General features: G+C 38.4%; 126 protein-coding genes, 1 pseudogene, 2 riboswitches and 3 other annotated features (2 of these 132 cut by a window edge). Of the genes and pseudogenes, 36 read left to right on the top strand and 91 right to left on the bottom strand.

Annotated elements, in window-relative coordinates:
- The 8 genes from ACXAE4_RS12810 to ACXAE4_RS12775 form a co-directional block, all read right to left on the bottom strand.
- Positions 1–35, bottom strand: the 5' portion of a protein-coding gene (locus tag ACXAE4_RS12810) for a sugar kinase (RefSeq protein ID WP_155010033.1). 925 nt of this gene lie to the left of the window's left edge; only the first 35 of its 960 coding nucleotides appear in the window; it begins with the start codon at positions 33–35; the stop codon falls past the left edge of the window.
- Entirely contained in the window at positions 32–775 is a 744-nt protein-coding gene (locus tag ACXAE4_RS12805) for a sugar phosphate isomerase/epimerase family protein (RefSeq protein WP_289577969.1), read from the bottom strand. The genes ACXAE4_RS12810 and ACXAE4_RS12805 overlap by 4 nt, the downstream gene beginning before the upstream one ends.
- Positions 776–932: 157 nt before the next feature.
- Positions 933–1,661, bottom strand: coding sequence for a hypothetical protein (locus ACXAE4_RS12800; protein WP_028412829.1), 729 nt, complete (start codon positions 1,659–1,661; stop codon positions 933–935).
- Positions 1,662–1,793: 132 nt separating this feature from the next.
- Positions 1,794–3,254, bottom strand: coding sequence for a phytoene desaturase family protein (locus ACXAE4_RS12795; RefSeq protein WP_272816184.1), 1,461 nt, complete (start codon positions 3,252–3,254; stop codon positions 1,794–1,796).
- Complete coding sequence (locus ACXAE4_RS12790; RefSeq protein WP_028412827.1) at positions 3,251–4,357, bottom strand: glycosyltransferase family 2 protein; 1,107 nt, start codon at positions 4,355–4,357, stop codon at positions 3,251–3,253. The genes ACXAE4_RS12795 and ACXAE4_RS12790 overlap by 4 nt, the downstream gene beginning before the upstream one ends.
- Positions 4,354–5,067, bottom strand: coding sequence for a lysophospholipid acyltransferase family protein (locus tag ACXAE4_RS12785; protein ID WP_099000315.1), 714 nt, complete (start codon positions 5,065–5,067; stop codon positions 4,354–4,356). Before ACXAE4_RS12785 ends, ACXAE4_RS12790 begins: the two co-directional genes overlap by 4 nt.
- A complete protein-coding gene (locus tag ACXAE4_RS12780) occupies positions 5,064–5,831 on the bottom strand; it encodes a carotenoid biosynthesis protein (RefSeq protein ID WP_028412825.1) in 768 nt (255 codons plus the stop codon). Before ACXAE4_RS12780 ends, ACXAE4_RS12785 begins: the two co-directional genes overlap by 4 nt.
- A 232-nt stretch (positions 5,832–6,063) precedes the next feature.
- Positions 6,064–6,525 carry a hypothetical protein gene (locus tag ACXAE4_RS12775; protein WP_033579442.1) on the bottom strand — a complete coding sequence of 154 codons (462 nt, stop codon included), beginning with the start codon at positions 6,523–6,525 and terminating at the stop codon, positions 6,064–6,066.
- 272 nt (positions 6,526–6,797) lie between these two features.
- Between ACXAE4_RS12775 and ACXAE4_RS12770 the strand changes: the two genes are divergently transcribed.
- The gene (locus tag ACXAE4_RS12770) at positions 6,798–7,436 is read left to right on the top strand and encodes a HoxN/HupN/NixA family nickel/cobalt transporter (protein WP_098113312.1); all 639 of its coding nucleotides are present in this window, start codon (positions 6,798–6,800) and stop codon (positions 7,434–7,436) included.
- 254 nt (positions 7,437–7,690) lie between these two features.
- Here ACXAE4_RS12770 and ACXAE4_RS12765 read toward each other — a convergent pair whose 3' ends face one another.
- The 8 genes from ACXAE4_RS12765 to ACXAE4_RS12730 all read right to left on the bottom strand — a co-directional run bounded on the left by ACXAE4_RS12765 (position 7,691) and on the right by ACXAE4_RS12730 (position 13,842).
- Entirely contained in the window at positions 7,691–8,500 is an 810-nt protein-coding gene (locus ACXAE4_RS12765; RefSeq protein WP_098113311.1) for an urease accessory protein UreD, read from the bottom strand.
- Complete coding sequence (gene ureG, locus ACXAE4_RS12760; protein ID WP_028412821.1) at positions 8,497–9,111, bottom strand: urease accessory protein UreG; 615 nt, start codon at positions 9,109–9,111, stop codon at positions 8,497–8,499. Before ureG ends, ACXAE4_RS12765 begins: the two co-directional genes overlap by 4 nt.
- A gap of 39 nt (positions 9,112–9,150) precedes the next feature.
- The gene (locus ACXAE4_RS12755; RefSeq protein WP_028412820.1) at positions 9,151–9,837 is read right to left on the bottom strand and encodes an urease accessory protein UreF; all 687 of its coding nucleotides are present in this window, start codon (positions 9,835–9,837) and stop codon (positions 9,151–9,153) included.
- Positions 9,830–10,276 carry an urease accessory protein UreE gene (ureE, locus tag ACXAE4_RS12750; RefSeq protein WP_028412819.1) on the bottom strand — a complete coding sequence of 149 codons (447 nt, stop codon included), beginning with the start codon at positions 10,274–10,276 and terminating at the stop codon, positions 9,830–9,832. Before ureE ends, ACXAE4_RS12755 begins: the two co-directional genes overlap by 8 nt.
- A gap of 9 nt (positions 10,277–10,285) precedes the next feature.
- Complete coding sequence (gene ureC / locus ACXAE4_RS12745; RefSeq protein ID WP_028412818.1) at positions 10,286–11,995, bottom strand: urease subunit alpha; 1,710 nt, start codon at positions 11,993–11,995, stop codon at positions 10,286–10,288.
- A 1-nt stretch (position 11,996) separates the two neighbouring features.
- Positions 11,997–12,323: an urease subunit beta gene (locus tag ACXAE4_RS12740; protein ID WP_028412817.1), complete on the bottom strand. Its 327-nt coding sequence runs from the start codon at positions 12,321–12,323 to the stop codon at positions 11,997–11,999.
- Between the two features lie 14 nt (positions 12,324–12,337).
- Positions 12,338–12,640, bottom strand: coding sequence for an urease subunit gamma (locus ACXAE4_RS12735; protein ID WP_013057659.1), 303 nt, complete (start codon positions 12,638–12,640; stop codon positions 12,338–12,340).
- Positions 12,641–12,792: 152 nt separating this feature from the next.
- A complete protein-coding gene (locus ACXAE4_RS12730) occupies positions 12,793–13,842 on the bottom strand; it encodes an anthranilate phosphoribosyltransferase (RefSeq protein ID WP_028412816.1) in 1,050 nt (349 codons plus the stop codon).
- Between the two features lie 194 nt (positions 13,843–14,036).
- On the opposite strand from ACXAE4_RS12730, the gene ACXAE4_RS12725 reads away from it, so the two are divergent.
- On the top strand, positions 14,037–15,179 hold the full coding sequence (locus ACXAE4_RS12725; RefSeq protein ID WP_028412815.1) for a C40 family peptidase: 1,143 nt from the start codon (positions 14,037–14,039) through the stop codon (positions 15,177–15,179).
- An 80-nt stretch (positions 15,180–15,259) separates the two neighbouring features.
- Here the strand turns inward: ACXAE4_RS12725 and ACXAE4_RS12720 are convergent, their stop codons facing one another.
- The 6 genes from ACXAE4_RS12720 to ACXAE4_RS12695 all read right to left on the bottom strand — a co-directional run bounded on the left by ACXAE4_RS12720 (position 15,260) and on the right by ACXAE4_RS12695 (position 21,020).
- The gene (locus ACXAE4_RS12720) at positions 15,260–16,405 is read right to left on the bottom strand and encodes a 3D domain-containing protein (protein WP_035697134.1); all 1,146 of its coding nucleotides are present in this window, start codon (positions 16,403–16,405) and stop codon (positions 15,260–15,262) included.
- 429 nt (positions 16,406–16,834) lie between these two features.
- Entirely contained in the window at positions 16,835–17,584 is a 750-nt protein-coding gene (gene nfsA / locus ACXAE4_RS12715; protein WP_028412813.1) for an oxygen-insensitive NADPH nitroreductase, read from the bottom strand.
- 92 nt (positions 17,585–17,676) lie between these two features.
- Entirely contained in the window at positions 17,677–18,810 is a 1,134-nt protein-coding gene (locus tag ACXAE4_RS12710) for an MGDG synthase family glycosyltransferase (RefSeq protein WP_028412812.1), read from the bottom strand.
- Positions 18,807–19,400, bottom strand: a complete 594-nt coding sequence (locus ACXAE4_RS12705; protein ID WP_154973699.1) for a DedA family protein — start codon at positions 19,398–19,400, stop codon at positions 18,807–18,809. Before ACXAE4_RS12705 ends, ACXAE4_RS12710 begins: the two co-directional genes overlap by 4 nt.
- A gap of 15 nt (positions 19,401–19,415) precedes the next feature.
- Positions 19,416–20,126 carry a polysaccharide deacetylase family protein gene (locus ACXAE4_RS12700; protein WP_028412810.1) on the bottom strand — a complete coding sequence of 237 codons (711 nt, stop codon included), beginning with the start codon at positions 20,124–20,126 and terminating at the stop codon, positions 19,416–19,418.
- Between the two features lie 291 nt (positions 20,127–20,417).
- On the bottom strand, positions 20,418–21,020 hold the full coding sequence (locus ACXAE4_RS12695) for an alpha/beta hydrolase (RefSeq protein ID WP_475236141.1): 603 nt from the start codon (positions 21,018–21,020) through the stop codon (positions 20,418–20,420).
- A gap of 822 nt (positions 21,021–21,842) precedes the next feature.
- Between ACXAE4_RS12695 and ACXAE4_RS12690 the strand changes: the two genes are divergently transcribed.
- Positions 21,843–23,633: a transglycosylase domain-containing protein gene (locus tag ACXAE4_RS12690; protein WP_028412808.1), complete on the top strand. Its 1,791-nt coding sequence runs from the start codon at positions 21,843–21,845 to the stop codon at positions 23,631–23,633.
- 36 nt (positions 23,634–23,669) lie between these two features.
- Here the strand turns inward: ACXAE4_RS12690 and ACXAE4_RS12685 are convergent, their stop codons facing one another.
- A complete protein-coding gene (locus ACXAE4_RS12685) occupies positions 23,670–25,001 on the bottom strand; it encodes a polysaccharide biosynthesis protein (protein WP_013057669.1) in 1,332 nt (443 codons plus the stop codon).
- Between the two features lie 294 nt (positions 25,002–25,295).
- Positions 25,296–26,213 carry a DMT family transporter gene (locus tag ACXAE4_RS12680; RefSeq protein ID WP_028412807.1) on the bottom strand — a complete coding sequence of 306 codons (918 nt, stop codon included), beginning with the start codon at positions 26,211–26,213 and terminating at the stop codon, positions 25,296–25,298.
- A gap of 151 nt (positions 26,214–26,364) precedes the next feature.
- On the opposite strand from ACXAE4_RS12680, the gene ACXAE4_RS12675 reads away from it, so the two are divergent.
- Entirely contained in the window at positions 26,365–27,741 is a 1,377-nt protein-coding gene (locus ACXAE4_RS12675) for an aminotransferase-like domain-containing protein (protein ID WP_098113307.1), read from the top strand.
- A gap of 63 nt (positions 27,742–27,804) precedes the next feature.
- Here ACXAE4_RS12675 and ACXAE4_RS12670 read toward each other — a convergent pair whose 3' ends face one another.
- Entirely contained in the window at positions 27,805–28,203 is a 399-nt protein-coding gene (locus ACXAE4_RS12670; protein ID WP_098113306.1) for a FixH family protein, read from the bottom strand.
- A gap of 150 nt (positions 28,204–28,353) precedes the next feature.
- Here ACXAE4_RS12670 and ACXAE4_RS12665 point away from each other — a divergent pair, with 150 nt between their 5' ends.
- A complete protein-coding gene (locus ACXAE4_RS12665) occupies positions 28,354–28,932 on the top strand; it encodes a hypothetical protein (protein WP_028412804.1) in 579 nt (192 codons plus the stop codon).
- A 97-nt stretch (positions 28,933–29,029) separates the two neighbouring features.
- On the top strand, positions 29,030–29,695 hold the full coding sequence (locus tag ACXAE4_RS12660) for a type 1 glutamine amidotransferase domain-containing protein (RefSeq protein ID WP_028412803.1): 666 nt from the start codon (positions 29,030–29,032) through the stop codon (positions 29,693–29,695).
- 42 nt (positions 29,696–29,737) lie between these two features.
- Here the strand turns inward: ACXAE4_RS12660 and ACXAE4_RS12655 are convergent, their stop codons facing one another.
- From ACXAE4_RS12655 to ACXAE4_RS12645, 3 genes are all read right to left on the bottom strand, one after another.
- Positions 29,738–31,465 carry an ABC transporter ATP-binding protein gene (locus tag ACXAE4_RS12655; protein ID WP_289577974.1) on the bottom strand — a complete coding sequence of 576 codons (1,728 nt, stop codon included), beginning with the start codon at positions 31,463–31,465 and terminating at the stop codon, positions 29,738–29,740.
- Positions 31,466–31,878: 413 nt separating this feature from the next.
- The gene (locus ACXAE4_RS12650; RefSeq protein WP_228123011.1) at positions 31,879–32,940 is read right to left on the bottom strand and encodes a copper resistance D family protein; all 1,062 of its coding nucleotides are present in this window, start codon (positions 32,938–32,940) and stop codon (positions 31,879–31,881) included.
- 4 nt (positions 32,941–32,944) lie between these two features.
- On the bottom strand, positions 32,945–33,505 hold the full coding sequence (locus tag ACXAE4_RS12645; protein WP_049165347.1) for a copper resistance CopC family protein: 561 nt from the start codon (positions 33,503–33,505) through the stop codon (positions 32,945–32,947).
- A gap of 287 nt (positions 33,506–33,792) precedes the next feature.
- Here ACXAE4_RS12645 and ACXAE4_RS12640 point away from each other — a divergent pair, with 287 nt between their 5' ends.
- Positions 33,793–34,062, top strand: a complete 270-nt coding sequence (locus ACXAE4_RS12640) for a CPCC family cysteine-rich protein (RefSeq protein ID WP_098113301.1) — start codon at positions 33,793–33,795, stop codon at positions 34,060–34,062.
- A 51-nt stretch (positions 34,063–34,113) separates the two neighbouring features.
- Here the strand turns inward: ACXAE4_RS12640 and ACXAE4_RS12635 are convergent, their stop codons facing one another.
- From ACXAE4_RS12635 to ACXAE4_RS12625, 3 genes are all read right to left on the bottom strand, one after another.
- A complete protein-coding gene (locus ACXAE4_RS12635) occupies positions 34,114–34,815 on the bottom strand; it encodes a poly-gamma-glutamate hydrolase family protein (RefSeq protein WP_098113300.1) in 702 nt (233 codons plus the stop codon).
- Positions 34,816–35,367: 552 nt separating this feature from the next.
- On the bottom strand, positions 35,368–35,541 hold the full coding sequence (locus ACXAE4_RS12630; protein WP_013057683.1) for a hypothetical protein: 174 nt from the start codon (positions 35,539–35,541) through the stop codon (positions 35,368–35,370).
- Between the two features lie 93 nt (positions 35,542–35,634).
- On the bottom strand, positions 35,635–35,916 hold the full coding sequence (locus ACXAE4_RS12625) for a hypothetical protein (protein WP_013057684.1): 282 nt from the start codon (positions 35,914–35,916) through the stop codon (positions 35,635–35,637).
- A gap of 192 nt (positions 35,917–36,108) precedes the next feature.
- Here ACXAE4_RS12625 and ACXAE4_RS12620 point away from each other — a divergent pair, with 192 nt between their 5' ends.
- Entirely contained in the window at positions 36,109–36,561 is a 453-nt protein-coding gene (locus ACXAE4_RS12620; protein ID WP_028412796.1) for a Dps family protein, read from the top strand.
- A gap of 23 nt (positions 36,562–36,584) precedes the next feature.
- Here ACXAE4_RS12620 and ACXAE4_RS12615 read toward each other — a convergent pair whose 3' ends face one another.
- Positions 36,585–37,136, bottom strand: coding sequence for a hypothetical protein (locus ACXAE4_RS12615; protein ID WP_033579460.1), 552 nt, complete (start codon positions 37,134–37,136; stop codon positions 36,585–36,587).
- A gap of 208 nt (positions 37,137–37,344) precedes the next feature.
- Here ACXAE4_RS12615 and ACXAE4_RS12610 point away from each other — a divergent pair, with 208 nt between their 5' ends.
- Positions 37,345–37,977 (top strand): spore coat protein, encoded by a 633-nt coding sequence (locus ACXAE4_RS12610; protein WP_028412794.1) that lies wholly within the window; start codon positions 37,345–37,347, stop codon positions 37,975–37,977.
- A gap of 668 nt (positions 37,978–38,645) precedes the next feature.
- Positions 38,646–39,971, top strand: a complete 1,326-nt coding sequence (locus ACXAE4_RS12605) for a hemolysin family protein (protein WP_047750563.1) — start codon at positions 38,646–38,648, stop codon at positions 39,969–39,971.
- Positions 39,972–40,000: 29 nt separating this feature from the next.
- Here the strand turns inward: ACXAE4_RS12605 and ACXAE4_RS12600 are convergent, their stop codons facing one another.
- The 5 genes from ACXAE4_RS12600 to ACXAE4_RS12580 all read right to left on the bottom strand — a co-directional run bounded on the left by ACXAE4_RS12600 (position 40,001) and on the right by ACXAE4_RS12580 (position 43,888).
- Positions 40,001–40,954: a sporulation protein gene (locus ACXAE4_RS12600; RefSeq protein ID WP_099331117.1), complete on the bottom strand. Its 954-nt coding sequence runs from the start codon at positions 40,952–40,954 to the stop codon at positions 40,001–40,003.
- A 57-nt stretch (positions 40,955–41,011) separates the two neighbouring features.
- Complete coding sequence (locus ACXAE4_RS12595) at positions 41,012–41,368, bottom strand: hypothetical protein (RefSeq protein WP_176521428.1); 357 nt, start codon at positions 41,366–41,368, stop codon at positions 41,012–41,014.
- Between the two features lie 263 nt (positions 41,369–41,631).
- A complete protein-coding gene (locus ACXAE4_RS12590; RefSeq protein ID WP_013057690.1) occupies positions 41,632–42,051 on the bottom strand; it encodes a CBS domain-containing protein in 420 nt (139 codons plus the stop codon).
- A 340-nt stretch (positions 42,052–42,391) separates the two neighbouring features.
- Entirely contained in the window at positions 42,392–43,363 is a 972-nt protein-coding gene (locus tag ACXAE4_RS12585; protein WP_016764703.1) for an extracellular catalytic domain type 1 short-chain-length polyhydroxyalkanoate depolymerase, read from the bottom strand.
- 366 nt (positions 43,364–43,729) lie between these two features.
- Entirely contained in the window at positions 43,730–43,888 is a 159-nt protein-coding gene (locus ACXAE4_RS12580; RefSeq protein ID WP_155017373.1) for a hypothetical protein, read from the bottom strand.
- Between the two features lie 128 nt (positions 43,889–44,016).
- Here ACXAE4_RS12580 and ACXAE4_RS12575 point away from each other — a divergent pair, with 128 nt between their 5' ends.
- Complete coding sequence (locus ACXAE4_RS12575; protein ID WP_028412790.1) at positions 44,017–45,561, top strand: FAD-dependent oxidoreductase; 1,545 nt, start codon at positions 44,017–44,019, stop codon at positions 45,559–45,561.
- Positions 45,562–45,603: 42 nt separating this feature from the next.
- On the opposite strand, the gene ACXAE4_RS12570 is transcribed toward ACXAE4_RS12575, so the two are convergent.
- From ACXAE4_RS12570 to allC, 11 genes are all read right to left on the bottom strand, one after another.
- Complete coding sequence (locus ACXAE4_RS12570) at positions 45,604–45,849, bottom strand: hypothetical protein (RefSeq protein WP_013057694.1); 246 nt, start codon at positions 45,847–45,849, stop codon at positions 45,604–45,606.
- Between the two features lie 141 nt (positions 45,850–45,990).
- Positions 45,991–47,262, bottom strand: coding sequence for a 3-phosphoshikimate 1-carboxyvinyltransferase (gene aroA, locus ACXAE4_RS12565; RefSeq protein ID WP_154990331.1), 1,272 nt, complete (start codon positions 47,260–47,262; stop codon positions 45,991–45,993).
- Positions 47,263–47,277: 15 nt separating this feature from the next.
- The gene (locus ACXAE4_RS12560) at positions 47,278–48,135 is read right to left on the bottom strand and encodes a prephenate dehydrogenase (protein ID WP_028412788.1); all 858 of its coding nucleotides are present in this window, start codon (positions 48,133–48,135) and stop codon (positions 47,278–47,280) included.
- Between the two features lie 20 nt (positions 48,136–48,155).
- The gene (aroC, locus tag ACXAE4_RS12555) at positions 48,156–49,322 is read right to left on the bottom strand and encodes a chorismate synthase (protein ID WP_028412787.1); all 1,167 of its coding nucleotides are present in this window, start codon (positions 49,320–49,322) and stop codon (positions 48,156–48,158) included.
- A 48-nt stretch (positions 49,323–49,370) separates the two neighbouring features.
- Positions 49,371–49,571, bottom strand: a binding site (T-box leader).
- Between the two features lie 6 nt (positions 49,572–49,577).
- Positions 49,578–50,651 carry a bifunctional 3-deoxy-7-phosphoheptulonate synthase/chorismate mutase gene (locus tag ACXAE4_RS12550; RefSeq protein ID WP_013057698.1) on the bottom strand — a complete coding sequence of 358 codons (1,074 nt, stop codon included), beginning with the start codon at positions 50,649–50,651 and terminating at the stop codon, positions 49,578–49,580.
- A 126-nt stretch (positions 50,652–50,777) separates the two neighbouring features.
- Positions 50,778–50,984, bottom strand: a binding site (T-box leader).
- Positions 50,985–51,054: 70 nt separating this feature from the next.
- Positions 51,055–51,260: a binding site (T-box leader), on the bottom strand.
- 200 nt (positions 51,261–51,460) lie between these two features.
- Complete coding sequence (locus tag ACXAE4_RS12545) at positions 51,461–51,919, bottom strand: GNAT family N-acetyltransferase (RefSeq protein ID WP_049165361.1); 459 nt, start codon at positions 51,917–51,919, stop codon at positions 51,461–51,463.
- Positions 51,920–51,976: 57 nt separating this feature from the next.
- Complete coding sequence (locus ACXAE4_RS12540; protein WP_014459451.1) at positions 51,977–52,507, bottom strand: chromate transporter; 531 nt, start codon at positions 52,505–52,507, stop codon at positions 51,977–51,979.
- Complete coding sequence (locus tag ACXAE4_RS12535; protein WP_028412785.1) at positions 52,504–53,088, bottom strand: chromate transporter; 585 nt, start codon at positions 53,086–53,088, stop codon at positions 52,504–52,506. The genes ACXAE4_RS12540 and ACXAE4_RS12535 overlap by 4 nt, the downstream gene beginning before the upstream one ends.
- Before the next feature lie 24 nt (positions 53,089–53,112).
- A complete protein-coding gene (gene ggt / locus ACXAE4_RS12530) occupies positions 53,113–54,723 on the bottom strand; it encodes a gamma-glutamyltransferase (RefSeq protein ID WP_047750556.1) in 1,611 nt (536 codons plus the stop codon).
- Between the two features lie 41 nt (positions 54,724–54,764).
- On the bottom strand, positions 54,765–56,015 hold the full coding sequence (locus ACXAE4_RS12525; RefSeq protein ID WP_028412783.1) for a pyridoxal-phosphate-dependent aminotransferase family protein: 1,251 nt from the start codon (positions 56,013–56,015) through the stop codon (positions 54,765–54,767).
- Positions 56,016–56,027: 12 nt separating this feature from the next.
- Positions 56,028–57,269, bottom strand: coding sequence for an allantoate deiminase (gene allC / locus ACXAE4_RS12520; RefSeq protein WP_224980593.1), 1,242 nt, complete (start codon positions 57,267–57,269; stop codon positions 56,028–56,030).
- Between the two features lie 306 nt (positions 57,270–57,575).
- Here allC and ACXAE4_RS12515 point away from each other — a divergent pair, with 306 nt between their 5' ends.
- A complete protein-coding gene (locus ACXAE4_RS12515) occupies positions 57,576–59,159 on the top strand; it encodes a PucR family transcriptional regulator (RefSeq protein ID WP_028412781.1) in 1,584 nt (527 codons plus the stop codon).
- A 64-nt stretch (positions 59,160–59,223) separates the two neighbouring features.
- Here ACXAE4_RS12515 and ACXAE4_RS12510 read toward each other — a convergent pair whose 3' ends face one another.
- Together ACXAE4_RS12510 and ACXAE4_RS12505 are read right to left on the bottom strand one after the other, a co-directional pair.
- Positions 59,224–59,538, bottom strand: a complete 315-nt coding sequence (locus ACXAE4_RS12510) for an MTH1187 family thiamine-binding protein (protein ID WP_013057706.1) — start codon at positions 59,536–59,538, stop codon at positions 59,224–59,226.
- A 124-nt stretch (positions 59,539–59,662) separates the two neighbouring features.
- Positions 59,663–60,838, bottom strand: coding sequence for a C40 family peptidase (locus ACXAE4_RS12505; protein ID WP_028412780.1), 1,176 nt, complete (start codon positions 60,836–60,838; stop codon positions 59,663–59,665).
- A 453-nt stretch (positions 60,839–61,291) separates the two neighbouring features.
- Between ACXAE4_RS12505 and ACXAE4_RS12500 the strand changes: the two are divergent.
- A pseudogene (locus tag ACXAE4_RS12500) lies at positions 61,292–62,816 on the top strand (catalase); the annotation flags it as partial.
- Between the two features lie 217 nt (positions 62,817–63,033).
- Here the strand turns inward: ACXAE4_RS12500 and ACXAE4_RS12495 are convergent.
- Both ACXAE4_RS12495 and ACXAE4_RS12490 read right to left on the bottom strand, forming a co-directional pair.
- On the bottom strand, positions 63,034–63,435 hold the full coding sequence (locus tag ACXAE4_RS12495; protein WP_224980258.1) for a hypothetical protein: 402 nt from the start codon (positions 63,433–63,435) through the stop codon (positions 63,034–63,036).
- A gap of 305 nt (positions 63,436–63,740) precedes the next feature.
- Complete coding sequence (locus tag ACXAE4_RS12490; protein WP_114895869.1) at positions 63,741–65,078, bottom strand: sodium-dependent transporter; 1,338 nt, start codon at positions 65,076–65,078, stop codon at positions 63,741–63,743.
- Positions 65,079–65,250: 172 nt separating this feature from the next.
- Between ACXAE4_RS12490 and ACXAE4_RS12485 the strand changes: the two genes are divergently transcribed.
- The gene (locus ACXAE4_RS12485; RefSeq protein WP_289577986.1) at positions 65,251–65,703 is read left to right on the top strand and encodes a hypothetical protein; all 453 of its coding nucleotides are present in this window, start codon (positions 65,251–65,253) and stop codon (positions 65,701–65,703) included.
- Between the two features lie 41 nt (positions 65,704–65,744).
- Here ACXAE4_RS12485 and ACXAE4_RS12480 read toward each other — a convergent pair whose 3' ends face one another.
- Entirely contained in the window at positions 65,745–66,170 is a 426-nt protein-coding gene (locus tag ACXAE4_RS12480) for a DUF6843 domain-containing protein (protein WP_033580617.1), read from the bottom strand.
- A gap of 189 nt (positions 66,171–66,359) precedes the next feature.
- On the opposite strand from ACXAE4_RS12480, the gene ACXAE4_RS12475 reads away from it, so the two are divergent.
- Complete coding sequence (locus ACXAE4_RS12475) at positions 66,360–66,506, top strand: hypothetical protein (protein WP_165351762.1); 147 nt, start codon at positions 66,360–66,362, stop codon at positions 66,504–66,506.
- Between the two features lie 18 nt (positions 66,507–66,524).
- Here ACXAE4_RS12475 and ACXAE4_RS12470 read toward each other — a convergent pair whose 3' ends face one another.
- The 16 genes from ACXAE4_RS12470 to ACXAE4_RS12395 form a co-directional block, all read right to left on the bottom strand.
- A complete protein-coding gene (locus ACXAE4_RS12470; RefSeq protein WP_034327662.1) occupies positions 66,525–66,941 on the bottom strand; it encodes a DUF350 domain-containing protein in 417 nt (138 codons plus the stop codon).
- A gap of 15 nt (positions 66,942–66,956) precedes the next feature.
- Positions 66,957–68,216 (bottom strand): glutathionylspermidine synthase family protein, encoded by a 1,260-nt coding sequence (locus tag ACXAE4_RS12465; protein WP_098113294.1) that lies wholly within the window; start codon positions 68,214–68,216, stop codon positions 66,957–66,959.
- Positions 68,216–68,536, bottom strand: coding sequence for a hypothetical protein (locus ACXAE4_RS12460; RefSeq protein ID WP_028412772.1), 321 nt, complete (start codon positions 68,534–68,536; stop codon positions 68,216–68,218). The genes ACXAE4_RS12465 and ACXAE4_RS12460 overlap by 1 nt, the downstream gene beginning before the upstream one ends.
- Positions 68,536–68,994, bottom strand: a complete 459-nt coding sequence (locus ACXAE4_RS12455; protein ID WP_028412771.1) for a hypothetical protein — start codon at positions 68,992–68,994, stop codon at positions 68,536–68,538. The genes ACXAE4_RS12460 and ACXAE4_RS12455 overlap by 1 nt, the downstream gene beginning before the upstream one ends.
- 115 nt (positions 68,995–69,109) lie before the next feature.
- Complete coding sequence (locus tag ACXAE4_RS12450; protein WP_289577989.1) at positions 69,110–69,571, bottom strand: hypothetical protein; 462 nt, start codon at positions 69,569–69,571, stop codon at positions 69,110–69,112.
- A 461-nt stretch (positions 69,572–70,032) separates the two neighbouring features.
- Positions 70,033–70,920, bottom strand: coding sequence for a sulfite exporter TauE/SafE family protein (locus ACXAE4_RS12445; RefSeq protein ID WP_033580612.1), 888 nt, complete (start codon positions 70,918–70,920; stop codon positions 70,033–70,035).
- A 249-nt stretch (positions 70,921–71,169) separates the two neighbouring features.
- Positions 71,170–72,273: an oxidoreductase gene (locus ACXAE4_RS12440; RefSeq protein WP_223546159.1), complete on the bottom strand. Its 1,104-nt coding sequence runs from the start codon at positions 72,271–72,273 to the stop codon at positions 71,170–71,172.
- An 81-nt stretch (positions 72,274–72,354) separates the two neighbouring features.
- The gene (gene lepB, locus ACXAE4_RS12435) at positions 72,355–72,909 is read right to left on the bottom strand and encodes a signal peptidase I (RefSeq protein WP_028412768.1); all 555 of its coding nucleotides are present in this window, start codon (positions 72,907–72,909) and stop codon (positions 72,355–72,357) included.
- A 254-nt stretch (positions 72,910–73,163) separates the two neighbouring features.
- Positions 73,164–73,598, bottom strand: a complete 435-nt coding sequence (locus ACXAE4_RS12430; RefSeq protein ID WP_098113293.1) for a CBS domain-containing protein — start codon at positions 73,596–73,598, stop codon at positions 73,164–73,166.
- 29 nt (positions 73,599–73,627) lie between these two features.
- A complete protein-coding gene (kdpDN, locus tag ACXAE4_RS12425; protein ID WP_028412766.1) occupies positions 73,628–74,776 on the bottom strand; it encodes a KdpD-like non-kinase potassium sensor in 1,149 nt (382 codons plus the stop codon).
- A 53-nt stretch (positions 74,777–74,829) separates the two neighbouring features.
- Positions 74,830–75,396, bottom strand: coding sequence for a potassium-transporting ATPase subunit KdpC (gene kdpC / locus ACXAE4_RS12420; protein ID WP_028412765.1), 567 nt, complete (start codon positions 75,394–75,396; stop codon positions 74,830–74,832).
- A gap of 13 nt (positions 75,397–75,409) precedes the next feature.
- Complete coding sequence (gene kdpB / locus ACXAE4_RS12415; protein ID WP_028412764.1) at positions 75,410–77,485, bottom strand: potassium-transporting ATPase subunit KdpB; 2,076 nt, start codon at positions 77,483–77,485, stop codon at positions 75,410–75,412.
- A gap of 21 nt (positions 77,486–77,506) precedes the next feature.
- Complete coding sequence (kdpA, locus tag ACXAE4_RS12410) at positions 77,507–79,168, bottom strand: potassium-transporting ATPase subunit KdpA (RefSeq protein ID WP_176521429.1); 1,662 nt, start codon at positions 79,166–79,168, stop codon at positions 77,507–77,509.
- Between the two features lie 24 nt (positions 79,169–79,192).
- Positions 79,193–79,273, bottom strand: coding sequence for a K(+)-transporting ATPase subunit F (gene kdpF, locus ACXAE4_RS12405; protein ID WP_063611563.1), 81 nt, complete (start codon positions 79,271–79,273; stop codon positions 79,193–79,195).
- A gap of 297 nt (positions 79,274–79,570) precedes the next feature.
- A riboswitch (cyclic di-AMP (ydaO/yuaA leader) is annotated at positions 79,571–79,711 on the bottom strand.
- Positions 79,712–79,726: 15 nt separating this feature from the next.
- A complete protein-coding gene (locus tag ACXAE4_RS12400) occupies positions 79,727–79,864 on the bottom strand; it encodes a hypothetical protein (RefSeq protein ID WP_155278280.1) in 138 nt (45 codons plus the stop codon).
- 72 nt (positions 79,865–79,936) lie between these two features.
- Positions 79,937–80,079, bottom strand: a riboswitch (cyclic di-AMP (ydaO/yuaA leader).
- 159 nt (positions 80,080–80,238) lie between these two features.
- A complete protein-coding gene (locus tag ACXAE4_RS12395) occupies positions 80,239–81,306 on the bottom strand; it encodes an undecaprenyldiphospho-muramoylpentapeptide beta-N-acetylglucosaminyltransferase (RefSeq protein ID WP_028412762.1) in 1,068 nt (355 codons plus the stop codon).
- 177 nt (positions 81,307–81,483) lie between these two features.
- Here ACXAE4_RS12395 and ACXAE4_RS12390 point away from each other — a divergent pair, with 177 nt between their 5' ends.
- Positions 81,484–81,819 (top strand): CHY zinc finger protein, encoded by a 336-nt coding sequence (locus tag ACXAE4_RS12390; protein WP_028412761.1) that lies wholly within the window; start codon positions 81,484–81,486, stop codon positions 81,817–81,819.
- A 19-nt stretch (positions 81,820–81,838) separates the two neighbouring features.
- Here ACXAE4_RS12390 and ACXAE4_RS12385 read toward each other — a convergent pair whose 3' ends face one another.
- Complete coding sequence (locus ACXAE4_RS12385; protein WP_013083811.1) at positions 81,839–82,153, bottom strand: ArsR/SmtB family transcription factor; 315 nt, start codon at positions 82,151–82,153, stop codon at positions 81,839–81,841.
- A gap of 204 nt (positions 82,154–82,357) precedes the next feature.
- On the opposite strand from ACXAE4_RS12385, the gene ACXAE4_RS12380 reads away from it, so the two are divergent.
- The 4 genes from ACXAE4_RS12380 to ACXAE4_RS12365 all read left to right on the top strand — a co-directional run bounded on the left by ACXAE4_RS12380 (position 82,358) and on the right by ACXAE4_RS12365 (position 84,736).
- On the top strand, positions 82,358–82,642 hold the full coding sequence (locus ACXAE4_RS12380; RefSeq protein WP_013057729.1) for a putative quinol monooxygenase: 285 nt from the start codon (positions 82,358–82,360) through the stop codon (positions 82,640–82,642).
- Between the two features lie 29 nt (positions 82,643–82,671).
- A complete protein-coding gene (gene nfsA / locus ACXAE4_RS12375; RefSeq protein WP_028412760.1) occupies positions 82,672–83,409 on the top strand; it encodes an oxygen-insensitive NADPH nitroreductase in 738 nt (245 codons plus the stop codon).
- A gap of 93 nt (positions 83,410–83,502) precedes the next feature.
- Positions 83,503–83,940 carry a hypothetical protein gene (locus tag ACXAE4_RS12370; protein ID WP_028412759.1) on the top strand — a complete coding sequence of 146 codons (438 nt, stop codon included), beginning with the start codon at positions 83,503–83,505 and terminating at the stop codon, positions 83,938–83,940.
- Between the two features lie 115 nt (positions 83,941–84,055).
- Positions 84,056–84,736, top strand: a complete 681-nt coding sequence (locus ACXAE4_RS12365; RefSeq protein ID WP_028412758.1) for a DUF4397 domain-containing protein — start codon at positions 84,056–84,058, stop codon at positions 84,734–84,736.
- Positions 84,737–84,771: 35 nt separating this feature from the next.
- Here the strand turns inward: ACXAE4_RS12365 and ACXAE4_RS12360 are convergent, their stop codons facing one another.
- Positions 84,772–85,305: a GrpB family protein gene (locus ACXAE4_RS12360; protein ID WP_028412757.1), complete on the bottom strand. Its 534-nt coding sequence runs from the start codon at positions 85,303–85,305 to the stop codon at positions 84,772–84,774.
- A 571-nt stretch (positions 85,306–85,876) separates the two neighbouring features.
- On the opposite strand from ACXAE4_RS12360, the gene ACXAE4_RS12355 reads away from it, so the two are divergent.
- Positions 85,877–87,628: an SH3 domain-containing protein gene (locus tag ACXAE4_RS12355; RefSeq protein WP_421085513.1), complete on the top strand. Its 1,752-nt coding sequence runs from the start codon at positions 85,877–85,879 to the stop codon at positions 87,626–87,628.
- Between the two features lie 29 nt (positions 87,629–87,657).
- Here ACXAE4_RS12355 and rpsN read toward each other — a convergent pair whose 3' ends face one another.
- Positions 87,658–87,927, bottom strand: a complete 270-nt coding sequence (gene rpsN / locus ACXAE4_RS12350; protein ID WP_028414364.1) for a 30S ribosomal protein S14 — start codon at positions 87,925–87,927, stop codon at positions 87,658–87,660.
- A gap of 413 nt (positions 87,928–88,340) precedes the next feature.
- On the opposite strand from rpsN, the gene ACXAE4_RS12345 reads away from it, so the two are divergent.
- From ACXAE4_RS12345 to ACXAE4_RS12335, 3 genes are all read left to right on the top strand, one after another.
- The gene (locus ACXAE4_RS12345) at positions 88,341–88,616 is read left to right on the top strand and encodes an AbrB/MazE/SpoVT family DNA-binding domain-containing protein (protein WP_013057736.1); all 276 of its coding nucleotides are present in this window, start codon (positions 88,341–88,343) and stop codon (positions 88,614–88,616) included.
- Between the two features lie 120 nt (positions 88,617–88,736).
- Positions 88,737–89,198: a DinB family protein gene (locus tag ACXAE4_RS12340; RefSeq protein WP_028414365.1), complete on the top strand. Its 462-nt coding sequence runs from the start codon at positions 88,737–88,739 to the stop codon at positions 89,196–89,198.
- Between the two features lie 187 nt (positions 89,199–89,385).
- Complete coding sequence (locus tag ACXAE4_RS12335) at positions 89,386–90,153, top strand: class I SAM-dependent methyltransferase (protein ID WP_028414366.1); 768 nt, start codon at positions 89,386–89,388, stop codon at positions 90,151–90,153.
- Positions 90,154–90,168: 15 nt separating this feature from the next.
- Here the strand turns inward: ACXAE4_RS12335 and ACXAE4_RS12330 are convergent, their stop codons facing one another.
- Entirely contained in the window at positions 90,169–90,849 is a 681-nt protein-coding gene (locus tag ACXAE4_RS12330; protein ID WP_028414367.1) for an FHA domain-containing protein, read from the bottom strand.
- 288 nt (positions 90,850–91,137) lie between these two features.
- Here ACXAE4_RS12330 and ACXAE4_RS12325 point away from each other — a divergent pair, with 288 nt between their 5' ends.
- Complete coding sequence (locus ACXAE4_RS12325; RefSeq protein ID WP_155017376.1) at positions 91,138–91,302, top strand: hypothetical protein; 165 nt, start codon at positions 91,138–91,140, stop codon at positions 91,300–91,302.
- Positions 91,303–91,360: 58 nt separating this feature from the next.
- Here the strand turns inward: ACXAE4_RS12325 and cobT are convergent, their stop codons facing one another.
- Positions 91,361–92,398, bottom strand: coding sequence for a nicotinate-nucleotide--dimethylbenzimidazole phosphoribosyltransferase (gene cobT / locus ACXAE4_RS12320; protein ID WP_028414368.1), 1,038 nt, complete (start codon positions 92,396–92,398; stop codon positions 91,361–91,363).
- A 162-nt stretch (positions 92,399–92,560) separates the two neighbouring features.
- On the opposite strand from cobT, the gene ACXAE4_RS12315 reads away from it, so the two are divergent.
- Entirely contained in the window at positions 92,561–93,427 is an 867-nt protein-coding gene (locus tag ACXAE4_RS12315; protein WP_014459409.1) for a YitT family protein, read from the top strand.
- Between the two features lie 66 nt (positions 93,428–93,493).
- Positions 93,494–93,850, top strand: coding sequence for a hypothetical protein (locus ACXAE4_RS12310; protein WP_028414369.1), 357 nt, complete (start codon positions 93,494–93,496; stop codon positions 93,848–93,850).
- A 328-nt stretch (positions 93,851–94,178) separates the two neighbouring features.
- Here the strand turns inward: ACXAE4_RS12310 and ACXAE4_RS12305 are convergent, their stop codons facing one another.
- Together ACXAE4_RS12305 and ACXAE4_RS12300 are read right to left on the bottom strand one after the other, a co-directional pair.
- Complete coding sequence (locus tag ACXAE4_RS12305; RefSeq protein WP_028414370.1) at positions 94,179–94,625, bottom strand: GNAT family N-acetyltransferase; 447 nt, start codon at positions 94,623–94,625, stop codon at positions 94,179–94,181.
- A gap of 186 nt (positions 94,626–94,811) precedes the next feature.
- Complete coding sequence (locus ACXAE4_RS12300; protein ID WP_475236112.1) at positions 94,812–95,981, bottom strand: MFS transporter; 1,170 nt, start codon at positions 95,979–95,981, stop codon at positions 94,812–94,814.
- A gap of 360 nt (positions 95,982–96,341) precedes the next feature.
- Here ACXAE4_RS12300 and ACXAE4_RS12295 point away from each other — a divergent pair, with 360 nt between their 5' ends.
- Complete coding sequence (locus ACXAE4_RS12295; protein ID WP_028414372.1) at positions 96,342–96,905, top strand: YitT family protein; 564 nt, start codon at positions 96,342–96,344, stop codon at positions 96,903–96,905.
- 29 nt (positions 96,906–96,934) lie between these two features.
- Here the strand turns inward: ACXAE4_RS12295 and ACXAE4_RS12290 are convergent, their stop codons facing one another.
- Positions 96,935–97,819, bottom strand: coding sequence for a diacylglycerol/lipid kinase family protein (locus ACXAE4_RS12290; RefSeq protein WP_028414373.1), 885 nt, complete (start codon positions 97,817–97,819; stop codon positions 96,935–96,937).
- Positions 97,820–98,007: 188 nt separating this feature from the next.
- On the opposite strand from ACXAE4_RS12290, the gene ACXAE4_RS12285 reads away from it, so the two are divergent.
- Positions 98,008–98,472, top strand: a complete 465-nt coding sequence (locus ACXAE4_RS12285; protein WP_223260182.1) for a DUF4306 domain-containing protein — start codon at positions 98,008–98,010, stop codon at positions 98,470–98,472.
- A gap of 55 nt (positions 98,473–98,527) precedes the next feature.
- On the opposite strand, the gene ACXAE4_RS12280 is transcribed toward ACXAE4_RS12285, so the two are convergent.
- The gene (locus ACXAE4_RS12280) at positions 98,528–99,631 is read right to left on the bottom strand and encodes a citrate synthase/methylcitrate synthase (protein ID WP_028414374.1); all 1,104 of its coding nucleotides are present in this window, start codon (positions 99,629–99,631) and stop codon (positions 98,528–98,530) included.
- Between the two features lie 408 nt (positions 99,632–100,039).
- Between ACXAE4_RS12280 and ACXAE4_RS12275 the strand changes: the two genes are divergently transcribed.
- Entirely contained in the window at positions 100,040–100,954 is a 915-nt protein-coding gene (locus ACXAE4_RS12275) for a LysR family transcriptional regulator (RefSeq protein ID WP_155017377.1), read from the top strand.
- A gap of 231 nt (positions 100,955–101,185) precedes the next feature.
- Here the strand turns inward: ACXAE4_RS12275 and ACXAE4_RS12270 are convergent, their stop codons facing one another.
- The 3 genes from ACXAE4_RS12270 to ACXAE4_RS12260 form a co-directional block, all read right to left on the bottom strand.
- A complete protein-coding gene (locus tag ACXAE4_RS12270) occupies positions 101,186–102,010 on the bottom strand; it encodes an STAS domain-containing protein (protein ID WP_014459398.1) in 825 nt (274 codons plus the stop codon).
- On the bottom strand, positions 101,997–102,662 hold the full coding sequence (locus tag ACXAE4_RS12265) for a cobalamin B12-binding domain-containing protein (RefSeq protein WP_028414375.1): 666 nt from the start codon (positions 102,660–102,662) through the stop codon (positions 101,997–101,999). The genes ACXAE4_RS12270 and ACXAE4_RS12265 overlap by 14 nt, the downstream gene beginning before the upstream one ends.
- Before the next feature lie 352 nt (positions 102,663–103,014).
- On the bottom strand, positions 103,015–103,278 hold the full coding sequence (locus tag ACXAE4_RS12260; RefSeq protein ID WP_081732902.1) for a hypothetical protein: 264 nt from the start codon (positions 103,276–103,278) through the stop codon (positions 103,015–103,017).
- Positions 103,279–103,431: 153 nt separating this feature from the next.
- Between ACXAE4_RS12260 and ytvA the strand changes: the two genes are divergently transcribed.
- Positions 103,432–104,214: a YtvA family blue-light photoreceptor gene (ytvA, locus tag ACXAE4_RS12255; protein ID WP_289577997.1), complete on the top strand. Its 783-nt coding sequence runs from the start codon at positions 103,432–103,434 to the stop codon at positions 104,212–104,214.
- A gap of 238 nt (positions 104,215–104,452) precedes the next feature.
- Positions 104,453–105,286 (top strand): STAS domain-containing protein, encoded by an 834-nt coding sequence (locus tag ACXAE4_RS12250; protein WP_289577999.1) that lies wholly within the window; start codon positions 104,453–104,455, stop codon positions 105,284–105,286.
- A 36-nt stretch (positions 105,287–105,322) separates the two neighbouring features.
- On the opposite strand, the gene ACXAE4_RS12245 is transcribed toward ACXAE4_RS12250, so the two are convergent.
- The 3 genes from ACXAE4_RS12245 to ACXAE4_RS12235 all read right to left on the bottom strand — a co-directional run bounded on the left by ACXAE4_RS12245 (position 105,323) and on the right by ACXAE4_RS12235 (position 107,321).
- Positions 105,323–105,799: a hypothetical protein gene (locus tag ACXAE4_RS12245; RefSeq protein WP_289578000.1), complete on the bottom strand. Its 477-nt coding sequence runs from the start codon at positions 105,797–105,799 to the stop codon at positions 105,323–105,325.
- A 138-nt stretch (positions 105,800–105,937) separates the two neighbouring features.
- Complete coding sequence (locus ACXAE4_RS12240) at positions 105,938–106,414, bottom strand: hypothetical protein (protein ID WP_014459392.1); 477 nt, start codon at positions 106,412–106,414, stop codon at positions 105,938–105,940.
- Between the two features lie 142 nt (positions 106,415–106,556).
- The gene (locus ACXAE4_RS12235; RefSeq protein ID WP_289578001.1) at positions 106,557–107,321 is read right to left on the bottom strand and encodes a GNAT family N-acetyltransferase; all 765 of its coding nucleotides are present in this window, start codon (positions 107,319–107,321) and stop codon (positions 106,557–106,559) included.
- 197 nt (positions 107,322–107,518) lie between these two features.
- Between ACXAE4_RS12235 and ACXAE4_RS12230 the strand changes: the two genes are divergently transcribed.
- Both ACXAE4_RS12230 and ACXAE4_RS12225 read left to right on the top strand, forming a co-directional pair.
- Complete coding sequence (locus tag ACXAE4_RS12230) at positions 107,519–107,782, top strand: GlsB/YeaQ/YmgE family stress response membrane protein (RefSeq protein WP_013083841.1); 264 nt, start codon at positions 107,519–107,521, stop codon at positions 107,780–107,782.
- A 156-nt stretch (positions 107,783–107,938) separates the two neighbouring features.
- A complete protein-coding gene (locus tag ACXAE4_RS12225) occupies positions 107,939–108,124 on the top strand; it encodes an aspartyl-phosphate phosphatase Spo0E family protein (protein ID WP_099331122.1) in 186 nt (61 codons plus the stop codon).
- Between the two features lie 43 nt (positions 108,125–108,167).
- On the opposite strand, the gene ACXAE4_RS12220 is transcribed toward ACXAE4_RS12225, so the two are convergent.
- The gene (locus tag ACXAE4_RS12220; protein WP_028414381.1) at positions 108,168–108,983 is read right to left on the bottom strand and encodes an STAS domain-containing protein; all 816 of its coding nucleotides are present in this window, start codon (positions 108,981–108,983) and stop codon (positions 108,168–108,170) included.
- A 350-nt stretch (positions 108,984–109,333) separates the two neighbouring features.
- Here ACXAE4_RS12220 and ACXAE4_RS12215 point away from each other — a divergent pair, with 350 nt between their 5' ends.
- Positions 109,334–109,603, top strand: coding sequence for a GlsB/YeaQ/YmgE family stress response membrane protein (locus ACXAE4_RS12215; protein WP_013083843.1), 270 nt, complete (start codon positions 109,334–109,336; stop codon positions 109,601–109,603).
- A 275-nt stretch (positions 109,604–109,878) separates the two neighbouring features.
- Here the strand turns inward: ACXAE4_RS12215 and ACXAE4_RS12210 are convergent, their stop codons facing one another.
- The 4 genes from ACXAE4_RS12210 to ACXAE4_RS12195 form a co-directional block, all read right to left on the bottom strand.
- Positions 109,879–110,295: a YhfM domain-containing protein gene (locus tag ACXAE4_RS12210; RefSeq protein WP_028414382.1), complete on the bottom strand. Its 417-nt coding sequence runs from the start codon at positions 110,293–110,295 to the stop codon at positions 109,879–109,881.
- A gap of 161 nt (positions 110,296–110,456) precedes the next feature.
- Positions 110,457–110,621, bottom strand: a complete 165-nt coding sequence (locus tag ACXAE4_RS12205; RefSeq protein WP_165573521.1) for a hypothetical protein — start codon at positions 110,619–110,621, stop codon at positions 110,457–110,459.
- A gap of 12 nt (positions 110,622–110,633) precedes the next feature.
- Positions 110,634–111,215, bottom strand: coding sequence for an ATP-dependent Clp endopeptidase proteolytic subunit ClpP (gene clpP / locus ACXAE4_RS12200; RefSeq protein ID WP_028414383.1), 582 nt, complete (start codon positions 111,213–111,215; stop codon positions 110,634–110,636).
- 427 nt (positions 111,216–111,642) lie between these two features.
- Positions 111,643–112,065, bottom strand: a complete 423-nt coding sequence (locus ACXAE4_RS12195; RefSeq protein WP_289578004.1) for a MerR family transcriptional regulator — start codon at positions 112,063–112,065, stop codon at positions 111,643–111,645.
- A 254-nt stretch (positions 112,066–112,319) separates the two neighbouring features.
- Between ACXAE4_RS12195 and ACXAE4_RS12190 the strand changes: the two genes are divergently transcribed.
- On the top strand, positions 112,320–112,763 hold the full coding sequence (locus ACXAE4_RS12190) for an HIT family protein (protein WP_434738968.1): 444 nt from the start codon (positions 112,320–112,322) through the stop codon (positions 112,761–112,763).
- 33 nt (positions 112,764–112,796) lie between these two features.
- On the opposite strand, the gene aspA is transcribed toward ACXAE4_RS12190, so the two are convergent.
- Together aspA and ACXAE4_RS12180 are read right to left on the bottom strand one after the other, a co-directional pair.
- A complete protein-coding gene (gene aspA / locus ACXAE4_RS12185; RefSeq protein ID WP_014459383.1) occupies positions 112,797–114,227 on the bottom strand; it encodes an aspartate ammonia-lyase in 1,431 nt (476 codons plus the stop codon).
- A 20-nt stretch (positions 114,228–114,247) separates the two neighbouring features.
- A protein-coding gene (locus ACXAE4_RS12180; protein ID WP_028414386.1) for an asparaginase crosses the window boundary here: on the bottom strand, positions 114,248–114,294 show its final stretch. 937 nt of this gene lie beyond the right edge of the window; only the last 47 of its 984 coding nucleotides appear in the window; its start codon lies off the right edge, out of view — the gene reads right to left on this strand; its stop codon occupies positions 114,248–114,250.

Raw genomic sequence — 114,294 nt, 5'->3', positions numbered from 1 at the left:
GCTTCTCCGAAGGTAATAACGTCTAATGAATTCATTGCACTTCCTCCTGTTCTGCTGCTTGCACCAATGAAATGAAGCGGGGGATTTGTTCCGGTTCATCGATTGGAAACTCTAAAGCTTTAAAAATCGAATGAGAAAACCCTTTCAAAATATCTTTCCACATTTCATTTGAATCGTTTGATATAGAGGTTGTTACTAGCTTTCCGCTATTTTTTATTACGTGTTTAATATGAATATAGCCTACAAAGGACCTTAGCTTTTTGATTGCTTCCTGGGGTCGTTCCTGTACATAAAGCCAGTTACCAATATCAAACGTCATGGAAACAGGAATTTCGTAAGCGTTATCAAAAAATGCGTGCAAAGATGCTATGTTGCCTCCATAATTGGTTTGATCGTTTTCCACAAATAGATGTAAAGCTGGAAATGCCTGCAATAGCTCCTGCAATTCCCCTATAGGTGATTGTGGCTGATAAAAACCAAGAGAAACTTTTACCCACTGAGCGCCAAGTGATACGGCTTCTTCAAGAATAGATTTTAATTCTTGTTTGTTTAACTCTCCACTTTCTTTCCACAGTTCGATTGGAGCCGAATATACTGTAAAAAGCGGATATCTTTTTAATTCTTCGGCAATAAGCTCAATCTCTTGATCTACTTTTTTCATTAACTCTCTTCGAATTTCCACTCCATGTACTTGCTGTTCATATATTCTCCCAATCATGGTGTGCTGAGAGTTTGTCGTTTCAAATGCATTTAAAGGAATAATGATATGATTCATAAATCGACCTACCTTTCTTATTATACTAGCTAACCACTTACTAAACCGGTTTAGTAAATCGATTTATCTAAATTATAAGACTATTGAAAGCGCTTTTCAAGCTTTTTTTATAAATTATAAAAAAAAGAAACAACACGGCGTTATGCCGTGTTGTTTCTTAGTGATCTTCTGTGCTTTTTACTAAATTGCGATCTTGTTGATAAATATCATAGATTAAGAAACTAAAACCATAATACAAGACCATGATTACAACTGACTTTGTCATGATAAATAAAGCGCCTAGCCCGATACCAACTAACAGCGTCTGGACACTCAAACGGTCACGCTGAAAAGCTAGCTGTGATAGGAAATAACCAATACCAATTAAAATAGCCAACACCCATGTATTTTGAATGGCTAATACATAGTGACTATATAAATAAAAGCTAGGAAAATAGACGGTGCTTTCTACGAAGCTGGAAATACCGCTGTATGCAAGCCACCACTTTTGCTCTCTTTCTGTTTTAGGAACGGTTGCCTCAATTGACGTGGGCATCTCCTGTTCCACAAAAACCGTTTCTCCATGATCTTTCATCCATTGGATCATAATGGAAATAATAATAAAACCTGCAAAGATTAAAAGCAGCAGATATTCAATCCACGCTGGATACGGAGCCGTCCGGTGAATCGTATCTAGATATACTCCCTGCAATCCTAACATAGAAAGTGGAACCGCATGGTATACCATCACCGCAATATAAAATAGTAAAATTAGCACATAAAAAAAGAACTGTTCTTTGTAGTAGCGAATTTTTTTGCCTTCTGAAGCAATTCGCTTAACAGTCACGCTCTCCAAGTACGGACGAATAATGCTTATGATAATAATAAGACACGTAAATACAATCATATAGTTATGTAATCACCTTTTCAACTTCATTATGTAACATTTTTTTCCATCCGCGAGAACAGGTGGTTAACAGCCTCTGTCCTTTCTTATAGTACCAAAAAACTAAACTTTTTGACAATCCTGATTTATCAATTAGGAAGATGAAATAAGCGTAGCTACATTAATACCGCTAATTGTGACCATAGGAGATCCCCCGCCTGGGTGAGTCGTTCCTCCTACAAAATATAAGTTTTTAACATCTTTTGAGACGTTGCTTGGACGAAGAAAACTATCCATTTTCCGATTTGAACTCACTCCATACAAAGCGCCTTTAAATGCACCAAAGGTTTGTTCAATTTCACATGGAGTAACAATTCGTTCATGTACAAGCGAGGGCTCAATATCTAAACCAAACTGAGAAAGCTTGCGATAGACAACCTCTCTGTAAGCTTTCATTTTTTCTTGATTCTCTTCTTTTACAGCAGGGGCATTCACTAAAATAAATAAATTATCACCCGGAGCTATCGTGTTATCGGTATACGAAGAATTACAAACGTAAATGGTAGGGTCGGTTGGAAGCGTTTTTTGCTGAAATAGTTCATAGAATTCCTGCTTGTAATCCTGAGAAAAGTACACTTGATGATGAATCAGCTGAGAAAAGCGCTTCTTAACTGCTGCCATAATTACATAGGCTGATATGGAAGGCTCAAATTCAGCTGCTTTTTTGTTTTTAAAATGAGGTCTATCCTGCTCTTTTACGAGTGCCGGATAGGCTTTTAGCAAGTCCCCGTTTACAATAACGATATCCGCGTCTATCTTTTCTTCTCCATTCACTTCCACTCCGACAGCCCGCTTGTTTTTTACTACTATTTCAGTGACGCTGCAGTTTGTATACAGCTTTCCGCCGACTTTTTGGAACACATGCCCCAGCCCTTTTGCAATTCTAGTATTTCCTCCTTTTACATAGTACACCCCGTCATTCATTTCTAAGTGTCCAATCAGTGAAAAGGTAGCGGGCGATGTATAAGGTGAAGATCCAATATAGGTTGCGTATCGATTAAATGCATTTCGAATGTTTTCATTTCGAAAAAAGCGCTGATGAAACGTATCTACTGTTTCAAACGGCCTTACTTGCAGCAGTGCTTTTAATAGAGAAGGGTTTGTGTAATCTTTCCATGACGAAAATGTCCGGTAGAAAAATTGACTTTTTGCAATGTCATATATTCTTTTTACTTCTTTTAAATAGGCCGGGTATTGTTTAGCAGCAAAGGGGTCGAGACGTTCAAACTGCTCAATCATTTTTCGTTCGTCGATAGACATGGAAAATTGTGAACCGTCGGTGAAGAAATTATTCGTATGATGCGTTAGTTTGACAAGAGGCATATAGTCTTCTGCACGTTCGCCCGCTTGCTCAAATAACCACTGAAAAACTTCTGGCATTGTAATGGTATTAGGCCCGAAATCAAAAGAATATTCTCCTAGCTGCACAGGCATCATTTTTCCGCCTACGTGCTCGTTTTTTTCAACGATTGTGACATCGAACCCTTTTGTTTGAAGAAGAACTCCTGCAGCTAATCCGCCTAATCCTGCCCCGACAATTAGTACTTTTTTCATTGATAATGCCTTCCTTTCCATTCATATCCCTGCTTTTTTCGTTCACGCTTCATAGAATGGTTCATGAGCAGCATCAGCACAATTGCCGACGCCGGCATAGTAAGAAACAAAAGCCCTTTTTGCTGAGCCGATTGGTCAATTAAAAACCGCTGTAAAAGCATGATGCAAAAAGGCATAATCCAAAGCATGTTGCCTGTAAGAATTCCTGCTATAAACAAAGGAAGCGGCAGCACATAGTAACAGGCAAAAAAAACGCTCAGTATCCAAACTGCTTTAGCGGATCGGCCTAGACCAACAAAGATATTTTTAGCAAACCCATTCCATACTTCTTCAGTTGTTTCATACATATAACAGCTAACGTGAGACGTAATATTGGCTAAAATAACGCGCTGTTTCTTTTTCTTAAAAAGCTGAGCTAGATGCACATCTTCTACTAGTGAAGTTTTAACAGCTTCATGTCCTCCTGCGATCTCATAAGCTTCTTTTTTTATAAACATAAAAGCACCGTGAGCTGCTGAAGCTTTGCTCACCTTGTTACGGTTCGCTACCACAACCGGTAAATAGCTAAAAACAACAACATGCTGAAGCGGAACAACCAATGCTTCTAACCACGTTTTTACGGGAAAACGTGGAAACCCTGTTAAAAGAGCGGCTTTTGTCGCTTGTGCGGTGGCTAAAGTATGTTCTAGCGTGCGTTCTTTGAGCTGTACATCGGCATCTACAAACAATAAATAGTCTCCATTTGCAGCTTGCGACAGCTGGTGACAGGCATGAACTTTTCCTACCCACCCTTCTTTCAGCTCTTTTCCTTCTATGATGGTAAACCTTGAATCTCCGTGAATTTCTTTCAAAAGCTTTGTTCGTGTTTCATCTGTGGACTGATCGTCTAGTATGACACATTCTAGATTGCTGTACGTTAATCCTTTAACAGAAGAAATGATTCGCTTTACATTTCGTTCTTCGTTTCGCATTGGAATCAAAATAGAAATGAGAGGCTGAGGTGTTTTTGAATTCAACTTGTATCTATTTAATTTAGGCATTGCTTGAATATTTACAATGGTCAGAAGCAGCATCAAAATAAATAAAAGCATATAGTAAATCATTCTTTCACCTTCGCTTTCCACCACGTTAACCACTCGCTAAGCGTCTTTCGTCCTTTTAATAAAACCGTAAATTCCTCATCGTTTTCTTGAATGATTTTTTGTTTTTGATGATCGAGCTGAGCAGTGACTGCACCGGCTAGCGTTTTGGTTATATCTTCTCTTGCATTGGCTAAGTCGTAAAAAACAGCTTGCCCTACCCAGATAAAAAGCTCCGGTCGCTGATCATGGCGAAACGTATAATAATATGTAATGGGAATAACTTCAACGTCAGATTGCTTTTTTAGAAGAAAAGCAGGTCCTTCAGAAAAAGCTAACGGTCTTTTCTCAAGATGCTCTTCTTTTCCTTGAGGAAAAACAAGCACCGCTTTTTTATCTGCTAACAGCCTACTGGCAAACCTTAACGATTCCATCGTATGCTTCGGAGACGCTGCATTTACTGAAAAAGCCCCGATTCGTTGAAAAAAAGGAAAATCCTTCATTCCTTGTTCAGACATCATAGCGTATAGATCTGTTTTTAATACTGCGTTATTTAAATAAAATGTCACTAAACCGTCCCACCAGCTGGAATGATTAGCAATTAATAAAATTTTTTTATCTTTTGGGAGCTCTTCTATATGTAAATGAATACGATAAAACTGTTTTTTGAGCTGATATGTGACAAACAGTTGAAAAAAGCGCTCAAATAGTGAGTTTTTCTTCGGATAAATCATAAGCGAGTCTCCTTTTTATACACAATATAAAGAATAAGAAAAGGAATCATCGTCAGCCATACCACAAGCCACAGGCCATTTACTAATGCTACAATTACAAACATCATGACGACTGCACTATACAAAAACACCATTCTTCTTTCCCATACCGGCTCTTCTTCTTTAGGAACCTTAGCTAAAAAGAAATATACGACCAGCTGAATGAAGAAAGACAGTAAAAACCAGCCGGAGAAATTGGATAAAGGAATATTATAATAAAAGCTGTCCCCTTCCCACACCCAATATTGTTTAACAATATAGGCAACGGGATCAATAGCCAAATCCATAATAACAGCAAATAGCGAACTAATGACCGCATAGGCAATTCCATGGACAATAAACGGCAGCTCCATGCGCTTCATAATTCCGAGAGCTAATATTCTGCTTGTGATTACGACCATAAACCAAGCCGATCCAATGGTCAGAGGAACTCCTAAAATTTTGGCGCCAAAATCTTTTTCATAATCGTAGGATCCAAACAAAAACCCATGTTTAACACCTAGACTTTCGACATAAATAGATGCGCCTGTCACAAATACGGCAACGACCAGTGCCCGCCTTACTCCATAGGCTTTAGCTAGATAAATAAGAGCAAGAAGACTGCTCAAGTGTAAAAAAACAGCATTTGCCCATTCTAACCATGAAGGCAGCAAATCAAATGAAAGCAAAACGACTCCGCATACGTACCAAATAAGAAAAAAACGATAAATACCATTTGTGATCATCGATTCACCTTCTCTCCAGCTTCTTTTTATCAAATTGCTATTATATAAGCTTGTATACATTCTCTCCATTTTCAATGTGCTCTTTTCTATGAGTAGAACACACTCTCTTAAGATTATGTGAAAATAGCCACTGTTAGTACGTTCCCTAAATAAGAGACTTTATTACTTATTTATAAACAAAAATAAAATAAACGTCCATTAAAATCTACGGATGTATAGATTGAAATGACGTTTATTTTTTCTTATGTATATACACTTCTAATAGCTTTTTGGCAATGAGTCCAATAACCAGTCCCGGTACAACAGACAGCATAGGGAGCCAAATTGGGCCTATAAAAACACCGTTGATGGTTGTCACTGAGGAATACATAATGCCTACTGTAACAAAATAAGCACAGGAGACAAAAGGAATAAATGTAAATCTCGATGCGCCGTTTTCTGCTTCTTTAACAGCATCCCAAATTGCAAAAAAATATAAACATGGATAAAACATTAACCACTGCATGTTCATTACCTCGAGGGATTGCTTTGTTTCCCCCAAAAAGCTTAAGCGAATGCCTTCATTAAAATTTGCGCCCATATTAATGAGAAATTCAAGTACAATAAACAAAATTCCTTTTATATGTTTTTTGTTTAGTAATTGTCCAAAGCCTGGCAACGCAATGCTCCATAAAAGAGCTTCTAGTCTAGTCACGTTCTATCCCAACATTTTGGCGTATAAAAGAACTCCACAGCATGATATCAGTAGAAATTTTGTCCATAGTTATCAACCTCACAATAATTTACTTATAGTTTTTGTAAATGTAAAATTTTTATACTACATCTCCTTTAATATTTGTAACTTATTGTAAATTGATAAATGTTTTAGCTATTCAACCAGACATTTTCGTTTAGAATTTTCTGTTTATTAAAACAAAAGCGTGCGATATACTAGTTTTATACGTACGAAAGGATGAGAAAGCTGACATGGAAACAAGTTTTTTTTCAATTTTAATACTAGGATTTTTTTTAGGAATCAAGCATGCTCTAGAACCAGATCACATTATCGCTGTATCAACCATTGCTTCAAAAAGTAAAAAGCTGTGGCGCTCTTCGCTTGCAGGAGTATACTGGGGGATTGGTCATACGCTTACGCTGTTTATTTTTGGCATGATTTTAATAGTGTTAAAAAGCAGTATTTCTGAACGTATGAGCATGTCACTTGAATTTTTAGTGGGCATTATGCTCGTTTATCTCGGTTTTACATCGTTTCTGTCTTACAAAAAACAAGTGCATACGCATCACGAAAAAACGTCTTACTTAAAGTCATTAGGCATTGGCTTTGTTCATGGACTGGCCGGAAGCGCAGCGATGGTTGTAGTAACGATGAGCACCGTTACTCACGTATGGCAAGGTGCGCTGTACATTATCATTTTTGGAATCGGCACTTGTCTTGGCATGCTGTTATTTACGACGGTTATTGGAATTCCATTCGTTACAACTAAAAAGCAAGTGACGTTAAACCGCTGGTTGATGCAGGTAACAGGTGCTGTCAGCATTATATTTGGCCTCTATTATATGTATAATTTAGGTGTAAGCGACGGATTATTTAGTCTGTGGTTCTAACAGAGCATAAAACATAATGAAAATAATTCAATCTAAAGACGAATAAGTAGGATAAATGATCTGGACTGCTTGTTCCACAGCTGTTGATTTCTGTGCAAGACTTCGCTTTGTCCTCTAATCAACGGCTAGAACGAACTACATACAGGAAACCTACGTTCACCCTACCAATAAAAAATCCGAACGAATTTGATTCTCTATCAAGAGTTCAGCTCGTTCGGATTTTTCTTTAACTACTATACTTTTGTACAGGCACTTTAATACTTACGCAAAAGTGATACTTCAGCTTTTAATAACTCCTGCCGGAACAATCCGTATACTTTGACGATTATCTCTTCCACTTCTTGTGTACTAGCAGCTAGTATTCGAATAGCACATCCGGAAATCGGAAGTGCGGAAGCTCCTGCTTTACAGCCTGCCTCTTCGCACAGCTGATGTACTTTCGCTATAAATGCGTCGTCGGCGTTTGGATGAACAATAATAATCGATCCAAAATGAGTATACCCTTCCATTTTCATCATGCCGCGCAGATGGTTTTCTGGCTTCAAGTATAAGTGATCGTATACCTTCAGCTGCTTTTTTACATACAGTTTCAGCTTGGAACGCATAGAGGTATATTGAAACAGCTGCCCATCCGGCGACCACCCCGGGGTGATGCTGTCACACATAAACAAAGCAGCGTTTTCTGCCATATGAACCGTTATTTCTTGGACAAATGCAGCATTTTCATACAAAATAAGCGGGTCTGGTATATATTCCATGATGGATTGTTCTTCAAGGGTTATGCACGTTTCTTGTAAAACAGCTGCGTTCGGTGTTTTGTACACCTTTGTCGCAGATTGAGTAGTAGCAGTCAGCTGAGCATTTTTCTCGACCGTTATCATCGTTTTGTATTTGTCTCCACTCACGTATCCCCCGCCTACGTGAAGCATATAAACAAAAGGTGATTCAGGAGTCATGTAAATAGGTCTGGCAACTTTGAAAGCCCCGTAATGATAAGTATCTTTAATAACCGTTCGCTCACTGTTTCTTTCTGCACGAAGCTCTAAATAACCCGTGTAGCTCATGATTCAAGGCCGATTAAAAAGGCCTCTTTTTTGATCCATTCTATCACTTGATTGAGCCCTTTATCTTCTTTTAAATTGGTGAAAACAAAAGGCTTGTGCCCTCTCGCTTGGATTGTATCTTTTTCCATTACTTCTAAACTCGCTCCTACATATGGGGCTAAATCTGTTTTGTTGATAATGAATAAATCAGATTTAATCATTCCTTGACCGCCTTTACGCGGGATTTTTTCTCCTTGTGCTACATCGATGATATAAATTGAAAAATCAACGAGCTCTGGGCTAAACGTTGCGGCTAAATTATCTCCTCCGCTTTCTACAAAAATAAGTTCAACATCGGGGTGACGTTCCACTAACTCATCAATTGCAGCAAAGTTCATGGATGCATCTTCTCGAATAGCTGTATGAGGACATCCTCCTGTTTCTACTCCTACGATACGATTTTCTGGCAAAATACTGTTTTTTACTAGAAACTGTGCATCTTCTTTTGTATAAATATCGTTTGTAATGACTGCCATACTGAGCTGCCCTTCTAGCGCACGCGTTAATCGTTCTACTAACATTGTTTTTCCTGCACCAACAGGTCCACCAATTCCAATTTTAATTGCATCCATTTTTTATGCCTTCATCATTCGAAGGCCTTCCCTCCTTTTTTATGACATGAACAATCGAACATGCAGTTGTTCATGCTGCATTTGAGCAATTTCTAACCCTGGTGTCACGGCACCAAATTCCTCTTGATCTGCTTGCAAAATATGCTGAAGCGCTTGCTGCAGCAGCGGCTGAAAAAGAACGAGCGTTTTTTGCCCATCGGTTTGGCCGATTGGTATGCCGCGAACAGCATTTTGAATTAATGAAGAGATGCTAGCGTACAAATGACTTAAAATTGCCTCTTCTTTTGTAATGTTTAACTGCAGGCTGGCTAATGCAAATACAACAGCAGGATGTCCGTACGCCTTCTTTGCTTTTACTTCACTCATATACTTTTCTAAATAAGAGCCTTGAAATAACTCTAAGCAAAGCTTTAACATGCGCTGGCCCACCCGTCTTGTCCCTTCTCTTGTTTCTTTTGACAAAGCAAGAGCGTATAGTTCATGATCAATTCTCATAATTTCGTTAAACTGGTCACGAACAGCATACTCATAAGCCAGCCTGCATGCTAAGCCGTCCGTATACGTCAGCTGAACATCAAGGTATGTACGAAGCGCTTCTTGAAAGGTTTCTGTGTCGTAAATTTGATTTCGCTGAATATACGTTTCAAAACCAAACGAATGCGAAAATGCACCCGATGGGAAATTTGAATCACATAGTTGAATCAGCGAAAGCAATGAATTAGTCATGACTATGTCCGATATGCTTAAAAGCTTGTTTTACTTTTCTTTTTTCGCGCTTATAGGGAATGTTGAGCTGCTGAAGCAATTCTTCGACTAAATAATCGTACTGTACAAGCATGTCTCCACCTTCAAACTGCGCCGGCAAATGGCGGTTCCCAAGCTGATGAGCAATTTCTCCCATCTGCTGAATATCAATCGGCTGAATGGTCAAAATATCGTCTGCCAGAACTTGCACAACAATCATATTGCTTTCATCCATAAATAGTACATCGCCATCAACTAACTCGCGGTTTTCTTTCAGACGAATTCCGAGTTCCTTACCGTGATCTGTTACAACGCGCTGAACGCGTTTTACTAAGTGATCACTTTCGATATATACCTTTTCTATATGTGGAGCTCGTTTTTCTAATGTTGCTATATTTCCGATAATTTTTTCGATTACCATTTTTTCACCTCAAAATAAAAAGTATCGCTGCGCCATAGGCACAACTTCTGCCGCTTCACATGTAATCATTTGTCCATCTATTTTTACTTCGTACGTTTGGGGATCAACTTCAATCTTAGGCATTTCTCCATTTAACTTCATATCTGTTTTTTTTAACTGACGAATATCTTTTACTGGTTTAAGCAGCTTTTGTAACCCTAGTTTTTCGCCCACTTTGTTCTCATACGCTGCTTTTGACACAAACGTAACGGAGGTTTTAGCTCTTGCTTTTCCATAAGAAGCAAACATCGGACGATATAAGACCGGCTGTGGGGTTGGAATTGAAGCGTTAGGGTCTCCCATTAAGCTGTGAGCAATTAAACCGCCTTTTACAATCAAGTCAGGCTTTATTCCAAAAAACGCTGGCTCCCATAGGACTAAGTCAGCTATTTTCCCTGTTTCTACCGATCCTACGTATTCGGAAATTCCATGAGCGATAGCTGGATTAATCGTATATTTAGCTACATAGCGTTTGACACGTGCGTTATCGCCGACTTCGCTGTCACCATCAATTTTTCCTCGCTGCTTTTTCATCTTATCAGCTGTTTGCCACGTTCGTGTAATCACTTCTCCTACACGTCCCATTGCTTGAGAATCTGAAGAAATCATACTGAATACACCTAAATCGTGTAAAATATCTTCAGCTGCAATCGTTTCTTTGCGAATGCGGGAATCAGCAAAAGCGATGTCTTCTGGTACAGCAGGATCAAGATGATGACATACCATGAGCATATCTAAATGCTCTTCAAGCGTGTTGACCGTATAGGGTCTTGTTGGATTAGTTGATGATGGAAGCACGTTTGGAAAGCTTGCCATTTCCATAATATCAGGTGCATGCCCGCCTCCAGCTCCTTCAGTATGGTAGGTATGAATGACTCGATCACCAATTGCTGCAATCGTATCTTCAACAAAGCCGCCTTCATTTAAAGTATCTGTATGAATCGCAATTTGAACATCGTACTCGTCTGCTACTTGCAGGCTTGTGTCGATGGCAGATGCCGTGGTTCCCCAGTCTTCGTGAAGCTTTAGTCCAATTGCTCCTGCTTTAATTTGTTCAATTAAAGGCTCTTTCGCACTTGCATTTCCTTTTCCTAAAAAGCCAATATTCATCGGAAATGCTTCAGCGGCTTCAAGCATTCGTTCGATATGCCACGCTCCGGGTGTACAAGTGGTAGCCTTTGTTCCTGTAGCAGGTCCTGTTCCTCCTCCAATCATCGTTGTCACGCCAGAGGCAAGGGCGGTTTCAATTTGCTGCGGACAAATGAAATGAATATGCGCATCAATACCGCCCGCGGTTACAATTTTCCCTTCAGCTGCAATTACTTCCGTACTCGCACCAATGATGATGTCTACTTCATCCATCAACAGCGGATTACCCGCTTTTCCAATAGTTTGAATGAGTCCATCTTTTATTCCAATATCTGCTTTATATATGCCTGTATAATCAACGATAATGGCATTTGTCAACACTAAGTCCGCTGCTTCACTTCGCGTTGCAAGAGGATGCTGCCCCATTCCGTCACGAATCACTTTTCCTCCGCCAAACTTTACTTCATCTCCGTAGGTTGTGAAATCTTTTTCAATTTCAATAAATAGCTCTGTGTCTGCTAAACGAACAGCATCTCCAACGGTTGGTCCAAACATATCTGCATACTGACGTCGCGACATTTGAAAACTCATCTTATGCATCTTCCTTTCTATCAGAAAGCGATCTGTTTGTTTTATTGTTCAGACCGTAAATTTCTCTTGTTCCGGAAAAAGCAACCAGCTCTACTTCTTTTGCATCACCTGGCTCAAAGCGAACGGCTGTACCGGCTGGAATATTTAAATGATAGCCAAGCGCAGCTTCGCGGGGGAATTCGAGCGCGGCATTCACTTCAAAAAAATGAAAATGTGAACCTACTTGAACGGGGCGGTCGCCTCTATTGATTACAGTCACGCTAATCGATTGCTTTCTGTTATTACATGTGATGGGTTCTTTTTTTAAGACGTATTCCCCTGGAATCATATTTTTCCCTCCTCTTAACGAATTGGATCGTGAACAGTGACGAGCTTGGTTCCGTCTGGAAAGGTAGCTTCTACTTGAATATCATGAATCATTTCAGGAATACCTTCCATTACATCTTCTCGTTTTAAAATCTTGGTACCTTCTCGCATTAGCTGTGCTACCGTCTTGCCATCGCGAGCTCCTTCCATAATTTCATATGTAATGATCGCTACTGCCTCGGGATAGTTAAGTTTTAATCCTCTTGTCTGACGGCGTCTTGCTAAGTCTGCAGCTACGACAATCATTAATTTTTCTTGTTCTCTCGACGTAAGTTTCAATGAAAGCTTCCTTTCTGCTAATCTATTTTCTTGTTAACATCAAATGTGATATTTTCTAACACAAATACACAACTAATTATATTAAATTTTCTGATAAAAAACAAAGGATTTATATCTTTCGATAAAAAAAGATGAGCATATTTGCTCACCTTTTACTCTTCTGAAATCACTTGTGTTTTCCATTTCTGCAGGTGTTTCCAACCTAGACCTTCAGCTAGCTGACGTTTTGCATAGTCTACTCCTTCTTCAATAGAAGTTTCATAGCCAAATAAATAATAGCGCAAGCCGGCGTTTAATACTACTTGATTATAGACATAAGTCAGTTCGGAAGAAGATTCACCCTCCAAAATGCGCGTCACATATGCCGCTTGTTTTTCAACACTTATTTTCTTTTCAAAGTGTTCTTCTTCCACAAACAGTCCGTATTCTTTTGGATTGACAATAAACGACTCCATCTCTCCTTCTGAGATAGTAAAAACAAAGCTGCTTCTATGTACAGGTACATCTTCAGATCCTTCTATACCTTGCACCACGTATACATGTTTAAACGGGAGCGAAGCAAAAATGGGCACAATTTTGTTAATGGCCGTGCGGTGAAAAGCGCCCATCATTAAAGAAGAAGCATTTGATAAATTTAATAGTTTTTCAACCGTATTAATTAGTGTTCTTACGCCAATTTCATGACGAATTTGTTTGATGCGACTAAGAGGATAAGAGATTGTTTCAGCATTTACAAAGCCAATTTTTAATGTTTCTAACGTATGACCGATGTCTTCAATCGTTTGAGCTTGAGGGATCTGTAATGAATGAAGTACATCTTCAATCGTTGTTCCAAACTTTGGAGGAAGCGCTTCTGTACAGTGTAAAAAAGCTGGCACACCTCTTTCAGCTAATAAAATCGATACAGGAATGGTCGCAAAAAATGAATTTCTCCCTGCATAAGGGCTTGCAAAATCAATTGATTTATCTTTTAACGGCTGAGACAGCGGTATCTCTTTTGTTTTTTCGCGAAAAGCATGAACGAATCCCAATAGTTCATCTGCATTTTCGGTTTTAATGCGTTCCGCAATAAAAAAAGCAGCGACCTGAGCATCCGTAGCTTGTCCAGAAGCGATTAAGCGAGCTGCTTCTTTTGCTTGTTCATACGTTAAGTCAGTTGATCCTCTTTTTCCGCGCGCTATTTCTTTGATAAATTGTTGCATATCGTACACTTCCTTTTTAACTGAATATTTGTACATTGTATCACATATTTCCTTTGCTCCTTAGATTATCTTCTATCAGGTACGCAAACTGCTAAAAAATATGAAATTAAAGGAAAAGTACTAGTTCTTTTATAACCTAATATAGTATAATCTATCTGCTATACTATTATTTGGATATTTGGGGGACTTTACAAATGAAAAAAGAGAAACTACTTGTACCATTTATAGCAGCATCCGTTTTAGTAGGAGCATCGGTGACAACGCCTGTTTTTAGCCACTCTGCTTATGCTGCTTCTTCTGTGAGCGTTTATCAAAAAGACGTTAATTCGCTAGCAGATTATTACGCACCATTTTATAAAACCGTAGAAAAAAAGCTAAAAGAAATTGAAGGAATAAAAGATGACGAAAAAGCGTTAGCGGCATATGATCAGCTTGCGGATCAAATTGACCAGTTTCTAACAAAGACTGATAAAAATTACGCGATGAATCATCTTAATTCAGAAGCTGATCAGCTTCAAGGGTATTTATATGACAGCTTAATTGCTCTTTACAATTACATTGTAGATCTTGAAGACTATGCGTATGGAGATGTAAGTGACGCGGAATTTAATAAGATCTCTGCAAATTTTGAAAAAGAAATCAACGCATACAATACGCAATTTCAGCAAAAAGCGAAGAGCTATAAAACGAAGCGAAAAGTAACGTTTAGCGCAAATATGAGTTATTTGCTTGATGAAGATATTCAACCTTCACCAACAGCTCCATCTACACCGGCTGATAACAATGGCACCTACACGGTGAAAAAGGGAGACACGCTGACAGCAGTCGCTAAAAAGTACGGCATGACGGTAGCTGAATTAAAAAAATTAAACAATTTAAAAACAGATGCGCTAAAAGTTGGACAAGTGCTGAAAGTGAAAAGTACAAGCGCACCTGCGCCGGCTCCAGCACCCCAAACTTCTGTTAGTGCAAAACAGCAGCAAATCGTATCGTATGCCAAAACGCTAATTGGAAAGCCATATAAATATGGAGGAACGACACCAAAAGGTTTTGATGTATCAGGGTACACACAGTATGTATATAAAAACGCGGGTTCAACTATTTCTATCCCCCGTACAGTAGCAGATCAGTATAAAAGCGGAACGGACGTAAAGCAAAACAGTCTGCAGGCTGGAGATTTAGTTTTCTTTAAAAACGGCAAATCCGTTTCAGTCGTAGGAATTTACCTAGACAAACAAGAATTCATTTATGTCAGCAGCAAAGGCGTTAAAACGCAATCACTTTCAACAGCGTACTGGAAAAACAGCTATGCGGGCGCAAAGCGTATTATAAAGTAAAAAGAGGTGCCTTATGGCACCTCTTTTGTTTTACTAGCTATGTATTTCTATACTAGACTAGCAATTTTATAAAGAACTTCTTAGTTCATAACCGTGATTTTAACAGATTTTCTTCCGAACTGTTGAGCATCACCTTCAGAAGGAACGAATACATCGATTCGATTGCCTTTAATTGCTCCACCTGTATCGGCAGCTACAGCTTCACCATAGCCTTCTACATAAACTTTCGAACCTAACGGAATAACACTAGGATCAACAGCGATTACTTTTTGGTTTGGATTTGCTTTTAAATCCACTCCTGTAGCAGTTGTACCGCTACATCCAGCGCAATTAGCCGTATAGGCAGTTGCTTCAACTGTCATTGATTTGCCGCTGGCTTGTTGTGACGATTCAGCAGGTTGTTGTTGTTTTTGAGCTTGTTCAGCTTGAGCTTGCTGCTGCTCTTTTTGAGCTTGTTCAGCTTGAGCTTGCTGCTGCTCTTTTTGAGCTTGTTCAGCCTGAGCTTGCTGCTGCTCTTTTTGAGCTTGTTCAGCTTGAGCTTGCTGCTGTTCTTTTTGAGCTTGTTCAGCTTGAGCTTGCTGCTGCTCTTTTTGAGCTTGTTCAGCTTGAGCTTGCTGCTGCTCTTTTTGAGCTTGTTCAGCCTGAGCTTGCTGCTGCTCTTTTTGAGCTTGTTCAGCTTGAGCTTGCTGCTGTTCTTTTTGAGCTTGTTCAGCTTGAGCTTGCTGCTGCTCTTTTTGAGCTTGTTCAGCTTGAGCTTGCTGCTGTTCTTCTTGAGTTTGTTCAGCCGGCGCTTGAGCTTGCTGAGTTTCTGGAGCAGCTTGGGCTACTGAAGGGCTTGATTGCTGAGCTTGGCCGTTTGGAGACTGAATTTTTAGTTGTTCGCCAGGATAAATTAAATCTGACTTCAGTCCGTTCCATTCTTTAATTTGATCTACCGTCACGCCGTATTGCTGGCTGATGGACCATAATGTATTTCCTTGCTGAACTTTGTGCGTCATTTCTTTTATAGTAGCTACGTTTAATTCTTGATTTGGATAAATAATATTAGATGTTAAGTTATTTGCATCTTTTAGCTCGTCTACGCTCACGCTGTGCTTTTGAGCGACTTTCCATAACGTATCACCTTTTTCTACGTGATACGTTCCGCTTGTAGAAGCAGAAGCTGCACCTACAAATCCCGCTGAAAGGATTGCTGTTGTTCCTAGAGTAAATATAAATTTTTTCATTACGAATACCTCCTTATTTACTCAATGATTGAATGATATCATCCTCACATTTCACAGCCGTTACAGAGCCATGCTACTTTTATTACAAAACTTAACAAAAAGGAACGTTTAAACGTAATATTTCTGATAATTTGGCTATATGATGAAACGTTTCTACTTTTTACTGCTTTTTATTGTTGTTTTAACCAAAATAGTTAAATTTCTCTATCATTGCTGGCTATGCCTCTTCTTTTTTATTGACCATTTAACGGGTATATTAAGTTTTTTTCGTAACAAAAAAGAGGTTGGAAATGAATCCAGTCAACTGCTAGAAGGAACTACATAAATGAAACCTATGTTCACCATAACAAAAAAAGCGAACCGCTCATCAAAGATTCTGATGAGCGGTTCGCTTTTCAATTCGGCTAAACTACTTTTGTCCCAGCCTTTTTATTTCTTATTAAATCCTTGCTTTTCAACAAATTCTTTCATGTACATACGCTTAGGATTGGAAAGCATTTCAGCCATTTGACCAGTCCATGTGTCTTGGCGTTTGCCATTTGTTCGTTCGTTGTAATAAGCAGAAATTTCTTCGTTATACGTCGTTAATTCTTTTTTCGTCTGCTCATGGTTTGGCTCATATGTTTCTTCATGATACACATGTTTAAATGGTAAGCGCGGCTTTTTATCCGTCATACCCGCTGGATGTCCAACCGTTAGACCAAATAACGGGATTACATGATGAGGCAGTTTTAACAATTTGCTTACTTCTTCTAATTCGTTACGCAAACCGCCAATATAACAAGCTCCAAGTCCCATTGATTCAGCAGCAAGCGTTGCATTTTGCGCAGCAAGGGCAACGTCAATAATAGCTACCATGAACTGCTCTGTGCTTTCGAGCGCTGTCGATAAATCTTTTTTCTCCATTTCTGCAATGACATCATGACGATGAAAGTCAGCGCAAAATACAAAGAAGTGTCCATTTGTTTCTACGTAAGGCTGATTTCCTGCTAATTGGGCAAGCTTTCGCTTCGTTTCTTTATCTTTTACTCCAATAATGGAGTACGCTTGAATATAGCTTGATGTGGAAGCTGCCTGTGCGCTTTCTACAATCGTCTGAATTTGCTCTTCCGACAATGGTTTGTCTTCATATTTGCGAATAGAACGATGATTTAAAATCGTTTCAATAACTGAGTTCATATTGTAATCTCCTTTTACTTCATTTAACCTTCTACAGATGTTATATCTACAGTTAGTTTATCGAATGTAAAAAGAAATAACCAATGTTCTGCTTAAAATTGATTTTGACTTGTCTCATATCGATACAGCTTAAAGTGATCTGCAAGCACGCGATCTACTTTTACTTCTAAGCTGTCTACATATTCGTCCATTCGTTTTATCAACCGGTTTCGTTTCACATCATTTTCTAAAATGTTCTTAAGCTGCTGTTCAAAGGCTTCAGCATCATTAAGCGGTATCAGCAGCTCTTTTTCTTTTAGATATTCAATGTTAATTTGTTCTTGACCGGGAAGAGATGAATGAATAAAAATAGGTAGTCTCTTATGAAGGGCTTCGCTAATTGTAACGCCTCCTGCTTTTGTGACAATGGCATCTGCTCCTTCATATAAATCATTCATTTTCTCTCTTGATTTTACATACGGGACCGCTTTAACTTTCGGGTGGTTTAGTTTCACTAGTTCTTGATACAACTTTTTATTTTTTCCACACAGCACATAATACATATACGTACAGTTTTGCGGAAGCTGCTGAAGCATTTTGCGTACATTCCCAAGGCCCGAATTTCCGCCGGCAATCAGGATATGCTTCTGTGGCATGAGATGGTCAATCCGTCTTTTTAAAAACGCTTTATGAACGGGAATGCCCGTTACATAAATAGAAGACTCTTTTACACCGTGAACGTTTTGTAGAAATGCTTTCGTATCCTGATCAGGCACGCAGTGAAGCTCGATTCCATTTTTACCCCATACGTCGCTTACTAAGAAGTCGGTGTATACGTTTATAATAGGAAGATCAATGATTCCTTTTTCTTTTAAGCCGCTTAATACACAGGAAGGAAAGCTGTGTGTGCAAACAATGACGTCGGGCTGCTCTGCATCAATTAATTTCTTCATATGATATTCGATAATCGGCCACTTTTTCACGACAAAATCATCCATCGTATGGTCGTTTTTTTTGTATACATGCCCGTAATAAAATTTTTCAAACTGCTTTGGAAAAACAGAAATCCATTTCATGTATATCGATGAAATCATTTGTTCAAGCGGTTTGCTCCAATAGCTTAAACAATCAATTTTTTGACAAATAACGTGGGAAAAACGTTCCATGATGGCATCCATAACGGCGTCTGCTACTTGGTGATGACCAGATGGCATCTGAAAAAGCGGCAAGAACAGAACCTTCCTCATTGACCATCCCTCCTCTCAAGACGTTTTCGGTTTCTTTTTCTTTTTATAAGTAAATAAATAACAAAAAAAGCTACAGCTCCCATAATGATATACGAAATATGAATCCGGTCTCCTACATAGTAACCTAGAACGAGAAAAGAAAGGACCCATACTAGACTGCCTACCAACGATAACAGCAAATAAAGCAAAAACGGATAGCGACTTATTCCTGCCATATATGGGCTAATTTGACGTAAGCCTGGAATATATAAACCAAATAAAATGGTCCATATCCCATATTTATGGTAGCTGCCGCTTGCCGCTTCAATTTTCTCTTTGGTTAACCCTACGTATTTTCCGTATTTATCAAAAAATGGGGTTCCCGCATACCTTCCTAGCCCGTAAGCAGTAAGCATTCCAGTTATAACACCTAAAAAAGCAAAAAGAGATGATTCGTATAAGTTCAGCTGATGTTTGGCAATAAACATGCCTAATAATATTAAAAATGATTCTTCAGGCGCTGGAATTCCAACGATCCCACAAAAAAGTACAAGTAAAATAACAATATAACCATAGGAATGTATATACTGAGAAATAATTGTTAAGTCCACTGCTCGCTCCTCTATTTACGATTGATTCATCAATTGCTGCATGGTTATACTTTCATACCCTTGCTGTTTTAAGTAAGGTAAAAATTCTTCTAACGCCGCAATCGTCATTTCAGGTGCTTTTTCATCTGCTCCCGGGGTATCTCCATTATCGTGTAAAACAAAAATGGCTCCATCTTCTACTTTACTCATTAGTTTTTGAACTAATGCCGTTTTCGTTGTTTTTAGTGTCCAATCCTGAAAGATTCCTGTCCAAATCACGAGGTGATATGGCTTGGCCATTAATAAACTGCTCATATTTAAATGTCCCCACGGCGGACGATAAAAAAGCGGCTTTTGATTTGTTACTTTCTCTATAACCTGTGCACATTGATGAATTTGTCTTTTTAATTGCCAAGGTGTTTGCGTCCATGCACTCACGTGACGATGATGATGTATAGCTACTTCATGTCCTTCATCAATCATCCTGTTTAAAATAGACGGGTGTTTTTCCCCTAGTTCTCCCACAATAAAAAAAGTAGCTTTCATTTCATGCAGTTTGAACAAGTCCAAAATTTTTGGCGTATAAACAGGATGAGGCCCATCGTCAAATGTTATAGCTATTTTATGCTTTTTTGCCCCTTTTATTATGACTGATGAATGATAGCGACGGTAAAGGGTTTGCGAAATAATGGTATATACACATATAACCATTAGAACGAAAAGTAAAACAATAAAAAAACGAGTCATATGCTTTTAACCATCCTTTTGAATTTAAATCCTGCATTTATTATAACGGTTTACTCAGACTTTGGTTTCATTTTTTTGTGATAGAAGCCAGGAATTTTAAAATAATTTGATACTTTACCTAAAAATAGCTGTTCTGCAAGGATATACCGGAAATAAAATGATATCATAAAATTTCCCTTCATTCAGTAAAAAAAAGTACTTTTTACCATTTATATCTATCTTTTGTATGATAACTGTCCTTGTTTTTTGAAAATAAAAAAACTTCCCGCACGAGTGCGGAAAGTTTTGAAATTAAAATTTTGACCGATACCATTTTTCAGCTGCTTCAATTTCTGTTCGTGTTAACTGATGTCCAAATGATTCCCAATGGACCTGTACGTCCGCTCCGGCTTTTTCTAAAAGAGCAGAAAGTTCTTCCGTTTCTGATGCTGGGCAAATAGGATCGTTTGTACCTGCGCCGATAAAGATAGAGGCGTCGGTCTTAGGCACTTCACTTCCTCTTCTTGGAACCATCGGATGAAGAAGAGCCGCCCCTTTTAAAGAATTCTCATAATGAAACAGCAAACTTCCTGCAATATTGGCACCATTTGAGTAGCCTACAGCTACGATGTTGTGTCGGTCGAATGAATATGTTTCAGCCGCTTCATCTAAAAATTGATGAAGTTCTTTTGTACGTTCAATTAAATCTTCTATATCAAATATTCCTTCTTGTAAACGTCTAAAGAAACGGGGCATTCCGTTTTCTAGTACATTTCCTCTTACAGATAATACGGAGCAAGAGGAATCAATCATATCTGCAACAGGGAGCAAATTTTGTTCTGTACCTCCTGTACCATGCAACAGCAATAAAGTCGGTTTCGTCTCGTCCGTTCCTTTTTTAAAAATATGTTTCACGTATATCCACTCCTTTTAAATATCTCGAATTAAAGATAATTTTATTATAAGAACTTTCGAAGCATTTGTAAAGGAACTACTGTCAAAGAAATACCTGTATGTTTTGCTGGCAGTATCACATAATACTGAATAACTTCATATGGCCATTGCTCATATGCAGCTAGGTATTTAATTCGTTTGACTTACAGCGGGTAAAGAAATATTCCACTTTTATCTAAGTGCTCCCGTCAAAAGGTGGATAATAATTAAAACTCGCCCGTCCTCCTTCGTATAAAAAGTGCCCTAGTCTGATAAATTAGTTAATTTTTTCTTTATTTCGTTACTTTCAACAGATATCAGCATTTATACCCGAGCGTACTAAATCGTATTTCTTATGCGTGTTATAACAACTTTTTTCTATGAGAAACAGAACGTAAAATACCCCCTTGGTTTTTCATAAAGGGGAACAAAGCCCCGAATGGTGCTTTATACGACTTTATTTGACAAACACAAATTTATGGGTAAACTAAGTTCAGATGATTGTATTTCACTTTGTTTCAGTTTAATAAAAAAACGAAGCATCTGCGAGTAAGCAAAAAATAACTGCGTAAAGAGCTATTTATGTCAATCGTCTTATACCCTAAAAACTTACCTGCACTTGAATAATAGCCTTTATTAAACTTAGCGCGTCAGCTTGTAAACGTTAATACTTTATCACCCATCTCTTTGTTAAAAGATTGAATGGGTCAACAAACTTCAGCATTCTTTACATAACGACCTTGTAAAGACGAAGAATGTAGCTATGTGTGAACATGGAATTATTACTTAGTGGAGTGAACCAACATGAGGAAATTTATTTTAGCCTTTTTAGTCGTTGTTTTAATTGTAATGCTAGGAGTTACCTATGTATTAAAGCAATTTCAGCAAACGGCTGATTTATCTTACTCGAAACTGCAGTCGGTTCAAAGTACGGTAGTCTATGACAAAAATGACCGTAAGATTGACGAATTGTATAAAACCGTTCCCCGTCAAAATGTTTCGAGCAATGAAATTCCCGATTATGTAAAAATGGCGTTTGTTGCAACGGAAGACCGTCGCTTTTACAAGCATTTTGGGATTGATTTACAAGGTATTGGCCGCGCCCTTTTTAAGAACATTGTAACAATGAGTAAAGCTGAAGGCGCAAGTACCATTACACAGCAGTTAGCAAGAAATCTTTACTTATCTAGTGATAAGACCATTAAACGTAAAGTAGATGAAATGTTTCTATCACTAGGCTTAGAAAGACAATTTACAAAAGATCAAATTTTGGAATTATATTTAAATCAAATTTATTTCGGAAGCGGTGTATACGGTATTGGTGCAGCTTCTCAGATTTATTTTAATAAGCCTGTATCAGATTTAACCGTAGGCGAAGCTGCGCTTTTAGCAGGACTCCCAAAAGCGCCGAGTACGTATTCACCAAGCAATAGTACAGAAAAAGCAACAGCCCGACGAAACGTTGTATTGAAACTGATGCATGACCAAAACGTTATTAGCGATACTCAGTATCAGCAAGCGTTAAATGAACGTGTAGTCGAGCCTAGTATTCCGGTTAAAAAACCGAACTCAAATCAAGCATTTATTGATTATGTAATTAAAGAAGCTGCTCAACAATATGGCGTATCTGCTGATGACCTTTATAAGGGTGGTTATGCCATCTATACAGATTTAGATCCTAATTTACAGGAATCGATTAATAACTCTGTAGCAAATCATACGTTCCGAGATGATGCCATCAACAGTAAAGTAGAGGTTGGGATTTCAGCTGTCAACCCTAAAACAGGTGGGATTTCAGCGATGTATGGAGGGCGCAGCTATGAGCGAAACGGCTTAAACCGTGCTACAAGCGGCTATCAGCTTGGTTCAGCTATTAAGCCTTTAGCCGTATATGGTCCAGCCTTAGAAACTGGAGATTATACACCAACTTCACTCTTAAGTGACGAACGACAAGACTTTGGCGGTGGATATAGCCCTAAAAACGCAGAAGGTGAATATCAAAAGCATGTGACAATGCGTGAAGCACTTACTCGTTCACTTAACGTTCCAGCTGTTTGGCTTTTAAAACAAATTGGTATTGATACAAGCGCAAAATTCATGGAAAAAGCTGGACTTCCTCTTGAAGATGACGATAAGTCAAAATTAGGGCTTGCTCTTGGAGGAACGACGACAACGTTCTCTCCCCTTCAGTTAGCACAAGGATATACAACCTTCGCTAACAAAGGCGTCATGACTAAGCCGTACGCAATTCGAAAAATTGAGATGCGCGACGGTGAAGTGAAAAAGCCAGACATTCAGACAGAGCGAGTAATGAGTGAAGAAAATGCGGATACAATGACATCCATGCTGCAAGACGTAATTGAAAAAAGCTATGGAACAGGTGTTAACGCTCGTTCTTCACGAGATGCTGCAGGTAAAACCGGTACAACCAACGACGTCAAAGATGCTTGGTTTGTCGGGTATACCGATGATGCAGTCGTTTCTATCCACGCTGGCTTTGATAATGCTAATTCTACGCAAACAACGAAATACTTATCAGGCGGCGGCGGACAAGACCCTGCTACACTGTTTAGCTCAATTATGAATAACTGGTAACCAAAAAACCTCCAACTTCACTGTTGGAGGTTTTTTTTAAGATAAATGCGTTTTATGCTTAAGTGAAAAAAAGGAAACGTTAATGACTTTGCAAATCGTTACATAATGCAGAACGGTCAAAACAACCACGCCACAGTTCATCCCGATAATAATTCCCTGCATGCCAATATTTGTTTGTGATCCTAAGAAAAACATCAGGGAAAAAGAGACAATATGAGACCAAATCGTATGATAAAAAGCATCTTTTACATAGCCGAGTCCAATTAAATAAGCTTGAAGCGGGACGGCAAAGAAGTGAAAAAGAAAATACGGCCATAAAGCCTTTAGATAGTACACGGCTTCTGTAGAATGAAAAAACAAGTTAGTAAGCGGCTCAGCAAAGAAATACATCGCCACTATAGACGGAATCCCATATAAAAATGTCATTTGCATACTTTGAGTCAAAAGTCTTTGAAGCTGTTCTTCCTGATTTTTCGCATGAGCTTCAGATACAGCAGGTATGAGTGCTACTAAAAGAGAGTGAGCAAAGAAAGCCGGAAAAAAGCCGATCGACATCGCTACCCCTGTTAGCATACCAAAATGCTGCGTTGCCCCGGTTAACGTCATGCCCGATAAAACGAGCGCGTGTTTGATTAAAAACGGCTGAATAGCATTACATACCGCATTAAATAAACGCAGTCCCGTGGTCGGAAGTGAGACGCCTAACAGCTTTTTCCGAATCTCACTTGGAGAAAGCAGAGGCCTGTGCCCTCTTGATAAAACACTTAACTGAGTAACATACGTGATAAAAAAATAAAGCAAAATAACAGCTTCGGTTCCAATCAGTGTACAAATCGCAATAAACAGAGACATTTTAACATCTGTGAAAGCGAACATTTGAAAAACAACAAATAAAATAGTTAGCTGAAAGGCTTTGCGAATAAAATTAGACACAGCGATGGTCGTCATATTATTTTTACCCGTAAAATATCCACGAAGCACCGCTGAAAATGAAACAACCGGAATGAAACATAGTACAACCCATTTCAAGTAAGGATGATAGTGACTGAAAAATGGAAAGGCTGCTAATACGGCCAGTGTAATAAAAAAGATCCCCAAGCTCACAGCAGTCGCAAAAATGGTGGCATGCTTCATCATATGCTGATGTTCTTTGCGATGATGTTCAGCAAGAAATTTAGAAATAGAAATAGGCAGTTCTAAGTTGGCTACGGTGGCAATAAGAAAAATGATAGGAAGAACAGTCATGTACATGCCCATGCCTTCCCTTCCTAATTCTCTAGCAAGTACCATATTTACAAGAAATTCAATTAACTCTCCTGCAAAGGCAGCACCTGCTAGAATAAACGTTCCTTTTAAAAAAGTGTTCATCTCGTTATCTCCTCTATCTCCCGTCCTTTTTCATCACTACCTCTTCTCTCTATGTATATGACAAGCCCAATACGAATTATTTGTCTAATTGTATTTTTTCGGTGTACAAGTTCTTGTATAATGTTCAACCTATGTGAAAAAAAACCGTTATATACCTTTTTTACATAGGAAATTCATTCATTTCTTATCTTTTGGCTCTTGAAACTTACATAGAAAAACAGGAGACTGAATGAACCTGCCGATTGCTAACGGAAATAGAGCATGCTGTTTTAATGTAACAAATTTACATATTAGTTAAGCGTCTTTATTCATCATTTTCTGGGGATGCACTTCTTTTTTTGATACCGAGGCGTTTTTGCCTAGTACAACCGAAAAGACAACAATTATTGCTATAGCAAGAGTAAAAAGTGTAATTGATTCGCCTAGAAATAGAGCTGCAAACAGAATCATTAAAAACGGCTGCAAATATTGAACCTGGCTAACTCTGGCTATTCCCCCCATAGCCATCCCGCTGTACCAAGCAACGTATGCTAAAAATTGACTCACGACTGATAGATAAATTAAACTAACCCACGCTTTTAAAGGCGCATGAAGCATTTCAGCTGTAATGCTTAGTCCCACTGGAATCATAAAAAATGGCGCACCGATGATAATGGCCCAAGCAATTACCTGCCAGCTGCCTAATTCTCTTGCTAACACCCCTCCTTCTGCGTAGCTCAGTCCAAGTATCAGCACCGCTGCTAGTAGAGCGGCATCGGCAAACTGCAGTTGACCAAATCCGAGGTGAAGAGCATACACGATAACAGCTGCAGAACCAATCATGCTTGATATCCAGAATTTGAAAGAAGGACGTTCACCTCCTCTAAACATCGCAAAACCGGCTGTGGCTAATGGTAAAAGAGCGAGTTCAACCGCTCCGTGAGAAACAGGCAATGATTTCATTGCCCAGGAAGTGAGCAGAGGAAACCCTAAAACTGCGCCTAAAGCAACGATCAGCAGACTTTTAAATTGGCGAAGAGAAGGAAATTTTTCTTTTCGTACAATCAATATCACAGCTACTAAGATAGCAGCTATAGCTGTTCTTCCTAAACCGGCGACTGTCGTTCCGAAATACTCGACTGCAACACTTGTAGAAGGAAGGGTTAAGCTAAAACAGATAACGCCTACTACCCCTAACAATAAGCCGATTTTCTCTCTCGTTTCTTTTTGCATCTTACCCTACCCCTGTCTTTTTATTTTTTCAGAACTGTACCATTTTTCTAAAAAAAGTTCTGATATAATTAAAAGGATAGCGCAGGACAACTAGTAAAATAAATCATTCTTTTACCTAACTGTACGGGTACAAATTAAAGGAGTAGGACCTATGAGTTTGAAATATCTAAAAATCATGGAAGAAATTAAGCTTGGCCTAGCAAATGGATCGCTTATTGCAGGTGGTAAACTCCCTTCTGTTCGCCGACTCTCCCACCATTTTTCGTGCAGCAAGAATACCGTTATTAAAGCGTACAGCGAATTAGAAAAAGAGCATTTAATTTATTCTGTTCCTAAAAGCGGCTACTACGTTGTGGCAGAATTTCAACATAGGACGAATGAAAACGAAGTGATTGATTTCTTGTCTGCTGGTCCAGATAAAAACGTTATGCCTTATCTTGAATTTCAGCATTGTATAAACCAAGCAATTGAACACTACAAAGAAGAGCTTTTTACATACTCTGATCAACAAGGCTCTTACTCATTACGGGTACAGTTAGTGAAACACTTGCAGAATCTACAGGTGTTCACTCAAGCTGAAAGGTTAGTTGTTGTATCCGGGTCTCAGCAAGCTCTTCACTTATTAGTTTCTATGCCCTTTCCAAATGGAAAAAATAATATCCTGATTGAACAGCCCACTTATTTCGGTTTTATCGAATCTCTTATCCTGCACCAAGCTACTACTTTTGGGATCGAGCTATCGATGGAAGGGATTGATCTTGATCGTTTGGAGTACATTTTCCGAAATAATGACATAAAATTTTTCTATATTATTCCAAGGTTTCACAATCCTCTTGGGCATTGTTATACAAATTTTGAGAAGAAAAAAATCGTGGAGCTGGCCGAAAAATACGATGTATATATAGTGGAGGATGACTTTTTGGGCGACCTTGATCCCGATGCAAAATCAGATCCTTTATTTTCTTTTAATCCTTCTGGACGAGTTATTTACATTAAAAGCTTTTCGAAAATTTTTCTTCCCGGGTTACGCATTGCTGCTGTCGTGCTTCCTTCGTTAATGAATAGCAACTTTTTACGATATAAATTCAGTTCGGATTTTAATAGTTCAGCGCTTTCTCAAGGTGCTCTTGAAATTTATTTAAAAAGCGGCATGTTTACTAGTCATCTTAAAAAGATAAAAGAGGTATACCATACCAAAATGCAAACTCTTGTAGAAGCTTGTGATTCATTGCTGCCGGCTCATACACATTTTTCTAAACCAACTTCAGGATTCTATTTATCTATTAGTTTGCCTGAGCATGTAACAGCAAAACAGATCGTTCACATGCTAAACGAGCAGCACATATATGTTGATGATGCTTCTAGATTTTTTTTACCAGAATATAAACGAAACACGCTTCTCCGATTAAGCATCTCACAAGTAAATAAGAATACGATCAAACGAGGGATTGAACAGCTGGCTCAGTGCATTACTTTAATTGATGATAGAAAACATCATCCTATTCCAAATAACCTTTTCCCCTTGTAGAATGGGAATTTAACGGACATACTAAACGAAAAGAAGCCAAGGAATTAGCATCCTTGACTTCTTTTATTTAACCGTAACGGTTATAAGAGGCATGTTATGCGTCCCTTTTGCAGAAACATGTGACTGCACGGTATATGTGCCAGGCTCAGAGAAAGATGTTTGTATCTCATATACACCTTTTTCTATTTGTTTAGGCTTTAACATCTTCCCTTTCCCTTCGCCATCTTTTTTCTCTATTTCAAATTCAATCATTTCAACGTCATCATTTTTTACTTTTTCGTCTCCATATGTAACTTCGGCTTTGTAGATACCGTTTTCATTTTTCTGTAACTTCTCTGGGCCTTGAAGGTTTACGTCCAACGGTTTTGGCTGCTCAGCATTTGTGCTTTGAGCAGGTTCCTGACCACAGGCTGTTAAAAGTAAACAAAGACTGATTATAGATATACTTATTCTTTTTTTCATGTATTCATCTCCTTTTTAAACCCTTTGTTTAACTATAACGCGTATTGCAAAGAAAAAAATGAATTTTTTTAAAAAAGAAGGATTTTTAAAGATTTTTTAAGAAAAAAAGTTCATACTGATACTAACTAGTTTTTTCCAAGGAGGAAGAAAATGAATTCCGCTAAATCTCCAGCTAAAAAATCATGGCTACAGACGTTAATCAAAAATAAAAGTGAGCGTAAAAAAGTGATCTTTATCTTTACTATATCTTTTTTACTAGTTGTAGCAGGGCTTATTTACGTCCCTATTTATAAACATTCCCTTCCGCTTGATTCTAAAATATACGAAGGGAATTTTAAAGAGCTTGGTTCTATCGCACGAATTGGTTTCTTTGCAGCTTTAGCTATTTATCCTATCTTTTTATTATTAAAATGGAAACCGATATCGCAAATTAAAAAAGGAAAGTTTGAGTTAAAACCGCTTATTCAGTTTTTAGCCAAGTACGTTCGTCAGTGGCACGTTCCCGTTGCCCTTATATCAACTGCTTTGATTATTTTACATGGTTATATGGCTTTGATAAAAGGATTTCAAGCAAATTTTACGTACTTTTCAGGAATTATCACGATGGCTGTTCTAGCTTGTCTGCTCGTGATGGGCGTGAAGCGCTATAAGCGTACAGATAAAAAGTGGCATCTTAAATTTGCTATCTCTTTTTTGGTTTTGTTTATGATTCACGCTACCTTTTCATAACCTGCCATTGTTTAAAGTTTTTTTATATAGGGTACAGTTCACAATGAATACATGATATGTATCACTATACGTTTTACATCATTTAGGAGGTATAAACATGGCAAGAGTGTTAGCTGTATTATCAAGCGGATACGAAGAGAAAGATTATCACACAGGTTGGTGGGCAGAAGAATTATTTGCTCCGCTGCAAAAGCTTGAGAACGCAGGACACACCGTTGACTTAGCCTCACCTTTTGGAGGTAAGCCGGAACTAGACGTTCGAAGTATTTCAGAAGACTTTGATCCAGACGGAACGTATAAGAAATTATATGAGTCAGGAAGAGCGGATCAGACAATGAAACTTGAAGAAGTAGATGCTGAGAACTATGACGTTATCTTAGTAGTAGGCGGCCACGGCGCTATGTTTGACTTAGCAAAAAATGTGGACTTGCATGCACTTATGAACAAAGTGTACGACAACGGAGGTATTTTAGCAGCTGAGTGTCACGGACCTTCTGTGTTTGCTTTCTTGAAAGGATCCGATGATGAACTGTTAATTAAAGGACTAGACGTAACCGGTTATCCTGATGAAATTGAACCGGAAGAAGTACTTCCCTTTTTACCATACAGTTTAGAACAAGAACTTCGTGAAGTGGCTAATTACATCCCTGAGATGGATAAAAAAGCATATGCTGTTTGGGCAAATGATCAAATTGTCACAAGCCGAGATCCTTTTTCTTCTGAGTTAATGGGTGATGAATTAGTTAAAAAGCTAAATAAATAAACTAAAAAAAGACTGCTCGAAAGCAGTCTTTTTTTGTTTGTTCTATAGGGATGTTTGAAACTGCTGCTCTACCAAACGCCGGTAAAAAGAATGAGAGGCTAACAGCTCTTTATGCGTTCCGCTTCCTGTAACTTGCCCTTCTTCTATTACAACAATTTGGTCCGCATTAATGACCGTAGATAGACGATGGGCAATGACGAGTGATGTGCGTTCTTTCATTACTGTCTCCAATGACTCTTGCACAAGCTTTTCTGATTCGGAGTCCAAGCTAGCTGTCGCTTCGTCCAGTAATAAAAACTGAGGATTGCGTAACAGCGCCCGGGCAATTGCAATACGCTGTCGCTGTCCTCCTGAGAGATTAATACCTCTTTCTCCAATCATTGTTTCATATTGAGCTTCAAAGGACTGAATGAAATGATGAGCATTCGCTAACTTTGCTGCTTCTTCTATTTCTTCATCCGTCACATGCCGCTCTAATCCGTAAATGAGATTTTCTCGAATTGTTCCTGCTAAAATCGGAGAATCTTGCTGAACATAGCTAAATAGGTGACGCCACGAACGTAAGTTGACGTTTTGACTGTCTGTTCCATCCAAGAATATGTGACCCGATGAAGGCTCATAAAAGCGTTCGATAAGAGAAAAAACAGTAGATTTTCCAGCTCCGCTAGGTCCAACAAAAGCGGTAACTTCTCCTTTTTTAGCAGAAAATGAAACTTCCTGCAATACGGGTTTATCTTCATATTGAAAAGCAACTTTATCGAACCTTAAACTCCCTACCTGTTCAAGCACTTCTCCATTTTCATAGTTCTCTTCTTTCTCAGCTAATATATCAAAGATTCTTTCTGAAGCTCCTTTAGTTTGCTGAAAGCTCGTAACAAATCGGGTAAGTGAACCAACCGGAACCATAATTTGAAAAAGGTAAAGAACAAAAGCCACCAGCTCTCCTGCAGTGATAAATCCCTCGCTCACCCGGTACGCACCAAACCCGACGATGGCAATCATAACAGCAGTCATTACCGTGCTAATAATCGGTGTAATGATGGCTTCAATTTTAGCTCTTTTAACACCGAAGAGGTAGAGTGACTGAAACGATTGTAAGCCCGAATCAACTTCTTTTTTCTCTGAACCGGATACTTTAATCAAGCGGATTTCACTCAGCATTTGAGCTAAAAAAGCTGTAAGCTTGGACATTTTATCCTGCTGCTCACGTGAAATTTTATGTATTTTTCTCGCTAGCGGCATAACCAGTACAAACATAACGGGAATAACCGCTAATAAAATGAGCGTCATGGGTACATCAAGCGTAAATAAAATAACAATGGCAACGATAATAGATAAAATATTTTTAACAAAGTCAATCATTTCTGTTGACAATAAGTTCATCACAATGGTTGTATCATTTGTAATGCGGCTTACCATTTCACCGGAACGATTTTGGTCGTAAAATGAAACCGGAAGCTTTATGAGCTTGTTCCACACTTTATGTCTGAGTTCTTTTACAACACCTTGCCCTACTTGAGCAAGGAGATAAAGAGACAGTGCGCTTGTTGCCATTTGAGCAGCAAATAAACCAAGGAGTCCTGCTATAAGCTGCGGTGAGACGCCTACTGCAATTTTCTCCATCACTTCTTTAATGACAAGAGGAATAGAAAGCGACGCTCCGGTATTAATTAAGGCCAGTATGAACGAAATGAGTAGCTTTCCTGTCGGAGGGTTCGTTAGCAACCATAATTTTTTAAATGAAAAATGAATTCCTTTTTGCGTATTCATCTTAGTTCCTTTCTACTTCTTTTAATAGGTGATATCAACACTTTACCTTCAAAGTTCTATCTTATTTTACACCATTTCCTTTCTCAACCTGAACTTCTAAGCTTTTACCTATTTTTTAAACTCGTCTATACAAAAATGACAAGCTGGTCATATACTATGGTACACTGAATTTTTTTACTAGATGAGAGGTTGAATAAGGATGTCTGTTTATATTAAATCTATTTCTATTGGCACAATTTCTGGCGGGATCGTTATTTTTGGAAACGCAGGAAATATATCGCCTCCAAGCGGCTCTACATCCGGCTCCGGTTCTAGTTCCCAAATGCCGATGCCCCCTTCTCCGAGAAATGGCCCGAGAGATAACACTACTTTTAATGGCTAATAAAAAAACAGTGAGATATTTCTCACTGTTTTTAGACTTGAATACTTGTCATCATCGCAATATAAAAAGCAAACACAAACAAACCCGCACTTAATACGCTGAGCCATACTGTCTTTTTGTAAAAACAAACAAGTAAATACACAAAAAACAGCAGTGCAACAAATAAGAATAGGATTCCTACAATCGTTACGTGAAACGTTAGAGGCAGCGTCACTTGTTTCCCATAGATAAACGGAAGAATCGATGAATCCATTGCCATATGACTTATATTAGTTGGCGGCGATTGCGTTACCATGATAGCTGTAAATAAAAAAATGATCAGCAAAACAATGCTTTCTGCTCGAATCCACATCACGGGCTTATATTCTGGATGTTTTATCGCTTTTTTCATAAGAAAGCCATTGATGACGGCAAATGCAAGCAGCGGAATAATCGTAATATGCTTTAACAAAAGAGATTGCCCGTAATCTGTAGCCCATGAATTTACATAGTTGGACAGCCCCATGATAATAACCATCGAAATGAACCCACTTAATGAAAGAAGCACAAAACAAGCGATCGCAAAAGGAGTAAACCAGCTTAAGAAACTTTTCCAATTGGAGGTTTCTTTTGAAAAAGCGGCAACAATCAGAACCACTCCTCCCCACAGTCCAACTGCTAAAATATGAAGGGAATGAGACAACATGCCGCTAAGCACAGAAGCGGATGCTGCGTGACTTGCGTAGGCGATTCCTCCCACTAAGGCTACAGTCAGTAATGTATACATATGGGGGTGGCTCTCTATTGAAACAGCAACCATACATAAAATAGCAATCAGTACAACAAAGATCCAGGCGTGTCCCGTTCGTGTTTCCAATAATACAAGACGAACTGTTTCACCTAACCCTCTTATTTTTGAAAAAGATAAAATAATCTCAAGCGAATTTCCAACCGAAAAAAGAGCGACAGCCGCTGCACTTGCAAGTAGCCATCGCTTTGATAATAAAATTGTTGGCTTTTTTGTAAGGGGTACATATTGCAGTACGGCAAATCCTAATAATAAGGAAAGAGCTACGTATGTGAACCACTCAAAAACAGGCAACAAAACACTCATCTTTTTAAGCCTTTTTCTTTCTGAAGATTAAGAGTAATGCTCCAACCACCACTACAATAGCAATAATCACGATAACAAAAAACGATGAAGAATCATTGTTCTCCGTTTTTTCATCATTTGCTGCTGCACTTTTTTGGTGCTGTTCGGATTGCGTGGCGCCCTGCTTTTTTTCACTATCTTTTCCGGCTGCTTGAGTATTCTCTTCTTTTGCTTCATCTTTCACATCTACTTTAAAAGCAATCGAATCTTTTATTACGTGCCCATCTTCCCCTACAATTTCCCAGTTTACTGCGTAAGATCCGTTTTCAAGAGGCTGATCAACAGAAGCTATTAAATCATGACCCTCTACTTTTTGCGATGCAAGTGAAATGTTTTGTCCATCTTTTGCAACGGTCATTGTACTAATTTTCTCAATCGGTGTTTCAAAGGTTAATTTAATTTCTTTTAGAGGAGCTGTAACAGTTGCACCATTTTCCGGTACTGTTGTTTGCACATGTGTATGAGCAAAACTAACTGTCGGGACAGCTAAAAAGCATGCTAAAAGTAAACCTATTATTTTTTTCATATTTATGACTCCCTATCTCTTTTTTCTTTTTTCATTCATCATATCCAAAAATGTTTTTATGTAGACGTTTCCGAACACGATCTATTTTCCTAGTAAGTGTACTCCTTTTTCACTCAATCTCACAAGAACTATCACCAATTCGTTATAAAATGTTCACAAATCCTAGGTAAGGTGCTGCTGTAATTTTTTGAATATTCTTTCAGACTATCCTTGAATATAGTAAAATAGTTAAATAAGATGGCTGACTTTTTTCTAGCTTAAAATCCCATACAGAAAGGATAGGAACAATGAAAAAGTATACGTGCCCTTGCTGCGGTTATCAATCGTTAGACAGTGATGGTGACTATGATATTTGTGAGATATGTTTTTGGGAAGACGATCCGTATCAAAAGCTGAATGCCAATGAACTAGGAGCTAACTCTATTTCTTTAATAGAAGCTCAGCAAAATTTTACAGTTTATGGAGCATGTAATAAAGAAAGCTTACAGCACGTGAGAAAGCCTTCTGTTCAAGATGTAAAAGATTTTAACTGGAAACCTATTATAAGTCACGAATAGCAAAACTAGTTTATAAAAAAAGAATGCTTGCGAAAGCATTCTTTTTTGGATTCAGTAAGAAGTGGAAACAAATGTAGAAAGCACATTTGTAAACTTATAAAAAGTTTGAGTTTTAGACGAATCTCTTCCTTGTGAAGTGAATGAATGAAACATAGCACTTCGCAGCGGTTGGCTAATCTCTAATTGAATACTTTTGCCGGTACGATTTTTATTTGCAATATTTTTAGAGTTAATGCCTGCAATCTCATCGTGCCCTTTTGTAATCAGTTCCGCGGGAAATCCATTTTGATTTAATAATTGCGTTAATTTTTTTGCACGTTCCCGATCAGTTCCCCCCACAAAAATATGTTTTTTATTCCCGGAATATCCGTGAAGAGATAAAACATTATCATACATGCTTACCATCTTACGCGCTGTGGGCTCATCAAAATGAGTGCTTGTGAGGTGCAGATCTCGCGAGCCTTTCGATTTTAACGATTCGAATAGGTAAAGAGCATTTTGTTTGCTAAGCTCTTTGGCAATTTCGCTTGTCCCGCCTTCAATTCCTCCACCGTGTGGAGCAAAGATAAGGACAGGGCTTTTCGCTTCTTTAGTCGTCACTTTATAGCTAGCTGAAGACTCGTGCTGTGAGAGCTGCTTGAAATTTTGATATTTATCAGTTGATGCACTAGATGTGTCTTGAAAAGGTGAAATGAATAAAACGAATAGACAGATACATAAGGTAGAGAAACTTACTAAACGATAGCTTTTCAATTTGTACTCCCGCTTTCTATTATGTAATAAGACCTAAAACATTAGAATCCTAAAAAATCCAAAAATAATATTTTAGTAGTCTTATTTACTTATCGTTTGAAAATACAATTTATTCAATAGTTCTTAATACCTATTTATACTATTTAAAAAAACTTCAGCGCATATCCACTGAAGTTTTTTACTTTTTTGTTTTTATTTATTTAAAGCAAGCGCCAAACTAATTTTATCCAGCCAAAGAAGGCAATCCATAAAGGTATGCTCAAAGATGTTCCCCACGCTAAACCAATTAAGAAGTTTCCTCTTTCAATCATACAAACCACTCCTTATGAACATTGTAGGTGAACAAGTACAATTCTATACCTTTACTATAACAGAAAGCGCTTTCATTTAACAGTCACTTACACGTTTTTAGTGCTATATTCATACAGAAAACCGAATTTCAAATAGATAAAGGGCGATATATAAGAAAATGAATAATTACAAGGTGTAAAAGTATAATAATCTACTAAAAAAAAAGAAACCTTCTTTGAAGGCTTCTTTTCTAGGTGTTTTTTATTGTTCGCCGCTGCGCTGCAAGCGATTCTCAATAAATAGGCGCTCAACAAATTTATTTAGCTGGGCTTGATACAAACGGCGCTCATCTAGCGTTTTTGCGTCTTGTATTTGCTGTTTAAAGCGTTTGATTTGCTGTCTTTGTTCAACCGTTACATGATGAGAAAGAAGCATAGGTCCCCCTCCATTTCACTAACGTTTGAATTAAGTAAACCAAGGTTTACCAAAACAAACAACAAACCTGTTAGCTTCTCTTACATAAATTTTTCACTCAGCTTCTTTAGCTCCAACTAATGCTAAACCTGGGCCGTACGGCGTTGTATGGACATCTAACATTAATTCATTTGTATAAGGCACAATAGAAGCTTCCATTGCTACTTGTACTCCGTCGACTTCATACATTTCATCATTTTCAAAAGGCTCTTCAAAAGCTAACCCAATGTTAGGGATTTCACAGCTAATTCCTTTGAAATACAAGCGAATTCCTGTTATCTCCTGCTCTTCAAGTATATTGTTAATTAATTGTTTTGCTTCTGGTGTAATATGCATGACTACCCCTTCTTCCTTTCAATACTCTTGCTCTATCCTATCATATCTTTAGAGTTTTTAAAGAGAATAACTGCAATTTAAAAGCATTCTAATTATTATTTAATAATAATTATAAATAAGTATTTATTTTAATTTGATATTTGATATAATATAAACATAAGATAACAACAACTCATTAGGAGGCTATTAACTATGAATTTAGAAAACGTATTGAACCAACAAATTGCCGATTTTAACGTATTATATACAAAGCTACATCGCTTTCACTGGTATGTAAAAGGGCCTCAATTTTTTACGCTTCATGAAAAATTTGAAGAATTCTATAATGAGACGGCGGACTATATAGATGAATATGCAGAACGATTACTAGCCATTGGAGGAAGCCCAATTGCTACGATGAAGCAATTTTTACAAGCAGCTACTCTTTCTGAAGATGGGAATGAGCAAACGAGTGAAGAAATGGTAGAAACCTTAATTAATGACTATACGCTACTTGTTAAAAACCTAAAAAATGCAGTTGAAAAAGCTGAAGCAGCACATGATCACGTAACAGCTGACTTATTCATTGGAACAATTGGCAACATTGAAAAACATATTTGGATGCTAAAAGCTGCTTTACCTGTAAAAACATCCGTACATGCATAAAAAGAGCCCAAGCGGCTCTTTTTTTACGTTTGTTGATTTCCTTTTTTTTGTTTTTGCAGCCACATAAAAAAAGACATATCATCGTAAATGTCATCTTCTAGCACAGCCTTATAGACATGATCACTCGTATAGTAGCGATTATATCCGCTTTGCTGCTTGAAAAATAAAATACATTCCCGCTTCTTTTCAGTGAGAAGTGATTTTAATAATACTTGTTTCTCAACTTTGCCCTTCACGATATTTTCTGGAAGCACGGAAATATCAAGCTTCCACTCTTCACCCTTCTGAATCATATACACACTCCACTGATACTTACCTTTTTCATTAGCAAATATCATCTTATAAGGTTGAAAACGCTTTGTAAGCTGATACCCCATGTGAAAAATAGATTCTTCATCCATTTCATCATTTCCTACGTAAAAATTAATGATGCGATTTGTCATGACATTTAACTCAAAACTCTCCCCTGAGAGCGGGCAACCGTACTCTCTTAACAAATTAAATAAACGGTTGGATACCACCAGTTGATTTGCTTCATGTTTTAATTCACTTGAGTATGACAGCAGCTCATTCATGTTTTTTGATTCCCCTATCTATAGATCGTGAATTGTTATTGATATTCGCTTTTTTTTTATAAAACCCTTTCACTTTTACCCTTTAATTAACTAACTAGAGGTAAATTAAGTTATGTAGAGCAACATTTTATGAATAAATCAAGTTTGAGTATAAAACTTGAAGAAGTTTAAAGACTATAGTCGATACCGATTTTAAGGAGGACTTAGTATGAATAATCACGAACTTCCTACAAACATGCAAACTGGAGCTGTCCCCCCTCAATTGAACCATGGAGGGCATGAGCTATTTGACGTTCATGAAACACTTGCCGGCTCGATCAATGTAATGGATCAGTTTATGATGTTTAGGCAATATGTAAAAGAACAAGAGCTGCTTGATATTATTGATCGGCAATATCAGTTTATTTTAAATGAATATAATTTAATCGTAGAAGCTTTTTCTACTGGCCAAAAGCCGGCCGGTTCTACACATGTATATAACATGAAGCAGTCTCATACCTTTGTTTATGGCTTAAAGCCTTCGCAGCCTAAAAAGCCGAATCAGTCCGTTGAGGAAATTAATGAAAAAGGAATTTCAGGTCATATGCTGGGTCTAGTCAAGTCTCAAGCATCTCTTTTAACTATGACAGCTTTAGAAATAACTAATCCTGTTGTTCGCCGAATATTCGGAGACAGTGTTCCTAATTGGATTGAAATGGCTTATGAAATTTCTCTTTATCAAAACAAACATCATTATTATCAAGTGCCGCAGCTTGCAAAAGAAGATATGCAGCAAATGATCACAAGTTTCGCAAAAGCTACTGCCTCTCCTCAGATGCCTAATAACCATAAGCTGCATTAATTACAAAGAGGCTGGGGCAAACGTATTTTAATTAAAGGAAGATCCGAACGATTCATCGTTCGGATCTTTTCATTAGTATGATGAATATAGGTTATGTTTAGAGTTGATTCTAGCTGTTGATTGGAGGGAAAGGCGAAGACTTCTGCGGGAAGTGAAGTCATGCACGGAAATCAACAGCGGTGGAACAAGCGATCCATACTCGACCATTTATCCAATTTGTTCCCCTTTAGATTCGATTGATATAGTTGTGTCTCAATCTCTTTTGCGCATATATTTCAGAAAATGACAAAAAACTATGCATTTTGGATTATTTTCTGAATATTTGTAGTATTTTGATTAATTATGTATTATAATACAGTTAACTAATAGAGAGGAGTGAGAGATGCATCATATATACTCGGATTACAGTTAAAGGAGGTGTCATAACACGCTCGCAATACGTTTGCTAAAAGTCAGTTGAACTGTAGAACCGATATGTGATAGACCATGATGGTAAAGTTAAGATTAATTCCCCTAAATGAACATGTAACATAATAAACTGCTTCTTTTTCTTTTTAAAGATAGAAGCAGTTTTTTTATGTGCGTTTTTCTTTTCCCGATTTAATACATGTTTTCTCCACTTTGGCTAACACTTAAGATATACATTTACGTACAAGGTGGTGACTTTGATGATCGCCGTAAAATTACTATTAGTCGCAGTTTTGATTGCATTAACTGCTTTTTTTGTAGCGACAGAATTCGCTATTGTAAAAGTAAGGAGTTCAAAAATCAACCAGCTTCTAGAAGAAGGAAACAAAAAAGCCGTATCTGCCAAACACGTTATTACGCATCTAGATGAATATCTATCGGCTTGTCAGCTTGGTATCACCATCACGGCTCTCGGGCTTGGTTGGCTTGGTGAACCGACGCTAGATCGGTTGCTTCATCCTCTTTTTACTACCTTCCATACGAACGAGCCGCTTGCTGGTATTTTATCTTTTGTCATTGCATTTGTTGTTATTACCTTTTTACATGTTGTCTTAGGAGAATTAGCTCCTAAAACGTTTGCTATTCAAATGGCTGAACAAATTACGCTGAACTTTGCAAAACCGATTATCGTGTTTTACAAACTTATGTATCCGTTCATTAAAATATTAAACGGCTCAGCTCGTATGTTGACCAAGATGTTTGGTATAACGATGATTTCGGAAAATGAAGCTGCTCATAGTGAAGAAGAACTTCGCATTTTGTTATCTGAAAGCTTTGAAGGCGGTGAAATTAATCAGTCCGAATATCGATATATGAGCAAAATTTTTGATTTTGATGACCGTTTAGCTAAAGAAGTAATGGTCCCACGAACGGAAATTGTAAGTGCTTCTAAAGATGACGTGGTAGAGGTTTTTTTGCAAATTGCAAATGTCGAAAAATATACCCGCTATCCAATTGTTGAAGATGGGGATAAAGATAAGATAATTGGTCTCGTTAATATTAAAGAAATTTATAATGATATTGTATTTAACGAAAAAGACGGAACTAATACGTTAGAATCATATGTCAAGCCTATTTTTAAAGTGATTGAAACCGTACCTATTCATGACTTGCTTGTAAAGATGCAAAAAGAACGCATTCAAATGGCTATTCTTTTTGATGAGTATGGTGGAACGGCGGGGCTTGTGACAGTAGAAGACATTATTGAAGAAATTGTGGGAGAAATTCGAGATGAGTTTGACACGGACGAAATTCCTTATGTACAAAAAATTAAAGACGATCATTACATTCTTGACGGAAAAATGCTCATTAGTCAAGTAAATGATTTACTTGGTACGGATATTAGCGACGAAGAAGTAGATACCATTGCCGGATGGGTGTTAACCGAAAAGTTTGATGTGACCAAAAATGATATCATTCAGCATGAGCAATTTTACTTTAAAGTTTTGATTATAGAAGATTTTCACATTAAGTATATAGAAGTAAAAAAAAGAAAGAAGAAAGAAAAAAAGGATGATCATCATTAATCATCCTTTTTAGTTATTTAAAATCCCTTTTACCAATCGTCTCCTCCATCAAAAAAGTCTCCATCCAACAGATCCTCCCCGGCTTCTTCAATATCTTCTCCAATTTCACCAAGCGCCGAGTCTTCAAACATATCATCGATCAAATTCTCAATGAGCAGCCCGCCTAACATACCGGCTGCAAAGCCTCCCATTGCTCCTCCTAACCCGCTCATACGTGGATGATGTGAATGCTGATCATAGTGAGAAGGCTTATAGTATTCATAGTCTCGAGGATTTTCCATCATCTCTTCCATCGCTTCTTCCAGCAAACGAGCGATAGTGGATGGATGGCTTAGTTCATCATTTGTAAAAAAGAGTTCGTTTTTTATTTCCCTCTCCCGGCCGAAAGAAGGCAAATCTAGCTCCAATAGCATTCGGATACCTTCTCGTTCAATGGCTACCTCAAACTCAACTTCATTTACATATCCCTTTAAGAAGTCTGTAGGAAAAAATGCAAATTCTTGTTTGTATCCGTTAAATTTTCCTGAATGATGTTTTTCTCTAAACCCAAGTGTTTCAAAGCCCTCTACTAGCTGATATAAGCTTTTTGGAGCTTTAATGCGCACAGGGTCCCGGTCTGTTGAGTCAACTCCCCCTTCAATATCTAAGTGTGTCTTAAAGAAATAGCTAACGTTGCTCGCAGAGATTGGAAGATCCAAAGGTAAATGATATGTAAATGGAATTTCCTTTTTCTCACCTTCATTAATTGTAAATGCAGAAGCTGCGCGCAGGCTTTCCACACGATGTGTATGCATTTGACCGCTTTTCATTTGAACTTCAAGCCAAAATTCAACATCAATTAAATTAATATGTTGCTGAACGTTTCCGCCTTGGATGACAATAGCTCCTTCAATGACATGACCGAGCGTATAGGCTGTTTCATTTAATCGTAAATCTACTTTGGCAGCTCCAACTCCCATTTTAGCAAACATTTTTTTAAACATTTTTTTCCTCCTCCAAAATGCTCTTACTATATATACGAAGTATACCGTTTATAAGTTTCAACTTACAAAAAAAGAACTCAATTTCTTGAGTTCTTTCTGTTGCTTTAAAGCTCCTGTATTAAAAAACCCAGCCCCAGCAGCAGTTACGTCTTTTGCAGCAATGACGTTTTTTACAACCGCCGTGATGTCCGCCGTGATGACAGCCACTGTGGTTACCATCGTGATGCCCTCCATCGTGGTTACCGCCATGATGTCCGCCGTGGTTGCCGCCATGACCCCCACCGTGGTGACCGCCGTGATCGCCACCGTGACCCCCGCCATGATGACATTTTTTATGACCTGAACGATGATCATCATCATGTTTAGGACAATGATCGTTATGCTTATAATCGTTATGACAGCATTTTCCTTCATGGCTACTTCTTGGATCATAACCAGAAGTTTTGTAATAATACTGATTAGAACACCAGCAACAGTTCTTTTTGTTGTTGTAACTCACATAAACCATCCTTATCTATAAATAAGATTTATATAGGCAATTTTATACCTATATATAAATAGATTATGTAAACTAGTACAAGGAAGTGCATTGCTGTGGGCCATGACCTAAGCCTGTTTTTAGGAGTATATGCGGGGCAGCTAAGACAAGAAAAAAAGCCATCTAAAGATGGCCTTTTTTATATTTGATTTTTCACTTTACTTGCGCTTTCTGCATAAAACTCCAGAATTTCTCTTCTTCTCACAATTCCAATAAATACACCTTGATCATCCGTTACAGGAACAAAATTTTGGTCAATTGCTTTTGAAAGGATGTTTTGAACTTCATCATATATAGCAACTGGGTTATAATCTTGATAGCGGTCAATCTCTGTTAATTTAATATTTTCCGTATCTTGAAAGCGATAGTCTCCTAGGCTTTTTAACTTCCAAAGAAGATCTCCTTCAGTAAGAACGCCTACATATTTACCATCATCGTCAACCAGCGGAACTGTAGAATAGCGATGATACTCCATTTTTTCAAGAGCCTGTCTTAATGTGGATTGAATATTTAGTGTTACAACATCACTTTTTGGTACTAAGAAAAATGCAATATTCATTTTTTAATCTCCTTTTCCTTACCCGCTCATCTTACGATTTCTATTTATTTTTTCAGTTTTCGGCTTATTTTAATGTTTTAATCATACAAAATGCAGCTCGCAGTTATCTTACATTTACAACTATAAGCTGTCAATCCTAAGCTATGTAATTTCGGCTTCTTATTTTCTTTATTACAGTACCCGTTTTCTAAATAATCAAATCCTAATTTTTAGAAAAACACGTCTAGTTAAAATGATGGTTCCTACAGCTGCTTTTTTATACTAATAAGGGCCGGAAGAGCTACTTTCAGCTCTTCTTCTCTGCGATAAGAACGCAACTGAACCTCATTATATGCTCTGTTTATACTTTTTGACTCATGAAAAAGTCCCACATGATTCGGCTAGCGTTGGGGCCTTTAGGGTCTGTATAGCTGCCCGCTGAATTCCCTCCGGACCATGCATGCCCCATTCCATTGATAATATATTTATCAATAGCCAATTCTCCCTTACTGCTTTCGTAGCGATATGTGGTATAATCACGTCCAAAGAGAATTTTTTCTTCTCTCGTTTTAACCGGGCTATCTTGAATCCATCCATCTATTCTTCCGTTATAAGCAAGATTATTCGTTGTAATCCACTGGTGAACCACTTGATCTGCATTGGCTACATTTACCGTAGAATCAGCGTTACCATGAAATACAATGAGCGGCAGTGGCTTTGCCCGTTTTCCCATTTGTTGATAAGCAATTCTCCCTTGTTTAACGGGGGAAGGACCTTTACTGGCCATGACAGAATACGCATTAAATACGTTAAGAGCCGCCTGATATTCGATACCTGCTGACACACCTATTCCAGCAAATAGTTCTGGATACGTTACCCCCATAACGATGCTCATTGCTCCTCCTGCCGACAGACCGGCAATAAACACTTTATTTTTCTGAATAAAGTGCATGTTTTGGACTTTTTTTACAATTCCTGCGATAATAGCTGGTTCGCCAAACCCTCTAATTTGATGGAGCGGTTCAAACCAGTTCCAGCATTTATTCATATTTGAGTTAGAAGACTGCTGTGGGTATACGACAATAAATTCCTTTTCATCGGCGAGCTCATTCATTTGCGTGCCTATCGCAAAATCATCTGCATTTTGTGTACATCCATGCAGCATAACCATTAGTGGGTAAGATTTTAAAATATGATAAGATTTAGGTAAATAGACCTTGAATTTTTTTCCTTTATGAGTATATGTTTTAAATGATTCAGATGACGCTTCTTGTTGTTCACTTGAAGACACAAGCGTTGACGTATTTATAACATTAGGTAGTGAACCCAACATGGTACCCCTCCTCTTTTTGTCAACGTTTTCATTTTTCTTCCCAATTACGTCCTGTATTACAATACTACATATTATTTCGTTTTTTTGCACGTTCTACATACTCTGAGAGTACAACTTGTTTTGGTTTTAAGCCGTTTTTTATATTCTTGAAATTTGGGATTTTTTTGCTATATATATACTTTATTACTATATATGAAAATTGTCACTATAATCATGAAAAAAGGACAAACATGCCGTTTGCCCTTTTATTTGGACCTTGATGTTTCAATGCCCTTTGCCGAATTCAGCCTCTATACTTTTATTATATGATACTCCCTATCATTTATATGAATTTATTGCTCTTCATGTTTAAATCTGTAACCTTTACTATTTCATACTTTGCTTTTTATTCACCAATTCTTTCGTAGCAGACGGCAAGGTGCAGGTGCGGAAGCCACGTTGAAAAAGAAGAATCTTGAAGACCAAATATTTTCGTTTAACCTCTTCTTTGTTCGCAACATTCATACAAAGGCTGATTGTAATCACTCTTTTCCCCTCCTTTTCTTTAAATAGGTATAGCCAAGAGGTGCTATTAGAGTAGATTCCTTTATTTTGCATACATTTTTTTAGAAAACTATGGTAAAAATAAGACTTATCATATGGAGGTGAATAAATTGGCAAATATCCCAAAGGATACTGAGCCCTACTGGCGCGATCATTTAAAGTTTCCAACATACCCATCTCTTTCAGAAAATCGAAAAGTTGATGTTGTAGTAGTAGGAGGCGGTATTAGCGGTATTACAACGGCTTATTTATTACAAAAAGAAGGACTGAACGTGGCGTTAATTGAAGCTGATAATATTTTAAATGGTACAACCGGTCACACAACAGCAAAGATTACAGCTCAGCATGACGTTATCTACGATGAACTGCTTTCACACATTGGCGAAGAAAAAACGCTGCTGTATTATAAAGCAAACGAACAAGCTCTGCAGTTTATGAAAAACTTAATTCAAACGGAAAACATTGACTGTGATTTTTCAGTACAAGATGCTTACTTATACGGAGAAACGCTGGAGTTTGACCATCGAGTTCGTAAAGAATTTCGAGCCTATCAGCGATTACATATTCCATGTGAATTTGCAACAGAGCTTCCTTTTAGTTTTGATATTAGAGCAGCAGCTATTATGAAAGATCAAGCTCAGTTTCATCCGTTAAAATATCTGCTTCATTTAGTAAAAAAATTCACAGAAAGCGGCGGATTGATTTTTGAAAACACCGTAGCAACGGATGTAGAAGAAAGCACATCGCCCACCGTTGTCACAAGAGACGGACATCGCATTTCTTGCAAATATGTAGTGGCGTGTTCACACTTTCCATTTTATGATGGAGCGGGCTTTTACTATACGCGTATGTATGCCAAACGTTCGTATGTGTTAGCAGCAAAAGTTGAACAAGCTTACCCTGGAGGCATGTATTTAAGTGCTGATCAGCCTACTCATTCGCTGCGTTCAACAAAAGTTGACGGAGAAGAACTCATCTTAATTGGCGGAGAAGGCCACAAAGCTGGACAAGGAATTAATACTATGTTTCACTATGAGTCCCTTCAGAGGTTCGCCGAAGAAAATTTTACTGTCCAACATTTTCGTTATAAATGGTCTGCACAAGATTTATTTACGCTTGATAAAATTCCATATATCGGGCCCCTTAAAGAAAGCAAGCCAAATATCTTTATTGCTACCGGATTTAAAAAATGGGGCATGACTCATAGCACCATTGCAGCACATATTATCCGAGATGCAATAACCGGGAAAGACAACCCATATGCAGAGTTGTATAATCCGTCTCGTTTTTATGCGGACCCTAGCCTTAAGCATTTCTTTCGTCAAAATCTTGATGTGGCTGAACACTTTATTACCGGTAAGTTTTCAATGCCTGAAAAAGGACTCGATCAGCTTCAAAATGATGAAGGGTCGGTCGTATATGTAAACAGCAAACGTACGGGGGCGTATAAAGATCCTCAAGGGAAGCTTCACTGCGTCGATACTACATGCACGCACTTAGGATGTGAAGTAAATTGGAACGCCGGTGACCGCACGTGGGACTGTCCTTGTCACGGTTCTCGTTTTTCTTACGACGGATCTGTGGTAGAAGGCCCTGCTAAAAAGCCGCTTACACCAGTGGATGTCAATTCAAGCGATAAAAAAAGCACGCCGTAGGGCATGCTTTTTTTATCATTATCAATGGATTCACATTTGAGTTTACTCTTTACATCCTTCTTTTCTAAAGTATCGATTATACACCAAAACCATTGCATAAATGACTAGAAAAGAAAAAGTAAAGATAATTAACCTTCCAGATTCAGGGACATGATCAAGGTAGTCTGTTTCAAAAAACATAACAAACATCAAAAATGGTAATAGAAACAAAAACCAAATAAAATCTCGATCCATAAACATTTTTATAAAAAATAAAATGGCCCCGATGTAGACAATCATCAAAAACATAATCATTCACCAAATTCTATTTAATACTAGAGGTGTTGTAATGATTATATCGGATTTCTCCGGCGAAATATAGAGTCATTGGTTTTAATTTTATAAATTCCTTACAACTTTCAAACTGCTATTTTAACATAATAAGGGAATTTACTGCTGTAAAGACTCTAAGTGAGCAAAAAACTGCGGGTAAGACACGGATACCGCGTCACGATTTTCAATAATTGTTTCCCCTTTTGCAATACAAGAGGCAACAGCGAGCATCATACCAATGCGGTGATCTCCGTGGCTGTTTACATTTGCCCCGTGAAGTTTTGTGCCTCCGTGAATAATCATTCCATCTTCCGTGGCCTCAATATTAGCACCCATTTTTGTTAACTCATTTACTACCGTATCAATACGGTTTGTTTCTTTGACTTTTAACTCTGCAGCATCTTTAATAACGGTAATCCCTTCTGCTTGTGTGGCAGCTAGTGCAATAATTGGAATTTCGTCGATTAAACGTGGAATTAAATCGCCGCCTACTTCTGTGCCTTTTAAATGAGAAGCTTCTACAACTAAATCTGCATAGGGTTCCGCCGTTTCTTTTGTTTCTTTGACTGTCTCGATCGAAGCCCCCATATTTGAAAGCACCTCTAAAATACCCGTTCGAGTCGGATTCATCCCCACTTTTTGAATTTTAATGCGACTGTTTGCAATAATAGCCCCCGCTACTAAAAAGAATGCAGCTGACGAAATATCACCAGGCACTTCTACATGCGTTCCTCTTAACGTTTGACCGCCTTCAATTGAAACGGTTAATCCTTCTTCTTTCACTTTAACTCCAAACGCCTCTAGCATACGTTCTGTATGATCACGCGATTTCGCCGGTTCCGTTACAGAAGTTGTTCCTTCCGCCTGCAGTCCAGCAAGTAACATAGCTGATTTTACTTGTGCGCTTGCAACAGGAGATGTATAGTGTATACCTTTTGCTTTCCCACCTCGAATAACAAGCGGTGTAAAATTAGCGTCTTTTCGGCCGTCTAAATGAATATTCATATCACGAAGCGGACCAGTCACACGCTTCATAGGGCGTTTGGCAATAGATTCGTCTCCAATTAACGTTGAATGAAAGGGTGTATTTGCTAAAATCCCCATCATGAGGCGAATCGTGGTGCCCGAATTTCCGACATCTAAAATATCAGATGGCTCTTTTAGCGCTTGTATACCTTTTCCTTTTACCACGACGCTTTGTTCATCAATCATTTGAATATCTACACCTAGTTTTTGAAAGCAGGAAATGGTGCTAAGGCAATCATCTCCCGGCAAAAATCCGTTAATTGTTGTTGTTCCTTCTGCAATTGAACCAAACATGACGGAACGGTGAGAAATGGATTTATCTCCTGGAATTTGAATCGTTCCTCGTAAAGCTTTTACTGTCACAATCTGTCTCTCCTTTTATGCGTGAAGCGAATCACGAAATTCTTTAGCATCTGAAAAGTAATCAAATAACTCGTGTCCGTCACCTTTTTCTACTAATAGTTTTACTTGTTCCATTTCTTTCATCCAGTCATCTAGCAATGTTAAAAGCATAGAACGGTTTTGCTTTAATATGTCTCTCCACATATGAGGGTTGCTTGAAGCAATTCTCGTAATATCTCGAAAACCGCCTGCCGCCATTTCTGTAACAAGATGATTATTTGCTGAATAGCCTTTGACTTGTCTTACTAGACTGGTTGCAATCACATGTGGTAAATGACTGACAACTCCGGTGATTTGGTCATGAGTAGCTGCATCAAGCGGTACAAATTGTGCACTTGTAGGCTCTAGCAAATGCATAAGCGCATCTATTTTTTCTTTTTGCTCATTTTCAAACGGCGTTAAAATATAGCGCGCCGAACAAAATAAATCCGCTCGTGCATTGACTGCACCGCTCGTATGAGAACCAGCCATCGGATGCCCCCCAATAAATGAAATACGTTTTTTATTCAGCGCTTGGGCTGCTTTCATAATTTCACCTTTTGTACTTCCGACATCCGTTACGATAACCGTTTCTTTAAGCTTCCAAGTAGAAAGGTCGTGTATCCATGCTGTCGTATACTCTACTGGAGTAGCAAGCACGATATAATCTGCTTGGGCTGCTTCTGTTTTTATATCTTCAGCTACATAATCAATGATACCTAGCTGGTTGGCTACTTGTACTTCATTTGTGTTGATATCAGCTCCAACGACTGTTACGTGACGATGCTTCTTCATAGCTAGCGCTAATGATCCTCCAATAAGGCCAACGCCAATAAGTAATACACGTGTTTTCACCTTTCATTCTCCTCTATTCTTTAAAATTGCTTTGCGTATTCTTCGTGTTTTTTTACATTTTCTTGAATTAACTGAATTCGATCTGCCCCAAATTGATCGATAATAGCAGATGCTAGTTCCCAAGCAATCACGGATTCTGCTACAACCGCTGCCGCCGGTACTGCACAGCTGTCTGATCGTTCAATACTTGCAGCAAACGCCTCTTTTGTATCAATATCTATACTTTGCAGCGGCTTGTATAAGGTAGGAATAGGTTTCATGACGCCTCGCACCACAATCGGCATCCCTGTTGTCATGCCTCCTTCTAAACCTCCTGCATTATTCGTTTTACGCGTATAGCCGTTTTGTTCATCCCATAGAATTTCATCATGGACTTCACTTCCCGGTCTGCGAGCTGCTTCAAAGCCTACGCCGATTTCAACGCCTTTAAACGCGTTAATGCTCATAATAGCAGCAGCTAGCTTTGAATCTAACTTACGATCATAGTGCACGTAACTGCCTACTGCAGTAGGCATTCCTTCTACTACTACTTCCACTACGCCACCAATGCTGTCTCCATTTTCTTTTGCATCATCGATTGCTTTCATCATTTTCTGTCCCGCTTCTTCATCTAAGCAGCGAACAGGTGACGCTTCAGTTTTTTCCTGAAGTTCTGTTAGCGACTCATATGCCGTTTTTTCAGCTTTCACACCGCCGATTTCAAGTACGTGACATGCAATATTTACACCTACAGCTTTTAATACTTGTTTGGCAACTGCGCCTGTGGCTACTCGTACCGTCGTTTCACGAGCAGATGAACGTTCTAATACGTTTCGCATATCTCTGTGGCCGTATTTAATCGCTCCATTTAAATCCGCGTGACCTGGACGAGGTTTTGTAATTTGTCTCTTTACTTCTTCATCATGATCAACTGGATCAGCACCCATAATATTTCTCCAGTGCGTAAAATCTTTGTTTTCAACGACTAAAGCAATTGGTGAACCAAGCGTCTCACCGTGGCGAACACCGCCTTTAATCTGAACTTGGTCTTTTTCAATCTGCATGCGGCGTCCGCGCCCATGTCCCTTTTGTCTTCTTGCTAAGTCTTCATTAATATGTTCGGCTGTTAACTCAAGTCCTGCTGGTACTCCTTCAATAATCGCTGTTAATTGAGGTCCGTGCGATTCTCCTGCTGTTAAATATCTCATATTATCGATTCCTTTCTGTTATAAAAAATAAAAAACTCGCCCCTACGTCATAGGGACGAGTTTTTCTCGCGATACCACCCTAGTTGCAAACATTACTTGCCACCTCGAATTGTTAACGATCCGCTGACCGCTCTGTAAAAGAGTACTCAAAGAGTGTAATTCGCTCACATTTTTGTACTGACTTCCACCAACCGTCAGCTCTCTGAGACAGGGAAATGTTTGCTACTAGTTTCTTATCACTGTATCACTATGAAATTAAGATAATTTTACTGCTGCACCTTTTAATTCTTCCATGAATTTGTGGAATTCAGGAATGTTCATTTGCTGTGCTGAATCTGATAGTGCTACTGCTGGGTCTGGATGAACTTCTGCCATTACAGCATCTGCGCCGATAGCAATCGCTGCTTTTGCACATGGTAATAGTAAGTCTTTGCGTCCTGTCGAATGCGTTACGTCTACTACAACTGGTAAATGCGTTTCTTTTTTCAAGATTGGAACAGCTGAGATATCTAATGTGTTGCGTGTTGCACGCTCATATGTGCGGATACCGCGTTCACAAAGAATAATGTTTCCATTTCCGCGAGACATAATGTATTCAGCAGCGTTAATGAATTCTTCAATTGTTGCTGCCAATCCACGTTTTAAAAGAATTGGTTTGTCTACAGAACCTGCAGCTTTTAATAGCTCGAAGTTTTGCATGTTACGTGCACCAATTTGAATCACATCTACGTAGTCTAGAGCCGTTTCAATATCTTGAGGAGAAACAATTTCACTGATAATTGATAGACCTAGCTCATCTCCTACTTGACGTAAGATTTTTAATCCTTCCACTCCAAGACCTTGGAAATCGTAAGGTGATGTACGTGGTTTGAACGCTCCGCCGCGCATTAATGTAATGCCCTGTTCTTTAAGCGCTAAGCCCACTTCTTTTACTTGTTCGTAGCTTTCTACTGCACATGGTCCCATTACGAATTCTAAGTTTCCAGGTCCTACTTTTGTGCCGTTGATGTCAACGATTGTATCTTCTGATTTCTTTTTACGAGATACAAGAAGTGCTTTACGGTGATCGTCTTCTTGAAGTTCTAAGCTTGCTTTGAAAATTTCTTTGAAAATATGCTGAATTGTTGAAGCTTCGAATGGACCATTATGGTTAGCTAAGATTTGATCTAATGATTTACGTTCACGAACTGGATCAAAGCGATTCACACCTTGTGTACCTTTTACTTTTCCAATTTCTTGTGCGATTTCACCGCGTTTATTTAATAATTCTAAAATTTCTAAATTTATTTCGTCGATTTGTCCTCGTAATTGTTCTAGTGATTTTGTCATTTTAAAAATCCTCCTTTGATTTTACAACCTTGAACGGATCTTTTCGTTTAGTTTGTATTTAAAAATCCGTTTTACACCTACACAGCCGCTTATGCGGATATACAAAAAGTCCCTACTGATTGTATCAGTAGGGACGAATTGATCGCGGTACCACCCTAATTGCAAGCATTGCTTGCCTCTTCATTAAGATAACGGCTATTGCCGCTTTTGACTATTGCCAAAAGAAAGCTCCAAGAATGTAATTCGCAATCTCTTTTGTACTGATTCGCACCAACCATCAGCTCTCTGAATACAGGGAAGATTTTGCTACTATGCTCTTTTCATCGCTTGTAATGGATATAAAATTATAATGGACCGAAATACAAAAAGTCCCTACTCACCCTTAAGATTGTTCTTAAGAGTCAGTAGGGACGAAAATTCGCGGTACCACCCTAGTTGCAAGCATTTTGCTTGCCTCTTCATTAAAATAACGGCCAGGCCGTCTTTTCCTGCTCGGAAAAGATGCTCAAGGAATGTACTTCGAAAAAATTTTTGTTCTGACTCGCAGCAACCGTCAGCTCTCTGATACAGGGAAATTTTTTCTACTCGTGCTCCTATCAAAGCTCAGTATTGACTATGTATGCGTACTTGGATAATCAGTTCCGATCGTTTGAAACTGTTTGTCGCTTCCAAGTTGTGTGTAATGTTGTGTGATGTTGATTTGTATTATGAATGGTTTTTTTATCTTCGTCAACACTTTTTATTAATTTTTTTTATTTTTTAAAAACCAATGCCCCTTCAAACCTATCTCTATCAAGAGTTTTGTCACTTTAATTTTTTTCAAACACGTATTCCATTTCAGAGTCATATTCAATAAATCCATGTTTTTGATACAAGCTTTTTCCAGCGGCAGAAGCATTTAACCATATTCGATTTACACCACTTTTTTGGCCGTACTGCATCAAGTGCTTTAAAATAGCGGAAGAATAGCCGTGCTTTCGGTGATCAAAAGCTGTATACATGTTCATAACATATGCTTCTTTTCCTTGAAGGTTACCCGGTGAAGGCGGACGTATAAAAAAGACGAGGCTTCCTGCTGATACAACTTTTCCATCGACTTTTAAAATAGCCGTATAATTATTTGGGCTATTTATATTCGCAGTAAAATATTCTTCTGTCGCTTTTCGAAACAGCTTCTCACTCCCATTTAGTTCTCCCAGTTCTTTCATGAGCAGCATTCGCAGGTTAACCAGGTCCTGCACGTCTTCTAATAGTGCTTTTTCAACCATTGTTCTCCCTCTTTTCGTCTCTTTTACAAAAAAACTCTCAGCATTTGAGAGCTTCATTTAAGCAAGAAAAACAGCTCCGTATACGAGTGCTCCGACAATAACGAACGCTGGATGCACACGTAATTTTTCCAATAAAAGAAAGCTGGCTGCTACTAAAAATAGAGTTTGCCATATACCTGAATCACCGTATGAATTCATAAAAAATTCATACGCCATTAAGCCAAGTAAAATAGCGATTACGGGACGAATGTAGTTGGTCATTTTCTTAACATTTGGTGAATCTTTATACTTAAATAATATTCGAAGTAAAATGACTAAAAGCAAAACCGACGGAGCAATCGTTGCAAAAAGAGCAATCACCGAGCCTAAAATCCCTGCCTGCTGATATCCGATAAATCCTGCCATTTTTGTCGCAATTGGACCTGGAAGCGCATTTCCAATTGCCAGCATTTCACTAAACTCTTTAACGGTAAGCCAATGGTAGCGGTCTACAACTTCTTTTTGAATGAGCGGAATCGACGCAGGTCCGCCTCCATAGCCTAAAATATTTGAAACAAAAAACGCCATAAATAGCTGAATATAAATCATACCGATTCCCTCTTTTGCTTGTGCTCATCACTTTCGCCTTTTTTTCCTTTTCGTTTTAGCGGAATCCAAGCTGCTGCCATAAGTACAATAATAATAACTGCTGGATGAATATGGGCAAATTCCATTAGTCCTAAACTAATAATGAGTAAGATAATAGCTGGCGTCCAGCCTAAACCAGACGTTGATTTTTTGAAAAAATCCCATGTCATAACCGCGAGCATCACTCCCACTACAGGAACGACTGCTTTGGTCATCCCCATAACCCAGGGCTGATCTTTAAATTGCGTTAAAGTGGTCAACAGTAATACCATTAAAAAAACGGTTGGAATAACGGCTGCAAATAAAGCTGTACCGAGACCTAAGATACCGCCGACTCGATAGCCGATGTATCCAGCCAGCTTTGTCGCAATAGGCCCAGGCAGCGTATTGGCAATTGCTAATAAATCGCCAAATTCATCGTCATCCATCCACTTGTACGTATCGACTACTTCTTTTTTTACAAGTGGAATAGCTGAAGGTCCTCCTCCGTAGCCGAGCATACCTGAGCGAAAAAACGCTATAAAAATATCCAATTGTCGCATTTCTCGCGCTCCTTTCTCTGTGATCTAATAAGCAACGACGGCTCCGTCTGTTCGCGCTTCTGTGCCGCCGTATAATACACCGGTTTGTTCATCTCTTAAAATAATCTGTCCTCTTCCAAACGTATGTCTGCTCGTAGCCACATGAATATCATGCCCTTTGCGTTCTAATGCTTCTACAATATGTGAAGGCATTTCTTTTTCCACAAGAACCTTTTTATGTTCAATCCACTGCCATCTTGGTGCATCTAGAGCTGCCTGAGGATTTAGATGAAAATCAATCATATTCATGATGACTTGCACATGTCCTTGCGGCTGCATAAATTTACCCATTACACCGAATGAACCTACAGCACTTTTATTCTTTGTTAAAAATCCAGGAATAATGGTATGATAGGTTCGTTTTCCAGGCTCTAATCGGTTATGGTGCTGTGGGTCTAACGAAAAATTATGCCCGCGGTTTTGCAGGCATATGCCCGTATTAGGTACGACAAGTCCTGAGCCAAAATCCATGTAATTACTTTGAATGAATGATACCATGTTTCCTTCTCCATCAGCTGTAGCCAAATAGATCGTGCCGCTATGAGACGGCTGTCCGGCTTCGGGAATAAGCGCTTTTTCACCAATCAGCCCTCTGCGCTTGTTTGCATAAGAATCATTCAACAAATCTTCAACTGCTACTGTCATTTTATCAGCATCTGTAATAAATTTTTGTCCATCTGCAAACGCTAGCTTCATAGCTTCAATTTGCTTGTGGTATGTATCGACAGAATCTTTGGCATCAAAAGAAAAACCTTTTAGCGTATTTAGAGCTAAAAGCGCAATAAGGCCTTGGCCGTTGGGCGGTATTTCCCACACATCGTATCCTCGGTAAGAAGTTGAAATCGGCTTTACCCACTCTGCTTTAAAAGCTGCTAAATCCTCTTTTGCTAAAAATCCGCCGTGTTTTTTCGAAAAAGCTGCTATTTTATCAGCTAAATCCCCTCTGTAAAAAGATTCTCCATTCGTTTCGGCAATTTCAAGCAGTGTAGCAGCATGGTCTGGTGATCGCCACATTTCCCCTACCTTAGGAGCAGATCCATTGTTAGTAAATGTCTCAAACCAGTGTTTATATTCGTCACCTTTTAACGCGTGTGTAAATCGTTCAAACGCTCGTTCCCAATTGTACCCTAAAATTGGGGAGATTGGGAACCCTTCTTGCGCATAAGAAATAGCCGGCTGCAGCACTTCTTTTAACGGTAGCCGGCCAAAGCGTTTTGACAGCTCCACCCACGCACTCGGGGCACCTGGGACCGTAACAGGAACAAAACCGCGAGCCGGCATCTCTTTTATCCCCATGGCGCGCAGAGCCTCAATAGAGATAGAAGCAGGAGCAGGACCGCTCGCGTTGAGTCCATATAGTTCTTCATTTATCCACACAAGAGCAAATGCATCTCCGCCAATTCCATTTGAAGTAGGTTCTACCACCGTTAAACAAGCTGCGGAGGCAATAGCAGCATCTACTGCATTGCCTCCTTTTTTCAACATTTCAAGACCCGCCTGAGCGGCAAGAGGCTGACTAGTTGCTACCATTCCGTTTTTTCCAAACGTGCACGTACGCTGCGATGCATATGGGTGTGTGAAAAAGTATTCGCTCATAGAAAATCTCCTCTTTTCTTTATATGGTGAATAACGAATCTTTACAGACTAGACAACGCTACTTCTTCCTCATAAACTTCTAAAGCTGCTTGCAGAGCAGAACCTGCATTTACGCTTGCCCCGTTTCGAATAAGCACTGCTTCAAGACCGGCTAATGTAAAGAGAACGTTGTCTTTACGGCAGCTGTATCCCATTGTACCGATACGCCATATTTTTCCGTGCATCGGCCCAAAAGAACTTGCGATTTCAATTCCAAATTGTTCAAGAAGCGTAGAACGAACTGCTTCCCCGTCAATTCCTAATGGAATTAAGACGCACGTAACGGTTGGAACTTTTGAGTGCTCATCGCCAAATAAAGATAATCCCATTGCTTTAATTCCGGCTACAAGTGCTTTTTCGTGGAGACGATGCCTTGCAAATCTTTCTTCTAACCCTTCTTCTAAAATAACGCGCAGTCCTTCTCTCAAAGCATAGAGCATGGACGTTGCTTCCGTGTGATGATTTAGCCTGCGCTCACTCCAATAGTCTTGAAGCTGACTCAAATCAAAATAGTTGCTGATAATATTTGGACGCAGACGAACAGTTTGAGCATCTGCTTTTGTCGCAATTCCTTTTTCAACTTTTTTACGTTCCATGATAATTTTTTCAATACGATCATTGTACGTAATAGGTGCCATACCCGACGGAACAGATAAACACTTTTGTGTACCTGCAATCAATGCGTCAATGTTCCACTCGTCTACTTTTACATCCGTACCGCCGATAGTAGCTACTGCGTCGACGATAAATAAAACATCTTGGTCGCGACATGCAGCACCAATTTCTTTAAGAGGCTGCATTCTCCCTGTAGACGTTTCGCCATGAACCATTGCAACGATTTTTGGGTTTACTTTTTTTATTTCCTGTATTACGGTCTCAGGGTCAAACACTTCTCCCCATTCGCATTCAATATTGTGTACCTCAGCTCCGTAGCGCTCGGCAATTTCCGTTAATAAATAGCCGAAGCGGCCGAAAATCGGGACGAATACTTTATCGCCCGGTTCAACTACACTTGCAAGAACTGCTTCAATCCCAGCTCTAGACGTTCCATCAACGGGAAAAGCCCATTTGTTTTTGGTTTGAAATAGCTCACGAAGCATTTCCATCGTTTCGTTCATAATGCGCGTAAATGCGGGGTCGAACTGACCTAAAATAGGTGTTCCTAATGCTCTTAATACGCGTGGATCTGCTTCTACGGGGCCTGGTGTCATAATCGTACGCGGTGGTGTATGAAGCTGTTTTGTTATAGTCATGTCAAATTCCTCCTAGTAGGCAAGTTTATATAATAGTTCTATTAAGACCTTTACTCCTTTTTCTAACTGTTCTCCTTTGGTGAATTCCTTTGGGGAATGGCTGATTCCATCTTGGCTCGGGACGAATAACAAACATGTGGGAACTCTTCGCCCGAATACCTGCGAGTCGTGTCCTGCACCGCTTACTAATTCTCGGGAGGAGATATTCTTTTCCGAGGAAATAATTTTGGAAAGTTCAGATAATTGTTCGCTCATGGCAACAGGTTTTTCATCCATCCAGCAGTTGAGATTCACTTCTAAATCCCCTGCTGTTCGCTTGATAATTTCCTTCATTTCTCGTTCTGCTTCTTGTAAAACCTTATACTCATGATGTCTTATATCGACCGTGAATTCTACATATCCTGGTATTACATTCGGTGCATTTGGAGAAAGTGTAATTTTTCCAACCGTTACGTATAAAGCGTTATGATATTTTTCGCTCAATTCAATAAATGCCTTAGCGAGTTTGCAGCTCACATAAAATGCATCTTTCCTGATGTTCATCGGGGTTGTGCCCGCATGGTTACTTTCACCTTTAACAGATACTGTAAATCGTTTCTGCCCGACGATACTAGAAACAATTCCGATATCGCAATGAGACATTTCAAGCTGCTTTCCTTGCTCGATATGCAGTTCAATAAAAGAAGCGATGTCCGTGCGGTATGGCTCGCTGTGGAGGCCTTCTCCGAAATTGAGTTGTTTCATTGCGTCATCCAGCTTAACCCCTTCTTTATTTATAACATGTTTTGCATCACTTTTGCTGTGTAATCCATTCATATTACCTGATCCCCAATACGTAAGAGGAAATCTGCTACCTTCTTCTTCACAAAGTGATACGACCTCTAAGGTTTTTGTAGGGGAGCCATAATGCGCATATAGGTACTGCAGAGCAATGATACCTGCCACAACACCAAAAGCCCCGTCATATTTTCCTCCGTTTATCACGGTGTCGATATGGGATCCTGTTAAAATAACTTGTTGTTCTGGACCCGTTCCTTGCAACCGTCCAAATAAATTTCCTACATCATCGTAATACGTTTTGAGGTGAAGTCCCTTCATTTTTTCTTCCAATGCCTTTTGAGCTGCATTCCACTGTTCCGTATATAAAAGCCTCGTGACACCTTCTTTTTCATCTAACCCAAACTGTGACAACCAGCTAATGTTTTCTTCGATTTGCTGACAAAGCTTAGATTTTCCCGTCATATCTGCAACCATTGCTATCCCTCCTGCTATCTTCATTTTAAGAAAATGACTGATTGTTTTCATTAACACTTCCTACAATGATTTAGTGTTTTTTTGGCTATTATCACTAAATACACAAAGTCTTATATACGTTACTTTTTCTAACGTTATATGTTATTTATTTTATCTTACAGAATTAAATAAACTTCTTCATTAACAATTTATACATTTTTTTCTGAAAATTTTATTTATTTTAACTAAACTTTCTTATAAAATAGAAGGTAGATAAAAATACGCGCAGGGAAATGTGAGAATTTTTAACAAAAGGAGTAATGAATAATGGAACTACAAACTCTTTTACGCATTCCGATTTATGAGAAAGCATCTGTAGTAGCCGGACAAAAAGGGGTCACCCGCAAAGTACATAACGTCAATATGATGGACGCACCCGATATTTTATCTTTTTTAAAAGAAGGAGAATTTTTAATTACAACGGGTTATCACTTCAAAGAACATGAAGAAAGCTTAGCAAAACTTGTAGAAGGAATGGCTAAAAAGAAATGTGCAGGATTGGCCATAAAAACGAAGCGTTTTTTCGAACACGTGCCTGTTTCTATTTGTCAGCTAGCTGATGAACTTCACTTTCCAATCATTGATTTCCAAACGGACGAAACGTTAGGCGCGGTTATTAATGAATCTCTCAGCTTTATTTTAGATAAAAAAACAGCCGAGCTTCAGCAAGCGATGGTCACACATCAGCTATTTTCCTCCTACATCTTACAAGGAAAAGGCATTGAGAAAATTATGCAATCCATTCAAACGTTATGCAATGCTCACGTTGCCCTTTTTGATACCCATGGCCATGAACTCTTTTACACAAACAAACGCGAACCTTTTTCGCTCCCAATGGAAGAAGCGGTAGCGGGCGCTAAGCAGCTGTTTTTACGAACGTCAAAATATACAACCTTTTCCTTTTTGAACACAAAAAAAACCGTTACGCTTTTTCCGATTGCTACTCATACGAGAAAGTACAGTTATTTATTTATTGAACACCAAGTTTCTTTATCCGATTCAGCGCTCCTAACGATTGAACAAGCGACAAACGTTTTATCCTTCGAAATGATGAGACAGCAGGCTTTGTATGAAGCTGAAAGGCGACGAAAAAACGATTTTTTCAATCAGCTTGTTAACAATTATTATAAAACGCCTGAGGATGCTTCCTTTCAAGCACAGATGATGGGCTTATCAGCAGGAAACAGCTATATTTGCGCCGTTGGGAAAATTCATTCTACATTCACGCCTTACAGCGATGATGATATGATCTATGAGCTCCTTCAATATGAGTTATCAGCAGGTCCTACAGAGGCCGTTTTGTTTTTCTATGACAATCTTTACATTCTCTTGTTTACACCTCATTCTCAACCTATGATTATAGAATGCTTGCATCGCTTGCAGGAAGCTGTTTACCGTCACTATGATAAGCGAATGTCATTTGGAATTGGAAACCAAAGCCAATCCCTACTTACAATCGCTGACTCATATAAAGAAGCTGTTGAAGCTCTTGAAACCATCCATTTTAAAGATCAGTCAAAGCTTATTCAATTTTATCAGCCAAAACAGTTCAAAGAGCTGCTGAGGTTGCTTCCAGCAAACGATTTACAGGATTACTATTCTCAAACATTAGAAGGTTTGCTGCAGTACGATAAGAAAGATCGCTCCATCTTACTTGACACGCTTGAAACATATCTAAATTCCAATTGCCAAATCTCAGAGACTGCTAAGCAGTTATTCGTTCACCGGAACACGGTAATCTATCGAATCGAAAAATGCGAAGAGTTACTAAAAAGACCTATTCACACGTCAGAGGAAACCCTTCGGCTGCGCGTAGCTTTTCAAATTTTTTCTCTTGTGCATGCCAATTAAGTATAACTACAATAAAAAACGCCTGAGTAGATACTCAAGCGTTTTTTATTGTAGTGCATATTATTTATTTCGCTTTTAATTTAGACTGTACTGATTGTAATTTCCCAGCCATCGTATGATTTTCTTTATCACGGCGATCATCAATTCGTAAATTTGTACACACGCGCTGAATACCATTTTCAAAAGGTACTTCATGCATCTCTTGAACAATTTTTAGCAGCGTGCTTAATTCCCCTTCAATCAATGTATTCATAGGGGTTAATTGATATGTAATTTCATCTTCATGCTTGGCCAGCACTTTTTGAATATCAGCTACGTACTGACTCACGCTTGGCGTTTCCGTACCTACCGGAATAATGGTTACATCTACAATAGCCATGTTATACACTCCTTTTGTTTATTCTCCAATTATCATACCAAACGACACAAAAATTTCCTACTTTTACGTTTACGGTGCATAGAAAAAAGGAATAGTTATGCAACTACTCCTTTTTGTTACACTCTTATAGGTAACGCTTTGCTCCTAAGTAACGTTTTGACCAGTAAGAGTTGCTTAATGATGTGATTGTTACGCCTGTTGAAGAACCTGCATGCATGAATTGACCGTTTCCGATATAAATTCCAGCATGGCTAGCTCCTGGTTGGTACGTTTCAAAGAAAACGATATCTCCAGGCTGAGGTGAACTTACACGCGTACCAGTTTGATAGATACTAGCAACTGTACGAGGAAGACTTACACCTACTGCATTGCGATATACATAGTTAAGGTAACCACTGCAATCAAATCCTCCAGGCGCAGCTCCGCCCCAAACATAAGGTGTTCCCATAAAACGTTTACCGTATGAAATAACTTTTGAAGCTGAGCTTGAGCTTGTGCTGCTTCCTGTTGATGTTGAAGGTTTTGAGCTGCTTGAGCTGCTTGAGTTTAATTTATTTAGCGTATCCGGACCCGCTTCTCCGTCTACTAATAAACCATTTGCACGTTGAAATGATTTTACTGCACTTGTTGTAATTGAGCCAAAGTATCCTGTTACACCAGCTGAGAAGTAACCTTTATTTTTTAGTTTTTGCTGAAGGCTGCTTACTGCTGAACCTTTCATACCTTGACGTAAAATAGTTGAGCTGCTAGAGCTAGAACCGCCAGTTGAAGCGCTAGAACCCCCATTTTTTAATTTACTTAACGTAGCTGGACCCGCAATTCCATCCACAGACAGTCCATTTGCACGTTGAAATGCCATTACTGCATTCTTTGTAATTGAACCGAAGTATTGAGTTGTAGTTCCTTTAAAATAGCCTTTATTCTTTAGCTGTTGCTGTAAAGATTGTACGTTTGGTCCTGTTGAACCAACGCGCAGCAATGAGCTTGAGCTAACTGATGAACTTGATGAGCTTCCGCTTCCTAGCAGTTTATTAAATGTAGCTTGACCTGCAATACCATCTGCTGATAAACCATTTGCGCGCTGAAACGATTTTACTGCGCTAGTCGTGATTGAACCGTAATAGTTTGTTGTTGTACCGTATGTAAAATAACCTTTGTTTTTTAATTTTTGCTGTAATTCTTTCACATCTGAATTACTTGTTCCTGGGTGCAGCGTAGCATCTCCTAAAGCAGCTTCACTAATTGTAGGTACTACTGTTAAAGATCCACATAACGCTAACGAATATATCAACTTTTTCATAAAAAAAGGTTCCTCCAATGCCATAATCTACTAATCTATAAGACGTTTACATTGTAACAACACATTATTACAAAATAACATCACTAATATTACATTTATGTTACAGGAAACGACAGTAGCGCAGCCGTATGGTGTATATTGTCGTAGTTTATTGTCGTTTAACACTTAATAAGTTCGACAAAAAAGCTAATATATTCCAATATTATTCCTTTTCCTACACTAATAATAGGTAAAAAATCACCCGTAACATTATCTTTATATTTCAAAAAAAACAATTTATTTTTTTTTGAAATGTGAAACTTTTTTTAAAATTATTCGTTTAGTGGATTTGTTCCCCCCTTCAGCAAAACAGCTTTTCTTCTAAAAATTTATATTATTTCCATATTAATGAATAAAAAAGCGCGTGCTGAAAAAAATAGTCTTGGTTATGTTTTAAATAAGGAGGATTATTTTATGAGCCATAAAGGCATTCATGGTACAAATGTTAGCGGATCAGGTGACTCGGAAGACAAACGCTATGCAAACGGAGAGAACGAGCAGACGCTTACGACGCGTCAAGGTCACCCCATTCGTGATAACCAAAATTCTCGAACGGTAGGCAACAGAGGACCTGCTACTCTTGAAAATTACCAGCTGATTGAAAAACTTTCGCATTTTGATCGTGAACGTATACCGGAACGTGTTGTTCATGCCCGAGGAACGGGAGCTCATGGATATTTTGAAACGTACGGAAAACTTGGGGACGAGCCCGTTGAAAAATACACCCGCGCAAAAGTTTTTTCAGGAGCAGGCAAACAGACGCCCGTTTTTGTCAGATTTTCTACCGTAACTCATGGAAAGGACTCTCCAGAAACGATGCGAGACCCAAGGGGATTTGCTGTAAAGTTCTATACAGAAGACGGGAACTGGGACTTAGTAGGAAATAACCTTAAAATATTTTTTATCCGCGATGCTATTAAATTCCCTGATTTGATTCATGCTTTTAAGCCCGATCCTGTGACAAACCGTCAAGATACCGAGCGTATTTTTGATTTTATTTCTCATACACCTGAGGCTATGCATATGATTACTTTTTTATTTTCACCTTGGGGAATACCTGCTAACTATCGGCAAATGCAAGGTTCCGGTGTTAATACATATAAGTGGGTAAACAAAGATGGCGATGCCTTTCTTGTTAAATACCATTGGGAACCAAAACAAGGAATTAAAAATTTGACCCAAAAACAAGCAGAGGAAATTCAGGCTAAAAATATCAGTCACGCTACTCAAGACTTGTATGAAGCGATTGAGAGCGGCAACTACCCTGAGTGGGAACTTTGTATGCAAGTCATGGAAGACGGAGAGCATTCCGAACTAGATTTCGATCCGCTTGATGACACGAAAATTTGGCCGGAAGACCAGTTTCCATTTCTTCCAGTAGGTAAAATGGTCCTAGATAAAAATCCAAGCAACGTATTTGCTGAAACGGAGCAAGTCGCATTTGGTACGGGTGTGCTTGTGGATGGGCTAGATTTTTCTGATGATAAAATGCTGCAAGGAAGAACGTTTTCTTATTCCGACACGCAGCGTCACCGTGTGGGAACAAACTACTTGCAACTGCCTATTAACGCGCCGAAAAAACATGTAGCAACAAATCAACGAGATGGTCAAATGGCCTATCATGTAGATGCAGCTCCTGGTCAGAACCCGCATGTGAATTATGAGCCATCTTCTCTTGGAGGTCTTCAAGAAGCGCATGATCATCCAAAACCTCATCAGCCTTATGTTGAAGGGAATGTAAAAAAAGAAAAAATTGACCGTACAAATGACTTTAAGCAAGCTGGTGAACGCTATCGTTTATTAGAAGACTGGGAACGTGATGAGCTTATTCAAAACTTAGTAGACGGTTTAAAATGCTGTCACCATACCGTTCAAACAAAGATGATTGAGCTTTTAACTCAATGTGATTTTGACTACGGCAACCGAGTAGCTAATGGTATCGGTCTTCTCATGCATGATGATGGTTCTTTAGAAATTGAAATGGGAGCAGAAATGACTCCTACATATGGGAAATTGCCAAAAGAAGGCGGTTCACCGCTAGGAAGCAACAAAGCTGCTGATGCGGTAGAAGAAGCTAATGAAAAAGGAAAAGATGCCCATCCTTACTAACAAAAAACATCCTGCAGCGACAGCAGGATGTTTTTTGGGTTAAACGCTTATGACCAAGTAACGGCAAACACGTGGTAGTCATTTTTTAACTGTGGCGCATCAATGGGTGTCCCGTGCTGATATCCTTGTGTAACTCTTTTAGGATGTAAGGGTTGAACCCATTCTTTCACTTGCTGGTTTGTACCATTTGCTAAAATATATACACAATCAGAAAATGCCCCGTCATTGTTTGGACTATCAACTTTTAGTACTTCCACTAACACATCTTGGACACACGTTTTTCTCTGAATACATGTAAGCGTATGGTAGATGATATCAGCGGACACATCGTTATTTAAACGAAAGCCCACCTTTTTTTGTTCAAAAAAAGACGAGAATGAGACGATTGGTAATGTCTTTTTTTGTTCATACGCTTGAGATAAAATCTTGACAAGAACTTCTCCACTCAAGATGATCCCTCTTTCTAAAAAACGCTTCATCACAACATATGTGAGCATAGGTTATGCTCATAGGATAATATATTATCATAGTTTAATTCTGTGGTGTTAGTCTTTTTTGGGGTTTTTACACTGGGAATTATACCCGCCTATTTCTTGCGTTTCCCCGGCGTTCTCGCTACTAGCAAAAGAACAAATAATAAAATAAATACCCCTGCTCCTACAAACATATCGTACAAGAAATCAAGCATCATACTCCTCCTTTCCCTCCAAAAAAAAACGCTGTTAAAACCAAGCGTTTTAACAGCGTTTTTTCGTTAGATAAAGCCTAGCATATTGATGAATACAATGATAATTAAAACAGGTGCGATGTATCGAATAGCAAGAAGCCATAAAGAGAACCAGCGCTTCACATTCGTCGAACCATGCTTAAACTCTTCAATTAACACATCTTTTTTCATTTTCCAAGGAACAAAGATGGCAATTAAAAGAGCACCGAGAGGCATAAGGATATTACTTACAAGAAAATCAAAAGCGTCAAAGATGCTTTTTCCAAAGATCGATACGTCACTTAATAGACCATACGATAGTGCTGAAGGTATTCCTACCACAAAGATTAGTAAGCCCGAAATCCAAGATAGCTTTATGCGCTTATGCTGCTCTCCTTTGGCTAATGAAGCAACAATAATTTCTAACATCGAAAACGCAGATGTTAAAGTAGCAAATAAAAACAGCGCCAAAAAGAAAGTTTGAAACACAATTCCGAACGGAAGCTGTTCAAAAATAGAAGGCAATACAATAAATAAAAGACCTGGTCCTTCCGTCGGCTTTACGCCCATTGAAAAGACTGCAGGGAAAATTGCCAAACCTGCTAGTAAAGAAATCAAAATATTTAACGCTGAAATTGAAATAGCCGATTTTGGCAAGTTTTGCTGTTTAGACAGATACGAACTGTACGTAACCATAACCGAAACGCCTACGCTAAGCGAAAAGAATGCTTGTCCCATTGCAAACAAAATGGTTTGGGAGGTAAGCTTTGAAAAATCTGGATACAAAAAGAAAGATACGCCTTCCATCGCTCCGTCTAATGTTAAAGAACGAATAATAATAATAATAAATAAAATAAAGAGAGCAGGCATTAAAATTTTGTTTGCTTTTTCAATACCATTTTGAATACCTCTTGCTACTACAACAATTGTTAAAAGAAGAAAAACAAATTGAGAGATAACAGCACTTGTCGGATTAGCAATGGTGGAGTTAAATAAACTCCCGTAGTCACTTACTCCATTGAGCTGACCCCTGACGCTTGCAAAAATATATTGTAAAATCCATCCTCCTACTACACTATAGAAAGATAATAAAATGAAGCATGTAATCACGCCTAAATACCCGATTCCTTTCCAAAGAGAACCGGGAGCAACTGCATCATAAGCACGAATTGCTTCTTTTTGTGTATGTCTACCTAGTACAAATTCAGCAAGCAAAAGCGGCAAACCAATAATTGCTGTAAACAAGATAAACAGTAAAAAAAAGGCCCCTCCTCCGCTTGTTCCGGCTACATAAGGAAGTTTCCAAATGGCTCCGATTCCAATTGCTGAACCGGCGGATGCCAAGATAAAGCCGAGTTTTGATGTCCATTGTTCGTTTTGACTCATGTTTTCTCACCATTTTTCTTTATTTATTCTGATTTGTCATACTATATCACACAACCCTGCTGTCGAAAAGGGTTTTTGTTGTTTTAACCCCCATCATGTGTTATGAATAGTATGTAGGTTTCATTATTTATTTTCGTAACTAAAAAAAGTTTGACAGTTAGAGGTACAAAAAATGACAAATCAACAAGTAATACAGCAGCAATTTTTAGATAAGTTCCTTGACTTTATCTTAGTAAAATGCCCAAACTGCGAACTATGTGCGCGAGTTGTAAAACTGGATAAAAAATTGAGCGGATCAACGCATTCATGCACGTGTCCTCACTGTGGTTATCTAGACGTCATCAGCGCTGAGAGCCAAGGACCGTTAGAACTTTCTGAAGCAGTAGATCCTTTTTTTCAGCTTCCGCTTTACTTGGAAACAATCTGCCCTGAACGTCGACTTTGGGCTTATAACTTAGATCACCTTCAATATATTGAATCTTATATTGAAGTTAAAACATGCGGGGCTTGTTTCGACGAGCTGTCGGTTGAACACTCATTGCCAGATTGGGTAATTCATAAGCAGGAAGAAGCACTAAACGAAATTCAACGTTTAAAAGACACCGTCTTTTGCACATTCAAATGAAGATAGAAAAGAAACGTTGCCAAGGAGGCAGCGTTTCTTTTTTACGAAGAACTTTCCTCGGTAAGTTTTCTTCGATAGTCCCCGGCCTTGTCGAACTCTTTTGCGGTGCCGACGAAAAAGTAGGTTACCGTATGATTTTTGTTACCTTGAGTCGTGCCATGAATCATCTTCCCTTGCTTCAATTGCTTTCGCTCTCCATTTTTATTTACATAGAAATATTTATTCCTTGCCCAGCCGCCGCCGCTTAAAAGCGTTTTGGTTTTCCCGACTCCCTGCTCGTTTACTTTAAATACAGTGTAGTCTCCTTCTGTCTTGCTAGGATTTCCGTTATCTTTATCATATTCGACCATAACCCATCCTTTGTACCCTTCTGGTATAAGGAAAATGCTCGGTTGAGACGTTTCATCTGGACGTCCACATCCAGATGCGATTACGATCAATAAAAACAAAATGAGCCACCTTTTCACTTTTCCCAACTCCTTTCTTAATAAAAGACGTGTCTCTATACTGCTTTTAGTTTTTGTTGAAGGTAAGATTATATTCTTTTTGCACCCCTCAATTTTTCCCAGTTTATCCAGTCAAATATGCTATATTTACGTATTGTTTGTCACACACTATTAGCAGGCGTTTACAATTTACATGGGAGGATAACAAAAATGAGCTATGTTTTTTTATTTATTTTGCTCTTTGTCATTCCGCTTTACACACAGCAAAAAATTGTTCGTGCCGACCGTGAAAATACACGTATATTATTACTAAGTGAACACGAGCAATCTGGACATAAAAAAAGCGATTCCCCGTAAAACAGGAATCGCCTTCTTTTAATATGTTAAGCTTCCAGCGACAATAAGGCCAACGGCTATCGATGCTGCAAAAAGAGTTACTCCAACCGCTACATTTCCTTCTTCTACTTTTTTGGCTAGGCTCGTTTTAGGCGTCATAATAAATTCAATAATCCAATATGTCACTACTTGAGTAATGATACCTACTACTCCCCAAAGAGTTGCATCTACCAAATTTAAGCTGTTGCTCCACACAGTGAAAATGACAATAGCAAGCCCAATTCCTTTTCCCCATAACTTCAAAGCGACTGCGACATTTCCTTTTTTTATAAGTTCACGATCATTAAATTTTGTTGTTAATTCAAATACGATTACTCCGATAAATAATAGCACTAATCCTACCGCTACGTGAGATAAAAAACTCCCTATACTAGCCCAATCAATCCATTGTGTCATTTTTAGTTCCCCTTTTCATTTTAATCCAATCGGCAAATAATACGATTCGTTATCCGTAATTTGATTTCCAGCTCGAATTCCTACTGCACTTGCTTTTCCATTTAATAAAAAGCACCCGTACATGATATGAGCCTCTACTGTTTTCGTTTGCGTCTTCATTTTTGCAGTTGGCAAAGGAATAAACTGTTGATATACAGCCGTGTATTCTTGATATGTCTTATGCTGATCTTCGTCTATTTTGATTCCGTCTTCATTATAAATTTCAACGGTATCTCCCTCACGACCAAACGATGGTTTCTTCACAAATGCTTGTTTTCTTTCAATAAATGGATCTTCTTCTAAATACGTTGGTAAAAAGTATGTTTCAATAATGTGATGCTCTTCTTTAGTGAAGAAAGGATGATGTTGTTCATACAAAGCCCAAATGAGTGCTTGCACGGCTTTAGACTGCAGTAAAAATGCAGAAGGCGGATTGATTATGGCTACTTGTTTTTGCTGTGCCAATGTTAAAAGCATGTGTCCGACTTTTTCATGCGTACTCGGATCTTCATCTTCAATTAAATGTTCAAACGGATAAGTTTGGCGATAGAGTACGTCTATTTTTTGTCCATGTTGATCATACACGCCCGCTTCTATATGTTCACCTTCTTCAACTGTAGAGGCAGGGACAATTCGAAGCTGCGATAACGGAACGTATGTAGCATCTACACGGGCTAGCTTCATTAAATAAAGAGTGGTTAGCTTATCTTCTTCATGTGTATCATGAGAAGAAAAAACGACGTTTGGATAGTTCGTTCTATCGAGCTCGTTATAAGCTTCAAAAATGGCGTGTTTTAATGCTAAAGCAAGCTTTTTTTCTTCAAGCTTATTAGGGTTTTGAACCTGAAAATGCCGACAGACTAACTCATTTACATGAAATAATTCTTTGATGAATGTAGGCGTATCCGCATTTAGTTCTAAAAGCTTGATTTGATCAGCCGTAACAGCAAAATCAAGGCGTGAAATAACACTTTCTGTTTCCATCGTTTTCAGTCGCAGGTACGGTAAACTGGCTTTTGGAAATCCTAAAGAAAGAAGCGTCTGATCATCTAATGAACGAAGTAAAGGTGCCGTTTTAAAAAATAGTTCCCCGATTTGATTTGCTGCTTCTTTAATAGAATGAATGATGTGAGAAGACTCCATATGTACGTCATAAAGAGCATACTCTGTTCCATATAAGTCGTACCAAAAATCTTGAATTTCTTTATAAAACATTTCTCGCTTTTCTTTATGCATTACCCGCCAAAACCGCCTTTAGAGCCGCTCCCAATTCCAGATTTATACGAGCTGCTTGATTTAAATGACTTATAGGACGATGATGAGGTCAGCTGTTTTTTAGACCCGTAGTAGCGCCCTCCGTGATAATATGAACCGCTGTGCGAAGAAGAAGAATCTGAACAGTAGTACGTTTTCGTATCTTCATCCCATTTCCACTTGTCGCACGATTTATCTTTCGGTTTAGCCGGTCTTGCCTGATCAGTTGAACCACAGGCAACGAGCGATGTCATTAAAGCAGTGGTCAAAACCCCCGCCATCATTTTTTTTGTTTTGGACATTACGCCTTTCCCCTTTCATACGTTACGCCTGTTTTTGTTACATATAAACTGTATACGCTGCGATCTTCATCAATTTCCGCAGAGTCTCTTTCCCATTCCCATCCATTATAGTATGTATAAACTGTTCCGATATAGCTTAATACGTCCAAATGCGTATAAAATGAAGAGACGAATAAAACTGGATGTCCTCGAAGAGAATTTAATTCGCGGACTTCTAACGTAATCTCTCTGTGATCATCTTCTGCTTGCTCTTTCGGTCCATTTTCATGTTCTTTTACATAAACAATATGGATATCATCTTCAACTGCAGATGAAGTTTGTTTATACGTTACTCCTTCTTTAACAAAAAATTCGCATTCTCTTCTTGCTAAAATTTGTTCAAGTTCAATAGACTGATAGTGATAAATAGATACAAACGTATCGTCAGGCTTTAGCAGTCGGTATTCTAACTTTGCCATTGTGCAACTCCTTTTGTGACTTTTTCGTGAACGTTCTTTAATAAATACGCACAGATTTTCAAAAAGTTTCAATTTTTCTCATATTAAAAGGCTTAGCTTTAAATAAGCTAAACCTTTATTTTTTTATCACATCTGTCACAACTTCATAACCGCCTGTGTATGGGTCGAATACATATTCAAGCATGCCGTTTCCACGATTAACTTTGAATAGATACCTGTATTTTTTAGGGCTGTCTTTTGCTGGATATACGTATTTTCCTTTTTGGAACTGACTTAGCAAGAGCTGTTCTCTTTGCGCAAGCATTTTTTTTGCTTCATTATAACCATACAGCGGGAGATTTTTGGCATAGAGAACCGGTATGAATACAAGTACAACGACTGAAATCGTAATAAGCCCTTGTTTAAACCACCGCATAAACCTCTTTGGATTTCGCGAAAGTAACATCGTTATGACAATTACTATTAACAAAGGAACAATATATACTTGCACATACGGAATGTTTGCAAATACAGGTCGATTAATCAACAAGACAATTACTTCGATAGCTGCTACTAATACTAAAATAAAATAGACCACTTACTCTTCACACCTCGACGATTCAATGAATTTTATATGTGTTAGAAAGTATTCCCACTCATGAATGAACTCGTCTATTGTATCATAAGACACAAAAAAAATATCTACGCTCGTCTATTTTACGGTATTCAGATACTAAAAGAGATTGAGACATAACAAAATCATCCCAATCTAAAGACGAGCATGAGATAAATACGCTAGTATGCTCCCTTGTTACACCATTGTTGACTTCCGTGCAAGGCTTCGTTTTCCGAGGGCGACCACTTTTGCCGTGTCTCACCTGTTCCGCTTTTTACGCGTAAGTCCTCGCCTTGCCCTCCGGCCAACAGCTAGAGGCCACTACATACATGAAACTGCCTTCACTCTAACCATAAAAAAATCTGAACACATTTGATTCTCTATACAGAATCAAACACGTTCAAATCTTTCTTTAACTAAGCTATTTTTATTCCATCCTTTTATTACGAAACTTCTACGTTTCGATTTTGATTATATTTTTTCCCTTGTAAAAATGAGTAAACGATTGCTGCTGCCCATACAATAAGGATAAATGCGTATACAGCTATCTGCGTTGAGCTGCTTGATACCCATGTATTTAAGAGTGTTCGAGCATTTGTTAAAATGATAAACCCACCAACAAGCGAACCAAGCAAGTGAGCCGGGATAATACGAACAAACCATGCAGCAATCGGAGCCGCGATAATTCCGCCAATCATAAGAGCGCCTACCCAGAACCAGTTTACCTGCTCCCAGCCAAGAGAAATTAAAAAGCCAAGTGTAGCCGAGACGGCAATAGCAAATTCACTTGTATCAACGGTTCCAACGACTTTCCGTGCTGTTGTGCCTTTTTTAGCTAGCAATACAGGCGTTGCAATCGGCCCCCAGCCGCCTCCTCCTGTAGCATCAGCAAATCCAGCAATTAATCCTAACGGAATGGACTGCTTCGTCGATAAAGGTTTGGTGCTCTTTTCTTCGTTTGTTTTAAACGTAAATAAAAAGCGAAATAACACATAAACTCCTAGGAGCAATAAGAATGTTGAAACGTAAGGTCTTACTGCATCTCCAGGTAAATTACTTAGAAAGCAGGCTCCTACAAAAGCCCCGATGGAACCAGGAATAATCAGTTTTAAAACCATCGATTTATCTACGTTGCCAAATTTAATATGTGAAACACCAGACGCTGCTGTTGTTACAACTTCTGCCAAGTGAACAGATGCCGAAGCCACAGCTGGTGCAATTCCAAACGTTAAAAGTAGGGTAGTTGATGTCACCCCGTACGCCATTCCAAGTGATCCGTCAATTAACTGAGCTAAAAAGCCAATAAGTGCAAACGTAATTAACTTTTTCATGTTGTCCCTCCACTTTAATCTTCTGTTAGAGAGCACAAAAAGGCCTCCAACAGTTGTTTGCTAGAAGCCTTCGGTATGTCCGATCAGCTGTCCGTTTTATAAATAAGTTGTTTATATTGTAATCCTAACTATTCCTAGAAGTCAACTGTGTTTTTAGTTTTTCTTTTAGTCTATGTATGCTGCTTGGTTATAGTATCAGTAAAATAAAATTCTTCTTGTTAAGTCAACAACATAAAAACGACCGCTCACTTAATAAGGGCGGTCATTTTTATGCATGTCTTGCCAGTGAGCTAGCACTTCAGGTGGTAAACTCACATCTTTATCTAATGACGTCACATCCATAGAAGTAGGCTCATCGCTATTTATCACTTTTTCTACCCAATCTGGCTGTACGACTAACGCTTGTTCAATCGTAATTAAAGCCAGACCTTGCTCAAAAGCTTCTGCGACTTCCGTTGCCGTAAGTCCTCCTGTACCCACAAGAGGGACCCGGTAATTGACGTGCTTAATGATCGAAGAAAGCAGTGAATGATTTTCTTCCCTTTTTGAGGTAGGTTCATGCAAAGCACTGATATGTAAATAATCAATTTCTGTATGAACAAGACGATCAATCCACTCAAATGTATCTTCCACTTTATTTCCTAAATAGCCTTTTTCTTTGGGCGCTAATGTATATCCCACAATAAATGGTTTGCCCGCATGTGCTGCTCGGCGCGTCACTTCACGAATAACTTCAAGTGCAAAAGTGAAGCGGTTTTCTGCGCTTCCTCCATAAGAATCACTTCGTTCATTGGCTTGCCTTGACGTAAACTGCTGCAGTAAACATTCATTTCCTCCGTCAATTTCCACTCCATCAAACCCTGCTTCCATAGCTCTTGTGGTAGCTTCGCCAAACGCTTGAACAATATAAGTTATATCGCGCTCGGTCATTTGAACAGGCTTTTTTCCTTTACGTTTGTGAGGCTTTTCACTAGGGCTAATTGCTTGCCACTTACTTTCCATTTCTACGCACTTTCTTCCCCCGTGCGATAGTTGCAGAATCGCTTTAGCTCCTCTTCTATGAATCATTTGGGTTAGTTGATGAAGCTTTCGTATGACCTGATCACGATGAATTCCGATTTGACCATGTGCTACTTGGCCATTTTCTGTGATAAACGCGGGGCCGATAATTACCGTACTGACGCCCCCTACTCGTTTTTCGTAAAAAGTCAGATCGATATCGGATATTTCCCCGTTTTCCCGTGAAGCGTATGTGAGGATAGGTCCCATTGCTAATCGGTTTTTCATCTCAAGAGCATCAACAAATTTAAAATGTTTAAATAACTTTTCATAGGCCGTCTTCAATTGATTCACACCTTTTTTCCTTAGCTTGCCCATCTATAAGCGGAGTAGACATCGGCATAAAAAAAGAAATACCTTTATCGGCATTTCTTTTTACGTTGTTTTTCTTATTTTTTTGACCGGATAAAATACAAATTCGCTTTTTCCGACAATTCGTTTTTCATCAATAAGACCTAGACCGTTGCGGCTATCCATACTGTACAGACGGTTATCACCCATTACAAATACTTCGTTTTTAGGTATTTGTACGGGTTCAAAATCTCCCGTAAGCTCCATATCCATGTTGTTGGCAATTTGACGATTCGTTTTTAAATAAGGTTCACTTACTTTTTTATCATCAATATAAAGCTGATCTTTTTTCATTTCGATTTTTTCACCTGGCAGACCGATTACTCTTTTTACATAATGCTTATTCTTAGCCTCATCTTTAATAATCACAATATCTCCGCGGCGAATATCATGGAGCGAATACGACAGTTTATTCACAAACAACCGCTCTCCGTTATGCAGCGTTGGGTTCATTGAAGCGCCTTCTACAATATACGGAGAAAATAAAAATGCGCGAATCATAAATACTAGAGCGATAGCGAAGATAATAGTTTTGAATATGCTGCGTAATTGATCGCTTTTTGTTTTTTCCGTAGTCAATATGCTTTGTCTCCTTTGTACAGCTCACTTTTCTTATGTAAAAAAGCAAGAAACCTCTTACTTTAACACTTATTCTAACTTAACCATAGAAAGAACTGAAATCAAATGTTTTATGTTATGTAAAAAAAGAACCTCTAACAAATGTTAGAGGCTTACATTACGCAAGTTTCGTCTTTACATCTCTTATTATAACATTAATTATATAAAAAAAGACTACCTTTTATGTAAAAATTATGTTTTTTACGCAAACTTAACTAAATCTTCACATTTAAAGGCGTTTCTCCATGTATAAAAAGTTGGGAGATACAATACTCTATAATCTCTCTTCGCCGCACGAGTCCAATAAAAATGTTTTGATCATCTACAACTGGCACAAAATTTTGTTCAGACGCGCGTGACAAAATACTTTCCATTTCATCGTTTATGGTGATAGCTTCGTAATCGCGATGTCTTGGAACCTCCTCAATTCGTAGGTGTTCTAACTCATGGAGTTCTATATGTTCTAAGCTTTTTAGCTTCCATAACAAGTCTCCTTCTGTCAAAGTCCCTACATATTCTCCTTTTTGATTAATAAGCGGCACAGAAGAGTAGCGATGATACTCCATTTTCTCCAATGCTTGACGGATTGTTGACCGTGTCGATAGGGTAACCACTTCTTTTTTAGGAAGTAAAAAGAACGCAATATTCACTCATATTCTCCTTTTGTTATATATGCATTTTATTTTTGTTGTTTTGCTGAATCTGAAACAATATGAATATCGATGTTATGAGTCTGTCGCATAATTGTATTCACAATAGAGCCTTTTCGAATCTCTTCCCATCTTGTCCTCGCTGATTGCCCTAGTAAGATTTGAGTAACGCGATACTGCTTGGCTACGTTCACAATCACTGCAGCTGGTTTTTGCTTTTTAGCTTCTTCAACAATTAGCGATGCGTGGAAACGGTCAGCGAATGCCTGCCACTGTTTGATTTGTGTTTTCTCCCTCTCAGTCTGATCGCCTTTAAAAACATGGAGCAGCAGCAAATCTGCTTTCAATCGGTTCGCCATTCTCCAGCCTCTTCGAATCAATTTTTCAGCTGTTTCACTGTATTGAATGCACACTAAAATGCGTTCGCAAATACCTGTTACACCAATTTCATGGGAATGAATGAGCTTACCGTCCACTTCATCCGCTATTTCTCTGAGCGTTAATTCACGAAGGGCATGGAGATTTGCGAGCTTAAAAAAAGACTGCAGGCTTTGTTCAATTTTATGGACTTCGTATATTTTGCCTTCACGAAGACGCTTTTGCAGCTGTTCCGGTGTAACGTCGACAAGTTGAATTTCATCTGCTTGCTCAATAAATAAATCTGGCACCGTTTCACGAACTTTTACTTGGGTAACAGCATATACGAGGTCATGTACGCTTTCCATATGCTGAATGTTCATTGCTGACATAACTGAAATACCTTGGTTGAGCAGGTAAGAAACATCTTCAAAACGTTTTTTATGGCGGCTTGTCGGTACATTTGTATGAGCGAGTTCATCGATAAGGACAACTTTTGGCCGCCTTCTTACAATCGCCAGTAAATCAAGTTCTTGTAATTCTTTTCCTTTATAAAAAACGGTTTCTCTTTGGATTACTTCTAGATTTCCAATCATCGCCTTAGTCTCATTCCTGCCGTGTGTTTCTACATATCCAACTACGACATCTACGCCTTCTTTGACTAAGTCATGCGCATCTTGAAGCATTTTATAAGTCTTCCCTACTCCCGGTGCGGCACCGATGTAGAGTTTAAGCTTTCCGCGCTTCTGATCATGAAGTTCACGCAATAGTTCTTCCGGAGTTTTTCTTCGAAAGTATGGATGAGCTTCTTTTTCTTTCATTGTTCGTGCTCCTTTATCACACTCGCTTCAGTGCATGAAGCGAGTGCGTGTAATTAGCGTTCTCGTTGAACAGCTAAATTTAGCTCTACTACATTTACTCGTTTTTCACCAAAAGCCCCTTGCTGAGTATGTTCTTTGATTAACTCTTTTAGCGTCTGGGTTTTAATATGGGCTGCTTTTGCCACGCGCTCTACTTGTGCATATGCAGCTTGTGGCGTAATATCCGGATCGAGTCCAGAAGCCGAATTCGTGACGGCATCAATCGGAATCCCTTCTTTTGGTACCTCGTTTTCTTTTTTCCACGCCGCTACGGATTTCTCGATACGATTCGTAAGGTCTTTATTTGAAGGTGCTAAATTCAACGAGCCAGACCCTGCCCCGTTATAATCAATACTAGAAACTCTGCCGTGAAAAAATGCATTGCTTGTAAACTGCTGCCCAATCAGCTTAGAACCGATAACTTGATGATTGTTTGAATAGATTAGGCTGCCGTTTGCTTTACTTGGAACAGCTGTTTGAGCAATACCTGTCATCACAACAGGATAAATAAGACCACAAAGTATCATCATCATAATCGTTAAGCGAACAATAATGCTTCCCGTTCGTTCTGTTTGTATCATCGTTTCTTCTCCTCTACATCACAAATGAAAGTAATAAGTCAATCGCTTTAATCCCAATGAATGGAACTAATACCCCACCTAATCCGTAAATGAACAAATTTTTTCGCAGCAGTGCGTTAGAACTCATCGGCTTATAGGCAATTCCCTTCATGGCTAAGGGAATTAACAGCGGGATAATGACCGCATTAAAAATAAGCGCTGACAATACAGCAGATAGAGGTGAATTCAGCTTCATTACGTTAAGAGCCTCCATTTGCGGAATCGCCAAGGTAAACATCGCTGGAATAATCGCGAAATACTTAGCAATATCGTTTGCGATGCTGAATGTAGTTAAGGCACCCCTTGTCATTAATAGCTGTTTTCCGATTGAAACGACTTCAATGATTTTAGTGGGATCCGAATCCAAGTCCACCATATTTGCTGCTTCTTTAGCAGCTGAGGTTCCGCTGTTCATTGCTAAACCAACGTCAGCTTGAGCAAGTGCAGGGGCATCGTTTGTTCCGTCACCTGTCATCGCAACTAGCTTGCCTTGCTGCTGTTCGTATTTAATCACTTGAATCTTGTCTTCTGGCTTGCATTCCGCAATAAATTCATCTACTCCAGCTTCTTTTGCAATAGTTGCTGCGGTTAGCGGATTATCTCCTGTGCACATGACTGTTTTAATGCCCATTTTACGAAGTTCATCAAAGCGTTCTTTCATTCCTGGTTTTACCGTGTCTTTTAAATAAATCAAGCCATAAATTTTATCATCGGCGGCGACGGCAAGCGGCGTGCCACCAGCTCCTGCAATTTCGTTCGCTTTTTGCTGTAAATCAGAGGGAACCTTCCCGCCATTTGACTCTACCCATGCCGTGACGGCGTCCACTGCTCCTTTTCGTACAGATACATTCTGTAAGTCAATGCCGCTCATTCGCGTTTCAGCTTTGAATTCTACAAACGTTCCCTGCGTTTTTCTAAGGTCTTCTACTCCCATGCGAGTTTGGATAAAATCAACCACCGAGCGTCCTTCTGGTGTTTCGTCGTAAAGAGAAGAAACAAACGCCCATTTGTACAGTTCACGTTCGTCTACGCCTTCTACAGTCGTTAACTGATGAGCCATTCGGTTTCCAAACGTAATGGTGCCGGTTTTATCTAAAATAATTGTATTGATGTCACCAGCTGCTTCTACTGCTTTTCCTGACATAGCAATCACGTTAAACTGCGTGACTCGATCCATTCCAGCAATTCCAATGGCCGATAATAATCCTCCAATCGTCGTAGGAATAAGGCAGACGAGCAGTGAAATTAAAATAGCCGTGTCGAGTTGAAAATGTAAATAGTTTGTAAAGACAGGAAGCGTCACAACAACTAGTAAAAAAATAATCGTCAAACTTGTCAAAACCGTGTTTAGCGCAATTTCATTTGGCGTTTTTTGACGCTCTGCTCCTTCAACAAGCGAAATCATTTTATCTAAAAACGATTCACCTTGCTCACACGTAATTTTAATTGTAATTTCATCGCTGACAACTCTTGTACCTCCAGTTACAGAGTTAAAATCCCCGCCTGCTTCTTTCATAACAGGTGCCGATTCACCCGTAATAGCCGATTCATCAACAGACGCCAGTCCTTTAATAATTTCTCCATCTCCAGGAATCATTTCGCCTTGTGAAACGACGACGATATCTCCTTTTTTTAGTTGCGATGCCGAAACTTGTATCATTTGCCCGTTTTGAAGCTGATTAGCTGTAATATCGCCTTTAGATTGCTTTAATGAGTTTGCCTGTGCTTTTCCTCGACCTTCTGCTAATGCTTCTGCAAAATTAGCAAAAACAATGGTAAAAAATAACACGAGAGATACGGCAACATTAAATCCTGTGCTTACTGTACTTTCTCCGAAAAGGTCCGGAACAACGGCTAAAAAAAGCGTAATTATAAACCCGATTTCTACTACGAACATGATAGGGTTTTTTATCATCGTTCTTGGGCTGAGCTTGATAAAAGCCTGCTTTACTGATTGAATAAAAATCGATGAAGCTTGTGTATCTACAGAACCTTGAATATGACTGTTGCGATCCAATTCAATATTGTTTGCAAAATTCCGTTTATTCATTATGATCCTCCGCTTTCTTGATTACAGTGTTAAATACTCAGCAACCGGCCCAAGCACAAGCACTGGGAAAAATGTAAGTGCTCCTACAATAACGGTAGTTCCAATTAAAATGCCGCTAAATAAAGACGTATCTGTTTTAAATGTCCCAGGTGTTTGGGGAACAAGCTGTTTGGATGCTAGTGAGCTCGATACCGCCAGCATCGTAATTAGTCCGAAGTAACGTCCAATATACATAACGATTCCCGTTGAAATGTTCCAAAACGGCGTTGCATCACCGAGTCCTTCAAAGCCGGATCCATTGTTTGCTGCTGACGACGTAAATTCATACAGTGCCTGACTTAACCCGTGAAAGCCTGGATTTGATATACCTTCTATTCCTAAATGAGTGGTAAGTGCTACAGCTGTTCCTCCTAAAATTAGCAGCGGCTGCAAAATAAGCGTCACGGCGATTAGCTTCATTTCTTTTCCTTCAATTTTTTTACCTACGTATTCTGGTGTTCTTCCAACCATTAAACCTGATAAAAATACGGCGATAATGACGTACATCATGACATTCATAAATCCTGCTCCGACACCGCCGAATACGGTATTTAACATCATATTTCCAAGCGTTAACAACCCGGTAAGAGGCGTAAGAGTATCGTGCATGGTGTTGACTGCACCTGTTTCACTTGCTGTCGTCACGATGGCGTAAAGCGTCGACATGCCGACACCAAAACGGACTTCTTTCCCTTCCATATAACCGTTCGCTTCGTTCAAATGAAAAGAATCAAGTCTTGGATTGCCGCCCCACTCTGTTACGAACGCTGTGCTTAAAATAACGATAAACAGCATACTCATCGCTACAAACAAGATGCGGCCTTGCTTACGCTGTCCGATCATTTTTCCGTATGTGAAAGGAAGTGCTGTTGGCAATAAAAGCATAAGGACGATTTGTAATACATTGCTCAACGCGTTAGGATTTTCAAATGGATGAGCTGAATTGACACCAAAAAATCCCCCTCCGTTGTTTCCTAGCTCTTTAATTGAAAGAAAAGAAGCAACTGGTCCCCTTGCTATTTGCTGTGTTGCCCCTTCTATTGTATGGGCAGTCACCGTTCCGCTTAACGTTTGAGGGACACCTAAAAACATAAATAAAATGCCTGTTATAAAAGCGATAGGAAGTAAAATACGCGTAATTGACTTTACAAAATCAACAAAAAAGTTTCCCATTTCTTTCCCTGCCAGCCCACGAATAAAAGCGATTGCTACTGCAAGTGCCGTTGCTGGTGCAGCAAACATCATAAATACAATGGCGGCCATCTGCGAGAAATAGGACAAACCTGATTCGCCGCTGTAGTGCTGCAAGTTCGTATTTGTCATAAAACTAATGGCCGTGTTAAAAGCAAGTGCCGGATCCATTCCTTTGATGTGGCTTGGGTTAAACGGCAGTACCCCTTGAAACCGGAAGATAAGGTACACCACAAAAATCATAAACGTATTCGCCAAAACAAGAGTAAATGCATATTGCTTCCACGTCTGATTAAGCCCTTTAATTCCTGCTGCTTTAAACATCACCGTTTCTATCTTTCCTATCAAGCTAGTGTTTTTATCGTTTGAAAACACATTCGCTATATAAATACCTACGGGCTTTGCAATAAGCGCTACAAAAACAAGCAGCAGCGCAACTGATAGTAGAAAAATCCCCACTTTTTATTCCTCCGCTTATTAAAATTGTTCTGGATTTAACAGTACATATACTAAATAAATTAAAACGAGAACTGAAATACCTAACAAAATGAACGACACTTTCACTTCTCCTCTCTTTCATCTACTACATGAGACGACCAGCAAATAATTCCGTACATAGCAGCTGTTAATATGGCAAGCGTTGCAAGCATGATCATATCCAAGTTGCTCCCTCCTAACTGTTTCCTAACAAAAATGATAGCTTCTAAGTTTAGTGACGGTTTCTTTTCATAAAGCATCACGTCCAAAAAAGCTAACCGTGAGACGTGATGCTGATTTTTCCCACTAAAAAACCGCAGAAGAGAGTTCTCTTCCGCGGTTTAATGCACGACAAATAAGCCGTGATTCACACGAATTTTTTACTCCCAAAACGCTTACGGAGTTAGCTGTCGGATTCGGGTTATGGAAGTAACCCTACTCAGTTAAGAGATTCACCCCTAGTACATACGTACAAAATATTGGGTCCCCCGCTCATAATTGATTAAGCGTATATTTGTTATTTAATTTTTAGACTTAATAATAGTTTTTACTGCTGCGTTTAAAACTTTGATTAGCTAACGTAGACAAATAGCGGTTTGCTAGATCAAAAGATTGCTGGTCGCACATGGCCCGATATTCAATCATTTGAATCATTTGCTTAGATAAATGCATCCTGACGCTCCTTTCACCTATATTTTGAAAGGAGCGTACTATCCGCTGTTATAGAAAACGACCACGATTACACCATCCTCTCTCTTAACGCTTACGAAGTTAGCTGACGGGTTCGGGTCAAGAAAGTAACCCTACTCAATTAAGAGATTCACCCCTGATAATTGGGTCCTCCGCTCTTTCCTTCTCTTTCAGAAAAGACTCAGCGTTTCACAGTGGAACGTTTCATGAGAGTAATCTTACTCCTGTTAAAATTTACTGTCAACAACATTTTTTGAAATTTTAAAAGCTTTATTTTTCTATATTTATTCATTATTTTAAAATAATAATTTCAGAAGAAAAAAAGCGTTCTTATCGAGGAGATAAGAACGCTTTTTTTAGCTCATTTTCTCAATTTCATTTACAAGAATTGAAATAGCATCCGTTTTTGTTGCTTCACGCATTGTACGCTTCATTGTACTTGCCTGCTGCTGAAGCTCACTTACTTCACGTAAAAACAATTCTTTTGTTAACTGTTCTTCTTCTACAACCATACAGTAGCCTTTTTTCTTAAAAGATTGTGCATTTAAAATTTGATCTCCGCGACTCTGTGCTTTTGATAAAGGAATAATCATCATCGGTTTATGAAGAGCTAAAAACTCAAAAATGGCATTGGATCCACCGCGTGTAATCACATAATCAGTTGCCGCTAGAACATCAGGAAGTTGTTCGTTTACGTATTCTAACTGACGGTATCCTGACTCTTTTTCAAGGCTTGTATCAATATTGCCTTTTCCGCAAAGGTGTACAATTTGGAATTTCTTTTGCAGTTCAGGCAAAGACTCTCGAACGATTTCATTAATACGGCGTGCTCCTAAACTTCCGCCCATAATCGTTAAAATGGGGCGCTTATCATAAAAGCGTAGCCAGCTTTCCCCGTTCGCTGCGCTTCCGCTAAATAGCTCTTTTCGAATAGGTGAACCAACAACCTGCACTTTTTCTTTTGGAAAGTAGTTTGCGGCTTCATCAAAAGAAGTAAAAATTTTAGTGGCAAATTTCTGCGCAATTTTATTTGCCAGTCCCGGTGTTAAATCACTTTCATGAATGAACACGGGAATGTTTAAAGATTTAGCAGCCATTACCACAGGAACTGTGACGAAACCGCCTTTTGAAAAAACAAGAGAAGGCTTTAGTTTTTTCAGCACGCGACGTGCATCGCCAACCCCTTTTGCTACTCGAAATACATCTTTTACATTTTCCATATCTACATATCGACGCAGCTTCCCGCTTGAAATCGCATGATATGGAACGTTTAATTTTGTAATTAATTCTTTCTCAATACCATTGTGAGAACCGACATAATGGATATCCCATTTTTCACTGTCTAATTCTTTCATGATGGCAATGTTTGGCGTTACGTGCCCCGCTGTTCCGCCTCCGGTAAAAACGATAACTTGCTTACTCATTTTTTCTTCCTCTCTTTGCATCACTTAATCGATCTGTTTTGACATCAATTTTTATCTAATCTTTTTAGCATGCAATCTGACATGTAAAACGATGGTTTTATTATAGCATTTTTCTTTTTACATATGTATGATAAGGCGTATAAAAGCATGCTATACTTTTCATAAGGAGTGATGATAATGAACAAATCTGTACCTGCAGTAAAAGGTGACACAGTGGATTCCGAAACGCGCTGTACGCACTATCATACGGATAAAGATATTATCGCAATAAAATTTTATTGCTGTCATACATATTATCCATGCTATCAATGTCATAACGCACATGCGGATCACGACATTAAAAGATGGCCAACATCTATGTTTAATGAAAAAGCTATTCTTTGCGGAGTATGTAAACATGAGCTCTCAATTAATGAATATTTAACCTGTAACTCGACTTGCCCTCACTGTCGTTCTTCTTTTAATCCCGGATGCAGCCTGCATGGACACATTTATTTTGAACAAAAAAGCTGAACAAAATATCGTTCAGCTTTTAAAATAATTGCTCATCTATATTGATAATGGAAGGAAGCAGACCTGGGAACAGTTCCTCAAGTTCTTCTAAACGCAAGGAATAATAGTGCTGCGTACCTTCTATACGTAGTTTGATAATTCCAGCTTCGCGAAGTACTTTAATATGATGTGATAGCGTTGATTTTGATACATTTAATTTTTGATAATACGAACAGGTCTGCTCCTTTCTTGTCGCTAAACACTGTACAATTCGCAGCCGGTTAGGATCACTCAACGCATGTAAAATAGGCGTTAATTTAATTTCAGATTTCGGTGGTTGATAAGGTTTTCTCATGCTTAAAATATAACACAGCTTCTTTTGTGTATCAATGTTCGATAACTTTCGAACTAAATTCCTTGCACTGTTATTTAATCGGTGTTATAGTTTCATTGTTCGATGATATTCGAACTTATCTTCATTTTAATCGTAAATTGAATGAAAGATTAAAAACAAAACAAATAATATAAAGCACCATCATTATTAAAGGAGGAATCATCCATGATTCATTTACAAGCTTCAATGAAAGTTAACCCAGCAAAAAGAGAAGAATTTTTAGAAAACGTACAAGAACTAATTAAGCATTCTTTACAAGAAGAAGGAAACAGCAACTATCAACTATTTGAAGATGCTTTTACACCTAACACATTTATGATGATTGAAGAGTGGAAAAGCGAAGAAGCAATTCAAGCACACAATAAATCAGCTCATTTCCAAAGTTTTGTAGCATTTGCTCAAACTGGCGTACTTGTAGCACCTTTAGATGTAAAAACATTACAAGGCTAAAAATAACTTCTTTGAAAGGATGACGCATCATGAATGAAGCAATTCGTACAATTCAAGATCATCGTTCTATCCGTCAATATACAGACGAAGCAGTAAGCGACGAGCATTTAGATACAATTATTCAATCTGCTCAGTCAGCCGCTTCTTCTATTAACGGACAGCAAGTAACTATTATTAGCGTCCAAGATAAAGAAAAGAAGAAAAAGCTTTCAGAGCTTGCGGGCAACCAAGCGTGGATTGACCAAGCTCCTCTATTTTTAATCTTTTGTGCAGATTTTAATCGTGCTAAGATTGCAGCTGAGCTTAACGATGCGCCTCTTGGCGTAACCGATGGGCTTGAGTCAATTTTAGTGGGGGCAACCGATGCTGGAATTTCTTTAGAAGCAGCAACAGTTGCAGCAGAGTCACTCGGTTTAGGTACAGTACCAATCGGCGGAATTCGCAGAAAGCCACTAGAAGTCATTGAACTCCTAGATTTACCGGAATACGTATTCCCAGTAAGCGGTCTTGTCATTGGACATCCGGCAGATCATTCTGCGAAAAAGCCTCGATTACCACAAGCTGCTGTGCACCATCGTGAAAGCTATAATCATGACTTAAAGTCATTGATTCAAGACTATGATGCTGAAATGGCAGAGTATATGAAAAAGAGAACAAACGGTGCAGATGACCGCAACTGGTCACAAACTGTATCCGCTATTTACAAAACCATTTATTATCCAGAAGTTCGAGCGATGCTTGAAAAACAAGGATTTAAATTCGAATGATCAAAAGCTGCGATAAACATCGCAGCTTTTTTTATCTACTTTAACAGCGTCTTGAATAGACTAAAAGTAATACTCGATAAATGAGGTGTTTGGATGGAGTTTATTTTAATTTGTAATTTTCTTTTAGGTGCAACGGCAGCGCTTTTATTGATACCGGCTTTTACAAAAAAGAACACCCTTCACGTGACTTTGCTGTCTCTCCTTTTCCTCCTTTCAATTGTTCCAACCTTTCTTCTCGCTAATCCACATATCGGCGTTTTACCTTGGGCTATTCGAGACGGTCTTCTATTGTTTTCCGCTTTCCTTTTCTTTTATCTAACCTTCACTTTAAGCAGATGGAAAACACTTTTGTTTTTTCTTCTCCTTTTACTGTCAATTGCTCCTCTTGCCTACGTCGTATATGATGACTTCACGCATACGTATATAGATGCCAATATCGGACTTGGCCTAGGCTTTTTATTGACGTGGCTCTTAACAACCTTGTACAATATTTTGGCTATTCTTCGATTTTTCCGTCAGAAATCTCAGTAAACACGTTAAAAGTTAACAAACAAACGAATAGTTGATTTTATTTAGTATACGCTAACAACTGCACAGTCCTTCTCTTTACATAAAGCTGTGTATACTAAAAAAGGAGTGATACTTGATGAAACGACTATTCGTAATGGTAGCAGTGATTGCCTTCTTGGCACTTAGCCGCATGTTAGTATTTGCCGCTGAAACACCTCCTGCTGCAGATGAGCGACCAGCTCAAAATGCAGAAGTTCGTATCGTTCATGCTTCACCGGATGCTCCAGCTGTAGACATTTTTGTGGATGACAAAGCTTTAGTAGAAGGAGCAAAGTTTAAAGATGTCTCCAACTCTCTGCCTTTGTCAGCTGGTTCTCATAAAGTAGAAGTATACGAAGCGAAGACAAAAGGAACAAAAGATTCCATCATCGAAGCTACCCTTGTTGTAGACGGTGGAAAATCGTATACAGTAGCCGCTGTAAATAAAGCCGAACATCTTGAACTGCAGGCTTTCACGAATAATAAGCAAGGGATGGATGGAAAAGCAAGCTTACGTGTTGCTCATTTATCTCCTGATGCTCCTGCGGTAAACGTAGGTCCTAAAGGGGCTGCTCCTTTATTTAAAGATCTGTCTTTTAAAAGCATTTCAGGTTATCAAGTAGTAAATCCGGGTTCGTATGATTTATCTGTTTCCACAGCAGACGGAAAAGAAATACTAAGTCTTCCTGGAACAAATCTTCAAAGCGGTAAAAACTATACGGTTCTCGCAGTAAATACTGCTGATAAGCTTGAGACCATTGTTTTACAAGATAATTAATTAAAAAAACGTCATTTCAATTGAAATGACGTTTTTTATAGACTGCGCTGAATGAATTCTTCTTTTTTGTACTCATAGGTAGAAATATCGTTCCACAATCGTTTTGAAAGCTCGTATTTCATACCTTCATATTTTTTTCTAGCACGTTCGCTCGAGCGTAACTGCTCCCTGAAATTAATTCGTTCATTCCAGTAAGGTGATTCACTGACCGTTACGTACACATGACTTCTTCTAGCATCATGTGGAATGAGCTTACGAGCATTCTTAGCGGTCATAATTGGAGGGTAATGTGCAGCTGGAACGCCTTCTTTTAATAAGACGAACATCTCTTTTTCCGCTACGTATACGTGAGATTTATTTTTTAATATAGCGCGCACTTCATTTATGTCTTCTTCGCGTTTGACGCCGATTAAAATATCAACGATTGGTGAACCTGCCAATCCTGGAACGGACGTGCTTCCAATATGTTCGATGTCTACTGAAAAATCTTTTAGTGTATTAAGTAACGCTTCTTTTTCCATTTGATACAAAAGCGACCACTTTGTTTCATACTGAACAATCTTTCGCATATCAGTTTCCACCCTTTCACTTTTTTATACTGTACCATGTTTTAAAATAAAAAGAAAGAATTTTCTAACTATTTACTTTTTGTTTATGCTATGAACTTTTCCATCGATATAGACAGGCTTTGTATTATTTTATATGTTTTTGTTGTTTTTATTCTGAATGTTTCATAATTGTGGATGTTTCCTCCTCCAAAAGATAGATACTCTTTTATGTGCTATCTCTCCTCTATCATATTCACATTCAGCTGCTTTATACTATTTTACATTTTTTCTAGTATAAAACATGTCCTCAAAACATCGGTGAACAAAGGACTATAGACCTTTAAATGCCCTTAATATCCCTACATTTCACCTTTGATATAATTATATTTTACATTAATGTAAAATTTTATCGTTAAGGATGGCAGATAGTTCAAATTCATTATACAATTGAAATTCGACATATAGTATGATGGATAATATCGGCATTATGAGATAATAGTAGATTTAACTCAAAATTTTGGGCTATTTGCCGATATATGCTTTGTATACTAATTAACTTATGTTGAAATTTGTAATTTGCAAGGAGGAAAAAATGAATAAAAAACATGTCATGTACACAGCCGTTTCTTCTGTTCTTTTAAGCTCTTCATTGCTTTTGCATTCGATTGACGCAGATGCAGCTGAATCGGCCAAAGTAACTGCTACATCGTTAAATGTACGTGCAACGCCTAGTACAAGCGGCGCTATCGTTGGAAAAGTAACGAAGGGAAACACCGTTAATATAGTAGATGAAAGCAAGGGATGGGCTAAAATTACGTATAACGGTAAAGAAGCTTGGATTTCATCTCAATACATAAACAAAACACAAACAAACAGTACGTCTACGGCAAATTCGACATCCAAGTCAGCCGTTGTTAACGCCAGTTCATTAAATGTTCGCTCTTCTGCGAGCACAAGCGCGTCTATCGTGACGAACTTATCCCGGGGTTCCAAAGTAACGGTGGTAAAAGAAAGCGGATCCTGGTCACAGATTAAAACAGCATCAGGTCAAACGGGCTGGGTAGCGAGTCAGTACCTACAAGCAGGCTCCGGTTCTTCTACACCGACTAGTAACTCGGGTTCTACAACATCCAAGTCAGCTGTTGTTAACGCTAGCTCATTAAACGTTCGCTCTTCTGCGAGCACAAGCGCATCGGTCGTGACGAACTTATCCCGGGGTTCCAAAGTAACGGTGGTAAAAGAAAGCGGATCCTGGTCACAGATTAAAACAGCATCAGGTCAAACGGGCTGGGTAGCGAGTCAGTACCTACAAGCAGGCTCCGGTTCTTCTACACCGACTAGTAACTCGGGTTCTACAACATCCAAGTCAGCTGTTGTTAACGCTAGCTCATTAAACGTTCGCTCTTCTGCGAGCACAAGCGCATCGGTCGTGACGAACTTATCCCGGGGTTCCAAAGTAACGGTGGTAAAAGAAAGCGGATCCTGGTCACAGATTAAAACAGCATCAGGTCAAACGGGCTGGGTAGCAAGTCAGTATTTACAAGCTGATTCCGGACAGTCTTCACAAACAGCCCAGTCGATTCAAATTACAAAAGCTTCAAATTTACGCAGTCAGCCGAGCTTAAGCGCGGGCATTATCCGTGTAGCAAAAGCAGGCGAACGATTCAAAAAAGTAGGCGAAACGAATGACTGGGTGCAAATTCAGTACTCTGCAAGTCAAACAGCATGGGTGTCAAAAGGGTTAACAGCTGCGGCTGGTTCTACAACTTCAGCTAGTTTGCCTTCCCCATCTGCTGCTTTAAAAGATAAAATTATTGTGGTAGACGCTGGGCACGGCGGATATGACCCTGGCACTTCAGGCAAGTCATCGATTGAGAAAAACCTAGCGTTAACAACCGCAAAACTTGTGGCAAGCCGCTTAGCTAATGCCGGAGCAAATGTATTTATGACGCGTTCAAACGATACTTTTATTTCACTGAGCGGACGTGTGAACGTTAGTGAAGCAAAGCATGCAGATGCATTTATCAGCGTTCACTATAACGCTTCTACTTCATCTTCTGCAAACGGCATCGCATCATTTTATTACAGTGAAGCTAAAGATAAAGAATTAGCAAAATACATTCAAGAAAGCATGGCTGAAAATGCGCCTTCTATGAAGGATATGGGGGTTCGTTTTGGAGATTATTATGTTACTCGAGAAAACAACCAGCGTGCTGTACTTCTTGAATTAGGCTTTTTATCAAATGCTCACGATGAGCAAATTGTTTCTTCTAATGCGTATCAGCAGCAAATATCTACAGGTATTTATCAAGGAATTGCTCGATACTTTGCAGCTAATAAATAATAAAAGCCCTCATAATGAGGGCTTTTATACTACCAGCTTGCTTTTTTAACACCTGGGATTTGTCCTTTGTAGGCCAATTCCCTAAAAGCAATGCGTGACATTTCAAATTTTCTAAGATAGCCTCGAGGGCGACCGGTAACGCGGCAGCGATTATTTAAGCGCGTTGGTGAAGAATCTCTAGGCAATTTTTTTAACGCTTCGTAATCTCCTTTTTCCTTCAACTCTTGGCGCAATTGCGCATATTTCGCTACTATCTCTTGGCGCTTTTGTTCTTTTACAACTTTTGATTTTTTAGCCAAACTCTTTGTCATCCTTTCGCTTTATCAATTTTTATTTGAAATACGTAATCATTACGATTTAATCGTTTTGAGCAAGTTACTTTTTAAATTTAATCATATTTTCTTCATTTTTTCAACTTGTTTGCTTCCACGCTTACATGTATCCTCTCTCCTAAACTGCTGTATAAACATAAATAAAATTGTATGTCAAATGTAATTAATTCCTTCATCTCCTATATCATACAAAGAGCCCTACATATTCCATTTTGTAGGAGGATTTGTATTTACAGATAATATTTCAATAATATTACAGTTCATTTACATATTAATAACTTCGACAAATTTAGCGGTTATCTAGTATATAATCATCTTAGAAATTCCAAAAATAATATTTTGTGTACTCAATAAAATATAAAAGTAAAGGTGATTAAAAAATGAAATCGACTGGTATTGTAAGAAAAGTAGATGATTTAGGTCGTATCGTAATTCCTAAAGAGTTAAGACGTGTTCTTGAAATAGATGTAAAAGATCCTGTTGAAATTTTTGTCGAAACAGATCGAATTATTTTAAAGAAATATGAGCCGAACGGTGCTTGTGCGATTACTGGTGAAGTATCTTCTGACAACGTAACAATCGCAGATGGCAAATTAACTTTAAGCCGCGAAGGTATGGAGTTATTACTTGAAGAGTTAAAACAACGTAATTTCTAATAAAAAGAAAAACAGTTGCATGTAAGCAGCTGTTTTTCTTTTTATTAAAGTTTTTTCTTCGCTTTCTGATTTTCAGATGCTATACTCAGAAGCGAATACATAATAAAGGAGCCTTTTATCATGACAGTTGAACAAATGACTCATCACTTTTTAGCACATCGAAACGTAACTAATGAATTAATCAACAAAATTGAAGCAGGTCACTACGAATACAAGCCTGCCCCGACATCTATGTCAGCTTTTGACTTATCTACGCATATTTTAACATCCTTTTATGCATTTGCATCAGTGGTAAAATCCGGTGATTTATCTCCACTTGGTCAAAAAGCTGATTTTGGCGGTAAGTCATTATCGGACCTTGCAGCTGAATATACGAACAAAACAGTAGACGTATTACGCTCACTTAGCGAAGATGACTTAAACAAGACCATTGACGCAACTGCAGCGTTTGGAAGAAAGCTTCCTGGAAGACAGCTTTTACAAATGGCCATTGACCATGAAATTCATCATAAAGGAAATTTATACGTCTACGTACGTGAGATGGGTCATACAGATCTTCCTCTATTTGTTCAGTTCGGTTAATGGTTATAAAATAGTTCGACTTGTAAGCGCCCAAGCTAGAAGTTTGGTGCGCTTTTTCTTTGGAGTTTTCGGCATAATAAGTAAGATATATGGTATAATTCTATCAATAACTTCATATCTACTATTCAAAGCTTGTTTCTTCTTATAAAACGATTGTCATCATCTTTTACAAAGGAGGAATCACTTCATGAGTCAAACTGTTAATCAACAAAAAATTGCTCAAGTGTATCATCTTCCGTTTGTTTCTTCATTTGGAGGAAGTGCTATGAACCTTCTTTCTCCTCAAGCTGGCGAACATATTTTAGATATTGGCTGTGGCACTGGCGAATTTATTTCGCAGCTCAATAAGCTTCATGTCCGTGCAACGGGTATCGATTGCTCTGAAAATATGATTGAACAGGCTCGTCATCAGTACCCGACTCTATCCTTTGAACAGTTAAACGCCCTTAACCTTCCTTATTACGAACAATTTGACGCAGTTTTTTCCAATGCAACTTTACACGATATCCGTCCCCCTCACCTTGTCATTAAAAACATTTACAATGCTTTAAAACCAAATGGCCGATTTGTAGCAGAATTTTGGGGAAAAGGAAACATGGACGAAATTTTCACAGAAATCATTCGTCAATTTAAAACGTTTGATATCCCTTATAACGATGTAGATTTCCCATGGTACTTCCCTTCTGTAGCTGAATATTCTTCTCTTTTGGAATCACAGAATTTTCAAGTCACCACGGCCATACACTACAGCCGGCCCCTCTTGTTAAAAGGGGAAAACGGCTTGCGTAATTGGCTCGAAACAAATGCAGCCCCTCTTTTTGCTCACGTGACGACAGAAACTAAAAATGTCCTCATTACGCGCTTAGAAAATCGAATGCAAGACAAACTATTTCAAAACGGATCTTGGCTAGCAGAAGCTAAACATATACGTGTACATGCTGTAAAACGAGATTAAAAAATGGACGTGATTCTATTCACGTCCATTTTCGTTAAAGTGCAGCCAATATCCTTTTCCTCGAATCACTTCGATTTCTAAATATGTTCCTATTTTTTTGCGAACCCGGTAAATCAGCGCATTCAGCTCTTCCGCTGCTACCAGAATTTCTCCATTTGACTCTACTCGTTCAGGCCAAACGCTTTTTTTTAATGCTTCTTTTGAAACAAATTGATTGTTATATTCTAGAAGGTAAGCTAAGCACGCGTATTCTTTATCTGACAGAATATACGTTTCCTCTTTTACTTTTACTTTCTGCAAAATTGGATCTAATGTGTAAAATGGCTTATTTATTTGTTTTAGCAAAGGTCCTAAATCGAGGGTTGCATCCATATCATCATTTCTAAATACTAAAGCTGCCTCCTCATTTGCTAAGGTAATGACATCCTGCTCTTTCAAGAAACGAGGGGTTCCAGGCTGTAACTCTTCTCCGTTTACTTTTGTCCCGTGTTTACTAAACAAGTCTGTAATGAAGAATGCGTTGCTTTCGTACGTTACTTCAAAATGCTTGCGTGAAATGTAAGCACTTTGAAAGGCCAGATAAGGCTCCCATTCTTCACTGCTTCGTCCGATAATACAAGCTTTATCTTTTGGAATAGGCACGGAAGCTCCTTCATCAAAAGGAGCACCGTTCCGAATAATCAACATACCGTTCATTGTTTGCTCACACTCTTTTTTAAAATTTTCTGACTCTTATCATGTAATTATAACACTCACATTTATTGAGATTTCTTCCAACTTTGGATAACATCATAGTATAGTCAGTTATATGATAAAGGTTGTTGCCATGTAAGTAAACCTTTAGAGCAGTCCTTTTCTAACTGAAAAAATACGTATTCTTTGCCCTGCTGTAACGTGGATACAATTTTTTTGTAAAATAATTTGTTTTTTAGTAACTTTGACATATGTTCTCTCTTTTTAAAGCGGAGTAAAATAGGAAAATACGTGAAATATTTACATAATGGAGGAAGACCAATGGGACGTTTGCCAAAAGATAGAGAAATTCAAGCGATTAAACGACGCGTTGCACTGGTATTGTTAATTATTGGATCATTTATTTTAACAGGTGCTAGCTTTAGCGTTTATTGGTTTATGATGTTAAAAATATAAGATTTTTTTATAAAATAAAGAAAAAAGACATGGTTTTGTTCCCATGTCTTTTTTAGGTTTATTCTTTCTCAGACACTCCCGCAGATTGAAACGTAGCCATATTAGCAATCATCAGCGAAGCCGAGTGCAGCAGCGGAAATGTAACAGCAGCTCCACTTCCTTCACCTAACCGAAGATTGAGGTTGAGAAGCGGTTTCTTGCCAAGAAGCTTCATTGCACACGCATGACCTTGTTCAACAGATTCGTGACTAGCAAACATATAGTCTCTTGCTTGTGTATTGATTTCTGTCGCCAGAAGAGCTGCAACTGTACAAATAAAACCATCTACTAAAATAGGAATACGGTGAGCAGCTGCCGCCAGCATAGCACCTGTCATCCCTGCAATTTCAAGCCCCCCTATTTTACTAATAATATCAATCGGATCCTGAGGGTTGATGTGCCTGTTTTGCAGCGCTTCTTCAATTACCTTCACTTTGTGGCGCAGTTGTTCGTCAGAAATCCCTGTGCCCATTCCTGCAAGCTTAGAGACTTTTTCTCCTGTCAATACAGCTAAAATAGCCGTGCTTGACGTAGTGTTTCCGATGCCCATTTCTCCCACAATCAAACATTTAATTCCTTGGGCAATAAGCTCTTCAGCTTCTTCATATCCGACTTGAACAGCCAATTCTGCCTCACTGCGCGTCATCGCGTCTTCTTTATAAAAACTTGCTGTGCCCAGCTTCACTTTGCGTTGTACAAGGTCCTTGTGGGAAAGGTCAGAAGCAATGCCGATGTCAATCAGTTTGAACTGGGCATCTATTTGCCCGCTAAACACGTTAATAGCTGCTCCTCCCTGCAAAAAATTCAGCGCCATTTGTGCCGTTACGTCTTGAGGATAAGCTGAAACTCCTTCTTTTACAATTCCATGATCGCCTGCAAAAACGAGGACTCCTGGCGGCGTGACTGTCGGAAAGGTTTCCCCAGTCATGGCCGCTAATTCAACTGCTATTTCTTCGAGCCTTCCAAGGCTTCCTATCGGTTTGGTTAATGTATCAATATAGCGTGCCGCTTTTTCGCCAGCGCTTGTTTGAAGCGGTGGAATATAAACGTTTATCATATGTACAGCTCCTTTATTTCAGCAAATGTCTACCGTTTAATTTAACAGGATTTTGTTTATTCTGGCTAGTCTTTTTTAAAGTAGATAATTGGATAGAGTTCCCAAGACTTAGTTATACTAGTAAGAGTTGCGTATAGGCAGTATGTTGAAAGGAAAGATTTTATGACAACGAAACAGCACAAAAAGGAAAAGGCAGGTCGGCTCATTTATCGCTACATTATGATGTTAATTGGAGCTTCCTTGGCTGCCGTTTCTATCGAATTATTTTTAGTCCCAAATTCCGTCATTGACGGCGGTATTATCGGTATTTCTCTAATTTTAGTTTACTTAACAAAATTGCCGTTCAGTCTTCTTATCATCATCTTTAATCTCCCTTTTTTATATAGTGGATACAAACAAATTGGTCGTAGCTTCTGCTTTTCATCTATGTTTGCAGTTGTTGCTTTATCCATTGTAGAATCTCAATTGCACCATGTTCCAGCTGTAACATCTGAACCGCTTCTTGCTACTGTATTTGGCGGGCTGCTGTTAGGAGCAGGTGTAGGAACGGTCATTCGTCACGGTGGAGCATTAGACGGAACTGAGATTTTAGGTATTTTATTAACAAAAAAAATCCCGTTTTCTGTAGGCGAATTTGTGATGTTTTTAAATATCTTTATTTTCGCTTGGGCAGGGTTCGTGCTAGGTTGGGAACAAGCCATGTACTCGATCCTTACGTACTATATTGCTTCTAAAACAATCGATGCGATTATTCAAGGGCTTGATGAAACAAAAGCAGCTTTTATTGTTTCAAATCACTATGAAGAGCTATCAGACGCTATTACGCATCGTCTAGGCCGCGGCGTGACGAAACTGTATGGTAAAGGCGGATTTGAAGGTACAGAAAAAGAAGTCATATACGTAGTTGTGACGCGTTTAGAAATTACCAAGCTTAAAACTATTATTTCTGAAATTGATCCACATGCATTTACAACCATTATGGATACCCAGGAAGCGCAGGGCGGCAAATTCAAATCAGCCATTCACTAACTATACATAAGCGTGGATTTCTCTGAGCATGCTAATAGCTGACTACCCATAAAGGAGATCACCACAATGAAAGAACAAATGTCCAACTTATTTAACCAATTAAAACAGTCGGTTTCCGATGTATCTGATAAGTTACATGACAAAGTACATACGCTGCAATCTTCACCAGGAGTGAGTGTTTTTGAACTTTATGAATGGATTAAAGAAAATCCAAGCACAAGCGTACAAAAGCAAAAGCTGCTAGGGATTTCATACTCTTTCTATGCACTCCACGAAGACGGCGTTTTTTTCTATATGGAAACGAAATATGATTATTTACTTTACATGACTATTTATAGTCCAACACGTCATTATTTCACCTATCATTCTTACCGAGATTCTTTATCAACAGTGACTCCCTTGACGTTTCCTATTACTAAATAATAAAAAGCTCCTCAATCGAGGAGCTCTTTTTATATGGTTATCTTCCTTTTCGGACTTTAAAGATAAACAGCGCAAGTAAAAAACCACTCGTCGCAGTTACTATTTTCCACGCGTTTAAGATTGGATTTTTTTTCAAGGTCCTGCTCCTTCCTTGCGGCTATACTAAAAATAGGATGGCCGCCTTTCAAACAGCTAGTCCAACTTCCCCCTACTATTCATACCATCATCTAACATATAGCCCACCGACATTTTCATCAATTTCACTTTTCATACTATAACATATTTTTGCCATTTAGTAGAAGTCTTAAAAGTAAAAGCTGTACTTCTCTTAAAAAAAACGGTATTGAACCCCTTCATTTTCTTTACCGTTCATTTTTTGATAAAGGTTTTGAGCAACTTTATTTTCACTGCTGCACTCAGCGGTCATTCCTGCAAACTCATACTTTTGAGAATAGGCAAGGCAAATCTTAAACAAACGTTCACCAATTTTATTTCCTCTGTTTAAAGGAGATACGTACAAATCTTTTAAGACGCCTGTTTCTTTAAAATAATGGGTGCTCCACGATACGTACACCGTCGCAAAACCTACTAGTTTCCCTTCCAATTCAGCAACAAACTGGATACCGTAGGAAGGATTATTCAATAGACGCTTAATATGTAAAGTTAAAGCTTTCCGGGAAGGGTCAGGCTGCTCGCAGAATTTCACTATATATTCTTGCATTAACGTAGCCAGTCGCTCTCGATCAGTTTCAACCGCCTGTCGAATGACAACCATTTAATCACTCCTTTTAGCTCAACGCTCTTAACATAATTCGATAGCTATACTTTTTTTCCTTTCGTTTTCGTGAAAAGCTCCCTACTTTTACACAAGGGGATATTTAAAGCAAACAACCTTATACGGCTTATGGTTGAGGAGAGAAAATACGCTGTTTTAAAAAAAGGTTGCAAACAGCAACCTTTTTTAGTTAGCAAGCGCATAATTTCGTAAGAATAAACCTACGCAGCCGCTGATTACAATCAGTCCTCCTGCCGTTAGAAACGCCGCCGTCACATTTAGCGAAGCAACAGCGCCAAGCAGCAGCACCGAAAGCCCAAACGTCACATATGAAACGCTCAGCGTAGCGGAAAGCACCTTAGGAAGCTTTTCTAAAGGAACGGCCGTTTGTGTAAGCGTGTAAGAACACGTAGCGCTTATTTGAAGGGCAATGCCAATAGTAAAACTAAGTAAAAGGGAAAGAAACGGCACAGATATCACTCCCAACAATAATGTACAGAAACCTGAAAAAAGACTGCCTAGTATTACGATATGATAAAGACTTCTCTCTTGCTCAACTGAAATCTTCAGCAAAACGAAACCACCAAGAACCGTTCCAACAAAAAAACTGCTGTTAATATATCCCCACCAAGCTTCATTTTTATTTAATATTTCTTTCACAAACACGTAGACAATAGCTGATGCCCAAACGCCGGCAGCCATCCCTTCTAAAACCTCCATGACTAATAAAACCCGCAGGCGCGGATAATGCCAAATTAGCTTCCATCCCTCTTTTAACCCTTGTTTTTGCTTTGTTTTAGAAGAATGAACGTTCATGCGAATGGCCTGCATGAATATGAGTGACAAACTAAATAACGAAAATGACAGCCATAAAAGGCCGGTAGCATCCCAGCTAATAATCAGAAAGCTTCCAAGCGGATAGGCTGCAATTTGAATCGTTTGATCCGTGACATTAAACATACTGTTCCATTTTAACAGCTTCTCTTTATCTACTAAATGAGGAAGCATAGAGCTTTGAACCGGAGCTGCCCACCCATCGAAAAAAGCAATAAGCGCCACGCAGCACAGCATGCTGATAAGCGACATATGCCACAAGAAAAACATAGACAAAACACTGGTTTTTAACAGCTGAGACACCACAAGAATACGCTTAGCTCTGTAGCGATCTATAAGAAAAGGCACCGTAAAACTGCTCAAAAACTTAGCAGCCGTAATGGTAAACGGAATGCATGAAAGCAGCACAGGAGAACTATTTTGAGCGTAAAGAATGCTTATTAACGCAACAATATATAATACATCTGCTAAATTAGCTTGGCTTTGACCAAACCATAAAAAAAGTACGGAACGATTTTTCACGACAATCCCTCTTTCTTTTTAGTATGACTGAAAAGAAAGAGAATCCTACACGTAATCAACCCCTTTATATAACGGCTTGCTTTTATCGACTTATTACAATCGTATGCTTTTTACAGAACACAACTTTTTTATATATTAAAAAATACAAACAGTTAAACAGTATGGTAAAAAATCAAGAAATTGTCGTGAAAACGAAGTTAGATTAACTATAGAATATCAGAGTTATAGAATCAATACTTTTTACATAATTTTCTTTTTTCTTCTTCTTTACTTCTAAATAACCTAAGCTTGTCATATACATAGATGGACGAGTACTCCCATTAAAATTTAACGTATAGGGTGAGGAATATTTTTTCGAGAGTGGTTTCGATTTGCTGTGGCAGCTTATTAATTGGACTAGGGCTAAACGGGTTTATTGCTCCGTATCACTTACTAGACGGTGGACTTATAGGATTTGGGCTTATCGTATATTATGTGTTTGGAACTCCTATCGGAATGTCCATTTTCTTTTTGAACGTACCTGTCTATTTATATGCTTTTTTTCGTCATCGCCAAAACTTTTTTTATGGAAGTATAGGTTTGTTTGTTTCTTTTTTTATGACAGAATGGCTGTCTATTCTCGAAGGCACGCTGGAGCTTCCTTTGATCTTTAGCTCATTGCTTGGAGGCACACTCGTAGGAATGGGAATAGGACTGATGCTTCGCTACGGCATCAGTTCGGACGGTCTGGATTTAATCGCTATTATTGTATCAAAAAAATGGAAAATCAATATAGGAATAACCATTTTTATCTTAGACAGTACGATTATGATAGTGGGCTTACATATTATCGGATTTACAGCTTTTTGCTACTCCATGCTTGTTATTACGATGAGCAGCATAATGATTATGCTCTTCACTTCTCCGCGATGGCTGTCTTCATAAAAAAAACGCTTGAAGTTTCAGCGTTTTTTTTATTTGTTTCCTACTATCATATTTATGTGATTGTGGAGAACCGTAATCGTTGAAGGTGTTGTCGTTTCTTTTTCTCCATCACAATCTACCGTTTTTTCAGGAGTGGTTTCAATATGGACTTCTTTTGTCCGAAAATGCATAAGGTTGCTTTCAGGGTCAAGCTGTTCCTCATCAGGAGTTGTTTGTAACCATGCCATAACCGGCTCGATTCCCATTTCTTTAATAACGAATACATCTAATAATCCGTCTTGAAATGAGCTGTTTCCTAGCATAGCGCGAGTTCCTCCTAAAAAAGGACCGTTCCCAATTAACACCATAACTGCTTCTCCTTCATAGGAAGCTTTTTCGCTCGTCATTTTTAATTGAAAAGGCTCTGCTTGATTTAACGTTCTACCTACGCTCATGTAGTAAGAGAGCTTACCAAATTTCTCTTTATTTTCTTCTAAAATATTTTCAGATACATCAGCTACGAGACCGATTCCCCAAAAGTTTAAAAAATAATCTTCGCCATGTTTTCCAACATCCACTGCTTCCGTCTGCTTTTCAATAATTTGCTCCACTGCTTTTAAAGGATTTTGATTCATTCCGATTGCACGCGAAAAGTCGTTGCACGTTCCTCCGGGTAAAATAGCAAATACAGGGCGTTGCTTCAGCGGAGCAAGAGCGTTGATCAACTCATAAATCGTCCCGTCTCCTCCTGCTCCAATAATGACATCCGCTTCGCCTTCCAATTTTCTTACCAGCTCGGCACCATCTCCAGGCTGCTCTGTTTTATATAAAGTAACCGCCTCAAATGCTGTGTTTAACCGATCACATATAAAGTCAATTTCATTTACTAATTTTTTGTTTCCTGCGTTTGGATTCAAAATCACTGCTGCCTTCATCTTTCTCTCTCCTCTATTCATATCTTCCGTTTCACCTTTTTTCCCTTTCTTTTGAAAAAACAAACCTTTTGAAATATGAACGTTTTATGAAACCATTCCAATAGTGCTTTTTTTACTTTCAAAACCTGCTATAATAATTTTCGGACTTGTATTAACAAAAGATGGTTATTGAGAGGAGCTTTCTATACGTGTCAATAAAATGTATGACGCAGCTATTTGCAAGTTGTTTTGTTTTTTTACTTTCCTCAGTCGCTACTTGGTACAACGGCTCTTCGATGCTTGAAGGACCTTTATCAGCTAGTTTGACCGGAGGGCTAACAAAGTCCTCGGCGGTTCATCACTATTCTCACATCGATTATTTGTTATATACAATTAAATTCCACCCTCAGTTTCCAATTATGATGATGGTGAGCGGGATTTATTTGATTGTATTACTATCTATTATTGGGTTCAAAAAGCGGTATGGATTGATTAGCTCCTGCTGTTTATGTATCACAGCTCTCTTATGCTACAGCAGCTATAAACTTTCACATACCCCGACCGAAGGTGAACACGCCATGATTACCTCTAGCTTAGCTGCAGCAAGTTTATGCTTAGCAGTCGGATTATTCTATTTATTAAAGCGATTTTATTCTCAAAAAGAATATATTTAACCATATGAAAAAAACGTCGGATCTACCGACGTTTTTTAGGTGAAACCGAGTTTATTTATTGATTTTGTTCAACTGGCGTATAACCTATATACGCAGACTGCGGTCGGTAAATACGATTATTTTCTGACTGCTCTACGACATGAGCTGTCCAGCCAACTACACGGCTTGCTGTGAAGGTCGGAGTGAATAGTTCAGACGGAAGCTCAACCGCTTTCATAACCGCTGCAGCGAAATATTCTACATTGGTATAAATGCCTCTCCCCGGCTTGTATTCATTGAGTAATTCAATGGTTTTATCTTCAATTTTAACAATTAAATCAAATAGCCCGTTGTCTCCTGAAATTTGTTTCGATACTTCTTTTAATGCTTCTGCTCTCGGGTCATGTGTACGATAAACGCGATGACCAAATCCCATGATTTTCTCTTTATTATCTAATTTTTTACGAACCCAAGGCTCAATATTCTCTTCACTTCCAATTTCATCAAACATGGTAATAACACCAGAAGGAGCTCCTCCGTGAAGCGGACCTTTCATCGCGCCAATTGCTCCGCATATAGCTGAAACCATGTCAGATTCGGTAGATGAAATAACGCGTGATGAGAAGGTTGAGGCATTCATTCCATGCTCAATTGTCAAAACAAAATAGGCGTTTAGCGCCGTAACCAAACTTTGATCTGGAATTTCTCCGTTAATCATGTATAAATAGTTTGCTACATGATCCAAATGCTCGTTAGGCTCTACTACTTCTAAATCATTCATTTTACGATACCAATAGGCAATAATGGTAGGTGTTACCGCTGTAATCGCAAGCGCCTGCTCTTTTGTCGGAGGCCAGCTGTATGAAGGGTCTCCTAACGCCGAGATACATGTGCGAAGCGCGCTCATCACTTCTGTGTCTTTTGGCAAACAGTCCATTAACGCAACAATATTAGCTGGAAGCGTACGATGAGTCACCATCTCTTGTTTAAATGCTTTTAACTCATCATGATTTGGCAGCGTACCGTTCCAAATTAAATAAGAAACTTCTTCAAAAGAATAATTGATGGCCAAATCTTTTGCCCAATATCCGCGATAAATCAGCTGACCTTTCTCTCCATCAACATGCCCTACTTTTGTTTCAGCTGCAACGATTCCTTCTAGTCCTTTAACATATGTCATCTCAACCACTCCCCCAATTATTTTTAACAAACCGGCCCTTTTTTTTATGTACGGCTCGTTTGCAGAATGAATAGACTCACCTTAGTGGTGCACTATACCATTTTATTCCTCTTTCTTAATTGTCAGAACAGTATACAAAATGAACATTTCAACACGTGTTATTTCTGCGCTCGCGGCTTTGTTTTACGGGAGAAAAAAATATTTTTTAGGATTTTCTTCGAGGGTACTTTTTTGTTAACGCTTACAAATATGCGGGTTTCTAACGTATTTAGAGGAATTTGATGTGCTATTTTTAGATGAATCACTATTCACTTCCTTATGTAAGAGTTTACATTTATTTGAATCATAAGTAAAATAGATAAATAGAATAAATAGTATGAAAACTAAGAATACTAGTGAGGAGAATTTATGGATATTCGAGAACTGCAACATTTCATGGAAGTAGTTAATCAAAAAAGTTTCACGAAAGCAGCAGCTGCAATTCACTTGTCTCAGCCAGCATTAAGTAAAATTGTAAAAAAACTAGAAGAAGAACTCGGCGTAGACCTTTTTGATCGCTCTACTCGAAAGCTGACATTAACCGATGCAGGACAGATTGTGTACGGGCAAAGCCAAAAGCTGGTATCCACTCTTCACGAGCTGCATGCTCTGTTAGATGATTTACGAAATCTGCCTACAGGAGATATTAAAGTAGGAATTCCTCCTTTAGTAGGGACTGTCGTTTTCCCAATGATTGCAAAAAACTTTACATCAAAACATCCTCAGGTGAAATTAGAGCTTGTGGAGCTTGGCGCAAAGCGAATTGTCGAACTTGTAGAAAACGAACAAGTAGACCTTGGCATTATCGTATTGCCTATTCAAAACCCTCTTTTTCACGTCTATCCGTTTATTGAAGAAGAGTTTAATTTATACATTCATCATGAGCATCCGCTGGCAGACAAATCAATCGTTGCTTTGAGCGAGCTGAGAGAAGAGCCGTTTGTCCTGTTCAGCAAAGATTTCTCTCTTCATGATCGCATTATTCATGAGTGCATTCAAGCTGGTTTTCATCCAAAAATAGCGTACGAAAGTTCTCAATGGGATTTAATTATTGAATTAGTCGCTTCTGAATTAGGTATTGCCATTTTACCAAAGTCCGTGTTTCCGAAGATCAATAACCCTTTTATTAAAAGTATTCCAATTGCCGCACCTACTCCAATGTGGGAGCTCGGCATCGTTTTGAAAAAAGATCGCTATATGTCATATGCTACACGGGAACTTTTATCCTTCCTAGTAGACCAAGACATCATTTTGCCGTCTCATACGATGTCAGCAAACTCTTAACAAAAAAGCCTCTTCTTTCATTAGGAAGAGGCTTTTAGTCATCTTTGCTATTTTCTTCAATTTTTTTGTCATGTGATGTGGAAATAAATCAATTATTAAATGCAAGATGACGGACTCAATTCTTCAAAACTCACTAAACCCTTCAAGTATGTGATTTAATAAATGTTTAATTGTAACAAAAGAAGTGTATACAGAAAGAGGAGAAGAATAACTTTCTTCTCCTCCACCCTTTTAACTCACATTTTTATTCACAGCAATAATTTCACTTAGGTTATTCATATAAATAATTTGATCACCAAAGGTTCTATTTTTCAAAGCAGCCGTATGGTGCGGTTTCATGCCAATAATATAGCATGTGATCCCCATAAGATAGAAGGACTGCATAAAGCCTGCAAAAGCTTGAATTCCTTCGGTTGTTAATATATCTAGGCCCCCAAAGTCAAATAGAAGCGTGGTGTAATTTCCTTCATGTGCAAAGTTTTGCAAAATGGACGTATTTTCAGCTACAAGAGCTGTGTCTAAGTCTCCAAAAAGAGGTATAAGCCCTACTTTAGAGGATAATTTAATAAAAGAAGCGGACAATTGCTTAATTTTTTGTAATGATTTTTCGAGACGTTCTTTTTGTTCAAGCAGTTCAAAATCTGTATCTGCTAATCGTTTCCGATGGTCTTGAACAAGATTCGTTAGCTCTTGTATACGTTCATCTTGGCGAATACAAACTAAATGACCTATATCACTATCCCATTGAATTAAGCATTCAAACAGTGAATACGGCGAATCATTGGTTTGCATCACAAGCTCTACTTTCTGAATAGCCTGGCCTCGGCTTTGGACAAGCGTTTGCTCATCATGGGGTTCGTCTACAGACAATTCTCGAGAATCTTTTTGGCGCAAGCTTAAAAACTTTCTCGCCTTTTCTTGACTAAATACGTCTACAAGATCTAAAAAATTAGCTGAAGGCTTAAATAAATGACCTGATTGTTGCGACCATTCCAAAATATTAAATTCAGTATCCACTAGAAAGTAAGGAATTGGAACATATTCAAGCATCGACATTAACTTCCACTCCTTTGTGATAACTGATTAACCAGTTATTTAGTTGGTAAAGATCCGGAATTAGGCGTGTATGCTCAGAACAGTAAGAACGGAAATCAATTTGAGAAACTAAACGCCCTCCTACCATTACTGTTGGTCTTGATTCTAATTTGTCCAAAGTTTTGGTATATTCAGCAAGCCTCTCAATATGATAAGGAATGCTGACAGATAATCCTACCATGTGCGGCTTCCATTCTATAGCCATTTTCTCAGCGTATTCCAGAGGTAGATTGGCCCCTAAAAAGCGAGTATTCCAACCATGTTCCTCAAACAATAAAGCCACCATCTTTAAACCAATGAAGTGCTGTTCTTGTTCCAAGCATAGAAGCAGTGCCCTTGGAGCAGTGTCTGAAGCGTGTCCCTGAATTTTTTTATAAAAGCGATAGCGAGTTAGCACATAATCACACGTCGTAGTTGCAACATGCTCATCAGCTACAGAAATGATATTTTCTTCCCACATATCTCCAGTTACTCGCATTGCGGTTGTAATTAAATTTTCATAAATATCTAGGCTGTTCTTTCCCTGTTGGATTTCTTCCAGCACAACTTCCCAAGCGCTGTCTTGATCACCAGCTAATAAATAGCCTACAAATTTTTGTACTTGAGATTTCATTGTTTCACCTCAGTAAACGTAAAGCTTTTAAGAAACTTGAATAAAAGCTTCTCGTCTCTCTTTTTCAAGATCGCCTAAAATGTATACCACTTTTAGACTAACACATGTTGCCAATAGCAACAATATAAAAATAGAATAATAACTTTTTATTTTACTACACTCAGTAAAACATGACTAGTATTTCTTTAAATATTCTCCTTTCCCTTTTATTTGCGAAAAACACCTCGGCATTTTTTACCGAGGTGTTTTTCCAGTTGTCATCATTTCGGCTCAAAGAATGTAAGTTCGTCTCGTTCTCTTTTAAGCATTTCTACTTATCTTCCACTTTCAATAGACTTTCAAACATATGTATTTATGACTCTTCTGTTCCCACCATAATACTGATAAGATAGAGCGCTGTCATAACTGAGCCGATTGTATTGCATATCAAATGAATATATTGGCTGGTCGCCATAAACAAGTATAAACTTAGCAACAGCAGCACCGTTCCGAACAAAAAAGACCATTTAAAGAATGACAGTGGCCGCTTAAACTTTATACGCAAACAAAAAATGAGAATAAAGCCTACTAGCGCCATCACAAAGAAACTAACGTTAAATAAATTGATAGTTATCACATTTGTTCACACTCCCTTTGCCCCCCAAAACTATTATAACATATTTTTCCTTATCTTCATTCTTTCTCTAGAAGCAAACGCGTCGAAAATTGTTTTTTAAACGTGTTTATGTCACAATATTTTTATAAAAATTCCAAGGAATGAGGGAATGCATTGACTACACCTGAAGCTCAAGATTCAAAATGGTCCATTTTAAATAAAGCCCTTCATAGTTCGCAATCTGGTATTATCGTGACGGATCCTTCTTTACCTGATAATCCAATTATTTACCTCAACCAAGGGTTTTCCCTTATGACCGGCTATAAGGAAGAAGAAGTATTAGGGGAAAATTGCCGTTTTCTACAAGGGCCTCTTACAAGCCCGCACCACGTTGATGAAATTCGCAGCGCTATCAGCCGCAATCAGTCAATTTCTGTTACGCTTGTGAATTATCGAAAAGACGGCTCTTTCTTTCATAATCAGCTAACGATTGACCCGACATATGTAGAGGAAGAAGATAAATACTACTTTATTGGTGTTCAAAAAGACGTAACAATAGAGATTACAGCCCAGGAACAGCTTCAGCAAGCTTTAGAAGAAGTGGAAAGGCTATCCACTCCTATCGTGCCAATAGAAGAAGGAATCTCTGTTCTTCCATTAATCGGAACTTTAAACGAGCGGCGTATAGAAATGCTATTTAATAGCTTCACCTCGCGTAACACAAGCAGCAAAGATCGTTACTTAATCGTAGACGTCTCAGGGTTAGCTGGATTTAACGATTCATTCGGCCGTGATATTCTTAATATTTACAATTGGCTGAAGCTAATGGGAACTCAGCTCGTTTTAACCGGAATTTCCCCTAACATGGCCATACATATGAGCACTATAGAAGATGATATGTCCTTTATTTTAGTCTATCAAAGCATTAAAGATGCCTTACCGAAGCTAAAGCTATAAGCGCAAGAAGTGATGCCTTATGAAAAAGAGTTAAAATGCATGAAGATGTTAGTTAAAAAATGTTTATTTTTTAATAAATTGGGTTTGAGAGTTTACAGTTGGGGAAAACAAGGCGTATAGGAAAATAAATGCGCTTCATAATGGATTTATTTATAAGCATCCGCACTCTATGTCAGTGGATGCTTTTATGCCTTTATTTATAAAACAATTAGACTATACATATGTAAGGAGAGTCTTCATGCATAGAAATCAGGACCTATATCATTTTTTTAAAGAACATTCTCTTCAATTAACTGAAGACTGGTACAATCAGCTCGACGATGAAAACGAGTTCTCCGTGTATTCGAGTAAAAATCCAGTAATTGTGAAAGAACTGAGGCAGCAAAATCAAGATTATTTTCAGCATTTATTTGACGTATTTATAAAAGATGAGGAATACTTTTTTTCCGATTTCCAGCAGTGGTCGGTCGAACTTGCACGTGATCCAAAGCATTTAAGTACGCCTCTTCACTTTATCGTTCGAGAATATTTTAATTCACAAAAAATTGTCGTTAATTACTTAAAGAAGTTTATCTCTTTGCACCCAGAAGAGGTAAGCGTGGATAAGATATTTATGTGGTATGACATTATTGTTAAAGCCTTTGATCTATCTATTTATATCTTTATTCAAGAATATCATAAGAATACGCAAGAACAGCTGAACGCTCAGAAAGAGTTAATTAATGAATTAAGTTCTCCTGTTATCATGCTTCAAAACAAAGTTGCCCTTCTGCCTCTTGTGGGGGATATTGGAACGGTCAAAAGTCAGTTTATTTTAGAAAACACGCTTCAGCAATGCTCGGAAAAAGGCGTTGAACATTTATGTATTGACCTGCTCGGTGTAGCTACGATTGACACGATGATGGCACAAGAGATTTTTAATTTGGTAAAAGCTCTTCGTTTGATCGGGGTGCAAACAATTTTATCTGGAATTCGACCGGAAATTTCTCAAACTGCAATTCGCTTAGGGCTTTCATTTGAACAGGTCAAGACTACTTCTTCTCTTGCACAGGCGCTTAATTCTATTAGTTAAACATATGGCTCTCTATTACAGCATAGAGAGCCATATCTATGGCGTTTCAAATTTTACTGGAGTATAGTAGACGCGCCCGATTAACTTTTCACCGTTGTTATCTTTCCAGTCCGCCACGAGTATATACCGATCACTGCGAGAGGCAGAATCTACTGTAATAGCAGCTGTTTTTTTTATGTCCTTTTTTTCTATTATGTTTTCATAGATAGACTGATTGCGAATTTGTTTGTAATAAAGCGCATTAGGTTTTTTACCATCTATTTCAATGGACACTTGACCATCTTGAGAGACGGGAATACTATCTTTCATAACAATTTGTCTAAAATTTTTTCGTTCGCCAAAATCAGCTTCACATTCGGTCCAGCAAAAAAATAAAGGCTTGATGATGGCTTCTTTGCCTTCGGCTATTATTTTTATAGCGGGTGGATAAGGATCTTCAAGCGTTTCAGCTGTAGGAACCTGACATGCGGCTAATGAAAATAAACTAAATAGGATAATCACCACTTTTTTCATACTATGTCCTCCCTTTTTTGTGAACGTGGTGCACGTAAGTGAGTGGGTGCATAGTATAATCTTTCGCCTGCAAGCAAAAGATTCCTTTTATAATCAACAAAAAAACAGCTGCCTATTTGTTTAGACAGCTGTTTTTTTCTATTTACTTAGCATGCTTATTTCTTTTTTCATATCTTTTTCTACATATTCCATTAAATCAGATACGTAGGTTTGAAGCGGTTTTGTTGCGTCTTTATGATCATTCATCGTTAATTCATAAATGCTATCAATATTATCAATCATCAGTTCCATATCATCGATGACGCCCGTATGCTTATACATCGTTTTCATCGTAGGATCAAGGGAAGCTAATTCATTATATTCATAGTTTATCGTATTTGAAATATCATCGAGTTCATTGATAAATTGCTTTTTAGTTTTTTTTTCGGCCATAAGCTGATTATACTCTTTAAAAGCAGTTTGAAGGTTTTTCTGAGAGGCAGTCAATACTTTCAGCTGTTCTCGTCCTAAATAATAATCATAAATACTAGTAACAGTAAAATATCCCCCAAATGTGAGCGCGATTCCGACAACTAAACCTATCCAAAACGTGCTCGTTTTAAAAAAATGTTTCATAATGACTCCTTTTATCTGTGTTCTATGTACAACACTAGCTCATGCTGCTGCTTTTTCCTAGGATACACCAAAAACGAAGTGGAAGCTACACTTTTTTAAAATTTTGTCGAATTTTGTCTCTTGTTTCACAAGCTTCAGCACATTATTTTCCATCTCTATTTCTCCATCTGTATACATCAAATTCGTTAACCGCTGTAAAACCAAGTTTTTCATAGGCTGGCTTTCCTGCACTTGTAGCATGCAAAATACACGTATCTGCCTGTTTTTTTGCTTCAGTAAGAACTTCCTTCAAATAGGCGGTAGCCAGGCCTTTTCTCCTCATATGTCTAGCTGTAGTGATACAGTACAAACCCGCTGTACCGTCATAAAAAAAGAGAGACCCAGCTACAGCTGGCCGGTTATGATAAAGACCCAAATATAAGTGATATTGGTCAGTGTGCTGCATAAGCTCCCTAAACCTTTCAAGAAAGTCAGCTTGATATTCTTTTGGTTTTTGATAGCCATCTATGTATACCGTAATCCATTCTTTCAATTCAGCTTCTGTGTGCACTCGCTTACATTGAAACTCTTCTACTCTTGTGTGTACGTATTCTTTTTCTTGAATGTGCTGAATCATTCCGATCCATTTTTCATAAGGAACAAATCCATTTTTATGAAGAACTGGCCCAAGGTTATCATATGAAGATGGACCAACAATCCATAGAGGTTCTTCCCCTTCCGAAGAACATATCTCTAACGCAGGCTCAATATGACGGGTTCCTGCATATATACCGCGATTATAAGGAGATGCAGAAATCCATTTCATTTCTGGTGTATCCACCTTCACAGATTTCTTCGTATGCTGAAAATACATCCAGTGCTGAATCAAGTGTTGTTCTACTATATCGCTTTGATTTTTTATTTTCACTTCATGTCTCCTTTCTCTTCTAAATTATGTTCCTTTTTCTATTATATACTAGTTAGTCTATTTTCTATGACTCTATCCCAGTTCTTAAGTCCTTTTCCAAGTTTTTTTAATTTTTTTGTTATTCTATGAATAGTTTTCTTTTAAGTGGGGTACTAACCTATATAAGCAATACATCATTAAAAAGGAGGATGATATTTATGTCATTTTTATGGGCACTTATTGTAGGTGGTATTATTGGGTGGCTTGCCGGATTAATTACGGGAAGAGACGTTCCAGGAGGTATTATTGGTAACATTATTGCTGGTTTTATAGGTTCTTGGTTAGGTTCAGCTATCTTTGGAAGCTTCGGACCAGTTGTAGGTGGATTTGCTATTATTCCTGCCATTATCGGATCAATCATTTTAGTATTAATCGTAAGTTTCATTATGAGAAAAATGCGTGGTAGTCATAAACATGCATAATAAATTATTATATTAGAAAAAGAACCTCTGCTGAAAAAGAGGTTCTTTTTTCATATGAAAAATTCTTGAAATTTACTATTTTTAATTTCATAATATTGAAAAATAAACCTATTAATGTTAATTTAACCATAATCACTATAAAAAAGAGGAATTAACATGCTGCTTTCAACCCATCAAAAAGACAAATCTATGCACCAAATACTAATAGAAGAGATCGAACAGACACGAACGTTGATGATTCAAACGGCTGTCCGTGAAGGAATGACAAGTCCTAACACACTTCAAGTTAGTCAATCATTAGATGCTTTATTAAATAAACTTCAAATTTTCTTCTATCAATAGAAGCCCATGATATGGTTACATACTCATGGGCTTTTGTTTTATATTAGTCCGCTTGATTAACATATTCCACTGCTTGGTGAAGGCTACTGAAAGTTGTAATATCAGCCAAATCTAACCCTAAGTTCACCATCGTCTGAGCAATTTCAGCACGGATACCGCTTAAAACTACTTGAATTCCTAATAATTTTAAAGCACCGATTACTTTGAAAATTTGGTCCGCTACCATCGTATCAATAATTGGAACTGCGTATAAATCAATAATCAGCCAATTTAGCTTGTACTCGCTGCCGTGCTGAAGGGCATTTTCCATTAAAATTTGAGCACGATTTGTATCTAAATCGCCAACAAGAGGAATCACGCCAATTTCTTTCGTAATGCGTACCACAGGAATTGAAAGTTCATCAATTGCATAGCGAGCCGATTGAATTTTGTTTGCAAAGTCGGTCATATACGATTTACTAACCCAGTGCACAGCCTTGTCCACTACTAAGTTGAAACGAGAAATAACTTGATAGAAGGCATCAAACGTAAACGTTTCAGCTTTTGCTTCTTCTTTAATAATTTCCCCGATAATATTTCGGTAATAACTGATTTCTTCTAATGCTACATCTAACGGAAGCTGAAGAGTAACGAGTAAATTCGCTACTTCTCTTCCCCATTCCTCAAGCACTTCAAAGTTTTTCGTATCATTTGTTGATACAGAATCAGCGTATATTTTAATTAAATGAACGCGCCACGGTTCTAACTGTTGTTGAATATCTTTGTCTTCATCTTGTTTTTGTTTTGAGAACTCTTCTTTTTTTTCTAGAATTAAATTCGTAATGTGTTTAAGCTTTTTATCTAATAATAATGACTCCATATTGTTCTCCCGTTAAGAATTTGTTTACTTAAAATGATATCACAAATACTGTTGAAAAAAGTAAAACTAAGGGAAAAAGCTTTTAAAAATAAACCGGATGTCCTTTTTTGCGAATAGAATGAGCTAAATTTAGTCTAAAACGTACATAAGCTGAACTTCTCTCTTTCGTTTTATCGTTACTTTCACAGTGAATTCTCATACATAACATTTCAATTTGAAGTTAGACTATTTTAGCATATATGATAAATAGATGAAAAAATGCAAAAGGGTTTGCAGCAAGCATGTCGCATGACAAAATGTGTTTTAGGAAAGACTGAAAAGGAATTCCCTATAAAAAGGAGGTTAGGTATATGTCATTTATTTGGACGCTTATTGTTGGAGGACTTATCGGCTGGCTTGCTGGTGTGTTAACAGGACGAGATGTTCCAGGTGGAATTATCGGAAACATCATCGCTGGGTTCATTGGAGCATGGTTAGGCTCTCTAATTTTTGGAGATTTCGGTCCAGAGATCGGCGGATTCGCAATTGTTCCTGCAATTATTGGTGCTGTTATTTTAGTTTTAATTGTGAGTTTTGTTTTACGCAAAATGCGCGGAAATAATAATCATCGACACGCCTAAATAAAAAAGAGAAATCAGCGTCTTGATTTCTCTTTTTCCCTTACTTCTTATAGCAAAATGTTTTAATAATGGACCTACCTGTAAGTGTAATTCTTTATGGCTACATTTAATAATTGCTGCTTGTCACCTCTGACATTTAATATTTCTACATCCTCATATCAAGCGCGTTAGTAATGAGTAGCTCTGTCCCTTCGAGATCCTCAAGCATATCGGTGAAGATAGCTTCAATATGAACAAATTTCAGCTTTCATTGGACATTGTTTTATAGCTGCTTTCTATTTCGGTTCTACTAGTTCAATAAATGACCTTGCTTGTTTGCCCTTTAACTGTGCGTAGTGTGTATCTGTAGCTAATTCAACGGTTTCGTTGTCTAAGTTGACCCACATCCGATAAGATTGTACCTTTATATCCTTTTTGGTTTCTACCGGTTCAAAGTGAAGAATGTAGTTAGGTTTTCGAATCATTTCAGCTTTTTCTTCTCTCCAGGATACATCTTTTAACCACTGCTGCACTTTCTGCACTTGATTTTGGTCTTTCATTTTAACCGCATGGCCATATTGATTATCGGCTATGTATTTTTCGATTACGAGCTTTTGTTCAACAGTACCGCTTGAAGCACTGCTTTGCTGACATCCTGTTATCACCCAACAAATAGCAATGAGAACTACTAATCCAGACCATACTTTTTTCATTTACATCTACCTTTCTTTTTGTAATTGAAATGAGATGTTCTTGCTGAATGATGCTACCAGCTGCTCGTTTTTAAATCTCTTTTTGCATTCTCTTTTCTTCCTATAAATCCCTGCTTCATTTGCTCAAAAAAACTGAATCCCCGAAAGGATCCAGTTTTTCGTTACGATTCGACATCTTCTATGACATGAACAGCGCGAATAGCGGCGTTTACTTTTGTATGTTGAACGTATTCTTTTGCTTCGTGTATCGTCATTGCTTCTACTTCTTGGTAATAAATCACGTTTCCCCATTCATATTCTACTGAGTAACGATTTGACTTTTCCACATGGTATCCTCCTTATTGATGAACTAAAATTTGATCAATCAAGCCATATTCTTTTGCTTCATCCGCTGTAAAGAATGTATCTCGATCAGTGTCTTTATTAATCGTTGACAGCGATTGTCCTGTTCGTTCAGACAGAAGTTCATTTAGGTGGTCTTTTAAGCGCAAAATACGCTTCGCTCGAATTTCAATTTCAGCTGCTTGTCCTTTTGCTCCTCCTAGCGGCTGATGAATCATCACTTCGCTGTTAGGAAGAGCAAAACGTTTCCCTTTTTGACCGCCCGCTAGTAAAACTGAACCCATAGATGCTGCTAGCCCTATACACAATGTACTTACATCTGCACGTATAAGCTGCATCGTATCAAAAATAGCCATGCCCGCTGTAATGGACCCTCCCGGTGAATTAATATAAATGCTAATATCTTTTTCTGGGTTTTCTGCATCTAAAAATAAAAGCTGAGCGATAATGCTAGTAGCCACCTCATCCGTAACTTCACCTGTGAGCATAATCACTCGGTCGAGCAACAGCCTTGAATAAATGTCATAGGCACGCTCTCCTTTACTTGTTTGTTCTACTACATAGGGAGTTAAGTTCATGTGACCGCCTCTTTCCACTGAATTAATACGAGCAAATTTTTTTACTTTTGCACTGACTTCTTGATTTAAAAATGAATCCCCTATCAAATCTTCATCGGTAAATTTAATCATTAGAGAATGTCTTTCTTGCTGTATATGCAAGTGTTCATCGCGGTAAGTCACCGCAACTGCAATCTCTGCCTGTGGATATAAAACGGTCTCTTCCGTGTAGAGCTCTATTAATAAAGGTTCATCGTCAATATGTTTTACTTCGATTTGTCCTTGTGGGTTTTCACAGTACCCATTTAAGTTTCTTGTTTTGAACAAACCTTCGGGCAGCTGAATATCAATCGTGATGTTTTTAACTTTTATTTGCGATCGTTCAAATGTAATACATAGGTGGTTCATTCCTTCTTCTTTTTCCATTACTGATTTTGCCACCGCTAATTTAATCATGCGATGAATGCTCCTTTAAAATGTGAGTAACAGACTCAATTACTTTTTGCCGTACGTCTGCTGATAACTTCCGATTCATAGCGACAAACACATCTTCATTGACTTGATGCATTTCTTGATTTTGAATTTGTTTGCTTTGGTAAAGAGGGAGCTGCGCACCTATACTTTTCACTTCTTCCACACTCATTGAACGCAGCGTTTCTTGAATGGAAGCTAGTGACTCCCCTGCTTTTGATAATGTTAAAGCGGCTCGAAAGTAATGAACATGCTGATCTGTATAGACGCGCTTATTTCCCACTAGCTCCAGCGGAGGAACAATTTCTATTTGCGTGTAATACCGCACCGTACGCAGGTTCAAGTCCGCACCTTCATTGTTTAATAATTCCGTAATTTGCTTGCCTGTATATGTTTTCAAACAATCCCCCCTTTTCAGTTACAGTTAACTGTTACACTGTCATTATACTGTAAAGATATTTATTTTACAATTAAAACCATGGTAAATTTTAGATAAAGCAGCAAAGCCTATAAATAAAAAGAACGAACCAAAGAGCCCAGGTCATATACCAGTGCTCTCTTTACTAAGCGAAAAAACAACTGTGTATATTTCAATCTATTCCTCCTGACACCTCTCATGCTACACTTTAGTTATCTTAAAAAAGGAGAGAACATATGATGGGGAATCCAAGTATAGATTGCTTAGGGTGTCGATTAGCAAATAACCAAGAAAAATCGCATATGATATTTGAAGATTCGTTTGTGACGTGCCTGCTAGACCACAAGCCGTTTAACGAAGGACACCTCTTAATTCTTCCTAAAGCACATATAGTGGAAATCGACGAATTCGATACTGAACACATATTGGCCGTGATGAATGCAGCGAAGCTAATGACAAAAGCAGTTAAGACGATTTTTATTCCAGACGGAGTTACTCTCTCTCAAAACGGGGGTATGTTTAACGAGTTAACTCATTTTCACATGCACATCGTTCCGAGATATAAAGAGGAGTGTTTCGGAGATTTTTATACGCAAATTCCCGAATATGCTGAAAATGATGACGTCTTGGCTGCAACAGCTCAGAAAATGCGCCGCGTCATTCAGCAAATGTCTTTATAAAAAAAAACGGCCTCCTTATGGAAGCCGTTCTCTTTATTGACGATCAAATAATGAACTTCCTGCAATACCAGGGTTCGTCATTTCAAATGGATTTAAAATGAGATCTAATTCCTCTTCTGTTAACACATCGTATTGAAGGCAAAGCTCACGAATTGGTTTTCCTGTTAAAATCGCTTCACGCGCAATACGCGATACGACTTCATAGCCTAAGTGAGGGTTAACAGCTGTAATAATCCCTACGCTTTTTTCTACATATTCTTTCATCCGCGTTTCGTTTGCTTCAATTCCTGCTAGACAGTGATCTGTAAAGCTTCTGAAACCGTTGTTCATGATGCTGATTGATTGAAGTAAATTAAATACAAGCACAGGTTCCATGACGTTAAGCTCCATCTGACCTGCTTCTGAAGCAAGAGAGATCGTTTGGTCATTTCCCATTACTTGAAACGCAATTTGATTTATTAATTCAGCCATAACCGGATTTACTTTTCCTGGCATGATTGAAGAACCAGGCTGACGAGCAGGAAGGCTAATTTCACCTAGGCCTGCACGGGGGCCAGATGCCATTAAACGCAGGTCATTGGCAATTTTAGACATATTCGTCATACAGATTTTAAGCGCCGCAGATACTTCTGTATAAGCATCTGTATTTTGAGTAGCGTCCACTAAATGCTCTGCATGTACAAGCGGCAGACCGCTGATATCGGCTAAGTGTTTGACTACATTTTCAATATAGCGAGGATCTGCATTTAAGCCTGTTCCAACAGCTGTCGCTCCCATATTTACTTCATGCAAGTGGTCACGCGTCGCGCTAATACGCTTAATGTCGCGAGCTAACACGCGGCTGTATGCTTCAAACTCTTGACCAAGACGAACGGGTACAGCATCTTGAAGATGCGTACGGCCCATTTTAATTACATGATCAAATTCTTGCGCTTTTCGTTTAAATACATCATGCATATCATTCATTGTAACAAGAAGTTTATTTAATAAGTTCAGCGTTGAAATATGGATAGCCGTTGGAAATACATCATTTGTTGATTGAGACATATTCACATGGCTGTTAGGACTTAATTTACCGTATTCGCCTTTATTGTCTCCCATAATTTCAAGGGCACGGTTTGCAATCACTTCATTAGCATTCATATTCATTGACGTTCCTGCTCCGCCTTGAATAGGATCCACAATAAAGTATTCATGCCACTGACCTGCTAAGATTTCATCAGCTGCTTGCACAATCGCATTTCCAATACCTTCATATAAGCGCTTTGTATCCATATTTGCAAGCGCTGCCGCTTTTTTTACGATAGCAAGCGCTTTAATCATTTCTTCATGTACTTTATAACCCGTAATCGGGAAATTTTCTACGGCACGTGCGGTTTGTACACCGTAGTATACGTCTGCTGGAATTTGTTTTTCTCCTAGAAAATCAGCTTCTGTACGATATCCTGCTGTTTCTTGTTTCATAGCTGTACCTGCTTTCTTTTTTAATTAATATCTTCTGCAATCGACGTTTCCATCATCTTTTTCACTT

It is taken from the genome of Priestia sp. ABM2_011 (assembly GCF_056158845.1).
Note: the sequence above shows the minus strand (reverse complement) of the source record. Positions and strands in the feature narration are given on the sequence as shown.

Coding starts and splice junctions, on each gene's coding strand:
- ACXAE4_RS12805 (WP_289577969.1), bottom strand. CDS start 775: ATGAATCATATCATTATTCCTTTAAATGCATTTGAAACGACAAACTCT.
- ACXAE4_RS12800 (WP_028412829.1), bottom strand. CDS start 1,661: ATGATTGTATTTACGTGTCTTATTATTATCATAAGCATTATTCGTCCG.
- ACXAE4_RS12795 (WP_272816184.1), bottom strand. CDS start 3,254: ATGAAAAAAGTACTAATTGTCGGGGCAGGATTAGGCGGATTAGCTGCA.
- ACXAE4_RS12790 (WP_028412827.1), bottom strand. CDS start 4,357: ATGATTTACTATATGCTTTTATTTATTTTGATGCTGCTTCTGACCATT.
- ACXAE4_RS12785 (WP_099000315.1), bottom strand. CDS start 5,067: ATGATTTATCCGAAGAAAAACTCACTATTTGAGCGCTTTTTTCAACTG.
- ACXAE4_RS12780 (WP_028412825.1), bottom strand. CDS start 5,831: ATGATCACAAATGGTATTTATCGTTTTTTTCTTATTTGGTACGTATGC.
- ACXAE4_RS12770 (WP_098113312.1), top strand. CDS start 6,798: ATGGAAACAAGTTTTTTTTCAATTTTAATACTAGGATTTTTTTTAGGA.
- ACXAE4_RS12765 (WP_098113311.1), bottom strand. CDS start 8,500: ATGAGCTACACGGGTTATTTAGAGCTTCGTGCAGAAAGAAACAGTGAG.
- ureG (WP_028412821.1), bottom strand. CDS start 9,111: ATGGATGCAATTAAAATTGGAATTGGTGGACCTGTTGGTGCAGGAAAA.
- ACXAE4_RS12755 (WP_028412820.1), bottom strand. CDS start 9,837: ATGACTAATTCATTGCTTTCGCTGATTCAACTATGTGATTCAAATTTC.
- ureE (WP_028412819.1), bottom strand. CDS start 10,276: ATGGTAATCGAAAAAATTATCGGAAATATAGCAACATTAGAAAAACGA.
- ureC (WP_028412818.1), bottom strand. CDS start 11,995: ATGAGTTTTCAAATGTCGCGACGTCAGTATGCAGATATGTTTGGACCA.
- ACXAE4_RS12740 (WP_028412817.1), bottom strand. CDS start 12,323: ATGATTCCAGGGGAATACGTCTTAAAAAAAGAACCCATCACATGTAAT.
- ACXAE4_RS12730 (WP_028412816.1), bottom strand. CDS start 13,842: ATGCAACAATTTATCAAAGAAATAGCGCGCGGAAAAAGAGGATCAACT.
- ACXAE4_RS12725 (WP_028412815.1), top strand. CDS start 14,037: ATGAAAAAAGAGAAACTACTTGTACCATTTATAGCAGCATCCGTTTTA.
- ACXAE4_RS12720 (WP_035697134.1), bottom strand. CDS start 16,405: ATGAAAAAATTTATATTTACTCTAGGAACAACAGCAATCCTTTCAGCG.
- nfsA (WP_028412813.1), bottom strand. CDS start 17,584: ATGAACTCAGTTATTGAAACGATTTTAAATCATCGTTCTATTCGCAAA.
- ACXAE4_RS12710 (WP_028412812.1), bottom strand. CDS start 18,810: ATGAGGAAGGTTCTGTTCTTGCCGCTTTTTCAGATGCCATCTGGTCAT.
- ACXAE4_RS12700 (WP_028412810.1), bottom strand. CDS start 20,126: ATGACTCGTTTTTTTATTGTTTTACTTTTCGTTCTAATGGTTATATGT.
- ACXAE4_RS12690 (WP_028412808.1), top strand. CDS start 21,843: ATGAGGAAATTTATTTTAGCCTTTTTAGTCGTTGTTTTAATTGTAATG.
- ACXAE4_RS12685 (WP_013057669.1), bottom strand. CDS start 25,001: ATGAACACTTTTTTAAAAGGAACGTTTATTCTAGCAGGTGCTGCCTTT.
- ACXAE4_RS12680 (WP_028412807.1), bottom strand. CDS start 26,213: ATGCAAAAAGAAACGAGAGAGAAAATCGGCTTATTGTTAGGGGTAGTA.
- ACXAE4_RS12675 (WP_098113307.1), top strand. CDS start 26,365: ATGAGTTTGAAATATCTAAAAATCATGGAAGAAATTAAGCTTGGCCTA.
- ACXAE4_RS12670 (WP_098113306.1), bottom strand. CDS start 28,203: ATGAAAAAAAGAATAAGTATATCTATAATCAGTCTTTGTTTACTTTTA.
- ACXAE4_RS12665 (WP_028412804.1), top strand. CDS start 28,354: ATGAATTCCGCTAAATCTCCAGCTAAAAAATCATGGCTACAGACGTTA.
- ACXAE4_RS12660 (WP_028412803.1), top strand. CDS start 29,030: ATGGCAAGAGTGTTAGCTGTATTATCAAGCGGATACGAAGAGAAAGAT.
- ACXAE4_RS12655 (WP_289577974.1), bottom strand. CDS start 31,465: ATGAATACGCAAAAAGGAATTCATTTTTCATTTAAAAAATTATGGTTG.
- ACXAE4_RS12650 (WP_228123011.1), bottom strand. CDS start 32,940: ATGAGTGTTTTGTTGCCTGTTTTTGAGTGGTTCACATACGTAGCTCTT.
- ACXAE4_RS12645 (WP_049165347.1), bottom strand. CDS start 33,505: ATGAAAAAAATAATAGGTTTACTTTTAGCATGCTTTTTAGCTGTCCCG.
- ACXAE4_RS12640 (WP_098113301.1), top strand. CDS start 33,793: ATGAAAAAGTATACGTGCCCTTGCTGCGGTTATCAATCGTTAGACAGT.
- ACXAE4_RS12630 (WP_013057683.1), bottom strand. CDS start 35,541: ATGCTTCTTTCTCATCATGTAACGGTTGAACAAAGACAGCAAATCAAA.
- ACXAE4_RS12625 (WP_013057684.1), bottom strand. CDS start 35,916: ATGCATATTACACCAGAAGCAAAACAATTAATTAACAATATACTTGAA.
- ACXAE4_RS12620 (WP_028412796.1), top strand. CDS start 36,109: ATGAATTTAGAAAACGTATTGAACCAACAAATTGCCGATTTTAACGTA.
- ACXAE4_RS12615 (WP_033579460.1), bottom strand. CDS start 37,136: ATGAATGAGCTGCTGTCATACTCAAGTGAATTAAAACATGAAGCAAAT.
- ACXAE4_RS12610 (WP_028412794.1), top strand. CDS start 37,345: ATGAATAATCACGAACTTCCTACAAACATGCAAACTGGAGCTGTCCCC.
- ACXAE4_RS12605 (WP_047750563.1), top strand. CDS start 38,646: ATGATCGCCGTAAAATTACTATTAGTCGCAGTTTTGATTGCATTAACT.
- ACXAE4_RS12600 (WP_099331117.1), bottom strand. CDS start 40,954: ATGTTTAAAAAAATGTTTGCTAAAATGGGAGTTGGAGCTGCCAAAGTA.
- ACXAE4_RS12595 (WP_176521428.1), bottom strand. CDS start 41,368: ATGAAGGAAAATGCTGTCATAACGATTATAAGCATAACGATCATTGTC.
- ACXAE4_RS12590 (WP_013057690.1), bottom strand. CDS start 42,051: ATGAATATTGCATTTTTCTTAGTACCAAAAAGTGATGTTGTAACACTA.
- ACXAE4_RS12585 (WP_016764703.1), bottom strand. CDS start 43,363: ATGTTGGGTTCACTACCTAATGTTATAAATACGTCAACGCTTGTGTCT.
- ACXAE4_RS12570 (WP_013057694.1), bottom strand. CDS start 45,849: ATGTTTTTGATGATTGTCTACATCGGGGCCATTTTATTTTTTATAAAA.
- aroC (WP_028412787.1), bottom strand. CDS start 49,322: ATGAGATATTTAACAGCAGGAGAATCGCACGGACCTCAATTAACAGCG.
- ACXAE4_RS12550 (WP_013057698.1), bottom strand. CDS start 50,651: ATGACAAAATCACTAGAACAATTACGAGGACAAATCGACGAAATAAAT.
- ACXAE4_RS12545 (WP_049165361.1), bottom strand. CDS start 51,919: ATGGTTGAAAAAGCACTATTAGAAGACGTGCAGGACCTGGTTAACCTG.
- ACXAE4_RS12540 (WP_014459451.1), bottom strand. CDS start 52,507: ATGATTTATATTCAGCTATTTATGGCGTTTTTTGTTTCAAATATTTTA.
- ACXAE4_RS12535 (WP_028412785.1), bottom strand. CDS start 53,088: ATGCGACAATTGGATATTTTTATAGCGTTTTTTCGCTCAGGTATGCTC.
- ggt (WP_047750556.1), bottom strand. CDS start 54,723: ATGAGCGAATACTTTTTCACACACCCATATGCATCGCAGCGTACGTGC.
- ACXAE4_RS12525 (WP_028412783.1), bottom strand. CDS start 56,015: ATGACTATAACAAAACAGCTTCATACACCACCGCGTACGATTATGACA.
- allC (WP_224980593.1), bottom strand. CDS start 57,269: ATGGTTGCAGATATGACGGGAAAATCTAAGCTTTGTCAGCAAATCGAA.
- ACXAE4_RS12515 (WP_028412781.1), top strand. CDS start 57,576: ATGGAACTACAAACTCTTTTACGCATTCCGATTTATGAGAAAGCATCT.
- ACXAE4_RS12510 (WP_013057706.1), bottom strand. CDS start 59,538: ATGGCTATTGTAGATGTAACCATTATTCCGGTAGGTACGGAAACGCCA.
- ACXAE4_RS12505 (WP_028412780.1), bottom strand. CDS start 60,838: ATGAAAAAGTTGATATATTCGTTAGCGTTATGTGGATCTTTAACAGTA.
- ACXAE4_RS12490 (WP_114895869.1), bottom strand. CDS start 65,078: ATGAGTCAAAACGAACAATGGACATCAAAACTCGGCTTTATCTTGGCA.
- ACXAE4_RS12485 (WP_289577986.1), top strand. CDS start 65,251: ATGACAAATCAACAAGTAATACAGCAGCAATTTTTAGATAAGTTCCTT.
- ACXAE4_RS12475 (WP_165351762.1), top strand. CDS start 66,360: ATGAGCTATGTTTTTTTATTTATTTTGCTCTTTGTCATTCCGCTTTAC.
- ACXAE4_RS12470 (WP_034327662.1), bottom strand. CDS start 66,941: ATGACACAATGGATTGATTGGGCTAGTATAGGGAGTTTTTTATCTCAC.
- ACXAE4_RS12465 (WP_098113294.1), bottom strand. CDS start 68,216: ATGCATAAAGAAAAGCGAGAAATGTTTTATAAAGAAATTCAAGATTTT.
- ACXAE4_RS12460 (WP_028412772.1), bottom strand. CDS start 68,536: ATGTCCAAAACAAAAAAAATGATGGCGGGGGTTTTGACCACTGCTTTA.
- ACXAE4_RS12455 (WP_028412771.1), bottom strand. CDS start 68,994: ATGGCAAAGTTAGAATACCGACTGCTAAAGCCTGACGATACGTTTGTA.
- ACXAE4_RS12445 (WP_033580612.1), bottom strand. CDS start 70,920: ATGAAAAAGTTAATTACGTTTGCACTTATTGGCTTTTTAGCTCAGTTA.
- kdpDN (WP_028412766.1), bottom strand. CDS start 74,776: ATGAAAGAAAAAGAAGCTCATCCATACTTTCGAAGAAAAACTCCGGAA.
- kdpC (WP_028412765.1), bottom strand. CDS start 75,396: ATGATACAAACAGAACGAACGGGAAGCATTATTGTTCGCTTAACGATT.
- kdpB (WP_028412764.1), bottom strand. CDS start 77,485: ATGAATAAACGGAATTTTGCAAACAATATTGAATTGGATCGCAACAGT.
- ACXAE4_RS12400 (WP_155278280.1), bottom strand. CDS start 79,864: ATGCATTTATCTAAGCAAATGATTCAAATGATTGAATATCGGGCCATG.
- ACXAE4_RS12395 (WP_028412762.1), bottom strand. CDS start 81,306: ATGAGTAAGCAAGTTATCGTTTTTACCGGAGGCGGAACAGCGGGGCAC.
- ACXAE4_RS12390 (WP_028412761.1), top strand. CDS start 81,484: ATGAACAAATCTGTACCTGCAGTAAAAGGTGACACAGTGGATTCCGAA.
- ACXAE4_RS12385 (WP_013083811.1), bottom strand. CDS start 82,153: ATGAGAAAACCTTATCAACCACCGAAATCTGAAATTAAATTAACGCCT.
- ACXAE4_RS12380 (WP_013057729.1), top strand. CDS start 82,358: ATGATTCATTTACAAGCTTCAATGAAAGTTAACCCAGCAAAAAGAGAA.
- nfsA (WP_028412760.1), top strand. CDS start 82,672: ATGAATGAAGCAATTCGTACAATTCAAGATCATCGTTCTATCCGTCAA.
- ACXAE4_RS12370 (WP_028412759.1), top strand. CDS start 83,503: ATGGAGTTTATTTTAATTTGTAATTTTCTTTTAGGTGCAACGGCAGCG.
- ACXAE4_RS12365 (WP_028412758.1), top strand. CDS start 84,056: ATGAAACGACTATTCGTAATGGTAGCAGTGATTGCCTTCTTGGCACTT.
- ACXAE4_RS12360 (WP_028412757.1), bottom strand. CDS start 85,305: ATGCGAAAGATTGTTCAGTATGAAACAAAGTGGTCGCTTTTGTATCAA.
- ACXAE4_RS12355 (WP_421085513.1), top strand. CDS start 85,877: ATGAATAAAAAACATGTCATGTACACAGCCGTTTCTTCTGTTCTTTTA.
- ACXAE4_RS12345 (WP_013057736.1), top strand. CDS start 88,341: ATGAAATCGACTGGTATTGTAAGAAAAGTAGATGATTTAGGTCGTATC.
- ACXAE4_RS12340 (WP_028414365.1), top strand. CDS start 88,737: ATGACAGTTGAACAAATGACTCATCACTTTTTAGCACATCGAAACGTA.
- ACXAE4_RS12335 (WP_028414366.1), top strand. CDS start 89,386: ATGAGTCAAACTGTTAATCAACAAAAAATTGCTCAAGTGTATCATCTT.
- ACXAE4_RS12330 (WP_028414367.1), bottom strand. CDS start 90,849: ATGAACGGTATGTTGATTATTCGGAACGGTGCTCCTTTTGATGAAGGA.
- cobT (WP_028414368.1), bottom strand. CDS start 92,398: ATGATAAACGTTTATATTCCACCGCTTCAAACAAGCGCTGGCGAAAAA.
- ACXAE4_RS12315 (WP_014459409.1), top strand. CDS start 92,561: ATGACAACGAAACAGCACAAAAAGGAAAAGGCAGGTCGGCTCATTTAT.
- ACXAE4_RS12310 (WP_028414369.1), top strand. CDS start 93,494: ATGAAAGAACAAATGTCCAACTTATTTAACCAATTAAAACAGTCGGTT.
- ACXAE4_RS12305 (WP_028414370.1), bottom strand. CDS start 94,625: ATGGTTGTCATTCGACAGGCGGTTGAAACTGATCGAGAGCGACTGGCT.
- ACXAE4_RS12290 (WP_028414373.1), bottom strand. CDS start 97,819: ATGAAGGCAGCAGTGATTTTGAATCCAAACGCAGGAAACAAAAAATTA.
- ACXAE4_RS12280 (WP_028414374.1), bottom strand. CDS start 99,631: ATGACATATGTTAAAGGACTAGAAGGAATCGTTGCAGCTGAAACAAAA.
- ACXAE4_RS12275 (WP_155017377.1), top strand. CDS start 100,040: ATGGATATTCGAGAACTGCAACATTTCATGGAAGTAGTTAATCAAAAA.
- ACXAE4_RS12270 (WP_014459398.1), bottom strand. CDS start 102,010: ATGTCGATGCTTGAATATGTTCCAATTCCTTACTTTCTAGTGGATACT.
- ACXAE4_RS12265 (WP_028414375.1), bottom strand. CDS start 102,662: ATGAAATCTCAAGTACAAAAATTTGTAGGCTATTTATTAGCTGGTGAT.
- ACXAE4_RS12250 (WP_289577999.1), top strand. CDS start 104,453: ATGCATAGAAATCAGGACCTATATCATTTTTTTAAAGAACATTCTCTT.
- ACXAE4_RS12245 (WP_289578000.1), bottom strand. CDS start 105,799: ATGAAAAAAGTGGTGATTATCCTATTTAGTTTATTTTCATTAGCCGCA.
- ACXAE4_RS12240 (WP_014459392.1), bottom strand. CDS start 106,414: ATGAAACATTTTTTTAAAACGAGCACGTTTTGGATAGGTTTAGTTGTC.
- ACXAE4_RS12230 (WP_013083841.1), top strand. CDS start 107,519: ATGTCATTTTTATGGGCACTTATTGTAGGTGGTATTATTGGGTGGCTT.
- ACXAE4_RS12225 (WP_099331122.1), top strand. CDS start 107,939: ATGCTGCTTTCAACCCATCAAAAAGACAAATCTATGCACCAAATACTA.
- ACXAE4_RS12220 (WP_028414381.1), bottom strand. CDS start 108,983: ATGGAGTCATTATTATTAGATAAAAAGCTTAAACACATTACGAATTTA.
- ACXAE4_RS12215 (WP_013083843.1), top strand. CDS start 109,334: ATGTCATTTATTTGGACGCTTATTGTTGGAGGACTTATCGGCTGGCTT.
- ACXAE4_RS12210 (WP_028414382.1), bottom strand. CDS start 110,295: ATGAAAAAAGTATGGTCTGGATTAGTAGTTCTCATTGCTATTTGTTGG.
- clpP (WP_028414383.1), bottom strand. CDS start 111,215: ATGAACTTAACTCCCTATGTAGTAGAACAAACAAGTAAAGGAGAGCGT.
- ACXAE4_RS12190 (WP_434738968.1), top strand. CDS start 112,320: ATGATGGGGAATCCAAGTATAGATTGCTTAGGGTGTCGATTAGCAAAT.
- aspA (WP_014459383.1), bottom strand. CDS start 114,227: ATGAAACAAGAAACAGCAGGATATCGTACAGAAGCTGATTTTCTAGGA.